Here is a 111,691-nt window from a genome sequence, read left to right as displayed (position 1 = left end):
GGTGCGGGTGGAGGCCGGTTTCCCCGCCGAACTGCTCGCGGTGCGCGGTGACCGGCTCGCGGGGGTGCTGTCGCTGGCGTACAGCCGGATCGTCGTGCACCGGGGGCGCGTGGTGGCGCGTACCAGCGCGGTGCGGGAGTACTGCGGCTCGGCGCCGGGCGGGGCGGCGGATCTGCCCCGGCAGGGGCGGGGGCAGCCGTCCTGAGGGGGGCGAAGGGCGTGCGTGAGGGAAGTGGGGGTGCGCGGGCCGCACTTGGGGGTGCGGGCACGATGTGGGCGCGCGGGCACGCGCGTGGCGCTCCGGTGCTGCCTTGCTGCTCCGCTCGCGTGCCCGGCCTGAACTGCGGGTCGGCCACGGGTGGGGCGGCGGATCAGCCCAGGCACGGGCCGGGGCAGCCGTCCTGAGGGGGGCGAAGGGCGTGCGTGAGGGAAGTGGAGGTGCGCGGGCCGCACTTGGGGGTGCGGGCACGCGCGCGTGGGGTTCTCGTGCTCCACGCGCGCGTGCCTGACGCGCTTGAAGATCAGACGCCGAGCATTCCGCCGCCGAAGGGGCCGCCGAACTCGTCGACCGGGATCTCGGAGGCGCCCTTGGGGGCGCTGATGTCGCCGGCCTTGCCGAAGGTGAGGACCAGGGGGGCCTCGGCGCCCTTCGGGTCGTCGGCGAGGACGGCGAGGTCGGTCTCGATCCGGGTCAGGTCACCGTCCTGGAGCGTGAAGTCGACCGCGACGTTCTTGTCCGGGGCGTCCTTCATGTCCTTGGCGGTGGGGAGTTCGGCGCCCGGCGGCAGCTCGCCCTCGATGGGCCGGAGCTTGCCGACGATGCCGGTGAGCAGGTCGCGGAAGTTGGCCTTGGCGCTGATGACCTCGGCGCCGTCCTTGCCGTCCTTGGTCTTGAAGTCGACCTCGCGGGCGACGACACCGCGGACGGCGTCGAGGATCTTCTTCTGCGTCTTGGCGTCGATGTCGTCGGAGCCGCCCGAGCCGGAGCCGGCCCCGGCGTCCTCGGCGGCCTCCCGCAGGTCGGCCGTGTTGACCTTGACCCAGTCGCCCTCCAGGACCGGCCGCAAGTGCTGCTCGCTCTCCGGGAGTTCGTCGAGCTCGTCGGCCGTCGGGAACGGCATGCCCATCGCGTCGCCCATGGCCTGCATGTCGGCGCGGTAGTACGTGTAGTCGCCGACGACCCGGTACTCGGCGAGCACGCCCTTGTCGCCCGAGACCTTCATGCCCATGCCGGTGATGTCCTTCTCACCGGACTCGGCCAGCGGCTTCTTCGACTTGACGGACACGTCGACGCGCAGGTCGGTGAAGAACTCCGCCATCTCCGGCGGCGCCTCCTCGCCGTCCTCGCCCATCAGCGCGACGAGGTCGTCCGGGTCGGCGTCGAGCCGTATCCCGAAGGCCAGCGACTTCTGCTCGCCCAGTCGCTCGACGGCGCCGTCGATCTTCTGGCCCGCGGTGAGGTTCTGGACCGTGCCGCACGCGGCCACCGTGACGAGCACGGCCGCCGCGCAGCCGACCCCGGTGAAGGCCCGGCGGACTACGGGCGCCCCGGCGGCGGACGCCCGCCCCATGGACGTACGGACGACGGTCTCGCGCGTGGTGATACGCATGGCGGTGTCGGTTTCCCCCCGTGATTCCGGCGTGGTGCCGGAGTTCGCCGAACAAGGTGAAAAAGGCGAACATGGGTGAGACACCCGGGACGGTCGGATGGTTGCGCGGCGAACGCGTCCGTTCGGGCGTACGGTCGGAATCATGCGCATTGTCATTGCTGGAGGACATGGTCAGATCGCGCTGCGGCTGGAGCGGCTGCTCGCCGGGCGCGGTCACGAGGTCGCGGGGATCATCCGCCGCGCCGAACACGCGGACGAGCTGCGGGCGGTGGGTGCCGAACCGGTGCTGTGCGATCTGGAGTCGGCGTCGGCCGAGGAGGTCGCCGCCCATCTGCAGGGCGCGGACGCCGCGGTGTTCGCGGCGGGCGCCGGGCCGGGCAGCGGGACGGCCCGCAAGGACACGGTCGACCGCGGGGCGGCGGTCCTGTTCGCCGATGCGGCGGTGCGGACGGGCGTCCGCCGCCATCTCGTCGTCTCGTCCATGGGCGCGGACCCCCGCCACGAGGGCGACGACATCTTCGACGTCTACTTGCGGGCGAAGGGCGAGGCCGACGCGTACGTACGCGGCCTGGACCTGGACTGGACGATCCTGCGGCCCGGGCAGCTGACCGACGAAGCCGGCACCGGCCTGGTCCGGCTGGAGGCGTCCACCGGGCGCGGCCCGGTCCCCCGCGACGACGTGGCCGCGGTCCTCGCCGAACTGCTGGAGACCCCGGCCACCGCCGGTCTGACCCTGGAGCTGATCAGCGGTTCGACGCCGGTCTCCGTGGCGGTGAAGTCGGTGGCGGGCAACTGACGCCCGCGTCAGAACAGCGGTAGCTGGCCGGGGAAGTCGGGGACGACGAAGCCGTCGAGCGCGGGCTGGGCCGCACCGAGCTGGGCCGGCCTGCGCGACCCGGGGCACGACACCAGGTCCCCGCTCGCCCCCGGCGGATCGTGCCGCGCGTACCGCCCCGCCACGACGGCGATCTCACGACGGCACTCGGGGCAGTTCCTGCGACGCGATGACATGCAGTCAGTGTGCCTGGAAAACGAGAAAGCCCCTTCCCGACTGCTCTCACAGTCCGGAAGGGGCTTCCCTCCACGTGGCGGCGCCAGGATTCGAACCTGGGTAGGCTAAGCCGACGGATTTACAGTCCGCTCCCATTGGCCACTCGGGCACACCGCCTGGGATTTGTCGTCCTTCGAACCGCTTTTCGGCGGCGCTCCGTGGCGACGACGTAAACGATACCTGATGCCCGGGGGTGCTCCGCCACCTGATTGATCAGTACCCGGAGGGGCTGGTGTGGCTAGGCTTGTCGCCCCCCGATACCCCGATTTCAAGGAGCCACAGGACATGGCCGACTCCAGTTTCGACATCGTCTCGAAGGTCGAGCGGCAGGAGGTCGACAACGCCCTCAACCAGGCCGCCAAGGAGATCTCGCAGCGCTACGACTTCAAGGGCGTCGGCGCCTCGATCTCGTGGTCCGGCGAGAAGATCCTGATGGAGGCGAACTCCGAGGACCGGGTGAAGGCCATCCTCGACGTCTTCCAGTCCAAGCTGATCAAGCGCGGGATCTCCCTGAAGTCGCTGGACGCGGGTGAGCCCCAGCTGTCCGGCAAGGAGTACAAGCTCTTCGCGTCGATCGAGGAGGGCATCTCCCAGGAGAACGCCAAGAAGGTGGCGAAGATCATCCGTGACGAGGGCCCCAAGGGCGTCAAGGCCCAGGTCCAGGGTGACGAGCTGCGGGTCAGCTCCAAGAGCCGCGACGACCTGCAGACCGTGATCGCCCTGCTCAAGGGCCAGGACTTCGAGTTCGCGGTGCAGTTCGTCAACTACCGGTGATCCAACCGTCTGACCTGCACTAGCGAGAAATCGTTGCGGCCGGAGGGCACAACGCGGGCACATCACCGAGGACCGCCTCGATCGCCGCCCGCGTTGTGTCCTCATCGTCCGGCCAGAGATGGGTGTAGGTGTCGAGCGTGATCGACGGCTTCGAGTGGCCGAGCCGCCGCTGAACCGTCTTCACGCTCTCCCGGTTCTTGATCAGCGCCGAGGCGTAGAAGTGGCGCAGGTCGTGCATGCTCGCCTCCCCCGGCACCTGGACGAGGGCGGGCTCGGCGCCCTCCGGCCGGCCGCGCTGCACCCAGGCCGCGTACGACTCGGCGTACGCCTTGGAGAGGGCCTCGTTCGCCTTCTTCTCCATCCGGGCCCATGTGCGCGACCAGCCGGAGCGCTTCAGCACGTCCTTGCGTTCCGTCGAGAACAGCATCTGTGCCTTGCGCCGCTTCGGCTTGCGCGGGTCCGTCCGGTCCTCGATGTCCACCGTCACGGCCGGGTACTGCTGGAGGTGCGCGGCGAGCGCGTCGACCGCCAGGCCGACGAGCGGCACGGTGCGGTAGCTCTCGTGCGTCTTCGGCTCGCCGAGGTAGCTCACGGCCGTCTCCCCCTCCTCCGCCTCCGTGTCCTTGTCCGGGGTGACGAGCTGCTGGCGAACCGTCACCTCCCGGCGCAGGAAGTCGACGCAGTCCACTTCCAGGCCGAAGACCTCGCCCTGCCGGAGCCCCGACGCCACGGCGAAACAGGATCATGGCGCGGTACCGGGGCGGAGCCGCCTCGATCAGCGCGTGAACGGCGTCCCTGTGCAGGGGCACAATCTCCGGACGCCGCACCTCCGGCAGCTTGATGCCGGCGCACGGGTTCAGCGCGATCGTCCGGTCCCGTACGGCCGTGTGCATCACCGTGACCAGGTAGGCGAACGTCACCCGCAGCGTGGACGGCGCGAGCGCCTGCGACCGGTCCTTGACCCAGGCTTGCACCTCGGAGGGCCGGATGGTGACGATCGGCCGGTCCGCGAACGTCGGGTAGATGTGCAGCCGTAGGGCCCGCTCGACGCGCGAGCTGGTGCCGTCGCGGTGCACGGCGGAGGTGCGCCAGCGCTCGGCGACCGCACGGAAGCTCTCCTTGCCGGCCGCCGGGTCGACGTACAGGCCGCGGGCGAGGTCGGCCTCGATGGTCGCGGCGCGGGTGTCGGCCTGGCTGCGCTTGGCGAAGTTCTCCTTCTGCTGCTCCCCCGCAGCGTCACGCCAACGGACCTGCCAGCGCTTCCCCTTGCCGTGGTCGGCGGAGGGCACGAGGTCGCGGGTCCGGCTGGAGTGCTCGGCGCACGGCTCGGCGCCCTTCTTCGGGCGGGAGAGGTGCCACCGGTCGTAGACGCTAGCCATCAGCGTCACCCGATTCGCCGGGGTCGTTCTCGGGAGTGGCGCCAAGGACCTCCGCCGCCGAAGCCAGCATGTCCAGGCCCATGTTCAGCTCGAGCCCGATGCGCTGGTGCAGGTCGATCATCTGTCCGAACGCGGCATGTACGCGCTTCAAGTCCTCGAGCGACTCGGCGAGTGCCGACGTCTTGCCAGCGTCAGGGTGCAGGATCGCACTGCGGTACTGAGCACGATCAAGAGCGGCACCACTCGGCAGCTCTACCTCATCGCTACTGCCGAGAGGGATGAGCAGTGTCGTCACGGGTGTCTCCAGCGCTAGCGCCAGGGCCAGCAGATCCCGCGCCGTAAAGGCCCGGTCGCCACGCTCCGCAGCGTTGACCGCCTGTCGACTCCAGGGCTTCTCCAGGTACGCGCCCAGGGCCTCCCCGAGCTGAGCTTGGGACAGGCCGCGGATCCGCCGAGCCCAAGCCAGTTTGCGGCCGATGGCCTTCTCGAGTTTCAACGCTTCTCCTACATCGGGTGACATGGAAAACCATGACAGACGATGAAGACGTTGACAAGCAACTCGCGCCAATGACAACTTACTCAATGTCAGTCATGGAAAACCCGCACAAGGAGCGTCATGTCCCGTGCCCACCTGCCCAGGGCAGATGTCGTGCGTCGGCCGCTGGCCAAGCCGGACGAGATCGCCGAGTACTGCGGTGTGCCGCTCAGCACCGTCTACCAGTGGAGTTCCCGCGGCGGCGGCCCGAAGCTCATCAAGGTCGGGCGGCACCTTCGAGCTCGCTGGGAAGAAGTCGAGCGGTGGCTCGACGCCCAGACGATCTCCCAGTGAGAGAGGCCCCCACCAGGCCGCCGGTGTTCCAGCACCGGAGTGGCGGGGGCCCTGCCCGCACCAGAAACGCCGAAGCCCCGGGCAAATCGCTCGGCAGCGACCCAGGGCTTCAACAGAGAACGGACCTCCAGATGATGACACGACCCGCCCTCGCCGGGCGAGCCGGACCGAGGGGCGGAAGGTCGATGCTCGAGCACGCCCTCGCCTACGCGCAACACGGCTGGAGCGTCTTCCCGCTCTCGGGCAAGACGCCGGCCATCCCCCGCGCGCACGAAGCCGGGCACCCCTGCCGCGGCGAGTGCGGCCAGCACGGGCACGGCTACCACGACGCCACCCGCGACCCCGCGCAGATCACCGCCTGGTGGAGCCGCTACCCGTCCGCCGGGATCGGCCTGCCCTGCGCCCCGAACGGCCTGGCCGTCGTCGACGTCGACCCCCGCAACGGCGGACACTCGACGCTGTGCCGCCTCGAGGCCGAGCACGGGCCACTGCCCGCCACCCTGATGCAGCTCACGGGCGGGGACGGCCTCCACCTGGTCTACGCCCACCCCGGCACAGACCTGCCCGGCAAGCTCGGCCCCGGTATCGACGTGAAGGCCAACGGCTACATCGTCGCCGCACCCTCGCTGCACCCCTCCGGCGCCCGCTACCGCTGGTCAGGCGACGGACAGTTCACCCACCCGCTCACCCCATGGCCGCTCTTCCTGGGAGCGCGCACCACCCCGCCCCGCCCCGTACATCAGATCGGAACGGCCCGCCCCTTCGACGGGCTCGTCGGCCTGGTCGCGTTCGTCCTCGAGGCCCGCCAGGGCGAGCGGAACTCCCGCCTCTTCTGGGCAGGGTGCCGCGCCCTCGAGCTGGTGCGCGCGGGCAAGGTCGACGGCGACGCCGTGCACGGCGCGCTGCTCGACGCTGCGGCCCGCATCGGCCTGTCGGACGCCGAGGCCTCGAGGACGCTGCACAGCGCGGAACGGGCGCCGCGCCGGGCGGGAGCGGTCGCGTGACCAACCCCCGTGAGGTGGCCCGCGAGATGCTCGAGAGCAACGGGGTCACCGAGGCCGCGCTCGCTCCCCGCCGGTCGTTGAAGATCACCCGCGCCTCGGACATCGAGCCTGAGCCGGTGGTGTGGGCGTGGGTCGACGAGGGCGAGGGACGCGTCCCCGCCGGGGCCCTGTCGGTCGCGGCCGGCCGCGAGGGCACGGGGAAGTCCTCGTTCGGGATGTGGATGGCCGCACACATCACCCGCGGCACCCTGCCCGGCTCCTTCCACGGGCGCCCCCGCGCTGTCTTCTACGTGGCCGTGGAGGACTCGTGGAAGCAGACGATCGTGCCCCGGCTCATCGGGGCCGGCGCAGACCTCGACCTCGTGTACCGCGTGGAGGCCGTGGAAGCTGAGTACGGCGAGACGACGCTCAGCCTCCCGCAGGACAACTCACTGATGGAGCAGGCCATTGCCGAGCACGGCGTGGCCCTAGTCGTCCTCGACCCGCTCATGTCCTGCATCGGCAAGGGCATCGACACCCACCGCGAGCGTGACGTCCGCCTGGCCCTCGACCCGCTCGCCCGGATGGCCGACCGTACGGGCGCCGTGCTGCTCGGTATCGCCCACTTCAACAAGGGAGCCAGCACCGACCCGGCCTCCCTCATCACGGGCTCAGGTGCCTTCAAGAACGTCCCCCGCGCCGTGTTCGGGTTCGCCCGCGACGACGACAACGAATGCAGGGTGATGACCCAGGCGAAGAACAGCCTCGGCCGCGCGGACCTGCCCTCGCTGTCCTACCTCATCGAGTCGACCACCGTGCCGACTCGGGCCGGAGACGCCCGGGTCGGCCGGTTCGTCTTCACCGGCCGCGCCGATCGCACCGTGGACGAGATCCTCTCCGCCGGACAGGAGACCGACCGAGGCGACCGGGACATCGCCGCCGAGTGGCTGCGCGGCTACCTCGAGAGCCAGGGCGGCGAGGCCTCGAGCAAGGACGTGAAGAAGGCCGCAGCGGCCGACGACATCAGCGAGCGCACCCTTCAACGCGCCATGCGCAAGGCAGGCGTCAAGGCCGAGCGCGCCGGGTTCGGCAAGGGCTCGGTATGGCGGATCACTGAGCACTTCACCGACACGAAGAGTGAGGACGCTCCGACAGTCACGCCACAGTCGCGCCATTCGCGCCAGGACTCAGAGCCTGGCGCCAATGGCGCGAATGGCGGCGCCAATGGCGCGACGCCCGAACAGACCTCACTCACCGTCACCAGAAACGATCACGACCGGCACGACCACGCCCCGCCAGATCACCCCCTCGTGAGGACCGGGTGAGGGCCCGCCTGCGCCCCCGCGCGGGCTGCAGTCGAGACCCTCCCCCTAGGGGAGTCGGAATCACCAGACCGAATCGCTGGGGGCCCGCCGCGGTGAATGCGGCGTACGCCGACGGGCTTCAGAACCAGTTATGGAGAGGTGCGAAATGCCTGCACGACGCAAGACCCCGGCGATCCCTGCCGGGTTGAAGATCCTTTCTCCGGAGCCGGCGGTCCGGCTCGCGAAGGAGGCGGAGATCGGCGGCCTCGGTCTCACCTGGACCGACCAGCCGGACATCCTCGACGAGGCCGGCCTGGAGGAGTGGGAGCGTCTGGCGTCGGTGTACGCCAACGATGCGACCCGCTTCCGGGAGGGCGAGCGTGCGGCCGTGACGGCGTACTGCTCGTACTGGTCGGCGTTCGCCGCGGCGGCCCGGGACGTGCGTGACCGCGGTCCGGTGGTCGAGGGCCGGTCGGACATGGATCGGGGCCGCATGGTGAAGAACCCGGCGACGGTGGCGATGCGGGAAGCATCACAGCAGCTGCGGTATTGGGCCCGGGAGTTGGGTCTGACCACGGATGCGCGGGTGCGTATCGGATTTACGGATGCGGACAGGAAGGACGAGGACGATGACAACCCCTTCGCCTGAGGGCGATGACGAACGCGCTGCGGCACCGGTTCAGCCGGTGGTGCGGGTCCGGCTCCGGCCCAAGCGGTGGGACGACAAAGTGGAGATGGACCTGCCGGCGGACGCCGCCAGCCACTGGGACGAGAGGGCGTGGAATCGGTGCTGATCCGAACCTTGGACGGCCGGGAGGCGGCCGGGGTCCGGCTGCTCCTGGCGGTCATCGAGCACGTCGACGCGACGGACGCCCTACGGGGGCCGTGGGTGTCCGAGAGCGATGAGCGCCGGATCATGGACGGGCGTGGTGATGTCTGGTTCGTGGCTGACGACTTCGGCTCGGTGGAGCGTGTGTCGTTCCTGCTGTGTCCGTGCGACTGCAGGGAGGTCACGACGTACGCCGGCGGAGCCGAGGTAGGGCGCGTTTCGGTCGTAAGGCGTAGCCTGGGGGCAGGTTGATCGACGGCCAGCAGTTGGGACCGCGAGCGACTCATTCCGTGAGTAAGGCCCTCGAGGCGTTGGCGGCGGCCACCGGTATCCACCCCGGCCGCCAAGTCGCCCGCCTCGAGCGCCGGTCCGGAACGTCGCCGCCCGCCCTCTGGTCCGCTCAGTTCGGCGCCGCCCGGTAGAGCTGCTGTGCCAGCCTCCCCCGCGCGTCTCGAGGGCGCGGTCTCGAGGCCCGCCTCTGTGTACCGGGAAGAGTCCCGACTTCCCGAAGGAGACGGCAGATGGCTGCCGACATCACGAAGCTGAAGAACCAAGCACGGCTCCTCCTGAGCGAGACCCGTGTGATCGCCGACCGGGCCACGGCCGAGGGGCGAGATTTCACCAGGGAAGAGGCCGCCGTTGTTGAGGCCAACATCGCCAAGGGCCGGGTTCTGGTGGATCAGATCATGGAGGATCGCGGCGAGACGAACGCCGACAGCATGAAGGCTGCTCTCAACAAGCTGGGGCACGAGATCGCCGGGGACGGCAAGGGGTTCTCGACACTGCCCGGCGAACGCGGGAGGCCGCTGTCGCCTTCCTCGAAGGCCGGCCAGCATCCGCGGGTGAAGGCGGCCGGTGGCTCCGACTGGGGCGCCAAGGTCGTCTTCGCGGCCTCGGAGGGTGGCGGGTACAAGGGCATCCTCGCTTCTGGCGCCGTGCCGCTGACGGTGCCGCTCGACCCCGAGCCGATCCGCCAGGGCGTTCCCGTTCTGGCCCTGCGACAGCTCATCCCGACCGAGCCGGGCCCGTCACGGTTCGGCTACCTGCGCCAGACCGTACGGACCAACAACGCCGCCCCCGTAGCGCGCGGCGCGGTGAAGCCGACCAGCGTCTACACGTGGGAGCGGATCGACGACCGGACGCGGACGATCGCTCACCTTTCGGAGCCGATCGCCCGCCAGGACCTGCGCGACGCTCCGTCCCTCGAGCGCGTCCTGGACGTCGAGATGCGCCTGGGTCTCGAGCTGGGTCTCGAGGCGCAGATCATCAACGGCAGTGGTTCGGGCGAGAACATGACCGGGATCGCCAACGTGTCCGGCTCGCAGACGCAGGCGTGGGACACGGACCTGCTCACCACCGCGCGCAAGGCGAAGACCAAGCTCGAGATCCTGTCGTTCCTCGACGGCGCGGCGTACGTCATGCACCCCAACGACTGGGAGGCCGTGGAGCTGCTCGCCAACAACGAGGCGGACTACTTCCTCGGCGGGCCGGTTCAGACGGTGGAGGTCTCGGCCCGGCGCCTGTGGGGCCTGCCGGTCGTCTCGACGACCGCGCAGACTGCCGGCGTCGCGCACCTGGTGAACTTCAAGCTCGCGACGGAACTGCAGGTCGTCGAGGACGTGCGGCTGGACTGGTCGGAGAACGTCTACGACCCCAACGCCCTCGGCGAGGACAGCGGTGCCTCCGACTTCACGCGGAACATGATCCGCTTCCGGTGCGAGATGGACGCGGGCCTGAAGATCTTCCAGCCGTCGGCAATCGTCGAGATCGACCTCACGGCCTGATCCCCCCGCGCGGGTGCCCTGTCTCAGGGCACCCGCGCGAGCAATTTCGAGCAATCCCGCCCCGCCGCGCGCGCATTCCTCGCATCCTGATGGCTCACCGACGGCACGAGAGGAAGAGGGACCATGGCCCTTCAGCTCCGCATGCTCGGCACCACCAGCGAGGACGGCAAGTGCCCCACGCTGTACGAGGACACCGAGACGGGAGACATCGTCGTCCAGGGCTACATCGTGACCGACCCCGAGGACGTCGCCCAGCTGCAGAACGTCCTCGAGGGCGAGTCGTTCGTCCGCGTGCCGCGCGAGCTGCTGACCCGCTTCGCCCCCAAGGAGTAGGCCACGTGCCGCAGTTCATCGACGACGACTCGTTCGGCTCCCACTTCGAGGACTTCGCGCACACCGCCTGGCGCCTCGAGACCCGCCGCGGCTACGGCTCCGACCGCTCCGGTGCGAAGTTCCGTACCTGGCTCGAGACCGGCCAGACCGCAGACGACATCGACCGGCCATGGTGCGTCAACGTCAGCACGCAGACCGGCCAGGGCAAGCGCATCGAGCGCGTGCGCCTGGCCGACGCACCGCCAACCCCCGAGCAGCGGTATCTACTCGCCGCGGCCGCGACGAACAACGCGGCCGGGGAGAACATCCGGTACCTGTGGCGGGCCGACGCTGAGAAGCTGCACCTGCCCGCAGTCGACTTCTGGCTGTTCGACTCCCGCTACGCCCTGGTGCTGCACTTCGACGACTCGGACGAGTACCTCGGCGCCGAGCTGCTCGACGACGCCGCGCGCATCGTGGAGTTCTGCCAGATCCGGGATGCCGCCTGGCATCACGCGATCCGGCGCGATGAGTTCGCGGAGCGGGTAGCTTCGAGTCCGTGAGCGACTACCAGCACGCCCGTAAGGCCCTCGGTGCGCGGCTGCGAGAGCTGCGCACCGGGACGGGGCTGACCGGCAAGGAGTTCGCCGCCCAGCTCGGGTGGCAACAGTCCAAGGTCAGCAAGCTGGAGAACGGCAAGCAGACGGCGAGCGACGCCGACGCCAAAGCGTGGGCCGAAGCCGTTGGCCGACCGGACGTCGCCGACGAACTGCGCGCCAGCCTGCGCACCCTGGAGACGACCTACCGCAGTTGGAAGCGGCAGCTGGCGGCCGGCCACCGAGCCGTGCAGGAGGGGCACCGCCTCCAGGAAGAAGGGGCCCGTGAGATCCACATCTTCGAATCCGGGATCATCCCGGGCATCTTCCAGACACCCGAGTACGCCCGCGGCGTACTGACGGACGTGTCTGAGCGGGTCGGATCCCCAAGGGACGTCGAGGCCGGAGTGCAGGCGCGCATGCAGCGCCAGGCGATCCTGTACGAGCCGGGACGGCACATCCACGCCCTGCTGTGGGAGGCGGCGCTGCTTGTCCAACGGTGCGAGACTGCGGCCATGTCGGCGCAACTGGAGCGTCTGACGGCCCTGGTGGGTTCCAGCACCGTGACGCTCGGCGTGATTCCGCTGGGAGCCCGTACGCCGTTCTCCCCGAAGCACGGTTTCTGGATCATGGATCAGAGCGTGGTCGTCGCCGACACGTGGAACGCCGAACTGTGGCTCGAGTCCGCCGATGACGTCGCGTACTACGTCAAGGTCTGGACCCTGATGAGTGAGTCCGCCGTGTTCGGCCACCAGGCGCACCGCCTGATCATGCGGGCCCGGGCTCAGCTCACCCTCCCGTGAGCAACCCGAGCAATCCCATGAGGCCGTAGGAGCAATCCCGAGCAATCGGCGCGCGCCCGCCCTGCCCGGCTCTCTACGTTCCTGGTCATGGCCACACCGACCCGCAACCCAGGCACGCGCTACGCAGGCCGCGACTGGCTCGCGGACTGCGCTCCCTCCCCTGGCACTGTGCGCCGCGCATGGTCGGCCGGCGAACTCGCGCTCGTTCCTTCCGGTGTGCGCTGGCTCGCAGTGGAGGCGCCGTTCTTCCGCACCATGGACGCGATGCAGCGGATGCCCCCCGACATCCTCGGGCCGGTGCTCGCCTACCCGGCCGCCGAGCGCGCCTGGTGGCTCGTCCCGCTTGACGCCGAGGAGCACCTGGACGACGTCGCCCGGCTCACCGTGCATCCGCCGGGGTGGCCGCTGTACTGCCCGCCCGTCAACCGTCCGACGCACGGCCGCGTGTGGCTCGCACGGCCGCACGGAAGCGGGCGCCTGACGGATCCCACCATCCTCGCCGCCTGCTTTGTGCCGGGCGGACTACTTTCTGCGGAGGTACTCGGATGACCCGTCAGCAGACGATGCAGGAGCCGCCGGTCACGCTCGGTCTCCCGCTGGACGAACCGACACCGCCGGACGACTGCGGGGTGTGCGCCGCGCTGGTCCGGCAGCGTACGGATGCCATAGCACGGGGCGACCTGTCCCGGGTGTCGGACTACAACGTCGAGATCCGCAACCACCACCCGGCGCGCCGGAAGCGCCGGCGGTGACCGTGGCTCAGCGCGCCCTCCCCACCGTCTGGGGTCTGACACGCGACCAGCAGGACGGGACACGCTGTGTCTGGTGCGGCACGGCCCTCGAGGACGATGCCGTGTACGCGGGCATAGCCGTCGGCTACTGGGGCGCCCACAATCGCAGTGTCGGCGTGTACGCCTGCCCCGGCTGCGCCAAGACCCAGTGACTTCGGGACCGGTCTGACGTCCGATTGGTGGCCCCCCTCTGACGGTGGCCGGTCCCGAAGAAGGTGGATGCTCGTCCCCGGCGGCGCCGCCTTCTCCCGGTCCGGCCGCCGACCCTCCCCACGGGGGCCGGCGGCCGGACCGGCACCCCGGCCGGGAAGGCTCCCGGCACGAACAGACCCCCGGTCCGGCCGCGCGACGCTTCCCAGGCGGCGCGGCCGGACCGGGTCCCCCGGTGGTGGGCCGCAGGCCGAACGGCCCCCAGCCGGTAGGTGTCTACCGGCCGGGGGCCGTTCTGTGGTGCGGGGTCACTTCTGATGGGGGCAGTTCTCCACCCACCATCCGCAGTCGCCGCAGTACTCGAGGACTCGGGCGAGGAAGCGTCGGATCATGGCTCGTTCACCTCCCCCTCGGGGGTTGGGTGGTAGGTGCACATAACCCCGTTCGGGTCGTACACCCCTCTCGCCTTCTTCAGCCTGCGACGTGCAGCTTCACCGGAATCGGGGGCCGCCCCTCTCGGTGGGGGAGTGGCGGACGAATCGGACATGCGGCGGGCGGACCGCCACAGCGCGGCGACGGCGACGGCCCACAGCGAGAGCACTCCGGCCGTGGAGGAGACGGTGAACACGGCCCCGGCGGCGGCCACCGCGAGGACCACCAGGACCAAGGCCCCGGCCGCCCTGGACGGCTCCTCCGGCTCCTCGTCGGCCCGCTTGCTGCCGCCCATCAGAACGCCGCGTAGATGTGGTCGCCGAGCCAGTTCACGGCCTGCGCGATGGGTACGGCGGCGAACCCGGCGACCCCGGCCGACGTGCCCAGGGTGATGCCACACCATGCGCCGCGCTTCAGTACGCCCGCGGTGCCGTCGCCGGCCTTCTTCACGGCCGCCGCGAACGCGGCCGTCAGGATGAGCACGATGCCCAGGCCGGGCCCGGACAGCGGGACGAACGTGGCGCGGGCCGCCGACTGGCCCCCGGCGCCGCCGACACCCCAGACGAGGGCGACGTCGCCGAGCCAGTTGGACAGGCCGAGGATCGTGCCGGAGATGAGCCCGACCAGGCCGCCGACGCCGAGCGTGGTCAAGGCGCCGTAGCACCAGGCCGCGAGGAACGGCAGGAGCCGGGCCGCGTGCTTGGCGGGGTCCTTCGTCAGGGCCTTGCGGCCGGGCCACCAGGTGACGACCTGGTGGATGAGCAGGCAGAGGCCGACGGTGACGCCGCCGAAGGTGACGTAGTTCAAGGTGGAGTCCTCAGCGGAGGGTGACCGCGCCGAGCGCGGCCAAGGTGATGATCAGGGCGACGGTCCCGGAGATGCGGGGGACGTCGTGGAGCGCGACAGCGCACAGCCCGAGGAGGGCGAGCAGGGCGGAGAGCCCGAAGAACGCGGCGAGGATCACGAGCCGACGAGTTCGCCTTGGATGCGTTGCGCGCGTGGCTGGCCGATCGAGTACGTATCCCTGAGGGACCGGATCGAGGGTGCGCGGCCGTCGGCGAGCAGCTGCGCGAAGTCGGTCCGGGCCTGCTCGGTGAGGTCGTCCTCGGCGCCGTCGGCGCGTGCGTATCCGGGCGGGAGCGGGAGCGTATCCGGTGTATCCGAGTCGGTAGCCGGGGCGGGTACGGCGTCCTCGGCGCGCTCGTGTTCCTCCTGCTCAGCGGGCGGATACGCGGCCGGGTACGGGCGGGTACGCGGGAGTTCCTCGAGGCTGGCGAACGGGCCGAGGACAGGCAGCACGGGCGCCTGCTCGACCGGCTCGGGGGCCGGTGTATCCCGCTGTACCTCGACGGGCGGGTACGCCTCGGGTACGGCGGATACGGCGGGCGCGGGGGCGGGGGCGGGCTCCTGGTGGTGCTCGCCGAGGCGGTGGACGCGCCACAGCACGAGCGGGGCGACCGCCGATACGGCGACCACGAGCGGCACGTCGACGGGCAGGAGACCGACCTCGACGAGATGGCTCGCAGCGTTCACGCCGATGAGCACGGCTACGACCGCCAGGACGTCCCGGCGGGCCCGCAGCGCGGCGAGCGCGTAGACGTCGAGGGCTGCGGGGACGCCGGCGGCGACGTACTGGCCGAAGCCGCACGCCACCGCCAGCCGGTACTCCGCCGAGGCGAGGACGACCAGGACCGCGACCAGCGCGGCCCACAGCAGGGGGTCCCGCTTCACCGGCTACCCCCGTACCGCTTCGGGTCGCAGATCACGCAGACGTGTTCCGCGCTGCCCTCGTGGCAGTTGTCGACGCACCCGCGGCAGTGCGGGGTGTCGGCGTGGCGGGCACGGCCGTCGAACGCCGTGTCGTCCTGGTCGAACGGCTTCCGGCAGCGACCGCACCGGTTCTTCTCGCGCTCTTCCGCGTCGGCCTGCTCGGCGGCGAGCTTGCCGCTCAGGTAGTCCGCGTTCCAGGCGAGGTCTGCGGGCGCTTCGGCGAGCGCTGCCGCGACGACCGTGCGTGTGAGCGCGGCCCGCTCGAGGATGCGCCGGTCGTAGTCGTCGGCACCGTACGGGAGGGTGAGCGCCTCGAGGACGACCGCCAGGAGCGCGCGGAGGTCGTGGGCGTTACCCGGGTTGGTGGTCTGCTCGCTCACTGGTCCTCACCTCCGGCGAGGACCGCGGTCAGCTGCTCGGCGAGTCCGCGGACCTGGTCCGCGTAGCTGTCGAGCGCGGCGGCGAGTTCGTACAGGCCGACCGGGGCCAGCGTCCGGCCCGGCGGGTACACCGAGACGCCGACCGTCCGGCCGCCCAACCCGGGGTCCGTGGATGTCGCGTAGGGCGAGTGCGCCAGGCACGCGGTGAGGACCTCGGCGCCCCGGAAGAGCAGTTCGACCTCCGGGCCCCGGTGGAGGATGTCGGAGCGGTGGCTGTCCGGCTGGTGGTCGTCGTGGCCGACGCACCAGGACGGCTCAGGAAGCGTGACGTCCCCGTGGTCGACGGTCGTCAGGGTGATCGTGCGCCGGCTCATCGGGCCCCACCTTCCAGCGCCGCCAGCTGCTCGCGCATGGCGCGCAGGCGCACCTCGTAGGCGTGGAGGTTCGACAGCATCTCGTCCAGGCCGTGAAGGTCGAGGTCCTGCCTGCTCCCGTCGACGACGACGCGCGGGGCCTCGCCAACCCACTGGCTCAGGTAGACGTCGGGGAACTCCTCGCCCAAGTCGCCGGCCATCGTCACGCGCGGCCCGTCGCAGTGGAGGTCTTCAGGCAGGCGCGGCGGCACGGTGTGGTCCGTGACGCACGTCCCGCCGAGGCCGCTGCAGGAACCGCCCGGCCCGGCGGGCGGTTCCTCCTGGCCCATCTGCCCGTGCAGGGCGCGCAGGCCCTCGAGGAACGCCTCGAAGTCCGCGATGACCTCGCCGACCGGCTCCGGGGCCAGAGCTACGCCCTCGGCTCCCGAGTCGAACGACAGGCCCGGCACGGCGTAGTCGCTGTCCGCGTACAGGCAGGCGCTGATCAGTGCGCCCGGCGCGCTGCTCGTGCCCAGCGGAGAGCGAAGTACGACCTCGGCACTCTGGTGCTCGAGCAAGGTCTCGCCGCTCTTCCAACTGCGCTCGAAGCACTTCCCCGGCGCACACCACGCGTAGTGGCCCGGCTCCTCGAGCCCGAGGACACGGCTCGAGGCACGCTCCACCACCGCCGTGGCGTCGAGGTATCCGGCCAGGCCCTCGAGGCTTCCGGCCAGTGCGCGCAGCTTCTTCGCCTCGACGCGGGCCTGCAGCGGGGTCAGGCGGGCCCCGGCGAGGCCGATGAACGGCTGGCCCTCACCCGCCAGGTGCAGAAGGCGGGCGTCGAGATACGGGGCGGCCTCGCCGGGCGCGGACACCGCGACGCTGGCGCTCACGTGGTCGGGGTGGGGCTCCGTCTCTAGGGACCGCAGGCACCACTCCGGGCACTTCGCGGACTCCTCGGCGAGGAAGGCGGCCACGATCGGGAACTGCGCGTCGACGGACCGGCGAACGGCCTCCCGCTCCTCCGCCTCGAGCGCCTGGCCCACGGTGATGCCTGCCCGGATGCGGGTCGCATCGAGAGTTGTTGCGGTCGCGTCGGCGTCGGCGAGGACCTCGCCGAGCGAGGCAGGGAATCTCTGTACGGTGGTGCTCATGGTCTGGACTCCTTGATCAGGGGTGCGTCTGGATCAAGGCGCCGTTCGATGTGTCGAGCATCGGGCGGCGCCGCTCTGTCTGCGCGAGGCAGACGAGCGGAGTCGGAGGACTGCGGGCACGCGAGGGCACACTCAGGGCACAAGGTCCCGAAAGACGCTGCGCAACGGTGGCAACTACTGGCAGTAGTTTCTGCACGTCAACCCCCCTTCCAGGGGTCACGTGCAGGTCAGAGGATCAAGCGGACGGTACGTCAACTACCGGTGATCAGGTGATCGACGGGTGGGTCCCCCGGTTCGGTTCCGGCCGGGGGACCCACCCCTTTCGCGGTCAGCGGCGGGAGTGGCCGAAGAGGATGCGGTAGGCGATCAGCAGGACCAGGGAGCCGCCGACCGCGGCGGCCCAGGTGGCGCCGTCGTAGAAGTTCTCGGAGATCGGGTGGTCCAGCCAGCGGGCGGAGATCCAGCCGCCGATGAAGGCGCCCGCGACGCCGATGAGGGTGGTGCCGAGGAGGCCGCCCGGGTCCCGGCCCGGCAGCAGGAACTTGGCGATGGCGCCGGCCAACAGCCCCAGAACGATCCAGCCGATGATGCTCATGCCGTGCACCTGCCCTTTCGTGCCGTACCCGTGCGGTACTCGTGCTGTGTTTCCCCCCACACCACGTCCTGGCGTGCCTTGTCGTCGTGCCTTGTCGTCACGCCCTGTTGTCCGGGTGGACGTCCGGGCGACGTCCGGCGGTTGCGGCGATCCGTAGGGTGCGGCGCATGACACAGGCCGGATCGGGTGTTGGGCTGCGGCGGACGCTCGGGGTCGGGGACGCGGTGGTCGTCGGGCTCGGGGCGATGGTGGGCGCGGGGATCTTCGCCGCGCCCGGACCGGCGGCGCGCGCGGCCGGGTCGGGACTGCTGCCGGGGCTCGGGGTCGCCGCCGTGGTCGCGTACTGCAACGCGATGTCGTCGGCGCGGCTGGCGGCCGTGTATCCGGCGTCGGGCGGCACGTACGTGTATGGGCGTGAGCGGCTCGGGGACTTCTGGGGATACCTGGCCGGCTGGTCGTTCGTCGTCGGCAAGACGGCCTCCTGCGCGGCGATGGCGCTGACCGTGGGCGCGTATGTGTGGCCGGGGCAGGCGCACGCCGTGGCGGTGGCGGCCGTGGTGGCGCTGACCGCCGTGAACTACGGCGGTGTGCGGAAGGCGGCCTGGCTGACGCGGGCGATCGTGGCGGTGGTGCTGGCGGTGCTCGCCGCCGTGGTCGTCGTCTGCCTGGGGTCCGGGGAGGCCGGTGCCGGGCGGCTGGACGTCGGGGTGTCGGGGGGCGTGGGCGGGGTGCTCCAGGCGGCCGGACTGCTGTTCTTCGCGTTCGCCGGGTACGCGCGGATCGCGACGCTCGGCGAGGAGGTCCGGGACCCGGCGCGCACGATCCCGCGCGCGATCCCGCTCGCGCTGGGCATCGCGCTGGTCGTGTACGCGGCCGTGGCGGTCGCCGTGCTCTCGGTGCTGGGCTCCGACGGGCTGGCGCGGTCCTCGGCTCCGCTGGCCGACGCGGTACGGGCGGCCGGGGCGGAGGGGCTGGTGCCCGTGGTGCGGGTGGGGGCGGCCGTGGCCGCGCTCGGGTCGCTGCTGGCGCTCGTCCTGGGCGTCTCCCGGACCACCCTCGCGATGGCCCGGGACCGGCATCTGCCGGGCGCGCTGGCCGCCGTGCACCCGCGCTTCCGGGTGCCGCACCGGGCGGAGCTCGCCGTCGGTGCCGTGGTCGCCGTACTGGCGGCCACGGCCGACGTCCGGGGCGCGATCGGGTTCTCGTCCTTCGGTGTCCTCGCGTACTACGCGGTCGCCAACGCGTCCGCCTGGACGCTCGGTTCGGCGCCCGCCGCACGTGTGGTGCCGGCGGTCGGGCTCGTCGGGTGTGCCGTGCTGGCGTTCGCGCTGCCCGTGTCCTCGGTCGGCGCGGGTGCCGCCGTGCTGGCGGTGGGGGCGGCGGCGTACGGCGTACGGCGGTGGTGGGCGCGGCGGAGCGGCTGAACGCGGCTCCGCCCGCCCTCCCCGGCGGGCCTCGCTACCAGCGCTGCTGGCCGAACGGCTGGTCCGAGCGGACGATCTCGCGGCCCAGGGGCATCAGCGAGACCGGGACGAGCTTGAAGTTGGCGATGCCGAACGGGATGCCGATGATCGTCAGGCAGAGAATCAGACCGGTGGTGATATGGGTCAGGGCCAGCCACCAGCCCGCCAGGAGCAGCCACAGGACGTTGCCGAGGCAGGAGGGCGCTCCCGCGTCACGGCGCTCGACCGCGCTGTACCCGAAGGGCCACAGGGCGTAGATGCCGATCCGGAACGCGGCGATGCCGAAGGGGATTCCGATGATCGTGATGCACAGGAGCAATCCTGCGAACAGATAGCCGACGAAGAGCCAGAAGCCGCTGAGGATCAGCCAGATGATGTTCAGAATGGTCTTCACTGGGGGCGACCTGCCATCTTCTCGAGTCGGGCGATGCGTTCTGCCATCGGCGGATGTGTCGAGAACATTTTGGAGAATCCCCGGCCCGGCCGGAAGGGGTTCGCGATCATCATGTGGCTCGCGGTCTCGATCCGGGGCTCCGGGGGCAGCGGAAGCTGTTTGGTCCCTGTTTCCAGTTTGCGAAGGGCGCTGGCGAGCGCAAGTGGATCGCCGGTGAGCTGGGCGCCGGAGGCGTCCGCCTCGTACTCCCGGGAGCGGCTGATCGCGAGCTGGATGAGGCTCGCGGCGAGCGGGCCCAGGATCATGATCAGCAGCATGCCGAGGAGGCCGGGGCCGTCGTCGTCGTCCGAGCGGCCGATGGGGATCAGCCAGGCGAAGTTCACCAGGAACATGATCACGGAGGCGAGGGCGCCGGCCACCGACGAGATGAGGATGTCGCGGTTGTACACATGGCTCAGCTCGTGGCCGATGACACCGCGCAGCTCGCGCTCGTCGAGCAGGCGGAGGATGCCGTCGGTGCAGCACACCGCCGCGTTGCGCGGGTTCCGGCCGGTCGCGAACGCGTTCGGGGCGTCCGTCGGGGAGATGTACAGCCGGGGCATGGGCTGGCGGGCCTGCATCGACAGCTCACGGACCATGCGGTAGAGCGCCGGGGCCTCGAACTCGCTCACCGGGCGCGCGCGCATCGCGCGTAGAGCCAGCTTGTCGCTGTTCCAGTACGCGTACGCGTTCGTGCCGAGGGCGACGAGGACCGCGATGATCAGTCCCGTACGGCCGAAGAGGCTTCCTATGACGATGATGAGTGCGGACAGTCCCCCGAGGAGTACGGCGGTCCTGAGCCCGTTGTGCCGGCGGTGCACGGTACGCCCTCCAAGTCGTGCGGCGGGGGAACCCTTTGCCTTCTGTTGCTGTTGACTCCACTTCTCAGTGGACCCTCCCGTACTGGTCAACGCCAGGCGGGGGGCACTAGTTCCCTTGTGCGCGCGGCCCGGCGGGAGGGCCGGGCGGGTGAGCGGGGCGTTCTAGAAGAGGGCGGTGTCGGCGAAGCGCAGGATCAGCTGGGGGGCGCCGGACAGGGCGAGGCCGGCGATCGCGGTGAGGGCGAGCGCGGCGGTGAGGGGCGCGGGGACGCGGTGCGGCTCGGTCGCGCCCTCGGGCGCGCGGAACAGCAGGGCCGTCCACTGGAGGTAGTAGAAGAGGGCGATCACTACGTTGACGGCCATCACGACGGCGAGCCAGCCGAGGCCCGCGTCGACGGCCGCCGAGAAGACGGTGACCTTGGCGAACAGTCCGATGACGCCCGGCGGCAGTCCGGCGAGGCAGAGCAGGAAGAAGGCCAGGAGCAGGGCGGCCAGCGGGTTCGACGCGTACAGGCCGCGGTAGTCGCCGAGGCGGTTCAGGCACTTCGTGCGGCCGACCAGGGCGGCCACGGCGAAGGCGCCCAGGTTGACCGCCGCGTACATCAGGGCGTAGGCGACGGTGGCGCCGACGGCCTTCTCGGCGTCGGCGGGGTCGTCGGCGTACGCGGCGGCCGCGATCGGCACCAGGAGGTAGCCGGCCTGGCCGACGGAGGACCAGGCGAGCAGCCGGACCGCGCTGTACGCGCGCGTGGGGCGCTGTCGCAGGGCGCCGAGGTTGCCGACGGTCATGGTGAGGGCGGCCAGGGCGGCGAGGGCGGGGCCCCAGACGTCGGCGTACGACGGGAGGGCGACGACGGTGATGAGGATCAGCCCGGAGAAGCCGACCGCCTTGCCGACGACGGAGAGGTAGGCGGCGACGGGCAGGGGGGCGCCGACGTAGGTGTCGGGGACCCAGAAGTGGAAGGGGACGGCGGCCGTCTTGAAGGCGAAGCCGATGAGAGTGAGGACGACGCCGGCCTGGGTGAGGGTGTGCAGCTGGCCGTCGACGTCCTGGACGCGGTCGGCGATCTCGGTGAGGTAGAGGGTGCCTGTGGTGGCGTAGACGAAGCTGATGCCGAGGAGGCTGACGGCGGTCGCGGTGACGGACGACAGGAAGAACTTCAGGGCCGCCTCGGAGGACCGCCGGTCGCCCTGCCGGATGCCGACGAGGGCGAAGGCGGGCAGGGAGGCGACCTCCAGGGCGACGACGAGGGTCGCGAGGTCGCGGGAGGCGGGCAGGAGGGCCGCACCGGCCGCGGAGGACAGCAGCAGGAACCAGAACTCCCCCGCGGGCAGGGTCCTCTTCTCGTCCGTCAGGGCCGTCATCGACAGCAGGGCGGCGAGGAGGGCGCCGCCGAGGACCAGGAACTGCACGACGAGGGTGAAGCGGTCGGCGGTGTAGCTGCAGACCTCGGGGGCGCCGGTGAGGCAGAAGGTGGCGCGGTCGCCGTCCAGGAGGGGCAGGAGGGCCAGCAGGGAGGCGGCGAGGCCCGCGACGGAGGTCCAGCCGAGTACGGCCTTCCTCGCGTCGCCCGTGAACAGGTCGGCGACGAGGACGGCGAGGCCGACGACCGCGGCGATCGTGGGCGGCGCGACGGCGACCCAGTCGACGGACTGGACGACCGACTGCGCGACGGACCCGGCCAGGGTCTCGGCCATGGTCTCGGCCTGGAGCGGCGGCTGGGCCAAGGGGCTCAACGGGTGCCTCCTGCGAGGAGCTGCTGCACGGCCGGGTCGGTCAGTCCGAGGAGGGCCGCGGGCCAGAGGCCGGCGAGGACGGTGAGGGCGACGAGCGGGGTCCAGGCCGCGAACTCGTACGGCTGTACGTCCGCGAGGAGCGGCCCGTCCTGCGGGTTCGGCGGTTCCTGCGGGGCGGCGCCCATACAGACGCGGCGGACCACGATCAGCAGGTACGCGGCGGTGAGGAGGGTGCCGAACGCGGCGATCGTCATGAAGGTGAGGAAGGCGGGGCGGCTGAGGCCCTCGGCTGGCTCGAACGCGCCGAACAGGGCCAGCATCTCGCCCCAGAACCCGGCGAGTCCGGGGAGCCCGAGCGAGGCGACGGCGGCGAAGGCGAGCAGGCCGCCGAGGCGCGGTGCCCGGCCGTAGAGGGCGGCGCCGGTCTCCCGCGCGAGGGTGTCCAGGTCGGTGGTGCCGGTGCGGTCCTTCAGGGCGCCGACCAGGAAGAACAGCAGGCCGGTGATGAGGCCGTGGGCGATGTTGGCGAACAGGGCGCCGTTGACGCCGGTCGGCGTCATCGTGGCGATGCCGAGGAGGACGAAGCCCATGTGGCCGACGGAGGAGTACGCGATGAGGCGCTTGAGGTCGCCCTTCGCGCCCTGCCTGGCGAGGGCGAGGCAGGCGAGCGAGCCGTAGATGACGCCGACGACCGCGAAGGCGGCCAGGTACGGCGCGAAGGTGCGGAACCCGTCCGGGGTGATCGGCAGCAGGATGCGGACGAACCCGTAGGTGCCCATCTTCAGCAGGACACCGGCCAGCAGGACCGAGCCGACGGTCGGGGCGGCGGTGTGGGCGTCCGGCAGCCAGCTGTGCAGCGGCCACATCGGGGTCTTCACCGCGAGCCCGATCCCGATGGACAAAGCGGCGATGACCTGCACGGATGTGGTCAGTTCAGGGTGATTGTCAGTGGCGAGTGCCACCATGTCGAATGTGCCCGCCCTGATCCCGATCAGGAGCAGGCCCAGCAGCATGACCACGGAACCGAGCAGGGTGTAGAGGATGAACTTCCAGGCGGCCTGTGTGCGTCGCTCACCGCCCCAGCGGGCGATGAGGAAGTACATCGGGATGAGCACCATCTCGAACGCGAGGAAGAAGAGGAGCAGATCGAGGACGGCGAAGGTGGCGAGGGTGCCGGACTCCAGGACGAGCAGGAGCGCGACGAAGGCCTTCGGGGACGGGCCCGAAGGCATCTTGAAGTAGGAGTAGAGCGCGCAGAGGAAGGCCAGCAGCGCGGTCAGGACCAGAAGGGGGAGGGAGATGCCGTCGATGCCGAGGTGGATGCGTACGTCGAGCGCCGGGATCCAGCTGATGTCCGTGCTGGCCTGCATCTTCGACGGCTGGTCGTGGTCGAAGCCGAGCGCGAGGACGATCGCGGCGATGAGGACGGCTCCGGTCACCACGATTCCGTGGCGGAGCACGGCCTGCTCGGGTGACTTCCCCTTGAGTCCGGGCGGGGCCGGCAGGAGAGCGGCGGCGGCGCCGATGAGCGGGCCGACGACGATCAACGCCAGAAGGACCTGCATCACGGACTCGTTGATATCGATCACGCCTGCTCACGCTCCCGTGGCGACAACGAGGGCGGCGACCACCAGGACGACGGTGCCGGCGAGCAGCGCGCTCACATAGGTCTGGACGTTGCCGGTCTGGGCCTTGCGGACGGCCGTGCCCAGCAGGCGGGGCAGGGCGCCCGCGCCGTTCACATAGGTGTCGACGACCTCGCGGTCGAGGAACCGGACGAGGCTCGCGCCGGCCTGGACCGGGCGGACGAAGAGGGCCGTGTAGACGGCGTCGAGGTGGAAGCCGGCGGCGGCGTGGCGGTGCAGCGGGCCGAGCAGGAGGCGGCCCGGGTCCGCCGGGTCGGGGGCCGAGGCCACGTCTCCGTAGGCCGGGGTGTGGCTCGCGATGGCCTCCGCCTCGACAGTCGCGGCGTCCGCCTCCGGGTGGGCCGCGACCGCGCCCAGCGGGGTGCGGGCCGCCGCCCTGGCTCCGGCGGACCGCCAGGCCGCGTACATCGTCAGGGCGCCGATCAGGGCGGTGCCCGTGCCGAGGACGGACGTGGTGAGGGTGGGGGCCAGGTCGTCGCCGTCGAACCAGTCGGGAAGCGTGCCGTAGGCGAGCGCGCCGAAAGCGAGGGAGGGGACGGCGAGCACCCACAGCACCACGGTCATCGTGCGGGGCTGACGGCCGTGGTCGGGGGCCTCGGTGCCCTTGCCGTGGAAGGCGAGCAGCCACAGGCGGGTCGCGTAGGCGGCGGTGAGCAGGGCGGTGAGGACGCCGGCGACCAGGACGGTCCAGCCCGCGGCGCCGGGGACGGGCTCGGCGTGGCCGGTGGCGGCGTGCTCGGCGGCGCCGAGGACGGACTCCTTGGAGAAGAAGCCGCTGAAGGGCGGGATCGCGGCGAGCGCGAGGAGCGCCACGGTCATCGTCCAGAAGGCGTCGGGGACACGGGCGCGGAGGTGGCTCATGCGGGACATGGCGGCCAGGGAGTTGGTGCCGGCGGCGTGGATGATCACGCCGGCCGCCAGGAACAGCAGGGCCTTGAAGGCGCCGTGGGAGATGAGGTGGAAGACGGCGGCACCGCGGTCGCCGACGGCGAGGGCGCCGGTCATATAGCCGAGCTGGCCGATCGTCGAGTACGCGAGGACGCGCTTGATGTCGTCCTGGGCGAGCGCGGCGAGGCCCGAGCCCACCATGGTGAGCGCGGCCATGACGGCGAGGACGAGCAGGGCCGCCGAGGAGGCGGCGAAGACCGGGAGGAGACGGGCGACGAAGTAGACACCGGCGGCGACCATCGTCGCGGCGTGGATCAGCGCGGAGACGGGCGTGGGGCCCGCCATCGCGTCGGGGAGCCAGGTGTGGAGGGGGAACTGGGCGGACTTTCCGGCGACTCCGGCGAGGAGCAGCAGGGCGATCAGAGTGGGGTGGTCCAGGCCGCCTTCGGCGACGGTGGCCAGGATCCGGGTGATGCGGAACGACCCGGCGTCCGTGGCGAGCGCGAACAGACCGATGAGGAAGGGGACGTCGCCGAGCTTGGTGACCAGGAAGGCCTTCAGGGAGGCGGCGCGGGCCTCGGGGGTCTCCCAGTAGTGGCCGACCAGGAAGTACGAGCAGATGCCCATGATCTCCCAGCCGACCAGGAGCACCATCAGGTCGCCGGAGTAGACGACGAGGAGCATCGCGGAGGTGAAGAGGGAGACGAGGGCGGCGTAGGAGGGGTAGCGCGAGTCGTCGCGCAGATAGCCCGTCGAGTAGATCTGCACACAGGTGGCGACCAGGCCGACCAGGACGGCGACGAGGGCGGCGAAGCCGTCGATGTGCAGGGCGAGGTCGATCGGGACCGAGCCGGTGGGGGTGAGCTGCGTGGCCGCGTTCACGGCGGCGTCGCCGCCCTGGCGTACGGCGACCAGGACGGCCAGGGCGAAGGCCGTGAGGGTCGGGAGTACGGCGAGGGGGCGGACGAAGCCGGGGGCGGTGCGGCCGAGGAGCAGGCCGGCGGCGGCGCCGAGGAACGGGAGGAGGGGGACGAGGACGGCGAGGGTGGTCGTGGTCACGCGCTGGCCTCAGCCTTCTCGCTCCGCTCGGGCCCGCCGGGTTCGTCGGCTTCGGCGGGGTCTTCGGGACCGTCGGGGTCTTCGGAGCCGTCGGTCCCGTGGCCCTCGGCCGTGTCACGGAGCTTGTCGATGTCGGCGGTGCCGCGGTTGCGGTGGACGGCCAGCACGATCGCCAGGCCGATGCCGATCTCGGCGGCGGCGATGGTGATCGTGAACAGGGTCAGGGCCTGGCCGGAGTGCAGGGTCTCCTCGGCGGCCTTGCTGAGCCAGACGTCGAAGGCGACGAGGTTGAGGTTGACGGCGTTGAGCATCAGCTCGACGGACATCAGGACGAGGATCGCGTTGCGGCGGGCGAGGACGCCGTAGAGGCCGGTGCAGAAGAGGAGGGCGGAGAGGACGACGGGGTAGGCGAGGTGCATCAGCGGTCGCCTCCGTCGGCTGCCTCGGGGGCCTTGGGCGCGGTGGCTGCCGTGGGCGCGGTGGGTGCCGTGGGTGCCGTGGGGAGTGCGTCGGCCTTCGCTTTGCGGGAGAGGACGATCGCGCCGACCAGGGCGGCGAGGAGGAGGACGGAGAGGGCCTCGAAGGGGAGGACCCAGTTCTGGAAGAGGCTCTCTCCGGTGGCCTTCGTGGAGCCGGCGGCGGGGCCGTCGAGGTCGATCCAGGTGGTGCGGAAGGCGTCGACGACGACCCAGACGAGGGCGGCGGCGGAGGCGAGGGCCACGGTGAGGGCGGCCCAGCGGTTGCCGGAGTCGGCGTCCGGGGAGCGGCCGATGGGGGCCTTGGTGAGCATCAGTCCGAAGAGGAGGAGGACGACGACGGAGCCGACGTAGATGAGGACCTGCACCCAGGCGATGAACTCGGCGGTGAGCAGGAGGTACTCGACGGCGAGTCCGCCGAGCGCGACCACCAGCCAGAGAGCGGCGTGCACGAGCTGGCGGGTGGTGACGGTGACGATCGCGGCGCCGAAGGTGACGACACCGACGAGGAGGAAGGCGATCTCGACGCCGGTCGGGGAGAGGAAGCCCTGGGATGCCTGGGCGAGGACGTCGTGGGATGCCTGGGCGAGGGTCATGAGGCTGCTCCCTCGGGGTCGTCGTCCGGCTTCGGCTCGGCCTGGGCCCGGGTCGCGGCGAGTTTCTCGGCGGTCTTGCGGGCGGCGGCCAGTTCCTTGGGTTCCTCGGCGGCGGGGTCGAGGGCCGGTGGGGAGGGGACGGTCCACATCCACTCGCGGAGCTTGTCGCGCTCGTGGGTGAGTTCGTGGATGTCGGTCTCGGCGTACTCGAACTCCGGGGACCAGAAGAGGGCGTCGAAGGGGCAGACCTCGATGCAGATACCGCAGTACATGCAGAGGGAGAAGTCGATGGCGAAGCGGTCGAGGACGTTGCGGCTGCGCTCGCGGCCACCGGGGGCGGCGGGCGGGACGGTCTCCTTGTGGGAGTCGATGTAGATGCACCAGTCCGGGCACTCGCGGGCGCACAGCATGCAGACCGTGCAGTTCTCCTCGAAGAGCCCGATGACGCCGCGGGTGCGGGGCGGGAGTTCGGGCTGGACGTCCGGGTACTGCTCGGTGACGGTCTTGCGCGTCATCGTGCGGAGGGTGACGGCCAGGCCCTTGGCCAGGCCGGAGCCAGGGATGGGGGCCATCAGAGGAACACCACCTTGACTGTGCCGGTGAGGGCGATCTGGGCGAGGGAGAGGGGGACCAGGAGGGTCCAGGAGAGCTTCTGGAGCTGGTCCTCGCGCAGACGGGGGTAGGTCACGCGGAGCCAGATGACGACGAAGGCGAGCAGGGCCGTCTTCAGGAGGGTCCAGACCCAGCCGAGGCCGTCGGCGGCCCAGGGGCCGTGCCAGCCGCCGAGGAAGAGGACGGTGGTCAGGCCGCACAGGACGACGATGCCGGCGTACTCGGCGAGGAGGAACAGGGCGAAGCGGAGGCCGGTGTACTCGGTGTAGGCGCCGAAGATGATCTCCGAGTCGGCGACGGGCATGTCGAAGGGCGGGCGCTGGAGTTCGGCGAGGCCGGCGACGAAGAAGACGATCGCGCCGACGATCTGCCAGGGGAGCCACCACCACTCGAAGGCGTCCACGATGCCGACGAGGGAGACCGTGCCGGCCGCCATCGCCACCGAGGCGGCGGTGAGGAGCATCGGGAGTTCGTAGGCGAGGAGCTGGGCGGCGGTGCGGAGGCCGCCGAGGAGGGAGAACTTGTTGGCGGACGCCCAGCCGGCCATCAGTGAGCCCAGAACTCCCACGCCCATCACCGCGAGGACGAAGAAGATGCCCGCGTCGACGACCTCGCCGACGGCGCCCTCGCCGGGGCCGATCGGGATGGCGAGGAGGACGAGGAGGTAGGGGAGGAGGGCCACGGCGGGGGCGAGCTGGAAGACACGGCGGTCGGCGCCGGCCGGGACGATGTCTTCCTTCTGCGCGAACTTCACGCCGTCCGCGACGAGTTGGGCCCAGCCGTGGAAGCCGCCGGCGTACATGGGGCCGAGGCGGCCCTGCATGTGGGCCATCACCTTGTGCTCGGTCTGGCCGATGATCAAGGGGAAGGTCAGGAAGACGACGAAGACGATGAGGAGTCGCAGGGCGACGTCCAGAGCGTCGTTCACTGCGTGCCTCCCGCGGGGGGTCGGGGGGTATCGGTGTCGGTGTCGGTGGTCGGGGCTTCGGGGGTGGGGGGTGCGTGCGAGTCCTGGGGCGCGTCGTCCTCGTCCGGGGGCGCGGGGGCCGTGTCGGAGTCGGTGGTGGGGTGTTCCTGCCCGGGTTGCCCGGTGGGCTCGGCCTTCGGTTCTGGCTGAAGGCCCGGCTCGGCTTCGCGCTGGGGCTGGGGCTGGGCTTCGCGCTGCGGCTCGGCTTCGGCCTGGGGCTCGGGCTCGTCGAAGGCCGGGCGGGCGTGGTGCCAGGGCGCGTCCGCGCTGCGGGCCGTGGGGCGGGCGGGGCGCGGACGCGGCGAGGGTTCGGCGGCGCCGGAGGACTCGGCGCTGCCGGTCTGCACCTCGGGGGTGCCCGTCTGCCGCTCGGCTCCCTGCGGTTCAGGGGCGGCAGGGGTCCCCGTGGGGGTCTCGCGCTGACTCGCCGAGCCTGACGCTGCGCTGCGGGTGCGGCGAGGTGGCGCGGGAGTGTCGGGCGTCGCGCCCGGCGCGGATTGGCTGGCTGAGCCCTCCGCCGCCGAGCGGGTACGGCGTGGGGAGGGGGAAGCTCCCGGTGCGGGCGGATCGGCCGGTGTCGTCGGGGCCGGTGACGTCTGGCTCGCCGACCCCTCCGCCGCCGAGCGGGTGCGACGCGGGGACGGCGAAGCACCAGGTGCCGCCGGATCGGTCGGCGTCGTCGCGGCCGGGGGCGGCTGGGTCGCCGAACCCTCTGACGCCGAGCGGGAGCGGCGTGGGGGGTTGGAGGTGGGGTCTGTTGTGGGGCGGCGGGTTGGGCGGGCGCCGGGGGGTGTGGCTCGGGACGGGCGGGCCGGGGCCGGGGGGAGCTGGCCCTTGAGGGGGCCCCAGTCGTTGGGGTCGGGGACGCCGGGCGGGAGCATCTGGCGGCGTCTGGGGCCGCCGTGCTCGGATTCGCCGGGTTCCTTCGCGCCGGGCCAGGCCTTGGCGACGCGGGCGGCGAGGACGAAGTCCTTGCGGAGGGGGTGGCCCTCGAAGTTCTCGGGGAGGAGCAGGTGGTCCAGGGCGGGGTGGCCCTCGAAGCGGACGCCGAACATTTCGTGGGTCTCGCGTTCGTGCCAGGCCGCGCCCGCGTAGACGTCGACGGCGGTCGGCAGGACCGGGGTGTCGTGCGGGACCGTGGTGCGCAGGAGGAGGCGGCGGACCGGGGAGAGTGCTACCACGTGGGCCGCGACGCGGAAGCCCGTGCCCGGTTCGTCGACCGCGCTCAGCCAGTCGAAGTACGTGCAGCCCAGCGTGGAGCGGGCCGTGCGCAGCGCCTCGGTCCAGGACGCGGGCGGGACGTCCACGGTGAGGACGCCGTACGACTCGTCCGCGGTGGACTCGGGGCCGAAGAGTTCCTCGGCGGGGGCGGGCAGCCAGCCGGTCGTCATCTGTCCCCCGCCTCGGCCTCGGTGGTCGTCCCGGAGCCCTCGGCGGCGCCGTCGGGCGCGGGCGCCGGGGGCTTCACCAAGCCGCTCCGCAGCGCCGCCGGGGACGGGCCCGGGCCGGTCTCCGTGCCGTACCGCTCGCCCAGGGACTCCCGGGCGATCTTCTCCTGGAGTTTCAGGATGCCCTGGAGAAGCGCCTCGGGGCGGGGCGGGCAGCCGGGGACGTAGACGTCGACGGGGATGATCTGGTCGACGCCCTTGGTGACGGAGTAGGAGTCCCAGTAGGGGCCGCCGCAGTTGGAGCAGGCGCCGAAGGAGATGACGTACTTCGGTTCCGGCATCTGTTCGTACAGGCGCTTCACGGCCGGGGCCATCTTGTCCGTCACCGTGCCCGAGACGATCATGAGGTCCGCCTGCCGGGGGCCGGGGGCGAAGGGGATCACGCCGAGGCGGATGAAGTCGTGGCGGGCCATGGACGCGGCGATGAACTCGATCGCGCAGCAGGCGAGGCCGAAGTTGAAGACCCAGAGGGAGTAGCGGCGGCCCCAGTTGAGGATCACCTTCATCGGCTCCGGGGCGAGGCGGGCGAGGGCGCCCAGCCGCTTCGGCTCCGGGAGGAGGACCGGCCCGGAGACGGGTTCGGCGGTGCCTGGCTCCGGCGCGTTCGTCTGTGGCGTCACGTCCATGCCAGGACGCCCTTCTTGTAGGCGTAGAGCAGGCCCACGGCGAGGAAACCGAGGAAGACGAACATCTCGACCAGGGTCGTCGCGCCGTAGCCGGGGTCGGCGAAGACCGTCGCCCAGGGGAAGAGGAAGATCGAGTCGATGGCGAAGATGACGTAGAGGAAGGCGTAGACGTAGTAGCGGACCTGGGTGTGGGCCCAGCCCTCGCCGACCGGGTCGACGCCGCACTCGTACGTCAGGAGCTTCTCGCGGGTGGGGACCTCGGGCCGGAGCAGTCGTCCCGCGCCGAAGGCGACGGCGACGAAGAGCACGCCCACGGCGGCGAGCAGTCCGACCACCGAGTAGGACTGGAAGTACTCCGCCGCGACGGGGGCGGTCCGTTCCGTCGCGGCGACGACGGTCTGTTCCGGCACGTCCGTCCCTCGCTCCCTGGCCTGGCGACATGTACGTACGGGATGCGGACGCCGTACGTACTCCGCTGTTCGACGATCTGTACGCACGGGAGTCTAGGCCCTGCTAAAGAGAGCGTGAGCAGCCCGTCACAGGTCGGCACTCGCGGGGGTGGGGTTATCCCCAGGGCTGCCGGGGCGGTCCACCTCATGGCGCGGGGCGGGGGCGGACGGGCAGGCTGAGGGGCATGACCGAACCCCTCTTCTCACCGACGGGCGCCGGGCGGCCGTACGGGCGGCCGTTGCCCTCCAGTCAGACGCCCTCCGAGCCGTTGCCGCCCGCGCGGTTCGCGTTCGGGGGCCAGACGTGGCGGGAGATCGCGCATCTGCTGGCGAATCTGCCGTTCGCGCTGCTCGGGTTCGTGTATGTGACGACGGTGCTGTTCACCAGCGCCTTCCTGACGCTGACGGTGATCGGTTTTCCGCTGCTCGCCGCCGCGCTGATGGGGGCCCGGCAGCTGGGGCGGCTGGAGCGGATGCGGGCGCGGGCGCTGCTGCGGGTGGCGGTGGACGAGCCGAGTCCGCTGCCGCTGCGCGGGGGCGGGCGGCGGGCCGACGAGGGGTTCTTCGCGCAGGTGTGGATGAGCGTGAAGGATCCGGTCGGCTGGCGTTCGATGCTGTACGAGCTGATCCGGATGCCATGGGGTATCGCGACGTTCGTCATCACCCTCACGGGGTTGTTCGTGGCGTGGCCGGTGCTGCCGTACATCGTGCGGGGGCTGACGAACGTGGACCGGGTGATGGTGCGGTCGCTGCTGTCGCCGTCCGATGAGTTGGAGCGGCGGATCGCCGAACTGGAGTCCGACCGGGGGGTAGTCGTCGACACCGCCGCCGCCGATCTGCGGCGGATCGAGCGGGATCTGCACGACGGGGCGCAGGCGCGGCTGGTGAATCTGGCGATGGGGCTCGGGCTGGCGAAGGAGAAGCTGCTGGAGGACCCCGACGCCGCCGCCTCGATGGTGGAGGAGGCGCACGGGGAGGTGAAGCTGGCGCTGCAGGAGCTGCGGGATCTGGCGCGGGGCATCCATCCGGCGGTGCTGACCGACCGGGGGCTGGACGCCGCGCTGTCGGCGGTGGCCTCGCGGTGCACGGCGCCGGTGAAGGTGACCGTGGACCTGGTCGCGCGGCCGGCCGCCGCGATCGAGGGAATCGCATACTTCACGGTGTCCGAGCTGCTGCAGAACATCAGCAAGCACAGTGGGGCGAAGGCGGCGTCGGTGGATGTGTGGCGGTCCGACGACCGGTTGCTGATCCAGGTGTGGGACGACGGGCGCGGGGGTGCGCGGCTCGACGGGGGGAGCGGGATCGCCGGGCTGGCGGAGCGGCTCGGGGCGGTGGACGGGTTGTTCGTGATCGAGTCGCCGGTGGGAGGGCCTACGACGGTGACGGCGGAGTTGCCGTGGCGGGGGCGGTAGCGCGCGGCGGTGTCGGGGGCGCCTGTTCGTCGTGGGTGCTCCTTCTTCGTGGGCGGGTGCGGGTGCGTCATGGTTGCTCGCGCCCACGCGGCGGAGCCGCAAATCGATACAGCCCCGCGCCCCTGAAAAAGCGGGGCTGCGCCCCTGCCTTTTCGGCCCGCCGCCTCGGGGGTCACAAGTTCCGCCGCGTCGAGGCCGAAGGTGGGGAAAACCCCCCTGTCGAGACGCCGACCCGCTCCATGGTTCCGGCGGGCCGGGGACAGCAGTGTGGACGTACGACATCGGGAGTGCGGGACAGTGAAGGTGGGCGAGGGTGATGGCCGCGGAGTACGGGCACGGGTACGGGGGCTGGGGCGAGGAGCGGCGGCGTCGGGTGCCGGCGGGGCTGCGGGCGCCGTTCGAGGGGCGCAGCTGGCGGGAGCTGGCGTATGTGCTGCTGGGGCTGCCGATCGGGATCCTGCTCTTCACGTACGCCATCACGATGGTGTCGGTCGGGGCGGGGCTGCTGATCACGTTCCTCGGGGTGCCGGTGCTGGCGGCGGGGCTCGCCGGATGCCGGGGGTTCGGGGCGCTGGAGCGGGCGCGGGCGCGGGCGTTGCTCGGCATGGAGGTGTCCGCGCCGGAGCCGCTGCGGCCGAAGGGGCGCGGGGTGATGGCCTGGATGGGCGCCTTGCTGCGCAGCGGGTCGTCGTGGCGGCAACTGCTGTACGCGGTCGTGCAGTTCCCCTGGTCGGTGTTCTCCTTCGGGGTGGCGGTGACCTTCTGGACGTACGGGTGGGCGCTGCTGACGTATCCGCTCTGGTTCTGGGTGTTCCCCGTGTGGGCCGGGCAGGACGGGCTGCAGCTGTACGGGGACGAGACGCACTCGGTGTATCTGGACAACCCGTTCGAGGTGACCGTGACCGCGCTGGTGGGGCTGCTCTTCACGATGGCCACGCCGTGGATCGTGCGGGGGCTGACGACGGTCGACCGGGTGATGGTGGGCACGCTGCTCGGACCGTCGCGGCTGGGGGCGCGTGTCGTGGAGCTGGAGTCGGACCGGGGCGTCGTGGTCGACACGGCCGCCGCTGATCTGCGGCGGATCGAGCGGGATCTGCACGACGGGGCGCAGGCGCGGCTGGTCGCGCTGGCGATGGATCTGGGGCTGGCGAAGGAGAAGCTGGCGGAGGACCCCCGGGCGGCGGCGGTGATGGTCGACTCGGCGCACGGTGAGGTGAAGACCGCGCTGCAGGAGCTGCGGGATCTGGCGCGGGGCATCCACCCGGCCGTGCTGACCGACCGGGGGCTCGACGCGGCGCTGTCGGCGGTGGCCTCGCGGTGTGCGGTGCCGGTGGTGGTGGATGTGGACCTGCCCGCGCGGCCGGTGCCGGCGATCGAGGGCATCGCGTACTTCACCGTCTCCGAGCTGCTGCAGAACGTCAGCAAGCACGCGGGGGCGTCGCGGGCGACCGTGGATGTGTGGAGGGTCGAGAACCGGCTGATGCTGCAGGTCGGCGATGACGGTGTGGGGGGTGCGGATTCGGGGGGTGGGTCCGGGCTGGCGGGGCTCGCGGAGCGGATCGGGGCGGTCGACGGGATTCTGGTTGTCGACTCGCCGGCCGGGGGGCCGACTCGGGTGACGGCGGAGTTGCCCTGGCGGGCGGCCTGAGCGACGCCCTGCGGGGCTGGGGGGGCGCCTTTCGCCGTGGGGGGCCTGGGTTCGTGGGCGGGTGCGGGTTCGGTGGGGGTTCTCGCGCAGTTCCCCGCGCCCCTGAAAAGCCGGGGCTGCGCCCCGTGCTTTTCGGCCCGCTCCCCCTTCGGCCCGCTCCCCTCAAGCCCACACCCCCTCGACCCGCTCCCCCTCGACCCACACCCCTCAAGCCGCATACCCCTCCTACGGTTGGCCGATTCTCGTCGGTGTGGGCCGTGGGTGTTCCGATGCTGGGATGCTGGGGGCTGTCGTGCGGTCGGGGTGGGGGCGGGTGTCGTGGGGGGACAGGGCGTGGAGGACAGGGTGCGGGTGGTCATCGCCGAGGATTCGGTGCTGCTGCGGGAGGGCCTGACGCGGCTGCTGACCGATCGGGGGCATGACGTCGTCGCGGGGGTCGGGGACGGGAACGCCCTGATCAAGACGATCACGGAGTTCGCGGCGCAGGGGAGTCTGCCGGACGTGGTCGTCGCCGATGTCCGGATGCCGCCGACGCACACCGACGAAGGCGTACGGGCCGCCGTGGAGCTGCGGAAGCACCATCCGGAGCTGGGGGTGCTCGTGCTGTCGCAGTACGTGGAGGAGCGGTACGCCACCGAGCTGCTCGCGGGGTCCAGTCGTGGGGTCGGGTATCTGCTGAAGGACCGGGTGGCCGAGGTCCGGGAGTTCGTGGACGCGGTGGTGCGGGTGGCGCGCGGTGGTACGGCGCTGGACCCGGAGGTGGTCGCGCAGTTGCTCGGGCGCAGCCGGAAGCAGGACGTCCTCGCGGGGCTCACCCCGCGCGAGCGGGAGGTGCTCGGGCTGATGGCGGAGGGGCGGACCAACTCGGCGATCGCCCGTCAGCTGGTCGTCAGCGACGGGGCCGTCGAGAAGCACGTCAGCAATATCTTCCTGAAGCTCGGGCTGTCCCCGAGCGACGGGGACCACCGGCGCGTGCTTGCGGTGCTCACCTACCTCAATTCATGACTGTCTGACACTGTGTCAGATAGGGGTCGGCCGTCGGCACCGGTCGGCCGTCGGCCCGGACCGGCAGGCGGGGTGCCGACGGGCGACCGAGAACCACCGGCCCGTCCCGCGCGTCTTCAGCGGAAGCGACAGGGGCGGGTAAATCGTGACAAGTCAGGGTGCCCGGCAGCCCCAAAAAGAGGATCCATCAGTCGAACGCGCCAGGGAAGGCCGCCCCCGCCGACGTAGGGTTGATCCTGGGAGGGCCGATGGGTCGGCCGTTCCCGGACAGCCGCCTCAAGGGAGGTCCAGTTCAGTGACCAGCCAGGTCAGCAGCCCAGCGGAGCAGGCCGACGAAGCCGCTCTGGGAGAACTGAGAGAACAGCGCGACCCGGGCGGTCCGGCGGGGACGAAGGCCGTCCGCCGACTCGATCGGGTGATCATTCGCTTCGCCGGGGACTCCGGGGACGGGATGCAGCTCACCGGCGACCGCTTCACCTCCGAAACGGCCTCCTTCGGCAACGACCTCTCCACCCTGCCGAACTTCCCCGCCGAGATCCGCGCCCCCGCCGGCACCCTCCCGGGTGTCTCCAGCTTCCAGCTGCACTTCGCCGACCACGACATCCTCACCCCGGGCGACGCCCCCAACGTGCTCGTCGCGATGAACCCGGCGGCCCTGAAGGCGAACATCGCGGACGTGCCGCGCGGCGCGGAGATCATCGTCAACACGGACGAGTTCACCAAACGGGCGATGCAGAAGGTCGGGTACGCGGTCAGTCCGCTGGAGGACGGGTCGCTGGACGGCTACAGCGTCCATCCGGTGCCGCTGACCACGCTGACCGTCGAGGCGCTGAAGGAGTTCGACCTCAGCCGCAAGGAGGCCGAGCGCAGCAAGAACATGTTCGCGCTCGGCCTGCTGTCATGGATGTACCACCGGCCGACCGAGGGGACCGAGAAGTTCCTGGCGGCCAAGTTCGCCAAGAAACCGGAGATCGCCGCCGCCAACCTCGCCGCCTTCCGCGCCGGGTGGAACTTCGGCGAGACGACCGAGGACTTCGCGGTCAGTTACGAGATCGCCCCGGCGACCCAGGCCTTCCCCGTCGGCACCTACCGGAACATCTCCGGGAACCTGGCGCTGTCGTACGGGCTGATCGCGGCCTCCCGGCAGGCCGATCTGCCGCTCTATCTGGGCTCGTATCCGATCACCCCGGCCTCGGACATCCTGCACGAGCTGAGCCGGCACAAGAACTTCGGTGTGCGGACCTTCCAGGCGGAGGACGAGATCGCCGGGATCGGGGCTGCGCTGGGGGCCGCGTTCGGGGGTTCTCTGGCGGTGACCACGACCTCCGGGCCGGGGGTGGCGCTGAAGTCGGAGACCATCGGGCTCGCCGTCTCGCTCGAACTGCCGCTGCTCGTCGTCGACATCCAGCGCGGCGGGCCGTCCACCGGGCTGCCCACCAAGACCGAGCAGGCGGATCTGCTGCAGGCGATGTACGGCCGCAACGGCGAGGCGCCGGTGCCGGTGGTCGCGCCGCGCACCCCGGCGGACTGTTTCGACGCGGCCATCGAGGCGGCGCGGATCGCGCTGACGTACCGCACCCCCGTGTTCCTGCTCTCGGACGGCTACCTGGCCAACGGCAGCGAGCCGTGGCGCATCCCCGAGACCGACGAACTCCCGGACCTGACCGTGCAGTTCACCCAGGGACCCAACCACACCCTGGACGACGGCACCGAGGTCTTCTGGCCCTACAAGCGCGACCCGCGCACCCTCGCCCGCCCCTGGGCGATCCCGGGCACCCCCGGCCTCGAACACCGGATCGGCGGCATCGAGAAGCAGGACGGCACGGGCAACATCTCCTACGACCCGGCCAACCACGACTTCATGGTCCGCACCCGGCAGGCGAAGATCGACGGGATCGACGTCCCCGATGTCGAGGTCGACGATCCGCACGGCGCCCGGACCCTGGTCCTCGGCTGGGGGTCGACATACGGGCCGATCACGGCGGCGGTACGGCGGCTGCGGACGGCCGGGGAGGCGATCGCCCAGGCCCATCTGCGGCATCTCAACCCCTTCCCGCGGAATCTGGGCGCCGTGCTCGCGCGGTACGACAAGGTGGTGATCCCCGAGATGAACCTCGGCCAGCTCGCCATGCTGATCCGGGCGAAGTACCTGGTCGACGCCCACTCCTACAACCAGGTGAACGGCATGCCGTTCAAGGCGGAGCAGCTCGCCACGGCTCTCAAGGAGGCCATCGATGGCTGACATCGGCAACGAGCTGCTGCAGCTGGTCCCCAAGGCCGCCGCCCGGCAGTCCATGAAGGACTTCAAGTCCGACCAGGAGGTGCGCTGGTGCCCCGGCTGCGGTGACTACGCGATCCTCGCCGCCGTCCAGAGCTTCATGCCGGAGCTGGGGCTGGCGAAGGAGAACATCGTCTTCGTCTCCGGGATCGGCTGCTCGTCCCGCTTCCCGTACTACCTGGACACCTACGGGATGCACTCGATCCACGGGCGGGCGCCGGCGATCGCGACCGGGCTCGCCACCTCCCGCCGCGACCTGTCGGTGTGGGTGGTGACCGGTGACGGGGACGCGCTGTCCATCGGCGGCAACCATCTGATCCACGCCCTGCGCCGCAATGTGAACCTGAAGATCCTGCTCTTCAACAACCGCATCTACGGCCTGACGAAGGGGCAGTACTCCCCCACCTCCGAGGTCGGGAAGGTCACCAAGTCCACGCCCATGGGGTCGCTGGACGCGCCCTTCAACCCGGTGTCGCTGGCGATCGGGGCGGAGGCGTCGTTCGTGGCGCGGACCGTGGACTCCGACCGCAAGCATCTGACGGAGGTGCTGCGGCAGGCCGCCGCCCACCCCGGCACGGCACTGGTGGAGATCTACCAGAACTGCAACATCTTCAACGACGGCGCCTTCGAGGTCCTCAAGGACCGGCAGCAGGCCGAGGAGGCCGTGATCCGGCTGGAGCACGGCGAGCAGATCCGGTTCGGCGCGGACCGCGGACGGGGCGTCGTACGGGACGAGGCGACCGGCGATCTGAAGGTCGTCACCGTGACGGCGGAGAACGAGTCGCGGGTGCTGGTCCACGACGCGCACGCCGCATCCCCGACCACGGCGTTCGCGCTGTCACGGCTGGCCGATCCGGACACCCTCCACCACACCCCGATCGGTGTCCTGCGGTCCGTGCGGCGGCCCGTCTACGACGCCCAGATGTCCGACCAGCTCGACTCCGCCGTCGAGCGGCACGGCAAGGGCGATCTGTCGGCGCTGCTGGCGGGCGGGGACACCTGGACCGTCGTGGGATGACCCCGGTGCGCGGGACCCGGGTCCGGGGCGGCAGCCGCCTCAGGCCCGGGCCTCGTCGTACACCTCCCGCGCCCGCTGTACGGCGTCCATGCGGTCCTTGGTCCAGGTGGCCAGGGCGCGCACCTGCTCGGCGGCCTCGCGGCCGAGGTCGGTGAGGGAGTAGTCCACGCGGGGCGGGATGACCGGCTTGGCGTCGCGGTGGACGAGGCCGTCGCGCTCCAGGGTCTGCAGGGTCTGGGTGAGCATCTTCTCGCTGACCCGGCCGATGGCCCGGCGCAGCTCGCTGAAGCGGTACGGCCGCTCCAGCAGCTCGATCAGGACGAGAACGCCCCAGCGGCTGGTGACGTGCTCCAGGACGAGGCGGTAGGGGCACATACCCTCGCCGTCCATGTCGTACCTGCTCGCGGGCTTGCTCGCGGGCTTGTTCGCGGGTTGCGGGGACACCTTGCTCACGGCCATGCCAGTACCTTACTTCAAGACCAGTACCTTACTTCAAAGTGGGTACTTTCGAAGAGTTAGCGCACCTTCTAGGGTTAGTGGTGCACCCGCCCCCCTGGAGGAGTTTCACCATGAGCATCGTCGTCACCGGAGCCACCGGACACCTCGGCACGTTCGTCGTCGAAGGACTGCTGGAGAAGGTTCCGGCCGAGCAGATCACGGCCGTCGTCCGCAGCGAGGAGAAGGGTGCCGGGCTCGCGGCGCGGGGCGTGAAGATCGCCGTCGCCGACTACAACGCCCCCGAGACCTTCGACGGCCTCTTCGCCGCCGGCGACAAGGTGCTGCTGATCTCCGGCACCGAGTTCGACAAGGGCCGGGTCGGCCAGCACCAGGTCGTGATCGACGCCGCCAAGGCGGCCGGGGTCGCGCTCCTCGCCTACACCAGCGCGCCGGGCACCCTGACGGCCGCGCTCGCCGACGACCACCGGGGCACGGAGGCGGCGCTGCTCGCCTCCGGCCTGCCGTACGCCCTGCTGCGCAACGGCTGGTACCACGAGAACTACACCGAGCAGCTCGCGCCGGTACTGCAGTTCAACGCCGTGACCCACGCCGCCGGCGAGGGCCGGGTCTCCTCCGCCGCCCGCGCGGACTACGCCGCCGCCGCCGTCGCCGTACTGACCGGCGAGGGCCACGAGAACCAGACGTACGAGCTGGGCGGCGACGTCGCCTGGAGCTTCGCCGAGTACGCGGCCGAGCTGAGCGGGCAGACGGGCAAGGAGATAGCGAACAACCCCGTCTCCGGCGAGGTCCTGGTCGGCATCCTCACCGGCGCCGGGCTCCCCGAGCCGTTCGCCGCGATCCTCGCGGGCGTGGACGCGTCCGTCGAGAAGGGCGAGCTGGTCGTCACCTCCGGCGACCTCGCCCGCCTCATCGGCCGCCCCACCACGCCGATCTCCGACTCGATCGCGGTGGCCCTGAAGGCCTGACCGTCCGGGCCCACCGGCCCGCCCGACCGGCCCACCCCCGGCTGTCATGACCGTATCCCGATACGGGCATGACAGCCGGGGGTGCTCGGCGTTACCTTCGGGAGGCTGGGGGTCGCGGTGGCGCGGCCGGGCGAGAAGGAGGGGCCGTGGCGGCGCAGGCGAGGGGCGAACACCGGATAGGACTGCTGAACGGGTTCGCCGCGTACGGGATGTGGGGGCTCGTCCCCCTGTTCTGGCCCCTGCTGAAGCCGTCCGGCGCGGTGGAGATCCTGGCCCACCGCATGGTCTGGTCCCTCGCGGTCGTCGGCGTCCTGCTGCTGGTGCTGCGGCGCTGGGCCTGGGCGGGTGAGCTGCTGCGACAGCCGCGCAGGCTCGCCCTGATCACGGTCGCGGCGGCGGTGATCACCGTCAACTGGGGCGTGTACATCTGGGCCGTCAACACCCACCAGGTGGTCGAGGCCTCCCTCGGGTACTTCATCAACCCGCTCGTCACCATCGCCATCGGTGTGCTGCTGCTGAAGGAGCGGCTGCGGCCCGTCCAGTGGACCGCGGTCGGCGTCGGCTTCGCCGCCGTCCTCGTCCTCACCGTCGGTTACGGCCGACCGCCGTGGATCTCCCTCTGTCTCGCCTTCTCCTTCGCCACGTACGGGCTGGTGAAGAAGAAGGTCAATCTGGGCGGGGTCGAGTCGCTGGCCGCGGAGACCGCGATCCAGTTCCTGCCCGCGCTGGCCTATCTGCTGTGGCTGGGATCGCGCGGGGACGCCACCTTCGGGCCGGAGGGCACCGGACACGCGCTGCTGCTCGCGGCGACCGGGCTGGTGACCGCGCTGCCGCTGGTCTGCTTCGGGGCGGCGGCGATCCGGGTGCCGCTGTCCACGCTGGGGCTGCTGCAGTATCTGGCGCCGGTGTTCCAGTTCCTGCTGGGTGTCTGGTACTTCGGTGAGGCCATGCCGCCCGAGCGGTGGGCCGGCTTCGCGCTGGTGTGGCTGGCGCTGTCGCTGCTGACGTGGGACGCGCTGCGGACGGCGCGGGCGGCTCGGCGGCGGATGGCGGAGCTGGTGGACAGCGAGGCGGGGGTCGTCGACACCTTCGAGGCGCGAACCCCGCTGGCCAAATAGCACCCTTGACGGAGAGTCAGTCTCCGCCGCACCATCCAGGCACCTCATTCACCGGGTTCGCCATGGACACATCAACAATGTCGTCCATGGCGTTCCCCATGGAATTCGGAGCCCCCCACTATGAAGCTCTCTGTTCCAGCCACGGGACGCACCGCCGGACGCACCGGACGCACCACCGGTCGCACCACCGTCGCCGCCGCCGTCGCGGTGGCGACACTGTTCGCCGGCGGGTCCATGGCGGGGGCGGCACCCGCCCCCGACCGTGCGGTCGCCGCCCGGGACGCCGCGATCGCCGCCGCTCCCGATCTTCCCGTGGCCAACGTCAAGGCCCATCTGGCCCAGTTCCAGTCCATAGCCGCGGCCAACGGCGGCAACCGGGCGCACGGCCGCGCCGGCTATCTCGCGTCCCTGAACTACGTGAAGGGCAAGCTCGACGCGGCGGGCTTCGTCACCACCACCCAGACCTTCACGTCCGGCGGCCGTACCGGCTACAACCTGATCGCGGACTGGCCCGGCGGCGACACCAATCAGGTTGTCATGGCCGGTTCACACTTGGACAGTGTCACCACGGGAGCCGGCATCAACGACAACGGCTCGGGCTCTGCCGCCGTGCTGGAGGCCGCGCTGGCCGTGTCCCGCTCGAACTACCAGCCCACGAAGCATCTGCGGTTCGCCTGGTGGGGCGCGGAGGAGCTGGGGCTCGTCGGCTCCCGCTACCACGTCAACAACCTGTCCGCGGCCAACCGGGCCCGGATCAGCGGCTATCTCAACTTCGACATGATCGGCTCACCGAACCCCGGGTACTTCGTCTACGACGACGACCCCGTCATCGAGCAGACCTTCAAGGACTACTTCACGGGGATCGGGGTCGCGACCGAGATCGAGACCGAGGGTGACGGACGGTCCGACCACGCGCCCTTCAAGAGCGCGGGCATACCCGTGGGCGGGCTCTTCACCGGGGCGAGCCGGGCGAAGACGGCCGCGCAGGTCGCCAAGTGGGGCGGCACGTCCGGGCAGGCCTTCGACCGCTGCTACCACTCGTCGTGCGACACCACGTCCAACATCAACGACACGGCGCTCGACCGGAACGGGGATGCGCTGGCTTACGCGGTGTGGGAGCTGTCCGAGTAGGGCGGGCGCGTAAGGGGTCGGAGGCTCTGTACGTGGGCGGGTGCGGGTGCGGGTGCGGGTGCGGGTGCGTGGGGGTTCTCGCGCAGTTCCCCGCGCCCCTGAAGAGCAGGGGCTGCGCCCCCTGCTCTTCAGGCCCGCCGCATCAGGCGTAGGGGCTGGAGTCGAGGGCCCGGGCCCGTTCGGTGAGGCGGGTCATGCGGGTACGGGCCTTCTCCAGCTGCCCCAGGTCGTCGGCGGCGGGGCCCTCGTCGGCGGCCAGGTCGGTCCAGACGGCGATCAGGTCGCGGCCCAGGTGCAGGCCCTGGAGCGGGTCGCGGACCGCGCGCCAGGCCGCCGCCGCGCTCTGGATGTTGCCGTACGCGGCCCGCTGGTCGCGCAGCCGGTGGCGGAGGCCGGCCAGGTCGAGGGAGAGATGGAAGGAGCGCAGGGCGTCACCGGCCAAGTAGGCGATGTAGGCGGTGAGTTCGCGGAGCTTCAGGACCTCGGGGTGCTGCGGGCCGAGGGCCGCGGTCGCCTGCGCGACGGTCTGCTCGGCCATCTCCGCGGCCTCCTGGATACGGCCCAGCTTCACCGCCTCGTTGATACGGGACATGGACTCCGCGAACGGCGACTCCGTGCCGTCGTCCTCCGCGCCCGTGTCCAGCACGGCCTCCGCGACCGCGTCGAACTCCCGCACCGGCGCGGGCTTCGGCGCGTCGTCCTCCTCCAGGACCTTCCACTCGGGAGCGGAGTAGGCGTCGGTGGCGGACTCCTCCGGAGGGGCCAGGACGGGGGGCGCGGGCTCGGGGACGGAAGCGGCGGGCGGCGCCTGGGCGGGCATCGGGGCCGGAGCCGGGGTCGGCGGCCAGGGCTGGGGCTCCAGCGAGGCGGGGCCCGACTCCGGCGCCGGGGGCGGGGGCCAGGCCTGCGGCTCCGGGGCGACGTATTCCGGCTCCGGAGTGACGTGCTGCGGATCCGCGATGTGCTGCCGCTCCGGGGACGGCGTGGTGTTCGGGGTGTGGGCAGCGGGGTGGGCCGGGGTCTGGCCCCGGAACCAGGGGTGCCGTTCCTGGCCGGTGGCCGCCTGCTCCGGGGCCGGCTCTTCGGAACCGGGCGCGTGGGCGGAGTTCCGCGCGGGCGCCGGGGGCTGGGACTGGCTCGAGGAAGAGGGCCGGGGCTCCACGGAGGCCGGGGCCGCGGGCGAGGGCTCGGAAACTCCGGTGGCCCGGTCCTGGTGCCAGGGCTCGAAGTCCGTGTGGGCCTGGGGCAGTTCGGGGCCCATGGCCGGGCCGAACACGCCTGTCGGGGGTGAGACCGTACCGGCCGGAACTGCCGGGGCGTCGTCGTGAGCGGGCTCGGGTGACGAGGGGGCGGCGTCCGGGTCGAGCTGTACCCCCGGCAGGGTCAGCGGGAGGCCCGGGGTGCGGGGCGGCCGGGCCAAGGGCCCGTCCGTCGGCTCCGGCACCGCGCGCAGCACGAACGTGGACGGCGCGACCCCGCCCGGGGACGGCGCCGATCCCGCCGACTGGTCCCTCTTCTCCTTCGCCGCAGTGAGCGGCATCGTCCGGGGTTCCCGCTTCGCTGCCGGAGCAGGTACGGGCGCGGGTACGGGCTCCGCCGAGAAGTGGTCCGGCGTCGCCTCGGATGCGGGTGCGGGCGCGTATGCAGGTGCGTGGGTGGACGCGGGTGCGTGGGTGGGCTCGGAGGCGCGCGGGGCTTCGGAGGCGCGCGGGGCTTCGGAGGAGTGCGCGGCTTCGGGCGCCTGCTTCGCCGCCGTCAACGGAAGCGTGCTCGGCTCCCGCTTCGGCCGCGGCGGCTCCGGCGTCGAAGCGACCGGCTCCGCCGAGGGCGCCTGCTTCCCCGCCGCCAACCTCATCGTGCTGGGCTCCGGCTTCGGCTGCCGCTCGGCCTGGGCCTGCCACCTCTGCTCCGGCTGAACCTGCGGCTGGGGCGGCGTCGAGGTGGTCGGTCGGTTCGACTCGGGGAGCTCGTCCGGGAGTTCCAGCCCCGCGGCGGCCGACTCCGGTACCGAGCGCAGCACATGGGTGGACCTGTCACGGCGCGGGCCCGGCGCGGAAGCCGGCGGCTCGGCGGCCGAATAGCCGCCCGTCTCGACGGCCGGGTGCCTGCCCACCGGCGCGGCGCCGCTCCCGGGCGCTCCCGCGAAGCCTCTCGGCTCGCCCACCCGTACGGGCTCCCCGGCGTAGTGGCTGGAGCCGTCGACGTGGATCCGGAGGGGGACGACGTAGCCGATGCGTTCGTCATGGATCGTGGCGAGGACAGGGTGGCCGGTGGCGAGGGCCAGGCGGTGGAGGTAGTCGAGCGCGGCGTCCTGGAAGGACACCCCGGCGGCCGGGGGCACCGGCACGCCGCCGACCGTCGCGCCGGCCTCGGCGGAGACCCGTACGTCGATCGGGGTGAGCCCCGCCGACGCACGCCCCGCGCGCTTGAGTTCCTTGAGTTCCCGCTTCTGTTCGCGGCTGAGTCGAGTCATCGTTCCCTCACTCGGGTCGGGCAGAAGGAGAAGGTGAAGAAGCGGGAGAAGCAGGAGCAGTCCGGGGTGATGCCGTGGTGTCCTTGCCGGAACCCTCCGGCAAGGACACCACTGTCCCCACCGTACGCACCTCGTCCACCCGCCATGGCTCGCCCTTGCCCGAACGCACCAGCTGCACGCACACCGTGGCCTGCGGGCCGGTGCCGGTCGACGACATCACAACGACCGTTCGCCGAGCCCCCCGCCGGGCCTCGTTGCCGAACCCACCGGCTCGGACACCCACTCCGGTTCCGGACCCGTACAGGCCGCCGTGCTCGTTACGCGCATGACGCCCGTCACACATCCCGCGTCCGCCGTGCGCATCGCGCCTCGTGTCCACCCTCGTTCCCCTCCTCACCTGAGTGTCCCGCCTCGCCGGTCTCGGCGTCCACGTCGTTCGTGGCACCCGTGCCGTCCCTGCGGCCCCAGCCATGGCGCCGGGTTGACGTAGATGCCGTCCCGCATCACATCGAGGTGGGGGGTGGGAGCCTGTCGAGCAGCCGGTGGAGCCGGCCGGGGCAACGCGCCGACCGACCTCGACCGTGTCGACGGTCGGGTTCCGGCCCGACCCGGCGCCGTCGGCGCCCGGTTCCTCGGCCTCCCCGCCGCCGCTCACCGCGAGCATCATCACCACCGGCGTCATCACGGCTGCCCCGCAGGGCCGACAGCCCTGGTCGTGACAGACCCTCCCCCGTTGGACATCTGCTCCCCTCAGCGTCGAAGTGGCGAGGCCCCAAAGCTCGGTGACGACATCCGGCGACGAACTTCGGTCGTGTTCCTGCCACTTGGGTCCAGTCGTACAAGTCTCTCCGCTCCCCTGCGTTCCGCGCGTAACCGGCGCGTCACAGGCTCGTCGCAGGAGCTCACGTCCCGATTCCCCAGCCGGCCGCAGGCCGTGAGGATCGAAGGGTGGGCGCGTACGACAGGTGCACCGGACTCAGGAAGACTGCTGTGGTCAACGGCGGAAACTGGGAATGCGGAGAGCGGTGATGCGGTGATGCGGCCGGAGACGGAACAGACGGCGGCCGGGCCGGAGATCTGGGTGCGGGGGTCGGTGACGGAGCCGGAGGCACGGCCGCAGGATCCGCCGCCCCGGGCGACCGCGAGCGCGCGGCGGTTCTCCTGGGTCGCCACGCACGGCGGCGCCGGGGCGACCACCCTCGCCGAGGTCTTCGGCGGTCATGACGCGGGCCGCAACTGGCCGCGCCCGGACCAGGGCGACCCCGCGTCGGTGCTCCTGGTCGGGCGGACGCACGCCGCCGGGCTCGACGCGGTCTCGCACACCCTGGACATCTTCCGGCGGGGCGACGCGCCGCCGGGGCTCGACCTCGACGCGATCGTGCTGGTCGCGGACGCGCCCGGCCGGCTGCCCCGGCAGCTGGTGCAGCGCGCGAAGGTGATCGGTTCGGTCATAGACGTCTACCGCGTGCCCTGGGTGCCCGCCTGGCGCACCGGCGATCTCACCGGCCCGCCGCCCCGGGAGAGCGCGGCACTGGCCCGACTGACCGGAAGGACCCCATGAGCAGCACTCGCACGCCCCCGCGACGACGCTGACCTCCCGTCGGTTGCCGCCACCGTCAAGCTGACGCAGGGGTCGGACCCGCCGCCGGGCCGCTGAGCCACCTAGGGCCTGTCTTCAAATTCCCGCCGTCGCCCGGAGGGCGGCCCCGCGGCGTCAGGTGCGTGCTCTCGGCGTGCCGGGCCCTGATCCGCGTACTGGACGTACTCGGGTCAGGGCCCGGTGCGGTGAGAGTGCGTGCATGGCGTCGCGGGGCAGGCGGGAATTTGAAGACAGGCCCTAGGAGGGGTCCGAGGTGCCTCAGCGAGGCAAGGACACCTGACAGGTTCGACGTGTCCCCACGATCCCGACCGGCGCAGCCGACCCCACCGACCTGAGAAGGCCATGCAGCCGAACACCTCACCCCCCTCCGGCTCACCGCTGTCGGACACCGTCCCTGACGCCGTTTTCCCACCCGCCTGTCTGTCCCTCGACCCGCCTTGGCCCGGCGCCCTCCCGTCCCTCTCCGCCGAGCGGATCGCCGCCGGTGTGCGCGGGGGCGAATTCCGCGCCGTCGATGTCGTCGCGGCGGCCCTCGCCCGGATCGAGCGGGCCGAGCCGACGCTGTGCGCGTTCGCGGAGGTGTGGGCCGAGGAGGCGGCGCGGTGGGCGGGGGAGGTGGACGCCCGGGTCGCCGCCGGTGAGTGGCTGCCGTTGGCCGGGGTGCCGATCGGGGTGAAGGGGCGGGGCGGGGCGCGTACGGCGGCGGCGCGGGCGCTGGTCGCGGCCGGGTGTGTCCCGGTGGGGGCGACCTCCGTGCCGGGCCCCGGTACGCCCTGGCAGACCTGGGGGCTCGGCGCCGGGGGCCGGACCGTCAATCCCTGGCGGGCCGACCGGACTCCGGGCGGTTCCTCCGCCGGGTCCGCGGCGGCGGTGGCGGCGGGTCTGGTGCCGCTCGCGACCGGCTCGGACGGCGCCGGATCGGTCCGTATCCCGGCCGCGTGGTGCGGTGTCGTCGGACTGAAGACCACGAACGGCCGTCTGCCCTCCCCCGACCGCACCGGCCTCGCGGCCCCCGGCGTCCTCGCCCGGCACGCCTCGGACGCGGCGGCGTACTGGCGTTGTGTGAGCGGGGCACCGCCGACGCCGGCCGAACCGGTGTCGCCACCGCCGCTCCCGCCCACCGCCCTGTGGTCACCCGACCTCGGTTTCGCCGACACCGACGCCGAGCCCGCCGCGATCGCCCACGCCGCCGCGCTGCGCCTGGAGGAGAGCGGGCTCGTACGGCTCGCGGGACACCGGTCCGGGGACGCATCCGTACGGCTGGAGGACCCGGCCCCGGCCTGGCTCACCCTCCGCGGCGCGGCGGACGCCGACCCGGCGGCGCTGCGGGCGGCCGGGGGGCTCCGCGCCGAGAACGACCGGCGGCTGGCCGTCCTCTTCGGCGGGGCCGACCTGATCCTCACCCCCACCACCCCCAACGCCCCGCACGGCCACGACGGGCCGGGCGACCGCTACTCCACGGCACTCACCTGGGCGTTCAACCTCAGCGGCCACCCGGCCATGAGCATCCCGGCCGGCCTCGACTCCGACGGCCTCCCTGTCGGCCTCCAACTCGTGGCCCGGCACGGCGAGGAGGAGGCGCTGCTGCGGGTGGCGTGCGCCGCCGAGACCGCCCAGGACCACCCCGTACGGCAGAGGGAGACCCCGGCATGAGATGGACCGTCCAGGGTGAACGCACGATCCATGACACCCCATGGGTGCGGCTGCGGTCGCTGGCCGTCGAGCGGCCCGACGGGACGCGCGGCGACCACATCACCGACACCCAGCACTTCGTCTTCCGTACGGACGACGCCCGGCGGATCGGCGCGCCCACGGAACTCAACGAGTCCGACCGGGTGGAGTGGATTCCGCTCACCGCGGTCCCCGGCATGATCACCCGTCGGGAGATCGTCAGCGGCGCGACGCTCGTCAGGGTCATGGCCCTGCTGCTTGAGCCACCGCCGCCCGCCACCGCGTGACCGCGCCGCCCGCCCCCTCCCTCCCCTCCCCCTGACATTCGCATGCGCATGCATTTATTGTGTACGCATGTAATCGTCGCACGCCCGCCACGGCCGTGCGCGTACGCCACTCACTCAGGGGGACCCCATGACCCGCCGCTTCCTCTTCGTGCTCGGCAGCAGCCGGCCGGACGGCAACTCCGAGATGCTGGCCCGTGCGGCGGCCGAGCAGTTGCCCGGTGATGTCGAGCGGCGCTGGCTGGATCTCGCGGAGCACCGGCTGCCGGACTTCGAGGATCTGCGGCACGACAGCGACCATGTGCGGCCGGAGGGTGACAGCAGGGCGGTGCTGTTGGACGCCACGCTCGCCGCGACGGATCTGGTGATCGTGTCGCCGCTGTACTGGTACTCGGTGTCCGCGCACGTCAAGCGCTACCTCGACCACTGGTCGGGCTGGCTGCGCACCCCGGGTCTCGACTTCAAGCAGACCATGGCCGGGCGCACCCTCTGGGGGGTCACCGCGCTCGCCCACGAGGAGGAAGAGGTCGCCGAGCCCCTCGTCGGGACGCTCAACAACTCCGCCGCCTACCTGGGCATGCGCTTCGGCGGGGTCCTGCTGGGCAACGGCAGCAAGCCCGGTGACGTACTCCGCGACACGGCCGCCCTGACCCGTGCGAAGACGTTCTTCACCGAGCCCGCGCTACCGCCGTACGCCCGCTTCCCTTACGACACCGACACCGACACCGACACCGCGCCCGGCAACTCCGGCTGAACCGCTACGCCGTGATGTCCTTCGCCGTGAACCTCGCCCAGGCCGCCGACCCGAACACCGCCGCGTACAGGGCCTGGAGACCGAAGTTGCGTTGCAGGTCCTCCCAGTAGACCGGCTCGCGCATGAGGTCGGCGAAGGAGAGCCAGTAGTGGGAGAAGAAGTAGGGGTGGAGGGCGTCGAGCTGGGGGATCTGGTCGAGGATCTGGACGGTGATGAGGAGCCCGACCGTGGTGGCCATCGCGGCGATACCGCTGTTGGTGAGGGTCGAGACGAACAGCCCGAGGGCCGCGATCCCGGTCAGTGACACGGCGACCGCCAGCGCGATCAGCAGCGCCCGCCACAGGCCCTCGGCGAAGCTGATCCGGGTGCCGGAGATCGTCGTCAGATCGCCGAGCGGGAACAACAGCGCTCCCACCGCCAGTGCGGAGGCCGCCACGACGAGGGTCGCCACCAGGCAGAACGTCATGGTCGTCGCGTACTTGGTGAGCAGCAGCCGGGTCCGGCCGGCGGGCGAGACCAGCAGATAGCGCAGGGTGCCCGCGTTCGCCTCGCCCGCGATCGCGTCCCCGGCGATCACACCGACGGCCATCGGGAGGAAGAAGGGGAGCGTCGCGGCCAGGGCCGTGAAGACGAGGAACAGGCCGTTGTTGGTGATCTGCGCGATGAACGCGGGGCCGCCCCCTCCCCCGCCGTCCGGTCCGCCGCCCATCGAGGACCCGTCACCCGTCTCGATCCGCACCGCGATCCCGACGAGGATCGGCACCGCCGCCAGCACACCGAGCAGCGCGAGCGTCCGCCATCGCCGGAAGGTCGTGAGCAGTTCGTTGCGGAACAGGCCGAAGGTCCACAGCGGGCTCGGTTCCCGGGCCGCCGCCGCCACGCCGGTCGTCCCGGTCGACACGGCCGTTCCGTCCGTCTCAGCCCGCGACATCGAAGCCCTCCCCCGTGAGCGCCACGAACGCGTCCTCCAGGGAGGCACGTTCCAGGGCGAAGCCGCGGACCCGGACTCCCGCGGTGACCAGTGCGGCGGTGAGTTCGGCGAGGTCGCGGTCGGGGGGCGGCGGTTCGGCCGTCACCCGGTCCCCGTCCCCGTCCCCGTCCCCGTCCGTCACGGCCACGTCCGCCACGCCCTGTTCCTTGAGCACCCGGGCCGCGTCCGCCGTGTCGGGGGTGGTGACGACGAGGCGCCCCCGCGCACCGGCGGCGAGTTCGGCCACCGGGCCCTGGGTGAGGAGCCTGCCCTTCGCCATGACGGCGACATCGGTGCACACCTGCTCGATCTCGTCGAGGAGGTGCGAGGAGAGGAACACGGTGGTGCCGTCGGACGCCAACTCCCGTACCAGCGCCCGGATCTCCCGCATGCCCTGCGGGTCGAGCCCGTTCGTCGGCTCGTCGAGGACGAGGAGGTGGCGGGGCTGGAGCAGGGCGGCCGCGAGGCCGAGCCGCTGCTTCATGCCCAGCGAGTACGCCTTGGCCTTCTTGCCCGCGGCGGCGGCGAGCCCGACCCGGTCGAGCGCGGCGGCGACCCGCGTACGCCGGGTGCGCGGGTCGGCGGTCGGGTCGGCGGAGTCGTAGCGCAGCAGGTTGTCGCGGCCGGAGAGGAAGCCGTACAGCGCGGGGCCCTCGATGAGCGCGCCCACGTGCGGGAGGACGGCCCGGGCGGAGCGCGGCATGGGCCGGCCGAGGACCCGGGCCGTGCCCGAGGTCGGCTCGATCAGGCCCATCAGCATGCGGATGGTGGTGGTCTTGCCCGAGCCGTTCGGGCCGAGGAAGCCGAAGACGCTGCCGCTGGGAACCGTGAGTTCCAGATGGTCCACGGCCACCTGACCGCCGCGGAAGGTCTTGGTCAGCCCCTGGGTGTGGATGGCTGCGTCGCTCATGGCTCCCCTCGGGTACGCCCGGTGGGCCGGAGCGGCACCTCGCCGCCCCGGCCCACCGGCCGGTCTCCTGCCGCTTCCTGCCGCCGGTCTGCCGGCCCGCTGCCGCTACTTCGCCTCGTCGGCCGCCTTCACCAGGGCGTCCTTGGTGACGGCGCCCGCGTACACCGTGCCGTCGTCGGTGAAGAGGACGTTGATCAGCCGGGTCTTGAAGACCGTACCCGAGCCGAAGTCGCCCTTGACCTGGTCGCCGAGGGAGTTCAGGAACCCGTCGACCCGGGCGTCGCCGGAGGAACCGGAGGAGTCGCCGCCGGTGGGCAGGCCGCCCTCTCCGCCGCCGTCGATCACGGCGATCGTGCTCCAGCCCTTGCCGATGGTCTTCAGCCCGTCGAGTCCGCTCGCGAACTCCTCCTCGGACGCCCCGGAACCCTTGTGGCCCTTGCCGCCCTTGCCGGGTCCCTCGAACGTCGACTCGCCGGACCCGGACTCGTGGCGGCCCGACTTCTCGACCTCGTCGGCCTCGGTGACCTTCGCGCCCTTCGGCGGGGTGAAGTCGAACGTCGAGGCGCTCGGCTTGCCGAAGTCGACCTCGGTGAAGCCCGCGTCCACGACGGCCGCGCCACCGCTCGCCGGGGTGAGCGTGAACTTCAGCGGCAGGCCCGTCTTCTCGTCGACGGCGATCGAGATCGCCCCGACCGTGGAACCGGACTGCTTGGGCTTGATCACCAGCTTGTACGCGTCCCGCCCGGCGACCTGCGCGGTCCCGTCGACGGTCACGGACGTGGTCTCGTCGACGGCCTTCAGGGCCTCCTCGGCGAGCTGCCCAGGCGTGGCGGGCACGTCCTCCGGCGCCGGCCGGTCCTTGCCGTCGCCGCCCTTGCCGCCCTTGGCGCTCTCGCCCGCCGGGCCGGCCTCGGTCGCGTGGTACACCTCGTTCGAGGCGCTGTCGTACGCCCATACGTCGTCGCCGTTGTGGATGACGCTGTACTCGGCGGCGTCGTCCAGCAGCGAGAGCTTCTGCTTGTCGGGGCCGTCGGTGGCGACCCGCAACGTGTGGGTGCCGGTGGCCAGTTCGAGGAGCTTGGCGGAGGGGTCGGCGGCCGAGCCGTCGCCCCCGGAGGGCGCCTGCGAGGCGAGGCCGTCCACGAGACCGCCCAGGTCGGGCAGGCCCAGATCCGTGGTGATCTTCACCGTGCCGGACACCTGCTGGACGTCCGAGGCGGCGATCTTCTCGATGAGTTCCTGTGCGCTGATCTTCGGCAGATCGGGGTCACCGGAGCCGGCGAAGGCCGGGACGAGCCCGATGGTCGCCGCGGCCACGCCCAGCACGGTGACCGGGACGACGTACCGCGCGGCCTTGCGTCGCCGTGCCGAGCGCGTCTCCTCGGCCTCGGCCGCGAGCGCGGCGGCGTCACCGGTCCGGGCGCTGTCGTCGGTTTCGTACGGTGCCATGTGTGCCTTACCTCCGTCGTCGGCGGCGGCGTCTGTCGGTGCCGCCATTCTCACCCGAATCGGTGAGGAGTGGTGATACCCATCTGACCAAATCGGCCGGAGGGAATCGTCAGACTCGGGGCTCAACTCCGTGTACTGCTACGGGATGACATGGAGCGGCGGCGCCCACCCCCGACCCGTAGGGGTCGTCGGGGCGGACGCCGCCGGCGGAGTCCGTGTCCGGGGCCGCGTACGGGCCCGAGGGACGGGGACGGAGGTGCCGCAGGAACGGGGACGGGCATGCCCGACCGGGCAGGGGATGCCCAGCCGGGCGCGGGCGGGGGTGTCTAACCGGCGCGGTGGACCACCGCGTCGCACAGCTCCACCAGTGCCGCCTTCGCGTCGCACTCCGGCAGCGGCGCCAGCGTGGCCCGGGCCTCCTCCGCGTAGCGGATGGTGTCGCGGCGGGCCCGCTCCAGCGCGGGGTGGACGCGCAGCCGGGCCAGCGCCTCGGCGTGCCGGGCGTCGTCGGTGAGGTCGGAGTCGAGCAGCTCGCACAGGGCGAGGTCGTCCGGCAGCGCCAGCCGCCCCGCCTGCTCGCGCAGCCGCAGCACCGGCATGGTCGGCACGCCCTCGCGCAGATCCGTGCCCGGGGTCTTGCCGGACTCGTGCGAGTCGGAGGCGATGTCGAGGTAGTCGTCCGCGAGCTGGAAGGCGATGCCGAGCCGCTCCCCGTACTGGGTCAGCACATCGACGACGGTCTCGTCGGCGCCCGCCATCAGCGCGCCGAGCCGCCCGGCGACCGCGACCAGCGAGCCGGTCTTGCCGCCCAGCACATCGAGGTAGTGCTCGATCGGGTCACGTCCGTCGCGCGGGCCCGCGGTCTCCAGGATCTGTCCGGTGACCAGCCGTTCGAAGGCCTCGGCCTGGATGCGGACGGCGTCGGGGCCGAGGTCGGCGAGGACGTGCGAGGCGCGGGCGAACAGGAAGTCACCGGTGAGCACGGCCAGGGAGTTGTCCCAGCGGGCGTTGGCGCTCGGCACGCCCCGGCGCACCTCGGCCTCGTCCATCACGTCGTCGTGGTACAGCGTGGCGAGGTGGGTCAGCTCGACCACCACCGCCGAGGGCACGACACCCGGCGCGTACGGGTCGCCGAACTGTGCCGCGAGCATCACCAGCAGCGGCCGGAACCGCTTCCCGCCGGCCCGCAGCAGATGCTGGGCGGCCTCCTGGATGAAGGGGACCTCGCTCTTGGTGGCCTCCAGCAGACCCTCTTCGACGGCCGCCATTCCGGCCTGGACATCGGCTTCGAGGGCCTGGTCCCGCGCGCTCAGCCCAAACGGCTCGACGACGGTCACGAGGGTTCTCCTGTCTGCTGACGTCCACTGACGGTCACACGGTCACACGGTCGGTCTGGGTCGCTCTCACGATCGATGACAAAGATTGTCGATCTGTCGCTGTCATCACCCGAGTCAGCGTATCCGGTCACCTTTCGATCACCACGAGGGCCCACGCGTCGACGCGCGTACGGCACCCGTGCGCGACCCGGCGCGGGACCGGCGCACGGCCCGTCCCGGGTACCCGCTCGGCCCCCGGGGACGCCCGCGAACACCCGGCCCGAGTTGACCGTTTTGCCGCATAGTGCGCCCTTCATCCGACTCCTCCCGTGAGTTGAGTCACCCACCGCCCTCGACGCAACCTTTCGCCGATGCGCCGACTTTCCCTTTGCTGTAGGCAAGTTGACCCGGAATCCCGTATCGCCAATTGCCACCGAATCACATCAAACTCAAGGTCAAATAGACCAAACCGCCATACCGGGACTTGTTCCGATCGTGTGCTCTCGCATACGTTCACACCCCGTCCGGACGGACCGCCGAATCCTGCCGCCGCCCCGGACTCCCCACCCATCACCACTCATCCACGCACGGCAGGAGCGGGGGACCCAGGTAAGCGCCGGTCCGAGATTTCCCCACCGGACCGGCTCGGGGTGAAGCCACGCGCAGTACGCCCGATGGACGCGGCACGCACAGCGGCCACCGGGACGACGCGCACGGCCGGGCATCTCCAGCCCGAACCCGACAGCTCACCTCGCAGGCGACGGAGAGGAATCCGCCATGCCCGCACGAGGCAAACACCGTCGTATCAGAAACAACGCGCTGACCCGCGGCATCCTCGCCGCCGGTACGGGCGGGGCCGTGCTGGCCCTCCCGCTCACCCTCGCCACGACCGCGAGCGCCGCCACCCCGGCCCAGGCCCCGGCCTCCGTCCAGGCGGCCCCGCAGTCGGCGCCCGCCGCGGCGAAGGCCAAGCCCACGACGTACACCGTGGTCTCCGGGGACACCCTGTCCTCCATCGCCCGCAAGCACGACACCAAGGGCGGCTGGCAGCGGCTCTACAAGGACAACCGCGCGGCCATCGGCGACAACCCGGCCCTGATCCGCCCGGGCCTGAAGCTCAAGCTGAACGGCGCGAAGGCGGCCACGGCCTCGAAGGCGTCGACCACGAAGTCCGCCGGGACCGCGACGGCCACCCAGGCCTCGGTCAAGACCTACGCGAACAACCTCGACGGCTGGATCCGCGAGTCGCTGGACATCATGGCGCAAAAGGGAATTCCCGGGACATACAACGGGATCTACCGCAACATCATCCGTGAGTCCTCGGGCAACCCGAACGCCATCAACAACTGGGACTCCAACGCCGCCGCGGGCACCCCGTCGAAGGGCCTGCTCCAGGTCATCGACCCGACGTTCGCCGCGTACCACGTCTCCGGCACCCCGTACGACCCGTACGACCCGGTCGCCAACATCACGGCGGCGTGCAACTACGCGGCCGACCGGTACGGCTCGATCGACAACGTGTTCGGCGCGTACTGAGCCCCACGGCTCCCCACGCTCCACCTTCGTTCCCCTGGGCCGGCGGGCCCAGGGGAACGCCCCGTTCAACGCCCTGTTCGACGCCCCGTTCAGGGGAAGAGCCGGTCCAGCACCACCGCGATCCCGTCGTCCTCGTTGGAGAGGGTCACCTCGTCGGCGACGGCCTTGAGTTCGGGGTGGGCGTTGGCCATGGCGACGCCGTGGGCCGCCCAGTCGAACATCGGGATGTCGTTGGGCATGTCCCCGAAGGCGATGGTCCGCTCCGGGGTCAGCCCGAGATGGTCGGCGGCCAGGGCCAGGCCCGTCGCCTTGGTGATACCGCATGGCTGGAGTTCGACGGTGCCCGGCCCCGACATGGTCACCGTCGCCAGCGAACCCACCGCCATCCGCGCCGCCGAGGCCAACTCGTCGTCCGACAGGCAGGGATGGCGCAGCAGCACCTTGCTGATCGGCTCGCACCACAGGTCGTCCCGGCGCGGCACGCGGACGGCGGGCAGCGTGGGGTGCGGCATCAGATAGCCGGGCTCGATCAGGGTGAGGCCGTCGACCCCGTCCTGGTCCACAGCCGCGTACACCTGTCCGACCTCCGCCTCGATCTTGCCGAGCGCGGTCTCCGCGAGTTCCCTGTCCAGGGTGACGGACCAGAGCAGCCGGTCCGCGCCGGGGTCGTACAACTGCGCGCCCTGTCCGCACACCGCGAGCCCCCTGCTGCCGAGGTCGTCGAAGAGGGGGCGCACTCTCGGCGCCGGCCGTCCCGTCACCACGAGGTGCTGAGCACCGGCCTCCGTGGCCCGCGCCAGCGCGGCGAGGGACCGGTCGGAGAGCGTGTCGTCACTGCGCAGGAGCGTTCCGTCCAGGTCAGTGGCGATGAGTGAATATGCGGTGGGAGCGGCCATGATCAGAGAATACGGATGCCACGCCCCATCGGTTCGACGCGAACCGGACGACGTCCGGCCCCTCGACCACCCCACCGCCCCCGTACGTCAACCTCCTTTGCCCGAACGCGAGTTCAGCGAAGCGGAGGCTCCGCCGCCCTTGATTCGGCCGCAGGCCGTGAAAGGGACGCGGGGCTGTATCGACATGCGGCTCCGCCGCGTGGGCGCGATCAGCCGCGAACGACCCGCACCCCGCGACGCACCGCCCCACCCGAGCTCACCCCGGAACCCTCACCCGTGCGCCGCGGCCAGATGCCGGGCCAGCCGGGGCGAGGCGAACTCCGTCCCGCACACGAAGCGCATCACCGGCCCGTACGAGGCCGCCGCGGGCAACCCCGTGAAGTACAGCCCCGGTATCGACGACCGGAACCCGGCCCCCAGCACCGGCGCCCCCCGGCTCACCCCCAACTCCGTACGCAGCTCGTGCCCGAGGAACCCCATCGCCCCGAGGTCCACCCGGTACCCGGTCGCCGCGATGACATGATCGGCGCCCAGTTCCGCCGTACGCCCGTCGTGCTCGCGCACCACCACGTGCGGGCGCCCGTCGACGACCCCGGCGCGCACCACGCGCGCCACCTCCCGCACCTCGACCCGCCCCTCGAACCGCTCGCGCAACCACCAGGCGCCGAGCGGCCCGAGCACCCGGCGGACCAGGTAGTGCCGGGTGTCGGCGGGCAGATACCGGTAGGGGTGCGGGTAGTAGCTGAGCGCCCACAGCGACCAGGCCCGGCCGAACGGCGACTCGGGGCGCAGCCGCGGCTGCTTCCACGGGGGCGCGCCGAAGGCCACGGCCCCGCTCCCCCGCGCCACCACCCGCACCCGCGCGCCGGCCTCGGCCGCCAGGGCCGCCGTCTCCAGGGCGGACTGTCCCGCGCCGACCACGATCAGGTCCTTGTCCTTGAACCGGCCGAGGTCGGCGTGCTGGGAGCTGTGCGAGACGGGCCCCGCGGGGGTGGGGCCGTCCGCGGCGGCGCCCACCAGTTCGGGCGGCAGATGCGCCAGCCCGAACAGCCCGCTCGCCACGACGACGGCCCGTGCCGCGAACAACTCCCCCGAGTCCAGCTTCAGTTCGAAGCCGCCGCCCTTGCCGCGGTCCACCGACACCACCCGCACCCGTTCCAGCTCGGACACGAGCCGCTGCTGGAACCACTCCCCGTAGGCGATGAACGTCTCGACGGGGATGATGTCCTCGTCCGTCACCAGCCGCCGGATCCCCGCCGCGTCGCAGTAGTCGGCCAGCGTGTGCCCGGCTTGCGGGGCGTCGATGCTCGACGCCGCCGGGGTCGACTTCAGAAGCATTCCGGCGGGCATGTTGTCCCGCCAGCTCACCATGGGTTCACCGAAGACACGGACGGGAATGCCGTGCGCGCGCAGGTGCGCGGCGGTGGACAGACCGAACGGCCCGGCGCCGATGACTGCTACCGGTTGAATCACGAAGTCCCTCCCCAGGACGTTCTGTTCCTACTTCGCGCGGTTCACATGTGACTGCTTGCGGGTTCTGCGGGTCTGCGGGTTCTGCGGGTGGCAGAGGGGCGGTGGCTAGGGGCGCACATGGGCGTTGCCGAGGCGGTTGGTGCGCCACAGTTGGTAGAGGTGTTTCGCACCCGGGCGCACGAAGCGCGCGAGCATCGTGAGGAACGGCAGCGGGTCGTCACCCGCGAGCCACGCCAGCTCCGTACCGCTCGCGCGCGCCGGCGCGTGCGGGGTGGTGTATCCACTGCGCCGGTAGGCGAGCAGCGCCGGGAGGTCGATGTTCTCCACGATGTACCGGCGCCCGGCGAGCTGCTCCCCCTCCGGCACCGGCCGGCCGGTCAGATCGAGGTGCATGGCGCGGACGACGTCGATCCCGGCCTCGTTCTCGAACAGCCGGAACTGCGCGCCCATCCGGGGGTTGAAGTCGAGCAGCTTGTACCGCCCGTCCCGGCGGTCGAACCGCAGATCGAGGTCGATGACCCCGGTGAACCCGATCTGTTTGATGAACCGGGCCGCGATGTCCGCGAGTTCGGGGTTGTCGACGACGTACGCGTTCGCCGTCATCCCCGCGTGCGGCGGCCACGACCGCACCTTGACCCCGGTGAACATCGCGAGCGGGGTCGAGTCCGCGTCGAAGTAGGCGTGCACGATCCAGTCCTCGGCCTCCTCCCGGGGCAGGTACTCCTGGAGGATCACCCCGGGGCGGTCGCCCCAGCCGCGGGCCAGCCGCAGCAGGCCCTCCGGGTCGGCGATGCGGGTCGTGCCGTTCACCGCGGGCTGCCTGCGCCGTTCGAACGCCTCCCGGTTCTTGGCCACCACCGGGAAGCGGGCCCGCCGCGCGAACCGTTCGACGTCGTCGTACGACTGCGGGAAGGAGCTGACCGGGCTGGCGATGCCGTGTTCCACGCAGAGTTCGTGCAGCCCCTGTTTGCTGGCGAGCCTGCGCGGGAGCTTCCCGTCGACGCGGGGGAAGAGGAACCGGGTCGCCAGTTCCTCCTGGTGCTCGGCGATGAGCACCGCGGCCTCCTCGTCGGTGGGTATGAGCACGGTCGGCCGGCCGATCCGCCGGCCGATGCGCAGCAGGCCGTCCACCAGCCACCCGGGCTCCTCCGTCCCGGTGGTCGGCCAGACGAACGCGCGCCGCAGATAGCGCGAGACGGCCGCCGGTGTGTACCGGTCCTCCGTGATCGCGTACATCGGCACGCCGAGCCGGCCCAGGCTGCGGATGGCCCCGACTCCGCCATGGTGCAGCGGATAGTCGCCGAGCTTCACCACCAGCCCCGGAACGCTTCGGTCCGCCTGTACCGGCGCACCCCAAGTACCCCTGGCCACGGGTCCCCCCACGTGTCCCCCCTACCGGACCCGGACCCACCCCGTCCGCGTCCCCCAGAGGACGCTAAGCCGGAACCTTCCCTTCCGACCCTCCCCTATCAGGACATTACGAACTCTTTAGACACTCCCCGATCTTCGCGCCTGCCCGTAACGTGTGGCGCGACCAGAGGAAACGACGGAAGCACGAGAGCGAGGCACCACCCGATGCCCCCCTTCGATGTCCCCGAGGGCCACCCCTTCGGTCCGCACAACCTCCCCTACGGGGTGTTCTCCACCGCCGGTTCCGACGCCTCCTCCGACGGCGGTTCCGCCGCCCGTACGGTCGGTGTCCGCCTCGGCGACCATGTCCTGGACGCCGCGGCGGCGGCTCGCGCCCTCGGTTCCCCGTACGCCGCGCTGCTGGCCCACCCCACGCTCAACCCGCTGCTGGCGGCCGGGCGCACGGCCTGGTCGGACCTGCGCCGGGCGCTGACGGCCTGGCTGACGGTGCCCTCCCACCGGGAGACGATCGCACCGCACTTCCACCCCCTGTCCGAGGTGACCCTCCATCTGCCCTTCGAGGTGGCCGACTACGTCGACTTCTACGCCTCCGAGAACCACGCGCGGAACGTGGGAAAGATCTTCCGGCCCGACTCACCGGACCCGCTGACCCCCAACTGGAAGCATCTGCCCATCGGTTACCACGGCCGGTCCGGCACCGTTGTCGTCTCCGGCACCGAGGTGGTACGGCCGTCCGGGCAGCGCAAGGCGCCCACCGACCCGGCGCCCGTGTTCGGCCCGTCCGTGCGGCTCGACATCGAGGCGGAGGTCGGGTTCGTGGTGGGCACGCCCACGGAACAGGGGCGGCCGGTGGGGCTCGGGGACTTCCGCGACCACGTCTTCGGGGTCTGCCTCCTCAACGACTGGTCGGCGCGGGACCTCCAGGCCTGGGAGTACGTGCCCCTCGGACCGTTCCTCGGGAAGTCCTTCGCCACGTCGGTGTCGGCCTGGATCACCCCGCTGGACGCCCTGGACGAGGCGCGGGTGGCTCCGCCGGAGCGCACGCACACGCTGCTGCCCTACCTGGACGACTCCGCGCCGGACATCGACCCCGGCGGCTACGACCTGCGCATCACCGTCGCCGTCAACGGTCACGTCGTCTCCGAGCCGCCGTTCTCCACGATGTACTGGACCGCCTCCCAGCAACTGGCCCATATGACCGTCAACGGCGCCTCCCTGCGCACCGGCGACCTCTACGGCTCCGGCACGGTCAGCGGACCCGCCCCCGGCCAGCGCGGCTCCCTGCTGGAGCTGACCTGGAACGGCCGGGACCCGCTCGACCTCCCCACCGGCAAGCGCGCGTTCCTGGAGGACGGCGACGAGGTGACCCTCACGGCCTGGGCCCCGGGACCGGGCGGCACGAGGGTGGGGCTGGGCGAGGTGACGGGGCGGATCAGGGGGCGGGAGTAGGAGGGGCACGGGAGCGGCACGGGAGCGGGAGCGGCACGGGAGCGGGAGCGGCACGGGAGCGGGAGCGGCACGGGTGGGCGCAGGCGGCGCCTCGCAACCGCCGAGCCGCGGACCCCACCCCCGCCCGGCCCCGCCCGGCCCCCGCGCGACGGCAACGGCGACGCGTCCCAGCCACCGGCACGCCGTTCCCACTCCTTGGACACCCGGGTGGCAGATCTTCCTCACACCCCCCGCAAAACCCCAGCTCAACCCTCTGATCGCCACCCCCTCACATGGCGCAACATTCCCGCAACATTCCTTTCCCCACCATCTCGGTATGGTTCAAAACATGCCACCCACCGACCGCATCCGGGACCACGCCGGCCAGGGCGCGACCACCGTCGCCGCCCACCGCGCGCGGCGCCGGCTGCGCGCGGACCAGGCCCGGCAGCTCGCCGATCTCCTCCGCCGCCAACTCCTCACCGACGGCTTCGAGAACGGCACCCTCCCCCACGAGTCCGCCCTCGCCACCGACTACCGCGCCACCCGCAACACGGTCCGCGAGGCCCTGGACCTCCTGCGGGCCGAAGGCCTCGTGGAACGCTCCCCCGGCGTCGGCACCGTCGTCGTCGGCCAGAAGTACCCCCACGGCCTCGACCGTCTGATGGGCCTCGCGGAAACCCTCCGCGAACACGGCACGGTCACCAACGAGGTCCGCACCATGGGCCCGGCCCCCGCCCCCACCCCCGTGGCGGACCGCCTCCACCTCCCACCCGGCACCGACGTCCTCTACATCGAACGTCTGCGCCGCCTGAACGGCCTCCCCCTCTCCCTCGACCTCACCTACATCCCCCTGGCCCTCGGCACCCTCGACCTCGGCACGGCCCTGCTCGGCGCCGACCTGGAGAACACCGACGTCTTCCGCCTGCTGGAGACGATCACCGGCCGGCGCCTGGGCCACGCCGAGATCACCCTGGAGGCGGTGAACGCGGACACCCACTCCGCCGCCGTACTCGAAGCCCCCCGCGGCTCGGCCGTCCTGATGCTGGAACGCCTCACCCACCTCGCCGACGGCCGCCCCGTCGACCTGGAGTTCATCCGCTTCCGCGGCGACCGCATCACCATGAGCGGCCTGCTGCACCGGTCGTAGCGGGCCGCCGTACCCCTGCCCTCAGTTCCGCCCCCCTGTAGGACCTTCCTGGAGACAGCCATGCCCTTGGCGCCCCAGCGGGCCGACGTGCCCGTGACCATCGACGAGTCGAAGTGCATCGACGGCTGCACCCTGTGCGTGGACATGTGCCCGCTGGACTCCCTCGCCATCGACGAGAGCAACGGCAAGGCCTATATGCACGTCGACGAGTGCTGGTACTGCGGCCCGTGCGCGGCCCGCTGTCCCACCGGAGCCGTCACGGTCAACATGCCCTACCTGCTCCGGTGAAAGGTCCCGAACTCCCATGAAACACAAGGCAGTCATCGCCGCCTCCCTGCTGCTGCTCGCGCCCCTGACGGCCTGCGGCGGCAGCGCGGCGGCCGGGGACGACGGCTCCACGGTCACCGTCACCGTCGGCTACCAGTCCAAGACCATCAACACCGTCACCGCCGGCACCCTGCTGCGCTCCCTCGGCTACTTCGAGGACGAGCTGAACGCGCTCGGTGACGGGAAGACGTACAAGGTCGACTGGCAGGACTACGCGACCGGCGCCCCCATCACCGCCCAGATGACCGCCGGGAAGATCGACATCGGCTCGATGGGCGACTTCCCGCTGCTGCTCAACGCGGCCCGCGGCAAACAGCTCGGCAAGCCCACCCGGCTGGTCGCGGCCACCGGCTACAACCTCCGCGGCGGGCTCAACACCATCGTCACGGCACCGGACTCGAAGCTGAGCACGCTGACGGACCTGAAGGGCAAGAAGGTCTCGACGAGCGTCGGTTCGGCGGCCGACGGCACTCTCGTACGAGCGCTGCGGGACGCCGGTCTCGACGCCGACAAGGACATCGAGAAGCTCAACCAGCAGCCGGCCGTCGGCGCCTCCGCCCTCTCCGGGGGCAGCGCGGACGCCCTGTCGCAGTTCGTGGCGTGGCCGGGCCTGCTGACGTACCAGGGCAAGGCGAAGGCCCTGTACGACGGCGCGCAGCTCGACCTGCCCACGTTCCACGGCGTGACCGCCCGCGAGGACTTCGCGAAGCGGCGGCCGGCCGTCCTGGAGGCCTTCCTCAAGGCCCAGGCCAAGGCCACGGACTACCTGAACGAGCACCCCGTCAAGGCCGCCGAGAAGGTCGCCGACGCGACGGGACTGCCCGCCGAGGTCGTCTACCTCTACAACGGCGCCCACGGCATCGCCACCTTCGACCCGGCCCTGAAGCCCGCGCTGATCGCCGCCCTGAAGAAGGACGTCCCGATCCTCGAGGCCGCGAAACTGACGGGCGACGTGGACGTGGACGCCTTCGTCGACGACCGGTACGTCCGCAAGGCGCTCGGCGCCTCGGCGTACACGAAGCAGCTCGCCGCGGCCCCCGCCCCGGCGGAGAGCGAGGTCTGGCCCAAGGGCGCCGACGAGACCGAGTCCTTCGCCACACCGGCCGAGCTGCTCGCCTACGTCGCCGCGCACCAGGACGCCGTCCGTGCCGCGTACGTCCCCGACGCCACGACCGGGACGCAGTGGTTCGCCGACAAGGCGGTGTGGGTCGCCGACGGGGACCGGCTCCTCCCCTTCGTCGCCCCGGCCACGGCGAAGGCGTACGTCGCCGGGCACGACGGCGCCGGGATCGTCACCTACGCGACCGCCCTGGAGCGGGCGTCGTGAGCCGCCCCGGCAAAGAGCGCGGGCCGGGCACGGCGGGCGGGCCCGGCAAGGTGCGCGGGCCGGGCCGCCGCTCCCGGCGGCCCGTCGCCGCCCGCTACGCGCTGCGCGCCCTGTCCCTGGTCGCGGCCCTCGCCCTCTGGCAGCTGCTGACCAGCCAGGACATCGACCTATGGCTGCGGTTCTCGCAGTTCCCCACGGTCACGGACGTGGCGCACACCTTCGCGGACCGGGTCTCCGGCCCCGACTACTGGACGGACCTGACCGACAGCCTCACCCGCATCCTCACCGGCTTCCTGCTGGCGGCGGTGGCGGGTGTGGCGACCGGCATCCTGATCGCCCGGTCCCGGCTCGCCGAGGACCTGCTCGGACCGGTCCTCGAGGTGATCCGCCCCATCCCGGCGATCGCCCTCGTCCCGGTCGCGATCCTGCTGTTCCCCTCCAACGAGCAGGGCATCGTCTTCATCACCTTCACCGCCGCGTTCTTCCCGGTCCTGGTCTCCACCCGGCACGCCGTACGGGCCCTGACCCCCGTGTGGGAGGAGGCCGTCCGCACCATGGGCGGCGGCCGGTGGCGGGTCCTCGCCTCCGTCGTCCTGCCGGGCGCGCTGCCGGGCATCTTCGGCGGCCTGTCGGTCGGCATCGGGGTGTCCTGGATCTGTGTGATCTCCGCCGAGATGATCTCCGGCCAGTACGGCGTCGGCTACCGCACCTGGCAGGACTACACGGTCGTCGACTACCCCGGCGTCTTCGTCGGCATGGCCACGATCGGTGTGCTGGGCTGGCTGACGTCGACGGCCGTGGAACTGCTCGGCCGCCGGCTCACCCACTGGCTCCCGCGTACGTCCTACGCCGCCGTCGCGCGCCCCCGGGCGCCCCGAGCCGCGACGGCACCGGCCGCCGCCCCTGCCGCGTCGGCCGCCACAGCCACCGCCCCCGGAACCGCAGCCACGGCCGAGGAGGCACGTGATGAGCACCTCGTCTGAGACGCGGGCCCGCGCCCGCGAAGAGGCACCGGCACGCGAGGACCGGGCGCCCGCCGGCGTGCGCGGCATCCGCCTCGCGCTCCGGGGCGCCGACCTGGGCCGCCCCGACGCGGTCGCCCTGACCGGCGTCGACCTGGACATCGCCCCCGGCGAGATCCTCACCGTCGTCGGCCCCTCCGGCTGCGGCAAGTCGACCCTGCTGCGCACCCTGGCGGGCCTGCTGCCGCCGCTCGACGGCGGGATCACCCAGGACGGCACCCCCCTGACCGGCCCGTCCGCCGAACGCGCCCTGGTCTTCCAGGAGGACGCCCTGCTGCCCTGGCGCACCCTGCGCGCCAACGTCGAACTCCCGCTCGCCATCCGCGGCCTGCCCCGCGCCGAACGCCGCACGCAGGCCGAGGAGTGGCTGTCCCGGGTCGGGCTCGCCGAGTACACCCGGCAGCTGCCGCACCGCGTCTCCGGCGGACAGCGCCAGCGCGCGCAACTCGCCCGCGCGCTCGCCGGGCGCCCCCGCGCCGTCCTGATGGACGAGCCGTTCGGGGCGCTCGACGCCCAGACCCGCGCCGGGATGCAGGACCTGCTGGTGGAGGTGTTGCGGGGCACCGGCGCCACGGTCGTCTTCGTCACCCACGACGTGGACGAGGCCCTGTTCCTCGGCGACCGCGTGGCCCTCCTCGGCTCCGGCCGCCTCACCGCCGTACGCGACATCCCGCGCCCCCGCGACCGCACCGCCCACGACGACCCGGCCCGCGTGACCCTGCGCCGCTCCGTGTTGACCTCACTCGGTTCCTGAAAGGCCCTCTGGTGGAGATCCCCGCCCTCACCGCCGCCGAAGAACTCACCTGCGACGTCCTCGTCATCGGCGGCGGCACCGCCGGCACCATGGCGGCCCTCACCGCAGCCGAGCACGGCGCGAACGTCCTGCTCCTGGAGAAGGCGCACGTCCGTCACTCGGGCGCCCTCGCCATGGGCATGGACGGCGTCAACAACGCCGTCATCCCCGGCCGCGCCGAGCCCGACGACTACGTCGCCGAGATCACCCGCGCCAACGACGGCATCGTCGACCAGTCCACGGTCCGCCAGACCGCCACCCGTGGCTTCGACATGGTCCGGCGGCTGGAGTCGTACGGGGTGAAGTTCGAGAAGGACGAGCTGGGCGAGTACGCCGTCCGCCAGGTCCACCGCTCCGGCTCGTACGTGCTGCCCATGCCCGAGGGCAAGGACGTCAAGAAGGTCCTCTACCGGCAGCTGCGGCGGCGCGAGATGCGCGAGCGCATCCGCATCGAGAACCGGGTCATGCCGGTGCGCGTGCTGACGGCCGGCGAGGGCGCGGAGCGCAGGGCGGTGGGGGCCGTCGGGTTCAACACCCGTAGCGGCGCGTTCGTCACCGTGCGCGCCGGCGCGGTGATCCTCGCGACCGGCGCGTGCGGCCGGCTCGGGCTCCCCGCCTCCGGCTATCTCTACGGCACCTACGAGAACCCCACCAACGCGGGCGACGGCTACGCCATGGCCTACCACGCGGGCGCCGAACTCACCGGCATCGAGTGCTTCCAGATCAACCCGCTGATCAAGGACTACAACGGCCCCGCCTGCGCCTATGTCGCCAACCCCTTCGGCGGCTACCAGGTCAACCGGCACGGCGAACGCTTCGTCGACTCCGACTACTGGTCCGGCCAGATGATGGCCGAGTTCGCCGCCGAGATCGCCTCCGACCGCGCCCCCGTCTATCTGAAGCTGAGCCACCTCCCGGAGGAGTCCGTCGCGGCCCTCGAATCGATCCTGCACACCACCGAGCGCCCGACCCGGGGCACCTTCCACTCCGGCCGCGGCCACGACTACCGCACCCACGACATCGAGATGCACATCTCGGAGATCGGCCTGTGCGGCGGCCACTCGGCCTCGGGCGTACGCGTCGACGACCAGGCCCGTACGACCGTCCCCCGCCTCTACGCCGCCGGCGACCTCGCCTGCGTCCCGCACAACTACATGATCGGCGCCTTCGTCTTCGGCGACCTCGCGGGCGCGGACGCCTCCCGGCACTCCCCCTACGAGGGCGAACTGCCCGCCGACCAGCTCCGGGACGCCCACGAGCTGATCTACCGCCCGCTGCGCAACCCCGACGGGCCCCCGCAGCCCCAGGTCGAGTACAAACTCCGCCGCTTCGTCAACGACTACGTCGCGCCCCCGAAGTCCGGCTCCCGGCTCTCGCTGGCACTGGAGGCGTTCGAGCGGATGCGGGACGACATCGCCGAGATGGGCGCCCGCACCCCGCACGAACTCATGCGCTGCGCCGAGGTCTCCTTCATCCGCGACTGCGCCGAGATGGCCGCCCGCGCCTCCCTGGCCCGCACCGAGTCCCGCTGGGGCCTCTACCACGACCGCCTCGACCACCCCCACCGCGACGACACCTCCTGGTTCCACCACCTCGACCTGTACAAGTCCCCGTCCGGCGCCATGGAGTTCACCGCCCGCCCCGTCGCCCCCTACCTGGTCCCGATCGACGAGTTCACCCCGGTCGGCGGCCCGTCCCGCCCCCTGGGCGAGGTCCACGCGGAGCACGTGGCGACAGCGGGGTCCCGGGACGTGGCACCGGTGGCGGCGGGGGCGGCGGGGGGCTCGGGGGCGGAGGGGGCATTGGGAGCCGCGGGGGCAGCGGGGGCAGCAGAGGCAGCGGAGGCAGCAGGTTCGCCGGGGTCGGGGAGGGGGGCCCTCCCCCTCCCCTCCCACCCCACCCCCCACACCTCCCCCACCCGCCTCCTCGAACTGGTCGCCCTCGCCGAGGAGCAGCCCGAACTCGACGCCCTCCGGCCCTACCTGGCCGACCCGGCGCCGGCCGTGCGGCGCGAGGCGGTGGCCGTCCTCACGGAGACCCTCCCGGCGGGCACCGGCCCGGCCCTCGCCGAGGCGCTCCGCGACAGCGCCGCCGAGGTACGCGCCGCCGCGGCGGCCTCGCTGCGCGAACTGGTCGAGACCCTCCCGCCCGAGCCCGCCCTGCGCGACGGCCTCGCCGCCGCCCTGGCCGAGCCCGACCCGGTCGTCCGCTCCGCCGCCCTGGACGTCCTGCGCGCGCTGAGCCTCGGTGACACGGCCCTGTTCGCGGGCTCGCTGGCGGACTCCGACATCGGCGTCCGTATCGAGGCCGTACGCGCCCTCGTCTCGGTCGACGCGGCCGTCGAACTCGCCCACGCGGCACCCACCGACCCGTCCCGCGAGGTCCGCGTCACCATCGCCAAGGCCTTGGCGACGATCTCGACGAACGCCCCGGAACCCCACCCTCCTCTCCCCGCCGTCCTCACCACCCTGACCACGCTGACCGACGATCCGGACCCCTTGGTGCGCGCCGCCGCCTACGGCGCCCTGGGCACCGTCGGCTGCCCTCCCCGTCTCGCCCCTCGGGCCGTGACCGCCCTCACCGACCCCGCCTGGCAGGTCCGCGCCGGCGCCGCCACCGCCCTGTCCACCGCGCCCGCTCCCCTCGCCGTCCCGGCCCTCACCACCACCCTCACCGACCCCAACGCCGACGTCCGCAAGGCCACCGTCCTCTCCCTCACCCACCACACCACCACCGAGGAAGCCCGCACCGCCCTCACCACGGCCACCAAGGACTCCGACGCCGACGTCCGGGCGTACGCCGGCCGCGCACTCTCCTCCTGACCCACAACCCCGCGCGCCACCCACCCCCGTCGTGAGGAGTGCCGCAAAACCATGTGCGAGCGACGGGAACGGCTGCCTACCCTCCGGTCATGGATCTTCGTGAAGAACTTCCGGGCGACAGGGAGTCCGTGCGGGACGTCCACCTGCGGGCGTTCGGTGACCACGGCCTTGTCGTGGCCGACCTGGTCGACACCCTGCGGGACACGATCACGTCCGCGCGGGGTCTCTCCCTGGTCGCCGAACTCGACGGGCGGGTCGTCGGGCACATCATGTTCACTCCCGGTCTGCTCGATGCCCCTCGGCGACTCGTCGAGGTGCAGGTGCTCAGCCCGTTGGCCGTCATGCCCGGGCATCACAAGCGCGGTGTCGGCTCGGCCCTGGTCCGGCACGGGCTGAGGACCCTCGCCGAACGGGCCGTCCCGGTGGTCTTCCTGGAGGGTGACCCGGGCTACTACTCCCGCTTCGGCTTCACCCCCGGTGCCGACCGGGGCTTCCGAAAACCGTCCCTGCGTATCCCGGACGGTGCCTTCCAGGCCCTCGAACTCCCGCAGTACGAGCCCTGGATGACCGGAACCCTGGTCTACTCGGAGCCGTTCTGGCGGCACGACGCGGTCGGCCTCCGCGACCCCGGCGCATAGTGCCCGGACACCGCCCGCCGTTCACGGTCCGCGGGGTCCGGCCCCGGCGGAGACCGACGACGGACGCTGCCGGTCAGATCACGCGGAACAGGTCGGCGGCGGCGTGGACGTCCGTGAGGTCGGATATGGAACGGAGGTTGTCGCACAGGATGTCGAGGACGGAGTCGGTCTCGGCGACGCGCGGGGCGCCGACGGCGACGCCGAAGACACGGAAGCCCAGCCGGTGTTTGGCGTCGTGCCAGCCGCGCAGCCAGTCGGCGGTGACGCCGCAGTCGTCGTCGGTGAGCATCACGATGTCACCGCGGGCGCGGGCCGTGTCGTCGTACTCCTCCCTCAGCAGTTCACCGGCCGCCGTCAGGGGCGTCTGGTAGCTGGTGCCGCCGCCGAGGAAGGTCTCCGCGAAGTCGATGACCCGGGCCGTGTCGGCGGGCCGGTCGCCGGGGAAGCGGAAGACCTGGATCCTGTCGGCGGCCGAGAACAGGATGCCGACGAAGTCCCGCCCCGCGTGACGGGCCTGGTCCAGCAGTGCCAGGGCGCACGCCTTGGCCCACGCCTCCCGGGTCACTCCGCCGGGTCCCGCCTCGTACATGGAGTGCGAGGTGTCGACGCACGCGATGACGGCGCCCTTGCCGGTCGGCCGCTCCCCCTGGCTGTCGTAGAGCATCAGTTCCCCGGCGGCGTACCGTGCGGCGAACACCGCGCGCAGCTCGGGCAGTCCGAGGTTGGCCAGTTCGGAGGGGATGACCCGGGAGAGGTCGTCGCCGAGGGTGACGCCGACCAGTTCACCGACGGTGTTCTCCACCTTGCGGGCGCGCTCTCCGTCGGCCATCTGCCGGAAGCGGCCGATCAGTTCGGCCCACTCCGCGAGACGGCCGGTGCGCAGCCGTTCGGCGAGCCGGGCCCGCTCGTCGAACCGCATCCGCTCCAGTTCGCCGGGGCCCACGCCCCACGCCCGCATCAGCGCGGTCTCCTGCCGCACGGTGTCGGCGGCCCGTGCCACCGCGCTCCGCGCGGCGGTGCGGATACCGGGCGCCGCCGCCGCGACAGCCCGGGCGGCGTCCAGGGCGGCCTGCCGTGCCGCGGCCTCGGCGCTCTCGGCGGTCTCGATCGCCCGCCGCACGGCGTCGGCGGCCGGTGCCGCCACGGTGCCGTCCTCGTCGGCCTCGCCCGCCGCGCTCCGAAGCGCCTCGCCCACGGCGTGCGCCGCGTCCTCGGCCTGCTCCTGGGCCCTCCTTGCCTGCTCGGTCCGCTCCCGGGCGTCCCGGGTGCGTTCCAGCATCCGGCGCAGCGCGGCGGCCTGGGCGAGCACGGCCATGGCGGCGGCATAGGGGTCGCCGGCCGTCTCCCGGTGCAGTTCGGTGAATTCCGGTGACTCCACCAGCGTGGTGATCACCTGGTGGTTGACCAGTCGGGTGGGCGCCATCTCCACGCGCTCACGCAGCTTCGGCCGGATCTTGTACGCGGCCAGGAACACGTCGCTCAGCAGGTCGGCGGCGCGGGTGTGGTCGCCACCGTGGTCGTGGGCGGTCGTGCGAGCGTGGTCGTCGGCGGCGTGCCGGGCCAGCTCCTCGGTCAGTTCGCGCAGCCCGGCCGACTGCTCGTAGGTGTCGTGCCAGGTGATCCGGTCGAACCGGTCCCCGACCACGGCCCTGGTGTGCCGCTCGGCCCCGGTGGCCGGGAGTCCCACCCACTGTCCGGCGCGGCCCGCCAACGCGTCGAGCCTGCTCGATGCCACATCCATGGTCGTCCCCTCCTCCCGGGTTCTCAGAGTTCGGCCCGCACCGTGCTCGCGTCCACGCCGAGGGCCTCGGTGAGGACGCGGGCGCGGACGGCGCGCTGGCGGCCGGTGACACGGTCGATGGCGGCGGTGGAGCGGCCGGCGCCCACCGCCTCCTCGCGCAGCTGCTCCAGCCGTTTCCCCGCCGTGGCCAGCTTGTTGTGGGCCTTCTTGATGACCCATTCGCTCAGTGCCTCGCGGGACTGCCCGGCCATGGCGTCGAGCTGGGCCTCCAGTTCGTCCATGGTGTCGGCCAGGTCGAGCGCCTCCTTGGCGTCGGGGTTGACCAGGTGCAGCACCTCGCGCTCGACGGTGGGGCGTTCGGCCGGGGAGTCCCACAGCACATGGGTCAGGATCGACAGGTCGGTCTCGGTGACCGCGGGGCGGCCGTCGAGGTACGCGGAGGCCTGGAGCAGGCCCACCGCCTGCCGCCAGCGGCGGTCGGAGGCGACGAGTTCCCTGCGGCGCAGGGCGGCCCGCAGGGTGCACACCGCGTCCACGATGCCGTCGGGCACCTCCACGGCCGGGACGCCCTCGGTGACGGCGCCCCGGAGCGCGGTCAGCTCGACGGTGGTCCGAGCCGGTGGCGCCGGGCGGGTGACGGCGGAGCGGACCAACGCGGCGAAGTTCGAGGGGTCTTCCAGATAGCCGACCTCGATCCGCACCAGCAGCCGGTCGTAGATCGCGGCGGAGTCCTCTCCCGTGGGCAGTTCGTTGCTGGCCGTGATGGCACCGATCAGCGGGCAGCGGATCGGCTCGCCGCCGTTCTCGGGGTGGTAGATCCGCTCGTTGAGGTAGCCCAGGGTCTCGTTGAGCGCGGCCGTGGAGCATTTGAAGATCTCGTCGATGAACGCGACATGCGCGGTCGTGGCGCGGCCCTCGTACACCTGCCGGTACTCGCCCCGGGTCAGCGCGGCGACGTCGATGGGACCGAACATCCTGGTCGGCGCGGTGAACTTCGACAGGAGGATCTCCCAGTACGCCGCCCCGTCGAACCTGCCGGTGAGTTCCCTGGCCATCTCGGACTTCGCCGTGCCGGGTGGGCCGAGCAGCAGCGAGTGCTGCCCGGCCAGCAGGGTCACCACGAGCGTGCGCACCACGTCGGCCCGCTCGTAGAAGCGGTCCGCCAGTTCCCCGCTGATCGCCCGCAGCCTCTGTGCCGTGTCCTGCGCCTCCATGATCGGCCCCTCCCCTCGCCTCTGTGCGGCGTGTCCTCTACGCCCAGTCGTCGAACTCGGGCTCCGGCTCGTCGTCCGGCCAGTCGAAGGCGCCCGCCTCCGTGGACGCTCCGCGCGACGGGCTCTTCGCCCCGCCGGAGGCACCGGCCGACGACTCGTCCGAGGGCCCGTCCCCAGCCGCGCCCCCGCTCCCGGCTCCGGCCTCGGCCCCGGCTCCGGCCCCGCCCAGTGCCCCCAACACCCCCAGCACGCCCTCCCCGTACGTCGCCAGCTTCTTCTCGCCGATTCCGCTGATCGTGCCGAGTTCGGCGACGGACGCGGGGGCGGTGACCGCGATCTCGCGGAGGGTCGCGTCGTGGAAGATGACGTAGGCGGGGACGCCCTGTTCCCGGGCCTGTTCGGCGCGCCAGGCGCGGAGGGCCTCGAAGACGGGGATCAGGGCGTCGGGCAGTTCGACGGTCTGCTTGGCCTTGCGCTCGCCGCGGCCGGAGCCGGCGGTGCCCGATCCGCCGCCCGACGCCGCCCGCGCGGTCACCGGCTTCTTCGGCTCCTTGCGCAGGGGCACGTCCCGTTCTCTGCGCAGCACGGCCCCGCTCTCCTCGGTGAGCACGAGCGTGCCGTACTCGCCCTCGACCGCGAGGATGCCCTGGGCCAGCAACTGCCGTACGACGCCCCGCCATTCGCCCTCGGCCAGTTCCTCGCCGATGCCGAAGACGGAGAGCTGGTCGTGGTCGAACTGGATGACCTTCGCGGTCCGCCGCCCCAGCAGGATGTCGACGATCTGCACGGCGCCGAACTTCTGTCCGCGCTCGCGCTGCAGCCGCACCACGGTGGAGAGCACCTTCTGCGAGGCGACCGTGCCGTCCCAGGTCTCCGGCGGTACGAGGCAGGTGTCGCAGTTGCCGCAGCCCGTGGCCTGGGGTTCCTGGCCGAAGTACTGCAGGAGCTGGCCGCGCCGGCACTCGGCGGTCTCGCAGAGCGCCAGCATCGCGTCGAGATGGGAGGCGGCCCGGCGGCGGAAGGCCTCGTCTCCCTCGCTGCCCTGGATCATCTTCCGCTGTTGTATGACGTCGTTGAGGCCGTACGCCATCCACGCCGTGGAGGGCTGCCCGTCGCGTCCGGCGCGGCCGGTCTCCTGGTAGTAGCCCTCCACCGACTTCGGCAGGTCGAGGTGGGCGACGAACCGGACGTCGGGCTTGTCGATGCCCATGCCGAAGGCGATCGTGGCGACGACCACGAGCCCTTCCTCGCGCAGGAACCGGGACTGGTGGGCGGCGCGGGTGCCCGCGTCGAGGCCCGCGTGGTACGGGACCGCCTCGACGCCGTTCTTGCTGAGGAACTCCGCGGTCCGCTCGACGGAGTTGCGGGAGAGGCAGTAGACGATGCCCGCGTCGCCGGGGTGCTCCTGCCGCAGGAAGGACAGGAGCTGCTTCTTGGGGTCGGCCTTGGGCACGATCCGGTACTGGATGTTGGGCCGGTCGAAGCTGGCCTCGAAGTGCCGGGCCCGGGGCATGGCCAGCCGCTCGGTGATCTCGCGGTGCGTGGCGCGGGTGGCGGTGGCCGTGAGCGCGATGCGCGGTACGTCGGGCCAGCGCTGCCCCAGCAGGGAGAGGGAGAGGTAGTCGGGGCGGAAGTCGTGGCCCCACTGGGAGACGCAGTGGGCCTCGTCGATCGCGAACACGGAGATCTTGCCGCGCCCCAGCAGGTCCAGGGTGGTGTCGAGGCGCAGCCGCTCCGGAGCGAGGTAGAGGAGGTCCAGCTCGCCGGCGAGGAACTCGGCCTCGACCAGGCGCCGCTCGTCGAAGTCCTGCGTGGAGTTGATGAACCCGGCGCGCACCCCCAGGGCCCGCAGCGCGTCGACCTGGTCCTGCATGAGGGCGATCAGCGGGGAGACGACGATGCCGGTGCCCGGCCTGACCAGGGACGGGATCTGGTAGCACAGCGATTTTCCGCCGCCGGTGGGCATGAGCACGACGGCGTCGCCGCCCGCGATCACATGCTCGATGACCGCGCCCTGCTCGCCCCGGAAGGCGTCGTATCCGAAGACCTTGTGGAGCACGGCCAGCGCCTCGCTGTCCGCTCCGGTCGTCCTGCCCTCGTCCGCCATCACACTCGTCCCGCCCGTCCCGATCATCGTCCGTCCCCCGCGCCCTTGCGTCCTGTGCCGCACGCCCGTGCGGCACACCCGTGCCGGACAGTCCCGTGCCGGACGTCCTGTGCCGTCCGTGGTTCCTCCAGCCCTTGCCACGATAGGCGCCCGCACCGACAGCCTCAGAGTTATCCACAGGCTCCACCCGCGTGGGGCGCCTCCCACACGAAAACGGACGGCGGGACCCGGCCTCTCCCGAAGCCGAGCCCCGCCAAGTCCGAACAATTGAGCGAAGCGCTACCGAACGAACACTCCCGCCTGTCCCGCCAGGTCCAGGAAGTACTGCGGCGCGACACCGAGCACCAGGGTGACCGCCACACCCACCGCGATCGCGGTCATGGTCAGCGGCGACGGCACGGCGACCGTCGGCCCCTCGGGGCGCGGCTCGCTGAAGAACATGAGCACGATCACACGGATGTAGAAGAACGCGGCGATGGCCGAGGAGATCACACCGACCACGACGATCGCGCCCGCGCCGCCCTCCGCCGCCGCCTTGAACACGGCGAACTTGCCCGCGAACCCGGAGGTCAGCGGAATGCCCGCGAAGGCCAGCAGGAAGACCGCGAACACCGCGGCCACCAGCGGTGACCTGCGGCCGAGCCCGGCCCACTTGGACAGATGGGTCGCCTCGCCGCCCGCGTCCCGTACGAGCGTGACCACGGCGAAGGCACCGATCGTCACGAACGAGTAGGCGCCCAGATAGAACAGCACGGACGAGACGCCGTCGGGCGAGGCCGCGATGACACCGGCGAGGATGAAGCCGGCGTGCGCGATCGACGAGTAGGCGAGCAGCCGCTTGATGTCGGTCTGGGTGATGGCGACGATCGCGCCGGCCAGCATGGTGACGATGGCGACGGCCCACATGACCGGCCGCCAGTCCCAGCGCAGTCCGGGCAGGACGACGTACAGGAGCCGGAGCAGCGCGCCGAAGGCCGCGACCTTCGTGGCCGCCGCCATGAAGCCGGTGACCGGTGTGGGCGCGCCCTGGTAGACGTCCGGGGTCCACATGTGGAACGGCACCGCGCCGACCTTGAACAGCAGGCCCATGACGAGCATGGCGGAGCCGATGAGCAGCAGCGCGTCGTTGCCCATGGTGCCGGCGAGGGCGGGGCTGATGTCGCCGACCGTGCCGTCGACGACCTGGGCGATCGTCGCGTAGTTCACCGAGCCTGCGTAGCCGTACAGCAGGGCGATGCCGAAGAGGGTGAAGGCGGAGGCGAAGGCGCCGAGCAGGAAGTACTTGACGGCGGCCTCCTGCGACATGAGCCGCTTGCGGCGGGCCACGGCGCAGAGCAGGTACAGCGGGAGGGAGAAGACCTCCAGGGCGATGAACAGGGTCAGCAGGTCGTTGGCCGCCGGGAAGATCAGCATGCCGCCGATGGCGAAGAGCAGCAGCGGGAAGACCTCGGTGGTGGTGAACCCGGCCTTGACGGCGGCCTTCTCGCTGTCGCTGCCGGGCACGGAGGCCGCCTGTGCGGCGAAGGAGTCGACCTTGTTGCCGTGGGTCTCGGGGTCGAGGCGGCGTTCGGCGAAGGTGAAGACGCCGAGGATGCCGGCCAGGAGGATCGTGCCCTGGAGGAACAGGGCCGGTCCGTCCACGGCGATGGCGCCCATGGCGGCGATGCCGGCCTTCGTGGTGCCGTATCCGCCGGCCGCGAGGGCGACGACCGCCGCGAAGGAGGCGGCGAGGGCGACCACGGAGACGAACACTTGAACGTAGTAACGGGACTTGCGGGGCACGAAGGCCTCGATCAGGACCCCGATGATCGCCGCGCCGATGACGATCAGGGTGGGCGACAGCTGCCCGTATTCGATCTTCGGCGCGTCGATCTTCGTGATCGGGTCGGCCGCGGTTGTCCACAGGCTGTGGACGGCTGATGCGCTCACTTGGCCGCCTCCACCTCGGGCTGGGGGTCCTTCTTCTGGACATCGGACATGGTGTGCTCGACCGCCGGGTTGACGATGTCGGTGAGCGGCTTCGGGTAGACGCCCAGGAAGACCAGCAGCACGATCAGCGGGGCGACCACCACCAGCTCCCGCACCTTCAGGTCGGGCATCCCCTCGACCCCGGCCTTCACCGGGCCCGTCATCGTCCGCTGGTAGAGGACGAGGACGTACAGCGCGGCGAGGACGATGCCGACGGTGGCGACGATCCCGACCGCCGGGTAGCGCGAGAACGTGCCGACCAGGACCAGGAACTCACTGACGAACGGGGCGAGGCCGGGCAGCGACAGGGTCGCGAGGCCGCCGATCAGGAAGGTGCCGGCGAGCACCGGTGCGACCTTCTGCACCCCGCCGTAGTCGGCGATGAGCCGGGACCCGCGCCGGGAGATCAGGAAGCCCGCCACCAGCATCAGGGCGGCGGTGGAGATGCCGTGGTTGACCATGTACAGCGTCGCGCCGGACTGGCCCTGGCTGGTCATCGCGAAGATGCCCAGGATGATGAAGCCGAAGTGCGAGATCGACGCGTACGCCACCAGCCGCTTGATGTCGCGCTGACCGACGGCGAGCAGCGCCCCGTAGATGATGCTGATCAGCGCCAGGACCAGGATCGCGGGCGTCGCCCACTTGCTGGCCTCGGGGAACAGACCGAGGCAGAAGCGGAGCATCGCGAAGGTGCCGACCTTGTCGACGACCGCCGTGATGAGCACGGCGACCGGGGCGGTGGACTCCTGCATGGCGTTGGGCAGCCAGGTGTGCAGCGGCCACAGCGGCGCCTTCACCGCGAAGGCGAAGAAGAAGCCCAGGAACAGCCACCGCTCGGTGCTGGTCGCCATCTCCAGCGTGCCGTTGGCGCGGGCCTCGGCGATCTCCGGGAGCGAGAAGTTCCCGGCGACCACGTACAGGCCGATCACCGCGGCCAGCATGATCAGACCGCCGACCAGGTTGTAGAGGAGGAACTTCACGGCGGCGTACGAGCGTTGCGTCGCCGCCACCTCGTCGCCGTGCTCATGGGCCTTGTCCCCGAAGCCGCCGATGAGGAAGTACATCGGGATGAGCATGGCTTCGAAGAAGATGTAGAAGAGGAAGACGTCGGTGGCCTCGAAGGAGATGATCACCATCGCCTCGACGGCCAGGATCAGGGCGAAGAAGCCCTGCGTCGGCCGCCACCTCTTGTTGCCGGTCTCCAGCGGGTCGGCGTCGTGCCAGCCCGCGAGGATGATGAACGGGATCAGCAGGGCGGTGAGCGCGATCAGCGCCACCGCGATGCCGTCCACGCCCAGTTCGTACCGCACCCCGAAGTCCGCGATCCAGGCGTGGGACTCGGTGAGCTGGTAGCGGTCGCCGCCGGGCTCGAAGCGGACCACGATGATCGCGGCGAGCACGAGCGTGGCCAGCGAGACGATCAGCGCCAGCAGTTTCGCGGCGTTGCGCCGCTGGGCCGGTACGGCGGCCGTGGCGATCGCCCCGAGGGCCGGGAGCGCCGCCGTCGCTGTCAGCAGAGGAAAGGACATCGGTATCAGACCGCCCTCATCAGCAGGGTCGCGGCGATGAGGATCGCAGCGCCGCCGAACATCGAGACCGCGTACGAGCGGGCGTAGCCGTTCTGGATCCGGCGCAGACGTCCGGAGAGGCCGCCCATCGAGGCCGCCGTGCCGTTGACGACGCCGTCGACCAGGGTGTGGTCGACGTAGACGAGGGAGCGTGTGAGGTGCTCTCCGCCGCGGACGAGGACGACGTGGTTGAAGTCGTCCTGGAGCAGGTCGCGCCGGGCGGCCCGGGTGAGCAGCGATCCGCGCGGGGCGACGACGGGGACGGGCTTGCGCCCGTACTGGAGCCAGGCGAGGCCGACGCCGACGACCATCACGGCGACCGTGGCCGAGGTGACCGCCGCGGCGCTGATCGGCGGGTTGCCGTGCGCGTGCTGGGTGACGGGCTCCAGCCAGTGCACGAACCGGTCGCCGATGCTGAAGTACGCGCCGCCGAAGACCGATCCGACCGCCAGGACGATCATGGGGATGGTCATGACCTTGGGCGACTCGTGCGGGTGCGGTTCGTGGCCGTGCTCGTCGGGCTGCCAGCGCTTCTCGCCGAAGAACGTCATCAGCATCACGCGGGTCATGTAGAACGCGGTGAGGGCCGCGCCCAGCAGGGCCACGCCGCCGAGGATCCAGCCCTCGGTGCCGCCCTTGGCGAAGGCCGCTTCGATGATCTTGTCCTTGGAGAAGAAGCCGGACAGACCGGGGAAGCCGATGATGGCGAGGTAGCCGAGGCCGAAGGTGACGAAGGTGATCGGCATGTACGTGCGCAGGCCGCCGTACTTGCGCATGTCGACCTCGTCGTTCATGCCGTGCATGACCGAGCCGGCGCCGAGGAACAGGCCGGCCTTGAAGAAGCCGTGCGTGACCAGGTGCATGATCGCGAAGACGTAGCCGATGGGGCCGAGGCCCGCGGCCAGCACCATGTACCCGATCTGCGACATCGTCGACCCGGCGAGGGCCTTCTTGATGTCGTCCTTCGCGCAACCGACGATCGCACCGAAGAGCAGCGTGACCGCGCCCACGACGGTCGTGACCAGCTGCGCGTCGGGCGAGGCGTTGAAGATGTTCGCGGAGCGGACGATCAGGTAGACGCCCGCGGTCACCATGGTCGCGGCGTGGATGAGGGCCGAGACCGGGGTCGGGCCCTCCATCGCGTCCCCGAGCCAGGACTGCAGCGGCACCTGGGCGGACTTGCCGCAGGCGGCCAGCAGCAGCATCAGCGCGATGGCGGTGAGCGTGCCCTCGCTGGTCTCGCCGACCGCTCCGAGGACCGGCCCGAAGGCGAAGGTCCCGAAGGTGGTGAACATCAGCATGATGGCGATGGACAGGCCGACGTCGCCGACGCGGTTGACCAGGAAGGCCTTCTTCGCGGCGGTGGCGGCGCTGGGCTTGTGCTGCCAGAAGCCGATCAGCAGGTACGAGGCGAGGCCGACGCCCTCCCAGCCGACGTACAGCAGCAGGTAGTTGTCGGCGAGGACGAGCAGCAGCATCGCCGCGAGGAACAGGTTCAGATAGCCGAAGAAGCGGCGCCGGCGCTCGTCGTGCTCCATGTACCCGATCGAGTACACATGGATGAGCGAGCCGACTCCGGTGATCAGCAGGACGAACGTCATCGACAGCTGGTCGAGCTGGAAGGCGACGTCGGCCTGGAAGCCCTCGACGGGGATCCAGCTGAACAGGAACTGGCCCATCTCACGGTGTTCGGCTTCCTTGCCGAGCATGTCGGCGAAGAGGACCACGCCGATGACGAAGGAGGCGGCGGCCAGCGCCGTGCCGATCCAGTGGCCGACGGCGTCGAGCCGCCGGCCGCCGCACAGCAGGACCGCGGCTCCGAGCAGGGGCGCCGCGATCAGCAGCGCAATCAGGTTCTCCACGTTTCTTCCGACCCCTTACAGCTTCATCAGGCTGGCGTCGTCGACCGAGGCCGAGTGGCGGGACCGGAACAGCGACACGATGATCGCGAGTCCGACCACGACCTCCGCGGCGGCGACGACCATCGTGAAGAAGGCGATGATCTGGCCGTCGAGATTGCCGTGCATCCGGGAGAAGGCGACCAGGGCGAGGTTGCAGGCGTTGAGCATCAGCTCCACGCACATGAACACCACGATCGCGTTCCGCCTGATCAGGACGCCGGTGGCGCCGATCGTGAACAGCAGGGCGGCGAGATACAGGTAGTTGACGGGATTCACTTCGCTGCCTCCCCGCTCTTGCCGCCGTTCCGGCCGTTCCCGCCGTTTCCGGCGCCGCTGTTGGTGCGCTCCAGCCGGTCCTCGGCGCGCTGTTCCAGGGCCTTGAGGTCGCTCAGCGCCTCGGTCGACACATCGCGGACCTGGCCCCGGTCCCGCAGGGTCTTGCTGACGGTCAGCTCGGACGTGGTGCCGTCGGGCAGCAGGCCCGGGACGTCGACCGCGTTGTGCCGGGCGTACACCCCGGGGGCCGGCAGCGGCGGGAGGTGCTTGCCCTCGCGTACGCGCTGCTCGGCCAGCTCGCGCTGGGTCTTGGCGCGCTCGGTGCGCTCACGGTGGGTGAGGACCATGGCGCCGACGGCGGCCGTGATGAGGAGGGCGCCGGTGAGTTCGAACGCGAACACGTAGTCGGTGAAGATCAGGGCCGCGAGGCCCTCCACGTTGCCGCCCGCGTTGGCGGTGCCGAGGCCGTCGAACTCCGTCAGCGAGGCGTTGCCGATGCCCGCGATCAGCAGGATGCCGAAGCCGGCGCCGCACAGGAGGGCCAGCCAGCGCTGGCCCTTGATGGTCTCCTTCAGGGAGTCCGCGGCGGTGACACCGACGAGCATCACCACGAACAGGAACAGCATCATGATCGCGCCGGTGTAGACGACGATCTGCACGACGCCCAGGAAGTAGGCGCCGTTGGCGAGGTAGAACACCGCCAGGATCACCATCGTGCCGGCGAGACAGAGGGCGCTGTGCACGGCCCTCTTCATGAAGACGGTGCACAGGGCGCCGATCACCGCGATCGTGCCGAGCACCCAGAACTGGAAGGCCTCACCGGTGGAGGTGGTGTAGGCGGCGAGCTGGGAGAACTGCGCGCTCATACGTCCACCCCCTTCTCCTCCGGCTTCTCGCCCTTGGAGCCGGCGACCTGACGTACCGTCCCGGGCGCGGCCTCGGTGACCAGCCCCCGGTAGTAGTCCTGTTCGTCCGTGCCCGGGAAGATGGAGTGCGGCGAGTCGACCATGCCCTCCTCCAGACCGGCGAGCAGCTGCTCCTTGGTGTAGATGAGGTTGGCGCGGCTGGAGTCGGCCAGCTCGAACTCGTTGGTCATCGTCAGCGCGCGCGTGGGGCACGCCTCGATGCACAGGCCGCACAGGATGCAGCGGGCGTAGTTGATCTGGTAGACGCGGCCGTACCGCTCGCCCGGGGAGTAGCGCTCCTCGTCCGTGTTGTCGGCGCCCTCCACGTAGATGGCGTCGGCGGGACACGCCCAGGCGCACAGCTCGCAGCCGACGCACTTCTCCAGGCCGTCCGGATGGCGGTTGAGCTGGTGCCTGCCGTGGAACCGCGGGGCCGTGGTCTTCTGCTGCTCCGGATACTGCTCGGTCAGCCGCTTCTTGAACATGGCCTTGAAGGTCACGCCGAAGCCGGCGACGGGGTTCTGGAACCCCTGCTTGTTCTCTTTCGGCTCCTCAGCCATCGGACGCCTCCCTCCCATTCGAAGATCCGTCACTGTCAGTATCGGACCCACCACTGACAATCAGCTCCCGCTCCCGGCGCGGGCGCCTGCGCGGCACCGGCGGGAGGGTCTGTCCGGGCAGGGGCGGTACGGGGAATCCACCCGCCATCGGGTCGAACCCGGCCGGTTCCGCGGGCAGTTCCTGTGCTTCGCGCCGGTCGCGGAACATGTCGGCGACCACGGAGAGCAGGAACAGGACGATGACGGCGCCGGCCACGTACAGGGCGATCTCGGCGAAGTCGTAGTTCTCGTTGCGCAGGGTCCGTACGGTCGCGACGAGCATCAGCCAGACCACGGAGACCGGGAGGAGGACCTTCCAGCCGAGCTTCATCAGCTGGTCGTAGCGGACGCGCGGGAGGGTGCCGCGCAGCCAGATGAAGAAGAACAGCAGCAGCTGCACCTTCACCACGAACCAGAGCATCGGCCACCAGCCGTGGTTGGCGCCCTCCCAGAAGGTGCTGATGGGGTAGGGGGCCCGCCAGCCGCCGAGGAAGAGCGTCACCGACACCGCGGAGACGGTCACCATGTTGACGTACTCGGCGAGCATGAACATCGCGAACTTGATCGACGAGTACTCGGTGTTGAAGCCGCCGACCAGGTCGCCCTCGGACTCCGGCATGTCGAACGGGGCGCGGTTGGTCTCGCCGACCATGGTCACGATGTAGATCACGAACGAGACCGGCAGCAGCACGATGTACCAGCGGTCCGCCTGCGCCTCCACGATCGCCGAGGTCGACATCGACCCGGAGTAGAGGAAGACGGAGGCGAACGCGGCGCCCATGGCGATCTCGTACGAGATCATCTGCGCGCAGGAGCGCAGGCCGCCGAGGAGCGGGTAGGTGGAGCCGGAGCTCCAGCCCGCGAGGACGATGCCGTAGATGCCGACGGAGGCGACCGCGAGGATGTAGAGCATCGCGATCGGCAGGTCGGTGAGCTGCATCGTGGTGCGCTGGCCGAAGATCGAGATCTCGTTGCCTGCGGGACCGAAGGGGATCACCGCGATCGCCATGAAGGCCGGGATGGCCGCGACGATCGGCGCGAGGACGTAGACGACCTTGTCCGCGCGTTTGACGATGACGTCTTCCTTGAGCATCAGCTTGATGCCGTCGGCGAGCGACTGGAGCATGCCCCAGGGGCCGTGCCGGTTGGGGCCGATGCGCAGCTGCATCCAGGCGACGACCTTGCGTTCCCACACGATGGAGAACAGCACGGTGATCATCAGGAAGGCGAAGCAGAACACCGCCTTGACGACGACCAGCCACCAGGGGTCGCGGCCGAACATCGAGAGGTCTTCCGCGGCGAGGTACAAGGGGCTCACGCCTCCACCTCCTCGGGGGCCTCGGCCGGGAGGGTCGCGGGGCCGATACGGACGAGTGCGCCGGGTGTCGCCCCGGTGTCGGAGGCGACGCCCGAGCCGGTGGAGTTCAGCGGCAGCCAGACCACGCGGTCGGGCATCTCGGTGATCAGCAGCGGCAGTTCGACGGCCCCGGCGGGGCCGCTGACCGCGAGGACGTCGCCGTTCTTGACGCCTGCCTCGGCGGCCGTGGCGGCGGACACGCGCGCGTGGGCGGCGTGCCGGGTCCCGGCGAGCGCGTCGTCGCCGTCCTGGAGGCGGCCCTGGTCGAGCAGCAGCCGGTGCCCGGCGAGCACGGCCTCTCCGGCGGCCGGGCGGGGCAGCGCGGCGGCGACCTCCACCGGCTCGTTGGCCCGCGCCCCGTCCCACGACCCGAGCCGGTCCAGCTCCGCGCGCGTGGTGCGCAGATCGGGCAGCCCGAGGTGGACGTCCATGGCGTCGGCCAGCATCTGCAGGGCCCGTGCGTCGGTGGGTGCCACCCGGCGGGTCATCTGGTCGGGCTTCAGTGCGGCCTCGAACATCCGCACGCGGCCTTCCCAGTTGAGGAAGGTGCCCGCCTTCTCGGCGACGGCGGCGACCGGGAGGACGACGTCCGCGCGGTCGGTGACCTCGCTGGGCCGCAGTTCCAGCGACACCAGGAAGCCCACCGCGGACAGCGCCTCACGCGCGCGCGGCGGATCGGACAGATCGGCGAGTTCCACACCCGCCACCACCAGGGCCCCGAGCTCTCCGGTGGCGGCGGCCTCGACGATCTGCCCGGTGTCCCGGCCGTAGCGCGCGGGGAGTTCGGCGACGCCCCAGGCGGCGGCGACCTCCTCCCGCGCGCGCGGGTCGGTGGCCGGGCGTCCGCCCGGCAGCGCCGACGGCAGGGCGCCCGCCTCGACGGCGGCCCGCTCCCCCGCCCGGCGCGGGATCCACACCAGCTTCGCGCCGGTCAGGGACGCGGCCCGTACGGCGGCGGTGAGTCCGCCGGCGACGGCCGCGAACCGCTCGCCGACGACGATCACGGCGCCCTCGGCGCGCAGCGCCTCGGCGGCCCTGGTGCCGTCCTCGTCGAGACCGAAGCCGCTGGCGAGGGCGTCCAGCCACTCGGTCTCGGTGCCGGGCGCGGCGGGCAGCAGCGTGCCGCCGGCCTTCGTGAGGCCCCGGGTGGCGTGCGTGGCCAGCGAGTACACCTGCTGCTTGTGCTTGCGCCAGGCCTTGCGCAGCCTCAGGAAGACGCCGGGCGCCTCCTCCTCGGCCTCGAACCCGACCAGCAGGACCGCGGGCGCCTCCTCCAGCGAGGCGTACGTGACGCCCGTACCGTCGAGGTCGCGGCCCCGTCCGGCGACCCGGGCGGCCAGGAAATCGGCCTCCTCGCCGCTGTGCACGCGCGCGCGGAAGTCGATGTCGTTGGTGTCGAGCGCCACGCGCGCGAACTTGCTGTACGCGTAGGCGTCCTCGACGGTGAGCCGGCCGCCGGTGAGGACACCGGCCCGGCCGCGCGCGGCGAGGAGTCCGCGGGCGGCCACCTCCAGGGCCTCCGGCCAGGACGCGGGTTCCAGGACACCGTCGGCGTTGCGGACGAGTGGGGTGGTGAGCCGGTCCGGACGCTGCGCGTAGCGGAACGCGAAGCGGCCCTTGTCGCAGATCCACTCCTCGTTGACGTCGGTGTCGTTCGCCGCGAGCCGCCGCATGACCTTGCCGCGCCGGTGGTCGGTGCGGGTCGCGCAGCCGCCGGAGCAGTGCTCGCACACGGACGGCGAGGAGACGAGGTCGAAGGGACGGGAGCGGAATCGGTACGCCGCCGAGGTCAGCGCGCCGACCGGGCAGATCTGGATGGTGTTCCCGGAGAAGTACGACTCGAAGGGGTCGCCCTCGCCGGTGCCGACCTGCTGGAGGGCGCCCCGCTCGACCAGTTCGATCATCGGGTCGCCGGCGACCTGGTTGGAGAAGCGGGTGCAGCGGGCGCACAGCACGCACCGCTCGCGGTCGAGCAGTACCTGGGTGGAGATCGGTACCGGCTTCTCGTAGGTGCGTTTGCGGCCCTCGAAGCGGGACTCCGAGTGGCCGTGCGACATGGCCTGGTTCTGCAGGGGGCATTCGCCGCCCTTGTCGCAGACGGGGCAGTCCAGCGGGTGGTTGATGAGCAGGAGCTCCATCACACCCTTCTGGGCCTTCTCCGCGACCGGGGAGGTCAGATGAGTCTTGACGACCATCCCGTCCGTACAGGTGATCGTGCAGGACGCCATGGGCTTGCGCTGGCCCTCGACCTCGACGATGCACTGCCGGCAGGCGCCGACCGGGTCCAGGAGGGGGTGGTCGCAGAAGCGGGGGATCTCGACGCCGAGTTGCTCGGCGGCCCGGATGACCAGGGTGCCCTTGGGCACGCTGATCTCGGCGCCGTCGATCGTCAGCGAGACGAGATCTTCCGGCGGGACCGCCGCCTCCCCGCCCCCGGAGGGAGCGCTGGTGGTCACGGTCATGCGTTCACCTCCGCGTGCTTGTCCTTGTCGGCCCAGGCGGTCGACCTGGCCGGGTCGAAGGGGCAGCCCCGGCCCGTGATGTGGTCCTCGTACTCCGCGCGGAAGTACTTGAGGGAGGAGAAGATCGGCGAGGCGGCGCCGTCGCCGAGGGCGCAGAAGGACTTGCCGTTGATGTTGTCGGCGATGTCGTTCAGCTTGTCGAGGTCGCTCATGACGCCCTTGCCGGCCTCGATGTCGCGCAGCAACTGCACCAGCCAGTAGGTGCCTTCACGGCAGGGGGTGCACTTGCCGCAGGACTCGTGGGCGTAGAACTCGGTCCAGCGGGTGACGGCCCGTACGACGCAGGTGGTCTCGTCGAAGCACTGGAGTGCCTTGGTGCCGAGCATGGAACCCGCGGCGGCCACTCCCTCGTAGTCCAGGGGGACGTCGAGGTGCTCGTCGGTGAACATCGGGGTCGAGGAGCCGCCCGGCGTCCAGAACTTGAGGCGGTGTCCGGGCCGCATGCCACCGCTCATCTCCAGGAGCTGACGGAGGGTGATGCCGAGTGGGCCCTCGTACTGGCCGGGGCTGGCGACATGGCCGCTGAGCGAGTAGAGCGTGAAGCCCGGGGACTTCTCGCTGCCCATCGACCTGAACCATTCCTTGCCCTTGTGCATGATGGCGGGAACCGACGCGATCGATTCGACGTTGTTCACGACAGTCGGGCACGCGTAGAGGCCCTCGACAGCAGGAAAGGGGGGACGCAGCCGCGGTTGACCACGGCGGCCTTCGAGCGAGTCGAGCAGTGCGGTCTCCTCACCACAGATGTACGCGCCGGCGCCGGCGTGCACGGTGAGCTGGAGATCGAGTCCGCTGCCGAGAATGTTCTCGCCGAGGAAGCCGGCCTCGTACGCCTCGCGTACGGCCTCGTGCAACCGCCGCAGAACGGGGACGACCTCACCACGCAGATAGATGAAGGCATGCGAAGACCTGATGGCATGACAGGCGATGACAATGCCCTCGATGAGGCTGTGCGGGTTCGCGAAGAGGAGCGGAATGTCCTTGCACGTTCCGGGCTCCGACTCGTCGGCGTTGACAACTAGATAATGTGGTTTTCCATCACCCTGGGGAATGAACTGCCATTTCATTCCGGTCGGGAATCCCGCGCCGCCACGGCCGCGCAGTCCCGACTCCTTGACGTACGCGATGACGTCGTCCGGTGACATGGCCAGCGCCTTGCGCAGCCCCTCGTACCCCTCGTGCCTTCGGTAGACGTCGAGCGACCACGGCCTGTCCTCGTCCCAGAAGGCCGACAGCACGGGTGCGAGCAGTTTCTCCGGGCTGGTGCCCTTGATCTCGGGTGCCAACGTCATCACTCCCCCTCCTCGGCGGCGGGCCCTGCCGGGTGGGCGGGGTCGGAGGCCGAGGTCTCCTGTGGCGCGTCGTGCGAGCTGAGGTGCTCGGTCGGCGACGGCTCGTGCGCCTTCCGGCCCTCGGCCTGGTGCGTCTTCCTGTCCTGCGGCTCGTCGGTCGGGCCGCCGTCCCGCGGATGGACCACGCGCGCGGGTCCGGTCTCTCCTCTGGCCAGGCGGAGACCGACCAGCGACGCGGGTCCCGCACCGCCGCTCGCCTCGACGGCCCCGGGCCGCTCGTCGGGGAAGCCGGCGAGGATCCGCGCGGTGTCCTTGAAGCTGCACAGCGGCGCCCCGCGCGTGGGCGCGACCTCGGCCCCGTCGCGCAGCTCGTCGACGAGGCGCTTGGCGCTGTCGACGGTCTGGTTGTCGAAGAACTCCCAGTTGACCATCACGACCGGCGCGAAGTCGCAGGCCGCGTTGCACTCGATGTGCTCCAGGGTGACCTTGCCGTCGCCGGTGGTCTCGCCGTTGCCGACACCGAGGTGGTCCTGCAGCGCCTCGAAGATCGCGTCGCCGCCCATGACCGCGCACAGGGTGTTGGTGCAGACGCCCACCTGGTAGTCGCCGGAGGGCCTCCGGCGGTACATGGAGTAGAAGGTGGCGACCGCGGTGACCTCGGCCGTGGTCAGGCCGAGCACCTCGGCGCAGAACCGCATACCGGTGCGGGTGACATGGCCCTCCTCCGACTGCATGAGGTGCAGCAGCGGCAGCAGGGCGGACCGGGAGTCCGGGTAGCGGGCGATGACGTCGGCGGCGTCCCGCTCCAGCCGGGCCCGGACCTCGGCCGGGAAGTCGGGCGCGGGCAGTTGGGGCATGCCCAGGCTGACGCCCTCGGGGGTGGTGGTCACCGGTCGACGCCTCCCATCACGGGGTCGATGGACGCGACGGCGACGATGACGTCGGCGACCTGGCCGCCCTCGCACATCGCCGCCATGGCCTGCAGATTGGTGAAGGACGGGTCGCGGAAGTGGACCCGGAAGGGGCGGGTGCCTCCGTCGGAGACGACGTGCACCCCGAGTTCGCCCTTGGGCGACTCGACCGCCGTGTACGCCTGTCCCGGCGGGACGCGGAACCCCTCGGTCACCAGCTTGAAGTGGTGGATCAGGGCCTCCATGGAGGTGCCCATGATCTTCTTGATGTGGTCCAGGGAGTTGCCGAGTCCGTCCGGTCCGAGCGCGAGCTGGGCGGGCCAGGCGATCTTCTTGTCGGAGACCATGACCGGGCCGGGCTGCAGCCGGTCCAGACACTGTTCGACGATCCGCAGGGACTGGCGCATCTCTTCGAGGCGGATCAGGAAGCGGCCGTAGGAGTCGCAGGTGTCGGCGGTCGGGACGTCGAAGTCGTACGTCTCGTAGCCGCAGTACGGCTGGGCCTTGCGCAGGTCGTGCGGGAGACCGGCGGAGCGGAGGATCGGGCCGGTGGCACCGAGGGCCATGCAGCCGGACAGATCGAGATAGCCGACGTCCTGCATACGGGCCTTGAAGATGGGGTTCCCGGTGGCGAGCTTGTCGTACTCGGGAAGGTTCTTCTCCATCTTCTTCACGAACTCGCGGATCTGGTCCACCGCGCCGGGCGGCAGGTCCTGGGCGAGTCCGCCGGGCCGGATGTACGCGTGGTTCATGCGCAGGCCGGTGATCAGCTCGTAGATGTCGAGAATCAGTTCACGATCACGGAAGCCGTAGATCATGATCGTGGTGGCGCCCAGCTCCATGCCGCCGGTGGCGATGCACACCAGGTGGGAGGAGAGCCGGTTCAGCTCCATCAGGAGCACCCGGATGATCGAGGCGCGGTCGGGGATCTGGTCCTCGATGCCGAGGAGTTTCTCCACGGCCAGGCAGTACGCCGTCTCGTTGAAGAACGGCGTCAGGTAGTCCATGCGCGTCACGAACGTGGTGCCCTGGGTCCACGTGCGGTATTCGAGGTTCTTCTCGATGCCGGTGTGGAGGTAGCCGATGCCGCAGCGGGCCTCGGTGACGGTCTCGCCGTCGATCTCCAGGATGAGCCGGAGCACGCCGTGGGTGGACGGGTGCTGGGGGCCCATGTTGACGATGATGCGCTCGTCGTCGGAGCGGGCCGCGGTCTCGGCGACCTCGTCCCAGTCGCCGCCGGTGACCGTGTAGACGGTGCCCTCGGTGGTCTCGCGCGCCGAGGCGGCGGACGCGTCGGCGGATGCGTCGGCGGATGCGTGCTGCGTGCTCATGAGTACGACCTCCGCTGGTCCGGAGCCGGGATCTGGGCGCCCTTGTACTCGACGGGGATGCCGCCGAGGGGGTAGTCCTTGCGCTGCGGGAAGCCCTGCCAGTCGTCCGGCATCATGATCCGCGTCAGCGCGGGGTGGCCGTCGAAGACGATGCCGAAGAAGTCGTACGTCTCGCGCTCGTGCCAGTCGTTGGTCGGGTAGACGGGGACGAGCGACGGGATGTGCGGGTCGGCGTCGGGGGCGGAGACCTCCAGGCGGATCAGCCGGTTGTGGGTGATCGACCGCAGGTGGTAGACGGCGTGCAGCTCGCGGCCCTTGTCGCCGGGGTAGTGGACGCCGGAGACGCCCGTGCACAGTTCGAAGCGGAGGGCCGGGTCGTCGCGGAGGGTGCGGGCGACGCGCGGTAGGTACTCGCGCTCGATGTGGAAGGTGATCTCGTCGCGGTCGACGACCGTCTTGTCGATCACGTTCTCGGGGACGAGGCCCTGTTCCTCCAGGGCGCCCTCCAGTTCGTCGGCGACCTCGTCGAACCAGCCGCCGTAGGGGCGGTTCGCTGAGCCGGGCAGGCGGATCGAGCGGACCAGGCCGCCGTAGCCGGAGGTGTCGCCGCCGTTGTTCGCGCCGAACATGCCGCGCTGGACGCGGATCTCCTCACCGCCGTCGCCGCGCTGGCCGGGGAGGTTGGAGGCGGCGAGGTCCTTCTCGGGGTTCACCCCGTTCGCGTCGCTCATCGCAGCAGCCCCTTCATCTCGATGAGGGGGAGCGCCTTGAGGGCCGCCTCCTCCGCCTCGCGGGCCGCTTCCTCGGCGTTCACGCCGAGCTTGGACGTCTGGATCTTCTGGTGGAGCTTGAGGATCGCGTCCATCAGCATCTCGGGCCGCGGCGGGCAGCCCGGCAGATAGATGTCGACGGGGACGATGTGGTCGACGCCCTGGACGATCGCGTAGTTGTTGAACATGCCGCCGGACGACGCGCAGACCCCCATGGAGATCACCCACTTGGGATTCGGCATCTGGTCGTAGACCTGCCGCAGCACCGGCGCCATCTTCTGGCTGACCCGGCCGGCCACGATCATCAGGTCCGCCTGACGCGGCGAGCCCCGGAACACCTCCATTCCGAAGCGCGCCAGGTCGTAGCGCCCCGCACCCGTGGTCATCATCTCGATGGCACAACAGGCGAGGCCGAAGGTGGCGGGGAAGACGGATGCCTTGCGTACCCAGCCCGCGGCCTGCTCGACGGTGGTCAGCAGGAAACCGCTCGGCAGTTTTTCTTCGAGTCCCATGGTCTAAAGGCCCCTCAGTCCCATTCCAGGCCGCCGCGCCGCCAGACGTACGCGTAGGCGACGAAGACGGTGAGCACGAAGAGCAGCATCTCCACGAGCCCGAAAACACCCAGGGCGTCGAAGGTGACGGCCCAGGGGTAGAGGAAGACGATCTCGATGTCGAAGACGATGAAGAGCATCGCCGTCAGGTAGTACTTGATGGGGAATCGCCCGCCGCCGGCCGGCGTGGGGGTGGGCTCGATCCCGCACTCGTAGGCCTCGAGCTTGGCCCGGTTGTAGCGCTTCGGGCCGATCAGCGTGGCCATGACCACGGAGAAGATCGCAAAGCCTGCCCCGAGGGCTCCCAGTACGAGGATGGGCGCATAAGCGTTCACCGCTCCTCGCTCCTCTCAGTCGGCACTGACTGCTGGCGGATGGCGTGGGCCCTGCTCCCCCGCCCCACCGGTCCCACGAACTCCGCCCGTCCCGACGAAGATCGCGAACATGTGAAGCAGGTCACAAGCCCAACTGCCCCGCATCCTATGCCTGCCGGTCTGTGATCTGCGACACGGGTGCAGCACCGAGTTTGTGATCTCCACCACCTGACGAAGGATCATGAAGTCGGATGAGCGACGATCTTCATACACGAAGCGCCAGACTGATCACCAGAAGTGACATTTTTAAGCGTTACCGCTGGTCACGCATGGCGTCTCCATATCAAGAGAGTTCCGCTGCATGCAAATTGGTGCTGGACGGGGTCGCTTGATAGGATGCGGCGTTCACACCCCGGAGGGAGGTCCGACGACCGATGTGGACGCGTGCACGCGTTCACGAGCGTCGCGGACGGACACATTCGCGCCACACCCGCGCGGGACGCCGGGGAGTCGGGCGACCGTTCCGTGACCTGCGTCACATCACAGGGAGATCAAATCAACCAGCCTTGGCCACTCGCTGCGATCGGTGGTAAGCGCAGGGCAATTCGGGCGTAATCACGAAAGTGCATGATCAAAGGCTTGTTGAGTCGTGTCCGCTATGACCGTTACGGCGTCAATAAAGAGTGACGCACAGGAAATTTGGCGCCTGGGTTGAACAACTGTGGCGCAGCACACGTTTCTTGAAGGTATGGAGGAGTCGCTGGTACCGCTTGTACCCATGTCCCACACCGCTCACATACGCAGCCACCGGAAGCCCCGCCGCAACGCGTCCTCGATCGCGATGCGCGCCGGAGTCGCCGGTGGCGTTCTCAGCACCGTGGCCGTGGCCGGCGCGTCGACGGCCGCGTTCGCCGCGGAGCCGGTGACGCAGACGCTCGAACTGCCCACCCTCACGGCCGATCTGGCCACGCAGGCCGCGCAGTCCGCGGACGCCACGCAGGCGATGGCGGCCGACTACCAGCTGCAGGCCGAGCGTGACGCGGCCGCCGAAGAGGCGGCCAAGCAGGCCGACAAGGACCTCGCCAAGGCGAAGAAGGAAGAGGCCCGGAAGAAGGCCGCCGAGGAGGCCGAGCGCAAGGCCGCCGCCGAGCGCGCCTCGCGCGACAGTGAGCGGACCACCCTCACGACCAACTCGTCCGCGTCGACGACGACCACGACGGCGCCCGCCTCCGGCAGCGTCGGCACGGTCATCTCCTTCCTGAAGGCGCAGCTCGGCGACGCCTACGTCCTGGGTGCCACGGGCCCCAACGCGTGGGACTGCTCCTCGCTCGTGCAGGCCGCGTTCAAGCAGGTCAACGTGGACCTTCCCCGGGTCTCACAGGATCAGTCGACGGTCGGCACCGAGGTCTCGCTGTCGAACCTCCAGGTCGGCGACATCCTGTACTGGGGCGCCAAGGGTTCGGCGTACCACGTGGGTGTCTACGTCGGGAACGGCCAGTACCTCGACGCGGCGAACCCCTCCAAGGGCGTCGTGATCCAGGACCTCTCCGGCTACCCGGCGACGGGCGCGGTGCGCGTCCTCTGACCCACCCGGCCGCACAGGCCGTTTTCGAAGGGCCGCTCTCCCCGTAGGGGGACAGCGGCCCTCGGGCTGCCCGCGGAAAGGCCACAGGCGCCCCACAGAGCGCCCGTCGTCCCGCGCCGAAGGTGTTCCGCGCTCCGGGGCGGCGGCGAGCCCCTCAGAGGCGTACAGAGGTTCGGCCGGCCACGGAGCGCTCCGTGGCCGGCCGGACGTGTCGAGGAAGCCCGCGGGTCAGGCCTTCGGGGCCACCTTGCTCAGGCCGTTGATGATGCGGTCCATCGCGTCGCCGCCGGTCGGGTCGGTGAGGTTGGCCAGCATCTTCAGCGTGAACTTCATCAGCATCGGGTGGGTCAGACCCCGCTGGGTGGCCAGCTTCATGATCTTCGGGTTGCCGATGAGCTTCACGAAGGCGCGGCCCATCGTGTAGTAGCCGCCGAAGGTGTCCTTGAGGACCTGCGGGTAGCGCTGGAGGGCGAGTTCGCGCTGCCCGGGGGTGGCGCGGGCGTGGGCCTGGACGATGACGTCGGCGGCGATCTGTCCGGACTCCATGGCGTAGGCGATGCCCTCGCCGTTGAAGGGGTTCACCATGCCGCCCGCGTCGCCGACCAGCAGCAGGCCCTTGGTGTAGTGGGGCTGGCGGTTGAACGCCATCGGGAGGGCGGCGCCGCGGATCGGGCCGGTCATGTTCTCGGGGGTGTAGCCCCACTCCTCCGGCATGGACGCGCACCAGGCCTTCAGGACGTCGCGCCAGTCCAGCTCCTTGAACGAGGAGGAGGTGTTGAGGACGCCCAGACCGACGTTGGACGTGCCGTCGCCCATGCCGAAGATCCAGCCGTAGCCGGGGAGCAGGCGGTCGTCGCCCGGGCCGCGCTTGTCCCACAGTTCCAGCCAGGACTCCAGGTAGTCGTCGTCGTGGCGCGGGGAGGTGAAGTAGGTGCGGACCGCGACACCCATGGGGCGGTCCTCGCGGCGGTGCAGGCCCATCGCGAGGGAGAGCCGGGTGGAGTTGCCGTCGGCCGCCACCACCAGCGGGGCGTGGAAGGTGACTTCGCGCTTCTCCTCGCCGAGCTTGGCGTGCACGCCGGTGATCCGGCCGGTGCGGTCGTCGATGATCGGCGCGCCCACGTTGCAGCGCTCGTACAGCCGGGCGCCCGCCTTCTGGGCCTGGCGGGCGAGCTGCTCGTCGAAGTCGTCGCGCTTGCGGACGAGTCCGTAGTTCGGATAGGCGGCGAGATCCGGCCAGTCGAGCTGGAGGCGGACACCGCCGCCGATGATCCGCAGCCCCTTGTTGCGGAGCCAGCCGGCCTCCTCGGAGATGTCGATGCCCATCGCCACCAGCTGTTTGGTGGCGCGGGGCGTGAGGCCGTCACCGCAGACCTTCTCCCTCGGGAAGCTGGTCTTCTCCAGGAGCAGCACGTCCAGTCCGGCCTTCGCCAGGTAGTACGCGGTGGTGGAACCGGCTGGTCCGGCCCCGACGACGATCACATCGGCGGTGTGTTCGGTAAGGGGCTGGGGCTCGGTCACGACGGGTTCTCCCCAAGAAAGTAGAAGGATCGGAGCAAAGCCTGCTGGCAGTCCGCAGGACCGGACGGCCAGAAATCATGTGCCGACAGGCGTCGGACATGGGCAGTCTATTCAGCGGTACCGATCATCGGCTGAAGGGCTGCCCCTGTGACCAGAGCTCTGCCCGACGTACGGCTGCGTGTCCCCACCGACGAGGACGCCTTCGCCTGGCACCGGATCTTCGACGATCCCGACGTCATGGAGTTCCACGGCGGCCGGTCGGCCGAGCTGTCCGTCTACGAGGAGCTCACCGCGCGCCAGCGCCGCCACGACGCCGAGCACGGCTTCTGCCTGTGGACCATGCTCGACGAGGAGGGCCGGGCCATCGGCTTCACCGGCGCCCAGCCGTGGCCCCGGGAGTGGGGCCCCACCGGGGAGATCGAGATCGGCTGGCGGCTCGCCCGGGACCACTGGGGGAAGGGGTATGTGACCGCCGCCGCGATCCAGACCGTGGAGCGGGTGCGGGAGGCGGGCGTCGGCGGCGTCGTCGCGATGGTCAACGCCCGCAACGAACGGTCCATCGCCGTGACCCGAAGGCTGGGCATGGAACTGGCGGAGACGTACACGGTCCCCGTCACCCAACAGCTGGGGCACTGCTACCGGCTGGCCCTGTGAGGGGTCGGCGTAAGGGTTCGGCGTAAGGGCTCGATGCAAGGGCTCGATGTTCGGGATTTCGGCAACCCGTCACCCACAGTAGCGATTTGGCGCGGATTGCCACGCAGCGCTTCCGGGCGGGGCCGCTCGGCGGTTACCCTGCCGGTACCGCTGGGGGTGAACATCTGTGCGCATAACACCCAAGTCATTCGAAGTGCGTGTGCCACGGTTCGTCGGCCTGATGGCCGTGGACGCGCGCGAGACGGCCGAGGCGGACGGGGTCACCCTCGTCGCACCCGACCGGCCCGACCTCCAACTGGCCGTCGTGGACTACGTCGTACGGCAGTACCCGCCGCCGGGGGTGAAGGTGCCGCGCGGGGCCGCCGTGACCGTGTGGTTCGAGTCGGGGGACGACGGCGGGGGCGTGCGGGAGCCCCGGCACGGGGGCCCTCCGCCCGGGTTGCGCAGGGCACTGGACGAGCCGGGGGACCCGTTCGCGGTGCTCCGGTGACGCGAGGCCCGTCCCTGCCCGCCTACTTCTGCCAGAGCAGGATCGCCGCCGCCCCTCCCCCGCCGATCGCGAAGGCCGCCGCGACGGTGAGCGTCCAGACGAGGGCGCGGCTGCGGGGCGCGGATGGCTCGGCGGACGGCGCCCGGTGGTGGTCCAGGCGCACGAGCGGGGGCTCGTACGGAGCCGGGGCCGGCATCGAGGCCGGGCCGCTGCCCGGCATCGCAGGCAGCCCTGGCATCCCCGGCATCGCAGGCATCCCCGGCATCGGTGGGACCGGCGGGGCGGTCGTCGCCCTACGTCCTCCGGTCAGCCGGACCAGGTAGGGCGCGAGAAGGGCCGCGCCGAAGATCCACAGGAGGCCGAAGAGGAGCACCTCGGGGAGGTCGAGGCCGGCGTTCCCCTGCCCCGTGGACGAGAACTCGCCGCTGAAGTCGGTCGTGGCGGAGCCGGAGGCCTCCATGCCGAAGCCGCTGACACCGGCGAGGAGGAGGAAGAGACCGAAGAACACACCGGCGGCGAGGAGTTGCTCGCCGCGGCCCGGGGAGCGGCGGGCCGCGAGGACGCCGAGGATCAGGGCGCAGACCGCGCCGAGCGTCAACGCGCCCACGACCGCCCAGGAGTTGACGGCGTCGCCCAGTTCGGAGAGCCCGAACGACTCGCGCTCGTAGCCGCCGTACGGGCCGGACTCGGCGAGACCGTGGTCGCCGGACGAGTCGCCGCCGAACGACGAGTCGCCGTCGCCGTACCGGGTGCGGCCCGCCTCGCCGGTGATGGACGCGCCCCACGAGAGGCCGAGGAGGTTGACGGCGAGGTTGGGCAGGACGAGCAGGACGAGCAGGAGCGGGTTGAGGTCCTCCTCCCATTCGGACTGCCAGTCGTCGTTCGCCACGAGGACGACGAAGGCGACGAGCGAGCAGAGGGCGAGGACGATCGCCATGGCGCGTACGGCCGTTCCGGTCGCCCGGAACAGGGCCCGGGGACCGGGGCGGACGGCCAGCCAGGCGGCCAGGTCGTCGCGTTGCGACAGGCCCACCGAGACGGCGGCGGTGAGCAGCAGCGCGCCCAGTGCCGCGCGCCAGGGGGAGGTCGAGACCTCGACGAGCGCGACCTCGGGCTGGGCGAACAGCCCGAGCAGCAGTACGGCGGCCGTCACCAGCAGCGTGACCCGCACGGCCGCTTCGAGCCCGGCGGTCCGGCTCCCGGCGGGCACCGCGCCCGGCCACCCGGCACCGGCACCGGCACCGGCGTACGTGGCTCCGTACGCGACCCCGTACCCAGCGCCGTACGCCCCGCGTACCGCTCGGCGCGTCCGGAGCTGCCGCAGGCCGATCCAGAGCGCCCCGAGGAACAGCAGCGTCACCGCGAGCGGGACCAGGGTGAAGGTGACGGCGCCCTCGGCTGACTGGTACTCGCTCGTGTAGTCGCCGTCGCCGGACTCGGAGACCGTGAAGCCGCCGCCGAGGCCCTGGAGGAGGCCGGCGAGGGCGAGGCCCAGCCGGTCGGCGAAGCCCACGAAGTACTGGTCGTCCTGGTTGCTCTGGCCGTAGGACGGGACGGCCAGGGCGACGGCGGCGGCGAAGAGCAGCCCCACCGGCCAGAGCGCGGCCAGGGCGGACCCGCCCCAGTCACCCCGGAAGGCCCGGCCCAGGAAGGCGCCGAAGGGCGAGGGGCGGGCCGGGACGGGGGCGTACTCGGGAGGGGGCGGTGGCGGCCCGAGGGGCGGCACACCCGGTGGAGCCGGTGAGGCCTGCGGGGCCTGCGAAGTCGGCGGGGGTCCCGAAGGCGCCTGGGGCACCTGGGGCGGAGCCGTCGGCGGGACGGGTGACGGAACAGGTGAGGGAACCGAGGACGGAACCGACGACGGAACCGGCGGGCGTTCCCGCCCGCACTTCATGCAGAAGCGTGCCTCGTCGGGTCCCGGTGTTCCGCAGTGCGGGCAGTAGGCCGTCATGAATCCCCCGTCGTACGACATCACCGGCGCGTGCCGATGTATCAACGGACGGTAGTTTCTGTTGACCGGTTCTCGTCAACACCATGACCCGACGGACGTCCCCCGTACGGGTGAAATCAGCGCCGAGCGGGCCGAGTCGGGGCCTACGGCTGGGCCTTGAACCCCCGGTGCAGCGCGGCGATCCCGCCCGAGAGGTTCCGCCAGGCGACCTTGTCCCAGCCGGCCTTCCGGAGGCGCTCGGCGAGGCCGGCCTGGTCGGGCCAGGCGCGGATGGACTCGGCGAGATAGACGTACGCGTCCGGGTTGGACGACACCGCGCGGGCGACCGGCGGCAGCGCGCGCATCAGGTACTCGGTGTAGACGGTCCGGAACGGCGCCCACGTCGGGTGGGAGAACTCGCAGATCACGACGCGCCCGCCGGGCTTGGTCACCCGGTACAGCTCACGCAGCGCGGTGTCGGTGTCCTGCACGTTGCGCAGACCGAAGGAGATGGTCACCGCGTCGAAGGTGTCGTCCTTGAACGGCAGCTTCGTGGCGTCGCCCGCGGTGAAGGGCAGCCAGGAGTGGCGGTCCTTGCCGACCCGGAGCATGCCGAGGGAGAAGTCGCAGGGGACGACGTACGCGCCGCTCTGCGCGAAGGGCAGCGAGGAGGTGCCCGTACCGGCCGCGAGGTCCAGGATCTTCTGCGCGGGCCGGGCGTCCACCGCCTTCGCGACGTCCTTGCGCCAGCGGCGGTCCTGTCCGAGGGACAGCACGTCGTTGGTCAGGTCGTACCGTTTCGCCACTCGGTCGAACATCGAGGCGACTTCGTGCGGCTGCTTGTCCAGGGATGCGCGGGTCACGGGCCCATTGTGGCAGTACGGGCCGGACGCACCGACGTCCGGCCCACCCACGGTCCACGACCTGTCCACGGCCCGTCTACGGCAGCAGCCTCGGCTGCTTCCTGGCCGCCACGTCCTCCACCCAGCCGCAGAGCAGCACGAAGACGCCGATCAACAGCCAGCCGACGCCGAACATGAACCACTGGCTCTCCAGCGGCAGGTACGTCTCGAAGGCGGGGACGTCCCAGAACCGGTCGATCAGCGGGACGGCGAGGATCAGGGCGATCTCGTGCCACAGGTAGATCGTCACCGCGCGGGAGTTGAAGACCCTGACGGTCCGGTCCAGCCGCCGGAAGCGGGTGAGCCCGGCGAAGTCGACCTTGAAGTACGCCTTCGCGTAGAGGAGCAGCGTCACGAAGCCGGCGGAGAAGAACGCCTGGGCGAGGGGGATGTCGTCGAGGTCGTACGAGCCGGTCTCCTCCTGGTGGGTGAAGGCGTACCAGGCGCCGAAGCCGAGGGCCGCCAGGGACAGGACGGTCACGGCGAGGGGCTTCAGCCGGGCGAGGACGCCCTCGCGGTGGGCGAAGCCCAGCATCCAGCAGAAGAGGAAGGTGGCCAGGTCGGTCAGGGCGTTGCCGAACCGGTCGTCCGGGGGCTCCCAGAGGAAGTGGAACACCAGGACGGGCGAGAGGGACAGGAGGAGGACCGGGACCGGGGCCGGCCGGAACAGCCTCAGCAGGGCCGGGGAGAGGAGCACGAACCAGAGGTAGGTGCGCAGGTACCAGAGGATCTCCCAGGCCTGTTCGCCCCAGGCGTCGCCCGGGGGGTCGCCCAGCGGGACGACCCAGAAGACGATCTGCCAGCCGGGCATCCACCCGTGGACCAGCATGGCGACGACCACGAAGAGGCCCCAGAACCAGAAGGGGGGCAGGAGCCGGCGGACACGGCTCCTGATCACCTGGGAGGCGGGGCGTTCCAGGGACTTCGCCATCAGGGTGCCGGCGAGGGCGAACATGATGCCCATGGAGGGGAACACCATGCCGGCCCAGGGCCAGCCGAAGGTGTGGTACGTCACCACGCGGACGAGGGCGAGGGCGCGGAGGGTGTCGAAGTAGCGGTCGCGCCCCTGGGCCCGGGGAGGGGCGTCGTCCGGTGCCGTGGGCGCGGGGCCGACGGGTTCGGCGGTCGTCGCCCCTCTCCTGTGCGACCCCATCAGCTCGCCCCCGCCGGGGTGCCGACCTCGCCGGTGCGCTTCAGCTTCTGCCAGCGCAGCCGGCCGCCGGTGAGGGCGGTGACGCAGGAGTGGATCAGGACGAGATACATCATCTGGCGGTAGGCGAGCTGCTGGAGCGGGAGCATCAGCAGATAGCGGTACTTCTCCTTGTCCAGCTTGAAGGCGTAGGCGGCGCAGACGAGTTGGACGCCGAGGACGGCCAGCCAGGCCAGCAGGGACGCCTGGAAGTCGACGAAGATCATCGCGTAGACGGTGAAGACGTCGATCAGCGGGGCGAAGACCGGGGTGATGATCTGGAAGATCACGACCAGCGGCATGCCGACCCGGCCGAAGCGGCCGGAGGGGCCGCTGTCCGTCAGGGACCTGCGGTGCTTCCAGAGGGCCTGCATGGTGCCGTACGACCAGCGGTAGCGCTGTGACCAGAGCTGTTTGAGCGAGCCCGGCGCCTCGGTCCAGGCGCGGGCGTGCTCCTGGTAGACGACCCGCCAGCCCGCGCGGTGCATGGCGATGGTGATGTCGGTGTCCTCGGCGAGCGTGTCCTCGCTCATGCCGCCCACCTCCAGCACCGCGTCCCGGCGGAACGCGCCGATCGCGCCCGGGATGGTGGGCATGCAGCGCAGCAGGTCGTACATCCGCCGGTCGAGGTTGAAGCCCATCACGTACTCGATGTGCTGCCAGGCACCGATCACGGTGTCGCGGTTGCCGACCTTGGCGTTGCCCGCGACCGCGCCGACGCCCGGGTCGGCGAAGGGCTGGACGAGCTTGCCGACCGTGTCGGGTTCGAAGACGGTGTCGCCGTCCATCATCACGACGATGTCGTAACTGGCGCTGCGCACCCCGTTGTTGAGGGCGGCGGGCTTGCCGGCGTTCTCCTGGCGGATGACCCGGACGTTGCGCATGCCGAGCTGGTCGGCCGCCGTGCGCGCGATCTCGGAGGTGCCGTCCGTCGAGCCGTCGTCCACGACGATGACCTCGATCGGATGGGTGCTTGCTGCCAGCGATTCGAGGGTGTTGGCGATGCACTCCTTCTCGTTGTACGCCGGGACGATCACGCTGACCGGGCCGGTGACCGGTGGCCCCCAGCTGAACCGGCGTCTGTTCCGTTCACGGAAGTGGCGCCGGGCGAGGATGAGCATCATCCCGAAGCGGCCCATGACCGCGACGCCGACGACCATCAGACCGACCGAGAGCGTCGGTACGGCGTACTCGGCGACGTACACGGCCGCGACGAGCGCCTTGCCCTCGTAGAGGGTGGCCCCGGTGGCGGTGCGATGGGCGGCCTGCGCGTCCGAAGTGCCCGGGGTGCCCTGCCCGTCGGCTTCGGGACCGCCGGGGCCGCCCGCCTGCCGGCCTGCCGCCGTACCGTTCTCGGCGTCGTCCTTCTGCAGCGCGCCGCTGACGGTGGTGAAGGTGTAGCCCTCGGCCTTCATGTTCTCGATGTACGTGCCGAGCGCCTTCACCGTCTGGGAGCGGTCGCCGCCCGCGTCGTGCATGAGGACCGAGGCACCCTTGCCGTCCTCCGGCGTGGCCCACTTGATGATCTTCTTGACGCCGGGCCGCTTCCAGTCGTCGCTGTCGGTGTCGACGAAGACGCTGGTGTAGCCGTCCTCGCCGAGCTTCTTGTAGACGGGCCAGCTGTAGTTGTCGATGGCGTCCGTCTCGGAGGAGTACGGGGCGCGGAAGAGCGTGGTGGTGATGCCGGCGGCGCCCGCGAGGGCGAGCTGCGTCTGGGTCATCTCCCGGGTGATCCGGGCGTCGCTCTGGTACGACAGGTCGACGTGGGTGAAGGTGTGGATGCCGATCTCATGGCCGTCCTCGACCATGTCCCGGACGATGGACGGGTAGCGCGACACCATCGAGCCGACGACGAAGAAGGTCGCGGGGACGTCGTACTTCTTCAGGACGTCGAGGATCTCCGGGGTCCAGGTCGGGTTCGGGCCGTCGTCGAAGGTGAGCGCGATGGTCTTGTCCGGCACGGACTGCGTCTGCGCCTCACCGCCGCGGAAGGTCAGGATGGGCCCGCCGTCGAGGATGTCCTCGGGTACGTCGCTGGAGCTGGCTCCGGTGCGCACGCGCTGGTCGCCGCCGACCTCGGCGCGCAGATAGCCGTCGAGCAGCATCACGCTGGTCAGCCCGAGCAGAAGCAGCAGGGCGAGGATGACCCGGGGTTTCTGGAGGGCGGCGGCCTTGCCGGTGGCGCGTTGCAGCTTGGAGGGGGCGCGTCGGCGCCCGCGGCGCGCGCGTGTGGTGGTGCTCATCAGGTGGTGCGCTCCCGTCAGTGGGCGGACGCGGACGGGGACGGTACGGCGGTGGGGGCGCCGGAGGGCGCGGTGCCGCCGGGGGCGCCGCTCGTGGCCCCGGAGGGGATGCCCTCCGGGGCCACGCCGCCCTGGGGCTGCGGGCCGTTGCCGGCGCCGCCCTGGCCGGGCGCGCCGGCCTGGCCGCCGCCTCCGCCGAAGGGGAACAGTTCGGTCGGGGACGCGGAGATGCCCCAGCCCATGAACGCCATGCCGAGTACGACGGCGTAACCGAGACAGACGACCCCCAGCAGCATGCCGCAGCGGCGCAGCAGTCTGGCGCGGCGCCCGGAGTTGTCGACGAAGACGGGGCCCTCTGCGGGCGCGGCTTCGGGGGTGAGGTTTTCGTTGGCGGACTCGGATTGCATGTCCCCGGATATTAGGCGGGCTTTATTTGTCCAATTCCCAGCTCCTCTTGTGAGACTCCCATGAGAAACTCCTTGACCTGTCCGTTTCCTTAGAGAATCCATGAACGACTGCGAAGCCGCAGGGCTTTGCCTTTGGGGGGATACACCCCACCCGCAGGGGATCGTTTGCCCGACTTGCAAACACTTTGCCGGTCGCCGTTCCGCGACCGTCGTCGACCGTCCTTCGGATCTGCAATCTTCAGGAAGCACACATGGAGCACAGCCGGGTGTGATTCATTTCCCTCGTGAGTACCGTGAGGAATTCCCTGAAACCGGCCGTCGGGCTGATATGTCTGATGGCCCTGGCCTGCGCGGGCTGCACCACGAAGACCGAAGAGTCCGCGTCCCCGCCCAGCAGCAGCCCGTCGAGTCCGGCCGGTGCGCCGACGGAGGCGACGGAGGCGGCGAGGACGGCCACGGTCTACGCGCCGTACGTCAACGCCACCGACGCCTCCGACCTCGACGACGCCGGGTCGGCCGCCGCGTACAACCTGGCGTTCGTGATCGCCGAGGGCGACGGGGACGCGTGCACGCCCGCGTGGAACGGCACGGAGGCGATCGACGACTCGGCGGTGAGGTCCCGGATCTCGGCGCTCACCTCATCGGGGGCGTCGGTGCGGGTCTCCTTCGGCGGCGCCTCGGGCACGGAGCTGGCCCAGGCCTGCGACAGCGCGTCCGAGCTGGCCGAGGCGTACGGCGCGGCGCTCGACGCGGCCGGCTCCACCGCGGCCGACTTCGACGTCGAGGGCGACGCGCTCAAGGACTCCGGCTCCGTCGCGCTGCGCTCCGAGGCGATCGCGCTCCTCCAGAAGGACCGCCCCGACCTCTCCGTCTCCTTCACCCTCCCCGTCATGCCGTCCGGCCTCGACGACGACGGCATGGCCCTCCTCGCCTCGGCCAACGACAAGGCCGTCCAGGTCACCACCGTCAACATCATGACCATGAACTACGCCAGTTCGTACGACGGTGACATGGGCGACTACGCGGAACAGGCGGCCGAGGCGACCCACGAGCAGCTGATGGACGTCTTCGGCACGAGCGAGTCCACGGCGTGGGGGGCGCTGGCGCTGACCTCGATGCTGGGCGTCAACGACGTCGACAACGAGACGTTCACGCTGCGGGACGCGGCGCAGGTGCGGGCGTTCGCGGAGGAGAAGGGGGTGGCGTGGGTGTCGATGTGGGCCACGTTCCGGGATCAGGAGTGCGGGGACGGGGCGAGTGACGCATTGGTCGACTGCAGTGGGGTCGACCAGGGGGACGGGGCGTTCGGGGAGGCGTTCTCGGGATGAGCGCGCCCCTGGTGATCAGCGGCGGCGGTGGACCAGACGCCCGGCGCACACGGTCGCCATGCACGTCCCGGAGTGGTCGAAGACGGTGAGGTCCGCCCGGCCCGTGTCGACGAGCGTCGTGGGGCGGGGCTCGGGCAGCACGACCACGTCGTTCCGCTGGGCGGCGGCACGCAGTTCGGCGGTGTCGGCGTACCGCGCCAGCACCGCGACCGCGCCCGACTTCAGCACCGCGTGGACGCGTTCACGGGGTGACGGGGCGTCCGGGAGCGGGCCTTCGTGCACCCGGCCGGGCCCGAGGACGCCGGGCCAGCTCCGCACCCGGGCCCCGGGGAACCGCTCCCGGACCTCGGCCAGCGTGCCCAGGCCCACGACCCGGGTGCCGTCGACCACGACGGCGCCGTCCTTGATCGGCCGCGCGTCGTCGTCCCAGGTGCGCCGTACCTCGTCGGCGGCGTGAATCGTCAGCACGTGGGCGCTAGTTGGCGTTCAGGAGCTTCAGCTCGGGGTGGGCGGTTCCGCCCTCGATGGCCGTGGACGAGATGTGGGACATCACTCGCTGGTCGACGGGGTCGTTCGCCGGGTCGTCGTGGACCACCAGGTGTTCGTACGTCGTGGCCCGCTGGGCGGGGACCCGGCCCGCCGTGCGGATCATGTCGATCATCTCCTGGAGGTTGGAGCGGTGCTTGGCACCGGCCGCCGAGACGACGTTCTCCTCCAGCATGACCGAGCCCAGGTCGTCCGCGCCGTAGTGCAGCGTGAGCTGGCCCGCGTCCTGGCCGGTGGTGAGCCAGGAGCCCTGGATGTGGGCGATGTTGTCCATGAAGAGCCGGGAGATCGCGATCATCCGCAGGTACTCGAAGATCGTGGCCTGCGTGCGGCCCTTCAGGTGGTTGTTCATCGGCTGGTACAGGTACGGGATGAAGGCCCGGAAGCCGCCGGTGCGGTCCTGGACGTCACGGATCATCCGCAGGTGCTCGATGCGCTCGGCGTTGGTCTCGCCGGTGCCCATCAGCATGGTGGAGGTGGACTCCACGCCCAGGTTGTGCGCGGTCTCCATGATCTCCAGCCAGCGCTCGCCGGACTCCTTCAGCGGCGCGATGGCCTTGCGGGGGCGCTCGGGGAGCAGTTCCGCGCCGGCGCCCGCGAAGGAGTCGAGGCCGGCGGCGTTGATGCGCTGGATGGCTTCCTCGACGGTCACCTTGGAGATCCTGGCCATGTGCTCGACCTCGGACGCGCCGAGGGAGTGGATGACCAGCTGCGGGAACGCCTTCTTGATGGCGGCGAAGTGCGTCTCGTAGTACTCCACCCCGTAGTCCGGGTGGTGGCCGCCCTGGAACATGATCTGCGTACCGCCCAGTTCGACGGTCTCCGCGCAGCGGCGCAGGATGTCGTCGAGGTCGCGCGTCCAGCCCTTGTCCTTGGCCTTCGGCGGGGCGTAGAACGCGCAGAACTTGCACGCCGTGACGCACACGTTCGTGTAGTTGATGTTCCGCTCGATGATGTACGTCGCGATGTGCTCCGTACCCGCGTAGCGCCGCCTGCGGACGGCGTCGGCGGCGGAGCCGAGCGCGTGCAGCGGGGCGTCGCGGTAGAGGTCGAGCGCCTCCTCCGGAGTGATCCGCCCACCCTCTGCGGCACGGTCGAGAACGGACTGGAGGTCGGCCTTCTCGGTCACCGGGAGCGTCCCTTTCGTAAGGGTTGAACGGACCAGCCCAGCCTACGCCAGCGCCCTGCGACGGCCGACGTCAGCCTGTCCGCCGGTGGTCGACCCGGGCGGAGGGCGTGTGACTCAGGCCGCGTACGCCTCCAGCAGCAGGCCGGTGAACGCGCCCGTGATCATGAACGGGCCCAGGGCGATCAGCTGTCCGCGGACGGCGCGGCCCCGGGCCGCCAGGACCAGCGTGTACACGCTGCCGATGAGCGCGCCGGCGAAGGTGCCGAGGTATAGGGCGCCCCAGCCGTACCAGCCGAGGACGGCGCCGAGGCCGAGGGCCAGCTTCACGTCGCCGAAGCCGAGGGCCGCGGGTCTGATCAGGAAGAAGAGGAAGTAGAGGCCGCCGAGGGCGAGCGCGCCGTACACGGCGGTGCGCCACTGGCCCGCGTGCTCGGGGACGAACGCGACCGCGCCCAGGAGGGTGAGGGCCAGACCGGCGAAGGGGAGGGTCAGGGGGTCGGGAAGGCGTTGTGCCCGCAGGTCGACCAGGGTGAGGAGCACGCCCAGCGGGGCGAGGAGCAGCCAGACGGCGAGTTCGGGGCGGGTGCCGGTGGCGAGGGCGAGGGCCGCGCAGACGAGGGCGGTGGTGGTGGCGACGGCCGGGGTGTGGGGGCCGTAGGCGCAGGCGGGGGGTTCCTGGCAGCGGGCCGGGCCGAGCCAGCCGTTCGCGGTGCCGGTGAGGGGGTGGCCGGCGGGGCACTCGCGCCGCCAGGGGTGGTCCTCGTCGACGGTGAAGCGGTAGGCGGGGCGGGGGAGGAGGGTGCCCGTGGCCGCGCCCCAGAGGGCTGCGGCGAGGGTGAGGGCGGTCAGCCAGGGGTCGAGGGCCACGGGGTCAGAGTATGAGGTGGCGTTGTCGGGTGCGGGTGAGTGGGGGCTTCTCGCGCAGTTCCCCACGCCCCTGAAAAAGCGGGCTGCGCCCTGCTTTTTCGGCCCGGAAGGACCGTAGGCCCTTGAGGGGCGCGGGAAACTGCGCGACGAGCCCCCACCGGACCCGCAGCCGAACAACCGGCCCCTTACTTCACCTTCTCCAGGCGGGCCGTCGGGTCGCCCGCGTCCGCGTTGTCGGCGGTGTAGCGGAGTTCGGAGCCCACGAGGGTGAGGGTGACCTCGTGGGTGTTGCTGGTGCAGGTCTTGGGGTTGTTCTTGGTGTCGGCGATGCTGGTGACGAGGATGTGGTCCTCGGTGACCTGCTTGAGGACGAACGTGTCGTCGCAGGCGCCGCCGAGGAGGTCGACGGAGCGGAAGGTGCCCAACCGGTCGCCCACGGCGCCCTGTTCGAGGGTGACCGTGAAGGTGCCGGCGGGAAGGTTGCCGTCGAGGGCGTAGCCGTCGCCCTTCCAGGTGCCGAGGTAGGCGTCGGGGAGTTCGCCCGCCCCGTCCTGCGGTTCGGAGTCCTGGGCATGGTCGCTCGCGCTGCTGCTCGCCGACGGTGACGTGCCGGCCGTGTCACGGGCGTTGTCGCCGTCGCCCTTCAGGATGCCGAGTCCGAAGAGGACGCCGACGCCCACCGTCGCGCACGCCCCCGCGACGGCCAGGGCGACCGAGCAACTCACCCGTCGGCCCCGCCCGTTCGCCGCGGTCGTGGAGCTGGCGGCCACGCTCACGGACAGCTTGCCCGGCGGTGAGTCCGGCGCCGGTGGTGCCGTGTCCGCCACCGCCGCTTCGGTTCGCTGCCCCGGTACGTGCGTCGCGGGCCCCGCCTGCGGTGACATCACCGGAGGCGGCCCGAACACCCCGCTCCCGGACGGGACCCGCGCGTCCACCGCCGCTCCCACCGAGGGGCTGCTGAACTCCACCGGCCCGGACGGGACCTGCTCCGCCGCCTCCAGGTTGAGCAGTTGAACGGCGCTGCGGCCGACCTGTTCCACCAGGGGGCCCGGCAGCCAGCCCGCCGCGACGAGGCGGGCCGCGCCCTGGGGGGCCAGGGTGCGGGCGATGTCGTCGGGGGACGGGCGGGCGGCGGGGTCCTTGCCGAGGCAGTGCTCGACCAGGTCGCGGAGGTCGCCCTCCAGACCGTCCAGTTCGGGCTGTTCGTGGACGACCTTGTAGAGGAGGGAGGCGGAGGAGTCGCCGGGGAACGGGGACTGCCCCGTCGCGGCGTACGCGAGGACCGCGCCGAGGGAGAAGACGTCCGCCGCGCCGGTGATGCCCTTGCCGAGGATCTGCTCGGGGGACATGTAGCCGGGCGAGCCGATGGAGACGCCGGTGGAGGTGAGGGAGGCCGTGCCGTCCGTGGCGCGGGCGATGCCGAAGTCGATGAGGAGCGGGCCGTCGACCGTGAGCAGCACGTTCGACGGCTTCACGTCCCGGTGGACCAGGCCCAGCGCGTGCACCGCGGAGAGGGCTTCGGCGAGACCCGCGCCGAGGACGCGTACCGAGTGGGCGGGCAGCCGGCCGCCGTCGGCGATCGCCGCCGCGAGGGAGGGACCGGCCGCGTAGCCCGTCGCCACCCAGGGGACGGACGCCTCCGGGTCCGCGTCCAGGACGGGCGCGGTCCAGGAACCGCCCACGCGGCGGGCCGCGTCGACCTCGCGCCGGAAGCGGGCGCGGAACTCCTCGTCCAGCGCGAAGTGCGGGTGCACGACCTTGACGGCGACGGTCCGGCCGCCCGCGCTGCGCCCCAGATAGACGCGGCCCATCCCGCCGGACCCGAGCCGGCCGAGCAGCCGGTAGGGCCCCACGGCCGTGGGCTCGCCGACGTCGAGCGGTTGCATGGCCGACACCTCCCCCGTACGAGCTCCCCCGTACGAACTCTGCCGTACGAACTCTCCCCGGCGCACGACTCCCCAGCAGCGTAGTGCCGTACGCCCGAATGGGAATGCGAACGTCGGCTGCCGATCCGCGGTCGGTCCCCGACCGATCCGCGGCCGGGCGCTCCGGGCCGATCCCACAGAACGCCGAATTCGTCAAACGAAATTCCGGGAAGTTCGGCGTGGCTTCCCGGGGAAATGTTCAGGAAAGCAGGTCGACCTTCACGTCCGCCGGAAATCCGGTGGTCGGGCCGACCCTGCGCGCGAACTCGGAGACGGCGCTCAGCTGGGGGCCGCCGAAGCGGAAGTCCAGGGTGGTGAAGTACCGCTCCAGGACCCGTTCGTCGAAGGCCTCCCAGCGGGCCGCCTGCTCGGCGACCTTGGCCACCTCGGTCAGCGACAGGTCCCGCGAGGCCAGGAACGCCTCGTGCACCTTGCGGGTGACCTCCGGCTCCCGCTCCAGGTAGTCCCGCCGCGCCGCCCACACCGCGAAGACGAACGGCAGCCCCGTCCACGCCTTCCACATGGCGCCCAGGTCGTGGACCTGGAGACCGAGGTTCGGGCCGTCGAGGAGATTGGCCCTCAGCGCGGCGTCACCGATGAGGACCGCCGCCTCCGCCTCCTGCATCATCAGCGGCAGGTCGGGCGGGCAGGTGTAGTACGACGGCCGCACTCCGACGCTCTCCGCCAGGAGCAGTTGCGCCAGGCGCACGGAGGTGCGCGAGGTGGAACCCAGTGCGACGCGTGCGCCGTCCAGGCGTTCCAGGGGGACCTGGGAGACGATGACGCAGGACATCACCGGCCCGTCGCAGCCGACCGCGATGTCGGGGAAGGCGACCAGGTCGTCCGCGTTGCGCAGGAACTCGACGAGCGTGATGGGCCCGATGTCGAGGTCCCCGCGCACCAGCTGCTCGCTGAGCTTCTCCGGGGTGTCCTTGGTCAGCTCGAAGTCGAGGAGCGTGCCCGTTCTCGCCAGCCCCCAGTACAGAGGCAGGCAGTTCAGGAACTGGATGTGGCCGACGCGCGGCCGGTTGCGAGGATTGTCCACATCGCGAGGCTAGCCCTCATGGGGTACGGTGCGGGCTCCGGGGGCCTGGAGGGGCCCGATAAACCGGACGCACACCCCCTGTCAATGCTTTCGACGGCGTGTCCTCAGTGAGGCCGGTGGTGCAGAAGAGGCGATACGTCAACCCGCGAACCGAGCCGCTCAAACATCCGGGTGACGTGATCTTGCCCTCTATTGCATTCCCCTGCCCGCGTGCTAGGCTCGCCCGCAAGTTGCAGTTTGGTTTCCCTTGCAGTACAGAGCCTGCGGAGCATGTGACCGCGGGCTCTCGTCGTTTTCAGACGTATGCAGTTGTGCGGCATCTTGTTTTCACACTTGCAGGGTTCTGGAGCAGGGCAACCCTTTGGGCCCAAGGAGGGCTTATGGCTACCGGAACCGTGAAGTGGTTCAACGCCGAAAAGGGCTTTGGCTTCATCGCCCAGGAAGGCGGCGGCCCCGACGTCTTCGTCCACTACTCCGCCATCAACGCGAGCGGCTTCCGTTCGCTGGAGGAGAACCAGCAGGTCTCCTTCGACGTGACGCAGGGCCCGAAGGGTCCGCAGGCGGAGAACGTCACCCCCGTCTGATCCGTTCGATCCGAGGGATGCCCCTCTGACGACGTCTGAGAGCAGTACCCAAGGAGCCCCCAGCCGCTCGCGGCGCGGGGGCTCCTGCCTTTTCCCCGCTTCCGTACGTCCGGACTTCCGACGGCTGCCCCTACCCCGTTTCCGGCGTATTCAGATGTGCTGCATCACCAGAACGAACGTCGTGCCGGGCGCCAGTGCCTCGTACGAATGCGGTACGTCGCCCCGGAACGCCATGTAGTCCCCGGGGCCCAGCTCGACCTCCTCGCCGCTCGGGCCCGCCTTCACCCGGCCCGTGCTCACGGTGAGATGCTCCACCGTTCCCGGAATGTGCGGCTCCGACTCCCGTACCGAACCGGGTTCGAGCCGGGTCCGGTAGATGTCGCGGCGCGCGCCGGGCGGGCTCGCGGACAGCAGGACCGCCGTGTAGCTGGAGTGCTCGGAGTGGACGGTCGGCCCCTCCCCCGCCCGGACGACCTGCACCGACGGCACCGGCGGCTCGATCAGCGCACTGAACGGCACCCCGAGCGCCACACCCAGCGCCCAGAGCGTCTCCATGCCCGGATTGCCGCTCGCCGACTCCAGCTGGGACAGCGTGGACTTGGCGATCCCCGCGCGCTTGGCCAGCTCGGACAGGGAGAGCCCGGCGCGCGTGCGCTCCCGACGGAGGGAGGCGGCGATCCAGTCGAGGGGAAGCCGGGAGGGCGCCTTGGCGGCCTCGGGGGTGGTGTCGGACATGTCGTTCGCTCCAGAAGTACGATCGTTCGCCTTGACGAACAGGGTGGCCGCTGTCCACTGTAGAGAACATGCGTTCGCTGCTCCGAACACCGTATGCCCGTGACCCCGCGCTGCTCCGGGACGTCGCCCTCGTCTGTGCCGCCGGGGGTGTCGTCGGGGTCTCCTTCGGCGCGATCTCGGTCGCGGGCGGGCTGCCGGTGTGGGTGCCGGTGGCGATGTCGCTGGTCGTGTACGCGGGGGCGGCGCAGTTCAGCGCGGTCGGCATCCTGCTGGCCGGGGGCGGGCCGCTCGCGGCGGCGGCCACGGGGCTGCTGCTCAACACCCGCAACGCGGCGTTCAGCCTGGCGGTCGCCGACGTCCTGGGACCGGGGCGGCTCGCCCGGTTCGCGGGCGCGCACCTCGTGACCGACGAGACGGCGGCCTTCGCCCTGGCCCAGCACGATCCGGTACGGCGCCGGGTGGCGTTCTGGGTGTCGGGGCTCGGCCTCTTCGCGGTGTGGAACGTGTGCGTCCTGGCCGGGGCCCTCGCCGGCACCGCGCTCGGCGACACCGCCGCGTACGGCCTCGACGCCGCCTTCCCCGCCGTGCTCGTCGCCCTGGTCCTGCCCGCCCTGCGGGAGCGCGCGCCGGTACGCCGGGCCGCGCTGCTGGGCGCGGCGGTCGCGCTGGCGGCGGCTCCGGTGACACCGGCCGGGGTTCCGGTCCTGCTGGCGCTGGCCGGTCTCGTCGTGTGGCGGGCGTCGTGAGGGGCGAGGGGGTCGTCGTCGCCATGCTGCTGCTCGCCGTGGGGACGTACGCCCTCCGGCTCACCGGGCCCCTGCTGCACGGCCGGGTCGAGATCCCCGTACGGGTGCGGGAGTTGCTGGCCGGGGCCGCCGTGGTGCTGCTGGTCGCGCTGCTGGCCACGGGCGCGCTGACCGAGGACGGCGGTTTCGCCGGCTGGGCGCGGCCCGCCGGAGTGCTGGTGGGTGGGGTGCTGGCGTGGCGTGGCGCCCCGTTCGCGGTGGTGGTGCTCGGGGCGGCGGTGACCGCGGCGGCGTTGCGGGTGCTGGGGGTCGGGTAGCCCGGGTGGCTTCAGGGGCGCGGGGAGCTGGGCGACCGGCCGCGGCGGAGCCGTACCAGTTCCTCCAGCACCCGGCGCAGCCGGATCCCGCGTCCCAGGTCCGGTTCGAGTCCCTTGCCCCTCAGGAGTGCGGCCAGGGAGGCCTGGACCACCTCCGCGCCCTCGGGGGCGACTCGCTTGGAGACCTCCAGCCACTCCAGCGGCCGGTCGGCGGCCAGCGTGCAGTGCTCCAGGGTCACTTCGTGATGGTCGAGACGCACGCCGCGCCAGCGGACCGTGTCGACGGGACCGAGGACGTCGAGCGAGCCGAGGCCGACGTCGATGTCGGCGCAGTCGGCGAGAAAGGCGCGCTGGCTGTCGGAGAAGACCAGGTCCAGCGGCGCGGTGCCGGTGGCGGCGGCCTCCACGGCCGTACGCCCGCACTCGGAGACGAGGGCCGCGGAGAGCACCCGGCGGTCGCCCGACCAGGCGCCCGCCAGGTGGAAGGAGTCCGGTCCCTGCTCCCGGAAGCGCAGCCAACGTTCCGAGAGCCGGGACCGGCGGCAGGGCCGCAATTCCGCTGTCGCTGCCCCGCCCCGCCCGCTCCCCGCCCGTAGGCGCAGAATCAGTCCCGCATCCAGAAGCGGCAGCTGTCCTGGCGCCGTGGAGCGGGCGAGGTCCTCACAGAAGTAGACGCGGCGCCGGGCTCCCCCGGTGTCCGGCGCCAGCGCCCAAGTCGCGGCGGCCGCGCCCGCACCCGAGAACGTCACCTTGATCTCGACCGAGTCCAGCCGGTCGGATCCCGAGGCGAGATCCCCGCGTCCCACGGATGCCGGCATGGGCCGTCCCCCTAGTTCCGCGACCTGGTTCATGTGCTCTGTATCCCTTGGTTTTCCCGTGTGGTGCGATCCCCCGTACTGGTGGTGCGATCCCCCGTGCCGGTGGCGCCGTCCCCCGTGGCGGCGGTCCCCCGTCGTGCCTGTCGCGCCGTTCCGCCGTGCCTGTCGTGCTGTTCCGAGACCATTGAAGGCCGGGGGCGGTCCCCCTCGCTTCCGGGAAGTCCCTACATCTCCCCCGGGAACACCCCCTGGGGGCATGATGGACGCGCGGGGCCGGACGCAGGCGGGCACCAGGGGGTGGCGCATTGTTACGGGGACTCGTCGGTCGGGAGCGGGAACGCCGGCTGATGGACGACCTGCTCGTGGCAGGTGGGGCGGGCGGGGCGGCGCTGTTGCTGTGGGGCGAACCCGGCATCGGGAAGACCGCCCTGCTGGACTACGCGGCGCAGCGGGCGGCGGCCGGATCCTCCGGCGCGGCCCCGGCCACGGTCCTGCGCGCCCGGGGCATCGAGACCGAGACCGTGCTCCCCTTCGCCACCCTGGGCGACCTGCTGATGCCCCATTCATCCCTTTTCAGGGAACTCCCCGGAGCCCAGCGCTCGGCCCTGGAGTCATGTCTCGCCCTGAGCGGCGACCCGGCGGACCCGCCGGGCAATCCGTACGCGGCCTGCATGGGTGCCCTGAACGTCCTCGCGGCGCTCGGCGACGAGCGTCCGGTGGTCGTCCTCGTCGACGATCTGCACTGGGTGGACCCCTCCTCCCAGCGCGTCCTGCTCTTCGTCGCCCGCCGGCTCTCCAGTGAACGGGTCGCCCTGGCGCTCGGCTCGCGCGAGGACCACGGCGAGTCGGGCGACCGCCGCAGCATCCCGGCGGTGCAGGTGGGCGGGCTGACGCCGGAGGAGTGCGCCGCCCTGCTCGACGATCCCGCGCTGCCGGCCGGCCGGGTCACCCCCAATGTGCTCGCCGACCTCGTCCGCATCAGCGGCGGCAATCCGCTCGCCCTGCGGGAGATCGCGGGCGGCCTGACGGACGAACAGGCGCGCGGGGAGCGGCCGTTGC

The 111,691-nt window shown here is 71.4% G+C and carries 109 protein-coding genes and 1 tRNA gene (2 of these 110 cut by a window edge); 46 read left to right on the top strand and 64 right to left on the bottom strand.

The features are described from left to right. Positions 1–205: the 3' end of an amidohydrolase family protein gene (locus tag J8M51_RS37990; protein ID WP_267299855.1), read on the top strand. The gene continues 1,064 nt to the left of window position 1, outside the view; only the last 205 of its 1,269 coding nucleotides appear in the window; its start codon lies off the left edge, out of view; it ends in the stop codon at positions 203–205. A gap of 316 nt (positions 206–521) precedes the next feature. Here J8M51_RS37990 and J8M51_RS37985 read toward each other — a convergent pair whose 3' ends face one another. Then, on the bottom strand, positions 522–1,610 hold the full coding sequence (locus J8M51_RS37985; protein ID WP_256964015.1) for a hypothetical protein: 1,089 nt from the start codon (positions 1,608–1,610) through the stop codon (positions 522–524). Between the two features lie 142 nt (positions 1,611–1,752). On the opposite strand from J8M51_RS37985, the gene J8M51_RS37980 reads away from it, so the two are divergent. Next, a complete protein-coding gene (locus tag J8M51_RS37980; protein WP_086751864.1) occupies positions 1,753–2,406 on the top strand; it encodes an SDR family oxidoreductase in 654 nt (217 codons plus the stop codon). A gap of 8 nt (positions 2,407–2,414) precedes the next feature. On the opposite strand, the gene J8M51_RS37975 is transcribed toward J8M51_RS37980, so the two are convergent. Both J8M51_RS37975 and J8M51_RS37970 read right to left on the bottom strand, forming a co-directional pair. Next, positions 2,415–2,621 carry a hypothetical protein gene (locus J8M51_RS37975; protein ID WP_086751862.1) on the bottom strand — a complete coding sequence of 69 codons (207 nt, stop codon included), beginning with the start codon at positions 2,619–2,621 and terminating at the stop codon, positions 2,415–2,417. A gap of 75 nt (positions 2,622–2,696) precedes the next feature. After that, positions 2,697–2,778, bottom strand: a tRNA-Tyr gene (locus J8M51_RS37970). 168 nt (positions 2,779–2,946) lie between these two features. On the opposite strand from J8M51_RS37970, the gene J8M51_RS37965 reads away from it, so the two are divergent. After that, the gene (locus J8M51_RS37965; RefSeq protein ID WP_086751860.1) at positions 2,947–3,435 is read left to right on the top strand and encodes a YajQ family cyclic di-GMP-binding protein; all 489 of its coding nucleotides are present in this window, start codon (positions 2,947–2,949) and stop codon (positions 3,433–3,435) included. A gap of 19 nt (positions 3,436–3,454) precedes the next feature. Here J8M51_RS37965 and J8M51_RS37960 read toward each other — a convergent pair whose 3' ends face one another. Then, positions 3,455–4,165, bottom strand: a complete 711-nt coding sequence (locus J8M51_RS37960; protein ID WP_256964014.1) for a site-specific integrase — start codon at positions 4,163–4,165, stop codon at positions 3,455–3,457. Between the two features lie 641 nt (positions 4,166–4,806). Next, the gene (locus J8M51_RS37955; protein ID WP_179202862.1) at positions 4,807–5,310 is read right to left on the bottom strand and encodes a helix-turn-helix transcriptional regulator; all 504 of its coding nucleotides are present in this window, start codon (positions 5,308–5,310) and stop codon (positions 4,807–4,809) included. A 120-nt stretch (positions 5,311–5,430) separates the two neighbouring features. On the opposite strand from J8M51_RS37955, the gene J8M51_RS37950 reads away from it, so the two are divergent. The 12 genes from J8M51_RS37950 (at position 5,431) to J8M51_RS37895 (ending at position 13,197) form a co-directional block, all read left to right on the top strand. Further along, positions 5,431–5,643, top strand: a complete 213-nt coding sequence (locus tag J8M51_RS37950; protein ID WP_086751856.1) for a helix-turn-helix transcriptional regulator — start codon at positions 5,431–5,433, stop codon at positions 5,641–5,643. 185 nt (positions 5,644–5,828) lie between these two features. After that, positions 5,829–6,647 carry a bifunctional DNA primase/polymerase gene (locus J8M51_RS37945; RefSeq protein WP_179202861.1) on the top strand — a complete coding sequence of 273 codons (819 nt, stop codon included), beginning with the start codon at positions 5,829–5,831 and terminating at the stop codon, positions 6,645–6,647. Next, the gene (locus J8M51_RS37940; protein WP_179202860.1) at positions 6,644–7,951 is read left to right on the top strand and encodes an AAA family ATPase; all 1,308 of its coding nucleotides are present in this window, start codon (positions 6,644–6,646) and stop codon (positions 7,949–7,951) included. Before J8M51_RS37945 ends, J8M51_RS37940 begins: the two co-directional genes overlap by 4 nt. A gap of 145 nt (positions 7,952–8,096) precedes the next feature. Beyond that, the gene (locus tag J8M51_RS37935) at positions 8,097–8,579 is read left to right on the top strand and encodes a phage terminase small subunit P27 family (protein WP_179202859.1); all 483 of its coding nucleotides are present in this window, start codon (positions 8,097–8,099) and stop codon (positions 8,577–8,579) included. Between the two features lie 129 nt (positions 8,580–8,708). After that, the gene (locus J8M51_RS37930) at positions 8,709–9,011 is read left to right on the top strand and encodes a hypothetical protein (RefSeq protein ID WP_143673061.1); all 303 of its coding nucleotides are present in this window, start codon (positions 8,709–8,711) and stop codon (positions 9,009–9,011) included. Positions 9,012–9,280: 269 nt separating this feature from the next. Beyond that, the gene (locus J8M51_RS37925; protein ID WP_086751845.1) at positions 9,281–10,543 is read left to right on the top strand and encodes a phage major capsid protein; all 1,263 of its coding nucleotides are present in this window, start codon (positions 9,281–9,283) and stop codon (positions 10,541–10,543) included. A 123-nt stretch (positions 10,544–10,666) separates the two neighbouring features. After that, entirely contained in the window at positions 10,667–10,876 is a 210-nt protein-coding gene (locus J8M51_RS37920; protein WP_086751843.1) for a hypothetical protein, read from the top strand. A gap of 5 nt (positions 10,877–10,881) precedes the next feature. Further along, positions 10,882–11,418, top strand: coding sequence for a DUF6879 family protein (locus tag J8M51_RS37915; protein ID WP_086751841.1), 537 nt, complete (start codon positions 10,882–10,884; stop codon positions 11,416–11,418). Further along, positions 11,415–12,254, top strand: coding sequence for a helix-turn-helix domain-containing protein (locus J8M51_RS37910; protein WP_086751839.1), 840 nt, complete (start codon positions 11,415–11,417; stop codon positions 12,252–12,254). Before J8M51_RS37915 ends, J8M51_RS37910 begins: the two co-directional genes overlap by 4 nt. 87 nt (positions 12,255–12,341) lie before the next feature. After that, positions 12,342–12,803 (top strand): hypothetical protein, encoded by a 462-nt coding sequence (locus J8M51_RS37905; protein ID WP_086751837.1) that lies wholly within the window; start codon positions 12,342–12,344, stop codon positions 12,801–12,803. Beyond that, entirely contained in the window at positions 12,800–13,006 is a 207-nt protein-coding gene (locus tag J8M51_RS37900) for a hypothetical protein (RefSeq protein WP_086751835.1), read from the top strand. The genes J8M51_RS37905 and J8M51_RS37900 overlap by 4 nt, the downstream gene beginning before the upstream one ends. Next, positions 13,003–13,197 (top strand): hypothetical protein, encoded by a 195-nt coding sequence (locus J8M51_RS37895; RefSeq protein ID WP_086751832.1) that lies wholly within the window; start codon positions 13,003–13,005, stop codon positions 13,195–13,197. Before J8M51_RS37900 ends, J8M51_RS37895 begins: the two co-directional genes overlap by 4 nt. Positions 13,198–13,583: 386 nt before the next feature. Here the strand turns inward: J8M51_RS37895 and J8M51_RS37890 are convergent, their stop codons facing one another. The 8 genes from J8M51_RS37890 to J8M51_RS37855 form a co-directional block, all read right to left on the bottom strand. Beyond that, complete coding sequence (locus tag J8M51_RS37890; protein ID WP_086751830.1) at positions 13,584–13,922, bottom strand: hypothetical protein; 339 nt, start codon at positions 13,920–13,922, stop codon at positions 13,584–13,586. Next, positions 13,922–14,434, bottom strand: coding sequence for a hypothetical protein (locus J8M51_RS37885; RefSeq protein ID WP_086751828.1), 513 nt, complete (start codon positions 14,432–14,434; stop codon positions 13,922–13,924). Before J8M51_RS37885 ends, J8M51_RS37890 begins: the two co-directional genes overlap by 1 nt. A gap of 10 nt (positions 14,435–14,444) precedes the next feature. Further along, complete coding sequence (locus tag J8M51_RS37880) at positions 14,445–14,591, bottom strand: hypothetical protein (RefSeq protein WP_179202858.1); 147 nt, start codon at positions 14,589–14,591, stop codon at positions 14,445–14,447. Further along, the gene (locus J8M51_RS37875) at positions 14,588–15,358 is read right to left on the bottom strand and encodes a hypothetical protein (protein WP_267299854.1); all 771 of its coding nucleotides are present in this window, start codon (positions 15,356–15,358) and stop codon (positions 14,588–14,590) included. Before J8M51_RS37875 ends, J8M51_RS37880 begins: the two co-directional genes overlap by 4 nt. Next, positions 15,355–15,777, bottom strand: coding sequence for a hypothetical protein (locus J8M51_RS37870; RefSeq protein WP_086751826.1), 423 nt, complete (start codon positions 15,775–15,777; stop codon positions 15,355–15,357). Before J8M51_RS37870 ends, J8M51_RS37875 begins: the two co-directional genes overlap by 4 nt. After that, positions 15,774–16,151 (bottom strand): DUF6907 domain-containing protein, encoded by a 378-nt coding sequence (locus J8M51_RS37865; RefSeq protein ID WP_086751824.1) that lies wholly within the window; start codon positions 16,149–16,151, stop codon positions 15,774–15,776. Before J8M51_RS37865 ends, J8M51_RS37870 begins: the two co-directional genes overlap by 4 nt. Beyond that, the gene (locus J8M51_RS37860; RefSeq protein WP_086751822.1) at positions 16,148–17,284 is read right to left on the bottom strand and encodes a hypothetical protein; all 1,137 of its coding nucleotides are present in this window, start codon (positions 17,282–17,284) and stop codon (positions 16,148–16,150) included. The genes J8M51_RS37865 and J8M51_RS37860 overlap by 4 nt, the downstream gene beginning before the upstream one ends. Positions 17,285–17,612: 328 nt before the next feature. Next, positions 17,613–17,879: a GlsB/YeaQ/YmgE family stress response membrane protein gene (locus J8M51_RS37855; protein WP_086751868.1), complete on the bottom strand. Its 267-nt coding sequence runs from the start codon at positions 17,877–17,879 to the stop codon at positions 17,613–17,615. Between the two features lie 167 nt (positions 17,880–18,046). Here J8M51_RS37855 and J8M51_RS37850 point away from each other — a divergent pair, with 167 nt between their 5' ends. Beyond that, on the top strand, positions 18,047–19,303 hold the full coding sequence (locus tag J8M51_RS37850; protein ID WP_267299853.1) for an APC family permease: 1,257 nt from the start codon (positions 18,047–18,049) through the stop codon (positions 19,301–19,303). A gap of 34 nt (positions 19,304–19,337) precedes the next feature. Here J8M51_RS37850 and J8M51_RS37845 read toward each other — a convergent pair whose 3' ends face one another. The 12 genes from J8M51_RS37845 to J8M51_RS37790 all read right to left on the bottom strand — a co-directional run bounded on the left by J8M51_RS37845 (position 19,338) and on the right by J8M51_RS37790 (position 31,061). After that, entirely contained in the window at positions 19,338–19,736 is a 399-nt protein-coding gene (locus J8M51_RS37845) for a YccF domain-containing protein (protein WP_086751818.1), read from the bottom strand. After that, complete coding sequence (htpX, locus tag J8M51_RS37840) at positions 19,733–20,596, bottom strand: zinc metalloprotease HtpX (RefSeq protein WP_086751816.1); 864 nt, start codon at positions 20,594–20,596, stop codon at positions 19,733–19,735. The genes J8M51_RS37845 and htpX overlap by 4 nt, the downstream gene beginning before the upstream one ends. A 162-nt stretch (positions 20,597–20,758) precedes the next feature. Then, the gene (locus tag J8M51_RS37835; RefSeq protein WP_086751866.1) at positions 20,759–22,294 is read right to left on the bottom strand and encodes an NADH-quinone oxidoreductase subunit N; all 1,536 of its coding nucleotides are present in this window, start codon (positions 22,292–22,294) and stop codon (positions 20,759–20,761) included. 35 nt (positions 22,295–22,329) lie between these two features. Then, a complete protein-coding gene (locus J8M51_RS37830; RefSeq protein WP_086751814.1) occupies positions 22,330–23,922 on the bottom strand; it encodes a complex I subunit 4 family protein in 1,593 nt (530 codons plus the stop codon). A 6-nt stretch (positions 23,923–23,928) separates the two neighbouring features. Next, positions 23,929–25,926, bottom strand: coding sequence for an NADH-quinone oxidoreductase subunit 5 family protein (locus J8M51_RS37825; RefSeq protein WP_086751812.1), 1,998 nt, complete (start codon positions 25,924–25,926; stop codon positions 23,929–23,931). Continuing rightward, a complete protein-coding gene (gene nuoK, locus J8M51_RS37820) occupies positions 25,923–26,345 on the bottom strand; it encodes an NADH-quinone oxidoreductase subunit NuoK (RefSeq protein ID WP_086751810.1) in 423 nt (140 codons plus the stop codon). The genes J8M51_RS37825 and nuoK (J8M51_RS37820) overlap by 4 nt, the downstream gene beginning before the upstream one ends. Then, a complete protein-coding gene (locus J8M51_RS37815; protein WP_086751808.1) occupies positions 26,345–26,998 on the bottom strand; it encodes an NADH-quinone oxidoreductase subunit J family protein in 654 nt (217 codons plus the stop codon). The genes nuoK (J8M51_RS37820) and J8M51_RS37815 overlap by 1 nt, the downstream gene beginning before the upstream one ends. After that, a complete protein-coding gene (locus J8M51_RS37810; protein ID WP_086751806.1) occupies positions 26,995–27,570 on the bottom strand; it encodes a NuoI/complex I 23 kDa subunit family protein in 576 nt (191 codons plus the stop codon). The genes J8M51_RS37815 and J8M51_RS37810 overlap by 4 nt, the downstream gene beginning before the upstream one ends. Beyond that, positions 27,570–28,538 (bottom strand): complex I subunit 1/NuoH family protein, encoded by a 969-nt coding sequence (locus tag J8M51_RS37805; protein WP_216589278.1) that lies wholly within the window; start codon positions 28,536–28,538, stop codon positions 27,570–27,572. Before J8M51_RS37805 ends, J8M51_RS37810 begins: the two co-directional genes overlap by 1 nt. Beyond that, positions 28,535–29,968, bottom strand: coding sequence for an NADH-quinone oxidoreductase subunit C (locus J8M51_RS37800; RefSeq protein WP_267299852.1), 1,434 nt, complete (start codon positions 29,966–29,968; stop codon positions 28,535–28,537). The genes J8M51_RS37805 and J8M51_RS37800 overlap by 4 nt, the downstream gene beginning before the upstream one ends. Then, positions 29,965–30,651, bottom strand: coding sequence for an NADH-quinone oxidoreductase subunit B (locus J8M51_RS37795; protein ID WP_086765137.1), 687 nt, complete (start codon positions 30,649–30,651; stop codon positions 29,965–29,967). The genes J8M51_RS37800 and J8M51_RS37795 overlap by 4 nt, the downstream gene beginning before the upstream one ends. After that, positions 30,642–31,061: an NADH-quinone oxidoreductase subunit A gene (locus J8M51_RS37790; protein ID WP_216591725.1), complete on the bottom strand. Its 420-nt coding sequence runs from the start codon at positions 31,059–31,061 to the stop codon at positions 30,642–30,644. The genes J8M51_RS37795 and J8M51_RS37790 overlap by 10 nt, the downstream gene beginning before the upstream one ends. Before the next feature lie 224 nt (positions 31,062–31,285). Here J8M51_RS37790 and J8M51_RS37785 point away from each other — a divergent pair, with 224 nt between their 5' ends. The 5 genes from J8M51_RS37785 to J8M51_RS37765 all read left to right on the top strand — a co-directional run bounded on the left by J8M51_RS37785 (position 31,286) and on the right by J8M51_RS37765 (position 38,461). Continuing rightward, positions 31,286–32,512 (top strand): sensor histidine kinase, encoded by a 1,227-nt coding sequence (locus tag J8M51_RS37785; RefSeq protein ID WP_216591724.1) that lies wholly within the window; start codon positions 31,286–31,288, stop codon positions 32,510–32,512. Between the two features lie 316 nt (positions 32,513–32,828). After that, on the top strand, positions 32,829–34,160 hold the full coding sequence (locus J8M51_RS37780) for a sensor histidine kinase (protein ID WP_267299851.1): 1,332 nt from the start codon (positions 32,829–32,831) through the stop codon (positions 34,158–34,160). A gap of 345 nt (positions 34,161–34,505) precedes the next feature. Continuing rightward, complete coding sequence (locus tag J8M51_RS37775) at positions 34,506–35,165, top strand: response regulator transcription factor (protein ID WP_308114338.1); 660 nt, start codon at positions 34,506–34,508, stop codon at positions 35,163–35,165. Positions 35,166–35,460: 295 nt separating this feature from the next. Continuing rightward, the gene (locus J8M51_RS37770) at positions 35,461–37,407 is read left to right on the top strand and encodes a 2-oxoacid:acceptor oxidoreductase subunit alpha (protein ID WP_086761098.1); all 1,947 of its coding nucleotides are present in this window, start codon (positions 35,461–35,463) and stop codon (positions 37,405–37,407) included. After that, positions 37,400–38,461 carry a 2-oxoacid:ferredoxin oxidoreductase subunit beta gene (locus tag J8M51_RS37765; RefSeq protein ID WP_086761100.1) on the top strand — a complete coding sequence of 354 codons (1,062 nt, stop codon included), beginning with the start codon at positions 37,400–37,402 and terminating at the stop codon, positions 38,459–38,461. Before J8M51_RS37770 ends, J8M51_RS37765 begins: the two co-directional genes overlap by 8 nt. A 39-nt stretch (positions 38,462–38,500) precedes the next feature. On the opposite strand, the gene J8M51_RS37760 is transcribed toward J8M51_RS37765, so the two are convergent. After that, positions 38,501–38,851 carry a winged helix-turn-helix transcriptional regulator gene (locus J8M51_RS37760; RefSeq protein WP_086761105.1) on the bottom strand — a complete coding sequence of 117 codons (351 nt, stop codon included), beginning with the start codon at positions 38,849–38,851 and terminating at the stop codon, positions 38,501–38,503. Positions 38,852–39,030: 179 nt separating this feature from the next. Between J8M51_RS37760 and J8M51_RS37755 the strand changes: the two genes are divergently transcribed. The 3 genes from J8M51_RS37755 to J8M51_RS37745 all read left to right on the top strand — a co-directional run bounded on the left by J8M51_RS37755 (position 39,031) and on the right by J8M51_RS37745 (position 42,134). Beyond that, a complete protein-coding gene (locus J8M51_RS37755; RefSeq protein ID WP_086761101.1) occupies positions 39,031–39,885 on the top strand; it encodes an SDR family oxidoreductase in 855 nt (284 codons plus the stop codon). A gap of 146 nt (positions 39,886–40,031) precedes the next feature. Next, positions 40,032–41,003: an EamA family transporter RarD gene (gene rarD, locus J8M51_RS37750; protein ID WP_086761103.1), complete on the top strand. Its 972-nt coding sequence runs from the start codon at positions 40,032–40,034 to the stop codon at positions 41,001–41,003. Positions 41,004–41,123: 120 nt separating this feature from the next. Continuing rightward, positions 41,124–42,134, top strand: a complete 1,011-nt coding sequence (locus tag J8M51_RS37745; RefSeq protein WP_267299850.1) for a M28 family metallopeptidase — start codon at positions 41,124–41,126, stop codon at positions 42,132–42,134. A gap of 142 nt (positions 42,135–42,276) precedes the next feature. On the opposite strand, the gene J8M51_RS37740 is transcribed toward J8M51_RS37745, so the two are convergent. After that, positions 42,277–44,607, bottom strand: a complete 2,331-nt coding sequence (locus J8M51_RS37740) for a tetratricopeptide repeat protein (RefSeq protein WP_267299849.1) — start codon at positions 44,605–44,607, stop codon at positions 42,277–42,279. 581 nt (positions 44,608–45,188) lie between these two features. On the opposite strand from J8M51_RS37740, the gene J8M51_RS37735 reads away from it, so the two are divergent. The 5 genes from J8M51_RS37735 to J8M51_RS37715 all read left to right on the top strand — a co-directional run bounded on the left by J8M51_RS37735 (position 45,189) and on the right by J8M51_RS37715 (position 48,916). Then, positions 45,189–45,326: a hypothetical protein gene (locus J8M51_RS37735; protein WP_179203573.1), complete on the top strand. Its 138-nt coding sequence runs from the start codon at positions 45,189–45,191 to the stop codon at positions 45,324–45,326. A gap of 317 nt (positions 45,327–45,643) precedes the next feature. After that, positions 45,644–46,168 (top strand): DUF6668 family protein, encoded by a 525-nt coding sequence (locus J8M51_RS37730; RefSeq protein ID WP_086764967.1) that lies wholly within the window; start codon positions 45,644–45,646, stop codon positions 46,166–46,168. A 381-nt stretch (positions 46,169–46,549) separates the two neighbouring features. Beyond that, positions 46,550–47,860 (top strand): amidase family protein, encoded by a 1,311-nt coding sequence (locus J8M51_RS37725; protein WP_267299848.1) that lies wholly within the window; start codon positions 46,550–46,552, stop codon positions 47,858–47,860. Continuing rightward, positions 47,857–48,165 (top strand): hypothetical protein, encoded by a 309-nt coding sequence (locus J8M51_RS37720; RefSeq protein ID WP_267299847.1) that lies wholly within the window; start codon positions 47,857–47,859, stop codon positions 48,163–48,165. The genes J8M51_RS37725 and J8M51_RS37720 overlap by 4 nt, the downstream gene beginning before the upstream one ends. A 127-nt stretch (positions 48,166–48,292) precedes the next feature. Then, positions 48,293–48,916: a flavodoxin family protein gene (locus J8M51_RS37715; RefSeq protein WP_086763053.1), complete on the top strand. Its 624-nt coding sequence runs from the start codon at positions 48,293–48,295 to the stop codon at positions 48,914–48,916. Positions 48,917–48,920: 4 nt separating this feature from the next. On the opposite strand, the gene J8M51_RS37710 is transcribed toward J8M51_RS37715, so the two are convergent. The 4 genes from J8M51_RS37710 to J8M51_RS37695 form a co-directional block, all read right to left on the bottom strand. Continuing rightward, the gene (locus tag J8M51_RS37710) at positions 48,921–49,847 is read right to left on the bottom strand and encodes an ABC transporter permease (protein WP_086763055.1); all 927 of its coding nucleotides are present in this window, start codon (positions 49,845–49,847) and stop codon (positions 48,921–48,923) included. Beyond that, entirely contained in the window at positions 49,834–50,796 is a 963-nt protein-coding gene (locus J8M51_RS37705; RefSeq protein WP_086763057.1) for an ABC transporter ATP-binding protein, read from the bottom strand. The genes J8M51_RS37710 and J8M51_RS37705 overlap by 14 nt, the downstream gene beginning before the upstream one ends. A gap of 105 nt (positions 50,797–50,901) precedes the next feature. Then, positions 50,902–52,245 carry a LolA family protein gene (locus J8M51_RS37700; RefSeq protein WP_086763059.1) on the bottom strand — a complete coding sequence of 448 codons (1,344 nt, stop codon included), beginning with the start codon at positions 52,243–52,245 and terminating at the stop codon, positions 50,902–50,904. A gap of 326 nt (positions 52,246–52,571) precedes the next feature. Then, positions 52,572–53,582 (bottom strand): polyprenyl synthetase family protein, encoded by a 1,011-nt coding sequence (locus J8M51_RS37695; RefSeq protein ID WP_086763061.1) that lies wholly within the window; start codon positions 53,580–53,582, stop codon positions 52,572–52,574. Positions 53,583–54,338: 756 nt separating this feature from the next. On the opposite strand from J8M51_RS37695, the gene J8M51_RS37690 reads away from it, so the two are divergent. Then, the gene (locus J8M51_RS37690; RefSeq protein WP_086763063.1) at positions 54,339–55,097 is read left to right on the top strand and encodes a LysM peptidoglycan-binding domain-containing protein; all 759 of its coding nucleotides are present in this window, start codon (positions 54,339–54,341) and stop codon (positions 55,095–55,097) included. Positions 55,098–55,186: 89 nt separating this feature from the next. Here J8M51_RS37690 and J8M51_RS37685 read toward each other — a convergent pair whose 3' ends face one another. From J8M51_RS37685 to J8M51_RS37675, 3 genes are all read right to left on the bottom strand, one after another. Continuing rightward, positions 55,187–55,993, bottom strand: coding sequence for an HAD family hydrolase (locus tag J8M51_RS37685; RefSeq protein ID WP_086763065.1), 807 nt, complete (start codon positions 55,991–55,993; stop codon positions 55,187–55,189). Positions 55,994–56,263: 270 nt separating this feature from the next. Continuing rightward, positions 56,264–57,466 carry an FAD-dependent oxidoreductase gene (locus tag J8M51_RS37680; protein WP_086763067.1) on the bottom strand — a complete coding sequence of 401 codons (1,203 nt, stop codon included), beginning with the start codon at positions 57,464–57,466 and terminating at the stop codon, positions 56,264–56,266. 105 nt (positions 57,467–57,571) lie between these two features. Then, complete coding sequence (locus tag J8M51_RS37675) at positions 57,572–58,849, bottom strand: ATP-grasp domain-containing protein (RefSeq protein ID WP_398857674.1); 1,278 nt, start codon at positions 58,847–58,849, stop codon at positions 57,572–57,574. A 192-nt stretch (positions 58,850–59,041) separates the two neighbouring features. On the opposite strand from J8M51_RS37675, the gene fahA reads away from it, so the two are divergent. The 8 genes from fahA to J8M51_RS37635 all read left to right on the top strand — a co-directional run bounded on the left by fahA (position 59,042) and on the right by J8M51_RS37635 (position 68,344). Beyond that, positions 59,042–60,286 (top strand): fumarylacetoacetase, encoded by a 1,245-nt coding sequence (gene fahA / locus J8M51_RS37670; RefSeq protein WP_267299846.1) that lies wholly within the window; start codon positions 59,042–59,044, stop codon positions 60,284–60,286. Positions 60,287–60,614: 328 nt separating this feature from the next. Beyond that, positions 60,615–61,415 carry a GntR family transcriptional regulator gene (locus J8M51_RS37665; protein ID WP_216591633.1) on the top strand — a complete coding sequence of 267 codons (801 nt, stop codon included), beginning with the start codon at positions 60,615–60,617 and terminating at the stop codon, positions 61,413–61,415. Positions 61,416–61,475: 60 nt separating this feature from the next. Next, positions 61,476–61,703 (top strand): 4Fe-4S dicluster domain-containing protein, encoded by a 228-nt coding sequence (locus J8M51_RS37660; protein ID WP_010986276.1) that lies wholly within the window; start codon positions 61,476–61,478, stop codon positions 61,701–61,703. 16 nt (positions 61,704–61,719) lie between these two features. Beyond that, on the top strand, positions 61,720–63,069 hold the full coding sequence (locus J8M51_RS37655; RefSeq protein ID WP_086759193.1) for an ABC transporter substrate-binding protein: 1,350 nt from the start codon (positions 61,720–61,722) through the stop codon (positions 63,067–63,069). A gap of 50 nt (positions 63,070–63,119) precedes the next feature. Then, the gene (locus J8M51_RS37650; protein ID WP_086759195.1) at positions 63,120–64,052 is read left to right on the top strand and encodes an ABC transporter permease; all 933 of its coding nucleotides are present in this window, start codon (positions 63,120–63,122) and stop codon (positions 64,050–64,052) included. Then, on the top strand, positions 64,036–64,845 hold the full coding sequence (locus J8M51_RS37645; RefSeq protein ID WP_179203270.1) for an ABC transporter ATP-binding protein: 810 nt from the start codon (positions 64,036–64,038) through the stop codon (positions 64,843–64,845). The genes J8M51_RS37650 and J8M51_RS37645 overlap by 17 nt, the downstream gene beginning before the upstream one ends. Continuing rightward, positions 64,842–67,706: a fumarate reductase/succinate dehydrogenase flavoprotein subunit gene (locus J8M51_RS37640; RefSeq protein WP_398857794.1), complete on the top strand. Its 2,865-nt coding sequence runs from the start codon at positions 64,842–64,844 to the stop codon at positions 67,704–67,706. Before J8M51_RS37645 ends, J8M51_RS37640 begins: the two co-directional genes overlap by 4 nt. Positions 67,707–67,795: 89 nt before the next feature. Then, a complete protein-coding gene (locus J8M51_RS37635; RefSeq protein WP_086759778.1) occupies positions 67,796–68,344 on the top strand; it encodes a GNAT family N-acetyltransferase in 549 nt (182 codons plus the stop codon). A gap of 73 nt (positions 68,345–68,417) precedes the next feature. Here the strand turns inward: J8M51_RS37635 and J8M51_RS37630 are convergent, their stop codons facing one another. The 17 genes from J8M51_RS37630 to J8M51_RS37550 form a co-directional block, all read right to left on the bottom strand. Next, a complete protein-coding gene (locus J8M51_RS37630; protein WP_086759780.1) occupies positions 68,418–70,085 on the bottom strand; it encodes a VWA domain-containing protein in 1,668 nt (555 codons plus the stop codon). Between the two features lie 23 nt (positions 70,086–70,108). Next, positions 70,109–71,299 (bottom strand): AAA family ATPase, encoded by a 1,191-nt coding sequence (locus tag J8M51_RS37625; RefSeq protein WP_216589569.1) that lies wholly within the window; start codon positions 71,297–71,299, stop codon positions 70,109–70,111. Positions 71,300–71,336: 37 nt separating this feature from the next. After that, entirely contained in the window at positions 71,337–73,433 is a 2,097-nt protein-coding gene (gene recQ, locus J8M51_RS37620; protein WP_267299844.1) for a DNA helicase RecQ, read from the bottom strand. A gap of 252 nt (positions 73,434–73,685) precedes the next feature. Beyond that, entirely contained in the window at positions 73,686–75,335 is a 1,650-nt protein-coding gene (nuoN, locus tag J8M51_RS37615; protein ID WP_086757056.1) for an NADH-quinone oxidoreductase subunit NuoN, read from the bottom strand. Continuing rightward, complete coding sequence (locus tag J8M51_RS37610) at positions 75,332–76,903, bottom strand: NADH-quinone oxidoreductase subunit M (RefSeq protein WP_086757054.1); 1,572 nt, start codon at positions 76,901–76,903, stop codon at positions 75,332–75,334. Before J8M51_RS37610 ends, nuoN begins: the two co-directional genes overlap by 4 nt. Before the next feature lie 5 nt (positions 76,904–76,908). Continuing rightward, positions 76,909–78,804, bottom strand: a complete 1,896-nt coding sequence (gene nuoL / locus J8M51_RS37605) for an NADH-quinone oxidoreductase subunit L (RefSeq protein ID WP_086757052.1) — start codon at positions 78,802–78,804, stop codon at positions 76,909–76,911. 15 nt (positions 78,805–78,819) lie between these two features. Continuing rightward, positions 78,820–79,119 (bottom strand): NADH-quinone oxidoreductase subunit NuoK, encoded by a 300-nt coding sequence (nuoK, locus tag J8M51_RS37600; protein ID WP_009310327.1) that lies wholly within the window; start codon positions 79,117–79,119, stop codon positions 78,820–78,822. After that, a complete protein-coding gene (locus J8M51_RS37595; protein WP_086757050.1) occupies positions 79,116–79,985 on the bottom strand; it encodes an NADH-quinone oxidoreductase subunit J in 870 nt (289 codons plus the stop codon). The genes nuoK (J8M51_RS37600) and J8M51_RS37595 overlap by 4 nt, the downstream gene beginning before the upstream one ends. Beyond that, positions 79,982–80,584, bottom strand: coding sequence for an NADH-quinone oxidoreductase subunit NuoI (nuoI, locus tag J8M51_RS37590; RefSeq protein WP_086757048.1), 603 nt, complete (start codon positions 80,582–80,584; stop codon positions 79,982–79,984). Before nuoI ends, J8M51_RS37595 begins: the two co-directional genes overlap by 4 nt. Next, positions 80,577–81,941, bottom strand: a complete 1,365-nt coding sequence (gene nuoH / locus J8M51_RS37585) for an NADH-quinone oxidoreductase subunit NuoH (protein WP_086757046.1) — start codon at positions 81,939–81,941, stop codon at positions 80,577–80,579. Before nuoH ends, nuoI begins: the two co-directional genes overlap by 8 nt. Beyond that, positions 81,938–84,442: an NADH-quinone oxidoreductase subunit G gene (locus tag J8M51_RS37580; RefSeq protein ID WP_086757044.1), complete on the bottom strand. Its 2,505-nt coding sequence runs from the start codon at positions 84,440–84,442 to the stop codon at positions 81,938–81,940. The genes nuoH and J8M51_RS37580 overlap by 4 nt, the downstream gene beginning before the upstream one ends. Beyond that, on the bottom strand, positions 84,439–85,797 hold the full coding sequence (gene nuoF, locus J8M51_RS37575) for an NADH-quinone oxidoreductase subunit NuoF (protein WP_216589564.1): 1,359 nt from the start codon (positions 85,795–85,797) through the stop codon (positions 84,439–84,441). The genes J8M51_RS37580 and nuoF overlap by 4 nt, the downstream gene beginning before the upstream one ends. Continuing rightward, positions 85,794–86,651: an NADH-quinone oxidoreductase subunit NuoE gene (gene nuoE / locus J8M51_RS37570; protein WP_086751803.1), complete on the bottom strand. Its 858-nt coding sequence runs from the start codon at positions 86,649–86,651 to the stop codon at positions 85,794–85,796. The genes nuoF and nuoE overlap by 4 nt, the downstream gene beginning before the upstream one ends. A 29-nt stretch (positions 86,652–86,680) precedes the next feature. After that, the gene (locus J8M51_RS37565) at positions 86,681–88,036 is read right to left on the bottom strand and encodes an NADH-quinone oxidoreductase subunit D (protein WP_086751801.1); all 1,356 of its coding nucleotides are present in this window, start codon (positions 88,034–88,036) and stop codon (positions 86,681–86,683) included. After that, positions 88,033–88,767 carry an NADH-quinone oxidoreductase subunit C gene (locus tag J8M51_RS37560; protein ID WP_086751799.1) on the bottom strand — a complete coding sequence of 245 codons (735 nt, stop codon included), beginning with the start codon at positions 88,765–88,767 and terminating at the stop codon, positions 88,033–88,035. The genes J8M51_RS37565 and J8M51_RS37560 overlap by 4 nt, the downstream gene beginning before the upstream one ends. Continuing rightward, positions 88,764–89,318 (bottom strand): NuoB/complex I 20 kDa subunit family protein, encoded by a 555-nt coding sequence (locus J8M51_RS37555; protein ID WP_046913396.1) that lies wholly within the window; start codon positions 89,316–89,318, stop codon positions 88,764–88,766. The genes J8M51_RS37560 and J8M51_RS37555 overlap by 4 nt, the downstream gene beginning before the upstream one ends. Positions 89,319–89,332: 14 nt before the next feature. Continuing rightward, a complete protein-coding gene (locus tag J8M51_RS37550; protein ID WP_007383963.1) occupies positions 89,333–89,692 on the bottom strand; it encodes an NADH-quinone oxidoreductase subunit A in 360 nt (119 codons plus the stop codon). Positions 89,693–90,419: 727 nt separating this feature from the next. Between J8M51_RS37550 and J8M51_RS37545 the strand changes: the two genes are divergently transcribed. Continuing rightward, a complete protein-coding gene (locus J8M51_RS37545; protein WP_086751797.1) occupies positions 90,420–91,256 on the top strand; it encodes a C40 family peptidase in 837 nt (278 codons plus the stop codon). Positions 91,257–91,484: 228 nt separating this feature from the next. Here J8M51_RS37545 and J8M51_RS37540 read toward each other — a convergent pair whose 3' ends face one another. After that, a complete protein-coding gene (locus J8M51_RS37540; protein ID WP_086751795.1) occupies positions 91,485–92,777 on the bottom strand; it encodes a geranylgeranyl reductase family protein in 1,293 nt (430 codons plus the stop codon). 147 nt (positions 92,778–92,924) lie between these two features. On the opposite strand from J8M51_RS37540, the gene J8M51_RS37535 reads away from it, so the two are divergent. Together J8M51_RS37535 and J8M51_RS37530 are read left to right on the top strand one after the other, a co-directional pair. Further along, on the top strand, positions 92,925–93,431 hold the full coding sequence (locus J8M51_RS37535) for a GNAT family N-acetyltransferase (RefSeq protein ID WP_086751792.1): 507 nt from the start codon (positions 92,925–92,927) through the stop codon (positions 93,429–93,431). A 166-nt stretch (positions 93,432–93,597) separates the two neighbouring features. Then, positions 93,598–93,921: a PASTA domain-containing protein gene (locus J8M51_RS37530; protein WP_086751790.1), complete on the top strand. Its 324-nt coding sequence runs from the start codon at positions 93,598–93,600 to the stop codon at positions 93,919–93,921. Positions 93,922–93,943: 22 nt separating this feature from the next. Here J8M51_RS37530 and J8M51_RS37525 read toward each other — a convergent pair whose 3' ends face one another. The 5 genes from J8M51_RS37525 to J8M51_RS37505 form a co-directional block, all read right to left on the bottom strand. Further along, positions 93,944–95,872 carry a zinc ribbon domain-containing protein gene (locus J8M51_RS37525; RefSeq protein WP_267299843.1) on the bottom strand — a complete coding sequence of 643 codons (1,929 nt, stop codon included), beginning with the start codon at positions 95,870–95,872 and terminating at the stop codon, positions 93,944–93,946. Positions 95,873–96,015: 143 nt separating this feature from the next. After that, positions 96,016–96,714, bottom strand: coding sequence for a demethylmenaquinone methyltransferase (locus J8M51_RS37520; protein ID WP_086756193.1), 699 nt, complete (start codon positions 96,712–96,714; stop codon positions 96,016–96,018). A gap of 76 nt (positions 96,715–96,790) precedes the next feature. Beyond that, positions 96,791–97,906, bottom strand: coding sequence for an acyltransferase family protein (locus J8M51_RS37515; protein WP_086756187.1), 1,116 nt, complete (start codon positions 97,904–97,906; stop codon positions 96,791–96,793). Then, positions 97,906–100,185, bottom strand: a complete 2,280-nt coding sequence (locus tag J8M51_RS37510; RefSeq protein ID WP_086756189.1) for a bifunctional polysaccharide deacetylase/glycosyltransferase family 2 protein — start codon at positions 100,183–100,185, stop codon at positions 97,906–97,908. Before J8M51_RS37510 ends, J8M51_RS37515 begins: the two co-directional genes overlap by 1 nt. Before the next feature lie 17 nt (positions 100,186–100,202). Further along, positions 100,203–100,592, bottom strand: a complete 390-nt coding sequence (locus tag J8M51_RS37505; protein ID WP_086756190.1) for a hypothetical protein — start codon at positions 100,590–100,592, stop codon at positions 100,203–100,205. A gap of 293 nt (positions 100,593–100,885) precedes the next feature. On the opposite strand from J8M51_RS37505, the gene J8M51_RS37500 reads away from it, so the two are divergent. Then, positions 100,886–101,920, top strand: a complete 1,035-nt coding sequence (locus tag J8M51_RS37500; protein ID WP_267299907.1) for a chitinase — start codon at positions 100,886–100,888, stop codon at positions 101,918–101,920. 15 nt (positions 101,921–101,935) lie between these two features. Here the strand turns inward: J8M51_RS37500 and J8M51_RS37495 are convergent, their stop codons facing one another. From J8M51_RS37495 to J8M51_RS37475, 5 genes are all read right to left on the bottom strand, one after another. Then, entirely contained in the window at positions 101,936–102,388 is a 453-nt protein-coding gene (locus J8M51_RS37495) for an imidazolonepropionase-like domain-containing protein (protein WP_086764839.1), read from the bottom strand. A 7-nt stretch (positions 102,389–102,395) separates the two neighbouring features. After that, complete coding sequence (gene mqnC / locus J8M51_RS37490) at positions 102,396–103,595, bottom strand: cyclic dehypoxanthinyl futalosine synthase (protein ID WP_086764847.1); 1,200 nt, start codon at positions 103,593–103,595, stop codon at positions 102,396–102,398. A 114-nt stretch (positions 103,596–103,709) separates the two neighbouring features. Continuing rightward, entirely contained in the window at positions 103,710–104,462 is a 753-nt protein-coding gene (locus tag J8M51_RS37485) for a prepilin peptidase (RefSeq protein WP_267299842.1), read from the bottom strand. Between the two features lie 185 nt (positions 104,463–104,647). Next, positions 104,648–106,348, bottom strand: coding sequence for a serine/threonine-protein kinase (locus J8M51_RS37480; RefSeq protein ID WP_267299841.1), 1,701 nt, complete (start codon positions 106,346–106,348; stop codon positions 104,648–104,650). A 238-nt stretch (positions 106,349–106,586) separates the two neighbouring features. After that, positions 106,587–107,432 (bottom strand): menaquinone biosynthetic enzyme MqnA/MqnD family protein, encoded by an 846-nt coding sequence (locus tag J8M51_RS37475; protein ID WP_086762611.1) that lies wholly within the window; start codon positions 107,430–107,432, stop codon positions 106,587–106,589. 380 nt (positions 107,433–107,812) lie between these two features. On the opposite strand from J8M51_RS37475, the gene J8M51_RS37470 reads away from it, so the two are divergent. Next, complete coding sequence (locus J8M51_RS37470) at positions 107,813–108,016, top strand: cold-shock protein (protein WP_003992177.1); 204 nt, start codon at positions 107,813–107,815, stop codon at positions 108,014–108,016. Positions 108,017–108,166: 150 nt separating this feature from the next. On the opposite strand, the gene J8M51_RS37465 is transcribed toward J8M51_RS37470, so the two are convergent. After that, positions 108,167–108,751 carry a helix-turn-helix domain-containing protein gene (locus J8M51_RS37465; RefSeq protein WP_086762613.1) on the bottom strand — a complete coding sequence of 195 codons (585 nt, stop codon included), beginning with the start codon at positions 108,749–108,751 and terminating at the stop codon, positions 108,167–108,169. 68 nt (positions 108,752–108,819) lie between these two features. On the opposite strand from J8M51_RS37465, the gene J8M51_RS37460 reads away from it, so the two are divergent. Both J8M51_RS37460 and J8M51_RS37455 read left to right on the top strand, forming a co-directional pair. Beyond that, positions 108,820–109,497 carry an AzlC family ABC transporter permease gene (locus J8M51_RS37460; protein ID WP_086762615.1) on the top strand — a complete coding sequence of 226 codons (678 nt, stop codon included), beginning with the start codon at positions 108,820–108,822 and terminating at the stop codon, positions 109,495–109,497. A gap of 23 nt (positions 109,498–109,520) precedes the next feature. Beyond that, complete coding sequence (locus J8M51_RS37455) at positions 109,521–109,814, top strand: AzlD domain-containing protein (protein WP_086762619.1); 294 nt, start codon at positions 109,521–109,523, stop codon at positions 109,812–109,814. A gap of 11 nt (positions 109,815–109,825) precedes the next feature. Here the strand turns inward: J8M51_RS37455 and J8M51_RS37450 are convergent, their stop codons facing one another. Beyond that, complete coding sequence (locus tag J8M51_RS37450; RefSeq protein ID WP_086762617.1) at positions 109,826–110,632, bottom strand: hypothetical protein; 807 nt, start codon at positions 110,630–110,632, stop codon at positions 109,826–109,828. 347 nt (positions 110,633–110,979) lie between these two features. On the opposite strand from J8M51_RS37450, the gene J8M51_RS37445 reads away from it, so the two are divergent. Continuing rightward, positions 110,980–111,691, top strand: the beginning of a protein-coding gene (locus J8M51_RS37445; protein ID WP_267299840.1) for a helix-turn-helix transcriptional regulator. 2,054 nt of this gene lie beyond the right edge of the window; the window shows 712 of its 2,766 coding nt (coding positions 1–712); it begins with the start codon at positions 110,980–110,982; the stop codon falls past the right edge of the window.

Origin of the sequence: Streptomyces griseiscabiei, assembly GCF_020010925.1 — a bacterium.
Classification (GTDB): domain Bacteria; phylum Actinomycetota; class Actinomycetes; order Streptomycetales; family Streptomycetaceae; genus Streptomyces; species Streptomyces griseiscabiei.
Note: the sequence above shows the minus strand (reverse complement) of the source record. Positions and strands in the feature narration are given on the sequence as shown.

Excerpts from the sequence above, each read along its gene's own strand:
- J8M51_RS37985 (WP_256964015.1), bottom strand. The coding sequence starts at position 1,610 with ATGCGTATCACCACGCGCGAGACCGTCGTCCGTACGTCCATGGGGCGG.
- J8M51_RS37980 (WP_086751864.1), top strand. The coding sequence starts at position 1,753 with ATGCGCATTGTCATTGCTGGAGGACATGGTCAGATCGCGCTGCGGCTG.
- J8M51_RS37975 (WP_086751862.1), bottom strand. The coding sequence starts at position 2,621 with ATGTCATCGCGTCGCAGGAACTGCCCCGAGTGCCGTCGTGAGATCGCC.
- J8M51_RS37965 (WP_086751860.1), top strand. The coding sequence starts at position 2,947 with ATGGCCGACTCCAGTTTCGACATCGTCTCGAAGGTCGAGCGGCAGGAG.
- J8M51_RS37950 (WP_086751856.1), top strand. The coding sequence starts at position 5,431 with ATGTCCCGTGCCCACCTGCCCAGGGCAGATGTCGTGCGTCGGCCGCTG.
- J8M51_RS37945 (WP_179202861.1), top strand. The coding sequence starts at position 5,829 with ATGCTCGAGCACGCCCTCGCCTACGCGCAACACGGCTGGAGCGTCTTC.
- J8M51_RS37935 (WP_179202859.1), top strand. The coding sequence starts at position 8,097 with ATGCCTGCACGACGCAAGACCCCGGCGATCCCTGCCGGGTTGAAGATC.
- J8M51_RS37925 (WP_086751845.1), top strand. The coding sequence starts at position 9,281 with ATGGCTGCCGACATCACGAAGCTGAAGAACCAAGCACGGCTCCTCCTG.
- J8M51_RS37920 (WP_086751843.1), top strand. The coding sequence starts at position 10,667 with ATGGCCCTTCAGCTCCGCATGCTCGGCACCACCAGCGAGGACGGCAAG.
- J8M51_RS37905 (WP_086751837.1), top strand. The coding sequence starts at position 12,342 with ATGGCCACACCGACCCGCAACCCAGGCACGCGCTACGCAGGCCGCGAC.
- J8M51_RS37900 (WP_086751835.1), top strand. The coding sequence starts at position 12,800 with ATGACCCGTCAGCAGACGATGCAGGAGCCGCCGGTCACGCTCGGTCTC.
- J8M51_RS37890 (WP_086751830.1), bottom strand. The coding sequence starts at position 13,922 with ATGGGCGGCAGCAAGCGGGCCGACGAGGAGCCGGAGGAGCCGTCCAGG.
- J8M51_RS37865 (WP_086751824.1), bottom strand. The coding sequence starts at position 16,151 with ATGAGCCGGCGCACGATCACCCTGACGACCGTCGACCACGGGGACGTC.
- J8M51_RS37860 (WP_086751822.1), bottom strand. The coding sequence starts at position 17,284 with ATGAGCACCACCGTACAGAGATTCCCTGCCTCGCTCGGCGAGGTCCTC.
- J8M51_RS37855 (WP_086751868.1), bottom strand. The coding sequence starts at position 17,879 with ATGAGCATCATCGGCTGGATCGTTCTGGGGCTGTTGGCCGGCGCCATC.
- J8M51_RS37850 (WP_267299853.1), top strand. The coding sequence starts at position 18,047 with ATGACACAGGCCGGATCGGGTGTTGGGCTGCGGCGGACGCTCGGGGTC.
- J8M51_RS37835 (WP_086751866.1), bottom strand. The coding sequence starts at position 22,294 with ATGGCCGAGACCCTGGCCGGGTCCGTCGCGCAGTCGGTCGTCCAGTCC.
- nuoK (WP_086751810.1), bottom strand. The coding sequence starts at position 26,345 with ATGCACCTCGCCTACCCCGTCGTCCTCTCCGCCCTCCTCTTCTGCACC.
- J8M51_RS37815 (WP_086751808.1), bottom strand. The coding sequence starts at position 26,998 with ATGACCCTCGCCCAGGCATCCCACGACGTCCTCGCCCAGGCATCCCAG.
- J8M51_RS37810 (WP_086751806.1), bottom strand. The coding sequence starts at position 27,570 with ATGGCCCCCATCCCTGGCTCCGGCCTGGCCAAGGGCCTGGCCGTCACC.
- J8M51_RS37800 (WP_267299852.1), bottom strand. The coding sequence starts at position 29,968 with ATGACGACCGGCTGGCTGCCCGCCCCCGCCGAGGAACTCTTCGGCCCC.
- J8M51_RS37795 (WP_086765137.1), bottom strand. The coding sequence starts at position 30,651 with ATGGACGTGACGCCACAGACGAACGCGCCGGAGCCAGGCACCGCCGAA.
- J8M51_RS37785 (WP_216591724.1), top strand. The coding sequence starts at position 31,286 with ATGACCGAACCCCTCTTCTCACCGACGGGCGCCGGGCGGCCGTACGGG.
- J8M51_RS37780 (WP_267299851.1), top strand. The coding sequence starts at position 32,829 with ATGGCCGCGGAGTACGGGCACGGGTACGGGGGCTGGGGCGAGGAGCGG.
- J8M51_RS37765 (WP_086761100.1), top strand. The coding sequence starts at position 37,400 with ATGGCTGACATCGGCAACGAGCTGCTGCAGCTGGTCCCCAAGGCCGCC.
- J8M51_RS37760 (WP_086761105.1), bottom strand. The coding sequence starts at position 38,851 with ATGGACGGCGAGGGTATGTGCCCCTACCGCCTCGTCCTGGAGCACGTC.
- J8M51_RS37755 (WP_086761101.1), top strand. The coding sequence starts at position 39,031 with ATGAGCATCGTCGTCACCGGAGCCACCGGACACCTCGGCACGTTCGTC.
- J8M51_RS37745 (WP_267299850.1), top strand. The coding sequence starts at position 41,124 with ATGAAGCTCTCTGTTCCAGCCACGGGACGCACCGCCGGACGCACCGGA.
- J8M51_RS37740 (WP_267299849.1), bottom strand. The coding sequence starts at position 44,607 with ATGACTCGACTCAGCCGCGAACAGAAGCGGGAACTCAAGGAACTCAAG.
- J8M51_RS37730 (WP_086764967.1), top strand. The coding sequence starts at position 45,644 with ATGCGGCCGGAGACGGAACAGACGGCGGCCGGGCCGGAGATCTGGGTG.
- J8M51_RS37725 (WP_267299848.1), top strand. The coding sequence starts at position 46,550 with ATGCAGCCGAACACCTCACCCCCCTCCGGCTCACCGCTGTCGGACACC.
- J8M51_RS37720 (WP_267299847.1), top strand. The coding sequence starts at position 47,857 with ATGAGATGGACCGTCCAGGGTGAACGCACGATCCATGACACCCCATGG.
- J8M51_RS37715 (WP_086763053.1), top strand. The coding sequence starts at position 48,293 with ATGACCCGCCGCTTCCTCTTCGTGCTCGGCAGCAGCCGGCCGGACGGC.
- J8M51_RS37710 (WP_086763055.1), bottom strand. The coding sequence starts at position 49,847 with ATGTCGCGGGCTGAGACGGACGGAACGGCCGTGTCGACCGGGACGACC.
- J8M51_RS37705 (WP_086763057.1), bottom strand. The coding sequence starts at position 50,796 with ATGAGCGACGCAGCCATCCACACCCAGGGGCTGACCAAGACCTTCCGC.
- J8M51_RS37700 (WP_086763059.1), bottom strand. The coding sequence starts at position 52,245 with ATGGCACCGTACGAAACCGACGACAGCGCCCGGACCGGTGACGCCGCC.
- J8M51_RS37690 (WP_086763063.1), top strand. The coding sequence starts at position 54,339 with ATGCCCGCACGAGGCAAACACCGTCGTATCAGAAACAACGCGCTGACC.
- J8M51_RS37685 (WP_086763065.1), bottom strand. The coding sequence starts at position 55,993 with ATGGCCGCTCCCACCGCATATTCACTCATCGCCACTGACCTGGACGGA.
- fahA (WP_267299846.1), top strand. The coding sequence starts at position 59,042 with ATGCCCCCCTTCGATGTCCCCGAGGGCCACCCCTTCGGTCCGCACAAC.
- J8M51_RS37665 (WP_216591633.1), top strand. The coding sequence starts at position 60,615 with ATGCCACCCACCGACCGCATCCGGGACCACGCCGGCCAGGGCGCGACC.
- J8M51_RS37660 (WP_010986276.1), top strand. The coding sequence starts at position 61,476 with ATGCCCTTGGCGCCCCAGCGGGCCGACGTGCCCGTGACCATCGACGAG.
- J8M51_RS37655 (WP_086759193.1), top strand. The coding sequence starts at position 61,720 with ATGAAACACAAGGCAGTCATCGCCGCCTCCCTGCTGCTGCTCGCGCCC.
- J8M51_RS37645 (WP_179203270.1), top strand. The coding sequence starts at position 64,036 with ATGAGCACCTCGTCTGAGACGCGGGCCCGCGCCCGCGAAGAGGCACCG.
- J8M51_RS37635 (WP_086759778.1), top strand. The coding sequence starts at position 67,796 with ATGGATCTTCGTGAAGAACTTCCGGGCGACAGGGAGTCCGTGCGGGAC.
- J8M51_RS37630 (WP_086759780.1), bottom strand. The coding sequence starts at position 70,085 with ATGGATGTGGCATCGAGCAGGCTCGACGCGTTGGCGGGCCGCGCCGGA.
- J8M51_RS37625 (WP_216589569.1), bottom strand. The coding sequence starts at position 71,299 with ATGGAGGCGCAGGACACGGCACAGAGGCTGCGGGCGATCAGCGGGGAA.
- recQ (WP_267299844.1), bottom strand. The coding sequence starts at position 73,433 with ATGATCGGGACGGGCGGGACGAGTGTGATGGCGGACGAGGGCAGGACG.
- J8M51_RS37610 (WP_086757054.1), bottom strand. The coding sequence starts at position 76,903 with ATGTCCTTTCCTCTGCTGACAGCGACGGCGGCGCTCCCGGCCCTCGGG.
- J8M51_RS37595 (WP_086757050.1), bottom strand. The coding sequence starts at position 79,985 with ATGAGCGCGCAGTTCTCCCAGCTCGCCGCCTACACCACCTCCACCGGT.
- nuoI (WP_086757048.1), bottom strand. The coding sequence starts at position 80,584 with ATGGCTGAGGAGCCGAAAGAGAACAAGCAGGGGTTCCAGAACCCCGTC.
- J8M51_RS37580 (WP_086757044.1), bottom strand. The coding sequence starts at position 84,442 with ATGACCGTGACCACCAGCGCTCCCTCCGGGGGCGGGGAGGCGGCGGTC.
- nuoE (WP_086751803.1), bottom strand. The coding sequence starts at position 86,651 with ATGCCCCAACTGCCCGCGCCCGACTTCCCGGCCGAGGTCCGGGCCCGG.
- J8M51_RS37565 (WP_086751801.1), bottom strand. The coding sequence starts at position 88,036 with ATGAGCACGCAGCACGCATCCGCCGACGCATCCGCCGACGCGTCCGCC.
- J8M51_RS37560 (WP_086751799.1), bottom strand. The coding sequence starts at position 88,767 with ATGAGCGACGCGAACGGGGTGAACCCCGAGAAGGACCTCGCCGCCTCC.
- J8M51_RS37555 (WP_046913396.1), bottom strand. The coding sequence starts at position 89,318 with ATGGGACTCGAAGAAAAACTGCCGAGCGGTTTCCTGCTGACCACCGTC.
- J8M51_RS37545 (WP_086751797.1), top strand. The coding sequence starts at position 90,420 with ATGGAGGAGTCGCTGGTACCGCTTGTACCCATGTCCCACACCGCTCAC.
- J8M51_RS37525 (WP_267299843.1), bottom strand. The coding sequence starts at position 95,872 with ATGACGGCCTACTGCCCGCACTGCGGAACACCGGGACCCGACGAGGCA.
- J8M51_RS37515 (WP_086756187.1), bottom strand. The coding sequence starts at position 97,906 with ATGGGGTCGCACAGGAGAGGGGCGACGACCGCCGAACCCGTCGGCCCC.
- J8M51_RS37510 (WP_086756189.1), bottom strand. The coding sequence starts at position 100,185 with ATGAGCACCACCACACGCGCGCGCCGCGGGCGCCGACGCGCCCCCTCC.
- J8M51_RS37505 (WP_086756190.1), bottom strand. The coding sequence starts at position 100,592 with ATGCAATCCGAGTCCGCCAACGAAAACCTCACCCCCGAAGCCGCGCCC.
- J8M51_RS37480 (WP_267299841.1), bottom strand. The coding sequence starts at position 106,348 with ATGCAACCGCTCGACGTCGGCGAGCCCACGGCCGTGGGGCCCTACCGG.
- J8M51_RS37470 (WP_003992177.1), top strand. The coding sequence starts at position 107,813 with ATGGCTACCGGAACCGTGAAGTGGTTCAACGCCGAAAAGGGCTTTGGC.
- J8M51_RS37465 (WP_086762613.1), bottom strand. The coding sequence starts at position 108,751 with ATGTCCGACACCACCCCCGAGGCCGCCAAGGCGCCCTCCCGGCTTCCC.
- J8M51_RS37460 (WP_086762615.1), top strand. The coding sequence starts at position 108,820 with ATGCGTTCGCTGCTCCGAACACCGTATGCCCGTGACCCCGCGCTGCTC.
- J8M51_RS37455 (WP_086762619.1), top strand. The coding sequence starts at position 109,521 with ATGCTGCTGCTCGCCGTGGGGACGTACGCCCTCCGGCTCACCGGGCCC.
- J8M51_RS37450 (WP_086762617.1), bottom strand. The coding sequence starts at position 110,632 with ATGCCGGCATCCGTGGGACGCGGGGATCTCGCCTCGGGATCCGACCGG.